Source organism: Mesorhizobium ciceri biovar biserrulae WSM1271 (assembly GCF_000185905.1).
GTDB classification, from domain to species: Bacteria; Pseudomonadota; Alphaproteobacteria; order Rhizobiales; family Rhizobiaceae; genus Mesorhizobium; species Mesorhizobium ciceri.
This window is the reverse complement of record NC_014923.1, coordinates 847141-962483: the sequence shown is the minus strand read 5'-3', so window position 1 is coordinate 962483 and position 115343 is coordinate 847141. Positions and strand designations below refer to the sequence as shown.

Annotated in this window: 99 protein-coding genes and 2 pseudogenes (2 of these 101 only partly in view); 44 read left to right on the top strand and 57 right to left on the bottom strand. The window is 63.7% G+C overall.

Annotation, left to right across the window (positions count from 1 at the left end):
- The 5 genes from MESCI_RS04510 to MESCI_RS04490 form a co-directional block, all read right to left on the bottom strand.
- Nucleotides 1–1308: the 5' portion of a DUF8189 domain-containing protein gene (locus MESCI_RS04510; RefSeq protein ID WP_013528767.1), read on the bottom strand. 6 nt of this gene lie to the left of the window's left edge; the window shows 1308 of its 1314 coding nt (coding positions 1–1308); the start codon lies at nt 1306–1308; the stop codon falls past the left edge of the window.
- Between the two features lie 27 nt (nt 1309–1335).
- On the bottom strand, nt 1336–1860 hold the full coding sequence (locus MESCI_RS04505) for a phage tail protein (protein ID WP_013528766.1): 525 nt from the start codon (nt 1858–1860) through the stop codon (nt 1336–1338).
- 9 nt (nt 1861–1869) lie between these two features.
- The gene (locus tag MESCI_RS04500; RefSeq protein ID WP_013528765.1) at nt 1870–2370 is read right to left on the bottom strand and encodes a phage tail protein; all 501 of its coding nucleotides are present in this window, start codon (nt 2368–2370) and stop codon (nt 1870–1872) included.
- 13 nt (nt 2371–2383) lie between these two features.
- The gene (locus tag MESCI_RS04495; RefSeq protein ID WP_013528764.1) at nt 2384–2890 is read right to left on the bottom strand and encodes a phage tail protein; all 507 of its coding nucleotides are present in this window, start codon (nt 2888–2890) and stop codon (nt 2384–2386) included.
- Nucleotides 2891–3029: 139 nt separating this feature from the next.
- A complete protein-coding gene (locus tag MESCI_RS04490; RefSeq protein ID WP_013528763.1) occupies nt 3030–13778 on the bottom strand; it encodes a beta strand repeat-containing protein in 10749 nt (3582 codons plus the stop codon).
- A gap of 293 nt (nt 13779–14071) precedes the next feature.
- Between MESCI_RS04490 and MESCI_RS04485 the strand changes: the two genes are divergently transcribed.
- Complete coding sequence (locus tag MESCI_RS04485; RefSeq protein ID WP_064992655.1) at nt 14072–14602, top strand: invasion associated locus B family protein; 531 nt, start codon at nt 14072–14074, stop codon at nt 14600–14602.
- A gap of 68 nt (nt 14603–14670) precedes the next feature.
- The gene (locus MESCI_RS04480) at nt 14671–15909 is read left to right on the top strand and encodes a M24 family metallopeptidase (protein ID WP_013528761.1); all 1239 of its coding nucleotides are present in this window, start codon (nt 14671–14673) and stop codon (nt 15907–15909) included.
- A 219-nt stretch (nt 15910–16128) separates the two neighbouring features.
- Here the strand turns inward: MESCI_RS04480 and MESCI_RS04475 are convergent, their stop codons facing one another.
- The 5 genes from MESCI_RS04475 to MESCI_RS04455 form a co-directional block, all read right to left on the bottom strand.
- Nucleotides 16129–17571 (bottom strand): amidase, encoded by a 1443-nt coding sequence (locus MESCI_RS04475; RefSeq protein WP_013528760.1) that lies wholly within the window; start codon nt 17569–17571, stop codon nt 16129–16131.
- Between the two features lie 205 nt (nt 17572–17776).
- Nucleotides 17777–18868 carry a Gfo/Idh/MocA family protein gene (locus MESCI_RS04470; protein ID WP_013528759.1) on the bottom strand — a complete coding sequence of 364 codons (1092 nt, stop codon included), beginning with the start codon at nt 18866–18868 and terminating at the stop codon, nt 17777–17779.
- Nucleotides 18869–19061: 193 nt separating this feature from the next.
- Entirely contained in the window at nt 19062–20225 is a 1164-nt protein-coding gene (locus tag MESCI_RS04465) for an ABC transporter substrate-binding protein (protein ID WP_013528758.1), read from the bottom strand.
- 70 nt (nt 20226–20295) lie between these two features.
- Nucleotides 20296–21156, bottom strand: coding sequence for an ABC transporter permease (locus MESCI_RS04460; protein ID WP_013528757.1), 861 nt, complete (start codon nt 21154–21156; stop codon nt 20296–20298).
- The gene (locus MESCI_RS04455) at nt 21153–21980 is read right to left on the bottom strand and encodes an ABC transporter ATP-binding protein (RefSeq protein WP_013528756.1); all 828 of its coding nucleotides are present in this window, start codon (nt 21978–21980) and stop codon (nt 21153–21155) included. Before MESCI_RS04455 ends, MESCI_RS04460 begins: the two co-directional genes overlap by 4 nt.
- Before the next feature lie 336 nt (nt 21981–22316).
- Here MESCI_RS04455 and MESCI_RS04450 point away from each other — a divergent pair, with 336 nt between their 5' ends.
- Nucleotides 22317–23261 (top strand): MurR/RpiR family transcriptional regulator, encoded by a 945-nt coding sequence (locus tag MESCI_RS04450; protein WP_013528755.1) that lies wholly within the window; start codon nt 22317–22319, stop codon nt 23259–23261.
- A 114-nt stretch (nt 23262–23375) separates the two neighbouring features.
- Nucleotides 23376–25163, top strand: coding sequence for an NAD(P)/FAD-dependent oxidoreductase (locus MESCI_RS04445; protein ID WP_013528754.1), 1788 nt, complete (start codon nt 23376–23378; stop codon nt 25161–25163).
- A 96-nt stretch (nt 25164–25259) separates the two neighbouring features.
- Here the strand turns inward: MESCI_RS04445 and MESCI_RS04440 are convergent, their stop codons facing one another.
- The gene (locus MESCI_RS04440; RefSeq protein ID WP_013528753.1) at nt 25260–26495 is read right to left on the bottom strand and encodes an amidohydrolase/deacetylase family metallohydrolase; all 1236 of its coding nucleotides are present in this window, start codon (nt 26493–26495) and stop codon (nt 25260–25262) included.
- Nucleotides 26496–26521: 26 nt separating this feature from the next.
- Entirely contained in the window at nt 26522–26887 is a 366-nt protein-coding gene (locus MESCI_RS04435) for a RidA family protein (protein WP_013528752.1), read from the bottom strand.
- 220 nt (nt 26888–27107) lie between these two features.
- Between MESCI_RS04435 and MESCI_RS04430 the strand changes: the two genes are divergently transcribed.
- Nucleotides 27108–27593 carry a hypothetical protein gene (locus tag MESCI_RS04430; RefSeq protein ID WP_013528751.1) on the top strand — a complete coding sequence of 162 codons (486 nt, stop codon included), beginning with the start codon at nt 27108–27110 and terminating at the stop codon, nt 27591–27593.
- 10 nt (nt 27594–27603) lie between these two features.
- Here MESCI_RS04430 and MESCI_RS04425 read toward each other — a convergent pair whose 3' ends face one another.
- On the bottom strand, nt 27604–28239 hold the full coding sequence (locus MESCI_RS04425) for a methyltransferase family protein (RefSeq protein ID WP_013528750.1): 636 nt from the start codon (nt 28237–28239) through the stop codon (nt 27604–27606).
- Nucleotides 28240–28483: 244 nt separating this feature from the next.
- Here MESCI_RS04425 and MESCI_RS04420 point away from each other — a divergent pair, with 244 nt between their 5' ends.
- From MESCI_RS04420 to MESCI_RS04410, 3 genes are all read left to right on the top strand, one after another.
- Nucleotides 28484–29281: a COG4705 family protein gene (locus MESCI_RS04420; RefSeq protein WP_013528749.1), complete on the top strand. Its 798-nt coding sequence runs from the start codon at nt 28484–28486 to the stop codon at nt 29279–29281.
- Between the two features lie 160 nt (nt 29282–29441).
- Nucleotides 29442–30116: a winged helix-turn-helix domain-containing protein gene (locus MESCI_RS04415; protein WP_013528748.1), complete on the top strand. Its 675-nt coding sequence runs from the start codon at nt 29442–29444 to the stop codon at nt 30114–30116.
- Nucleotides 30113–31483, top strand: a complete 1371-nt coding sequence (locus tag MESCI_RS04410; protein WP_013528747.1) for a HAMP domain-containing sensor histidine kinase — start codon at nt 30113–30115, stop codon at nt 31481–31483. Before MESCI_RS04415 ends, MESCI_RS04410 begins: the two co-directional genes overlap by 4 nt.
- Before the next feature lie 51 nt (nt 31484–31534).
- On the opposite strand, the gene MESCI_RS04405 is transcribed toward MESCI_RS04410, so the two are convergent.
- Nucleotides 31535–31963 carry an Lrp/AsnC family transcriptional regulator gene (locus MESCI_RS04405; RefSeq protein WP_013528746.1) on the bottom strand — a complete coding sequence of 143 codons (429 nt, stop codon included), beginning with the start codon at nt 31961–31963 and terminating at the stop codon, nt 31535–31537.
- A gap of 115 nt (nt 31964–32078) precedes the next feature.
- Between MESCI_RS04405 and MESCI_RS04400 the strand changes: the two genes are divergently transcribed.
- Nucleotides 32079–33182, top strand: coding sequence for a saccharopine dehydrogenase family protein (locus MESCI_RS04400; protein WP_013528745.1), 1104 nt, complete (start codon nt 32079–32081; stop codon nt 33180–33182).
- A gap of 235 nt (nt 33183–33417) precedes the next feature.
- Here the strand turns inward: MESCI_RS04400 and lpdA are convergent, their stop codons facing one another.
- The 4 genes from lpdA to MESCI_RS04380 form a co-directional block, all read right to left on the bottom strand.
- Nucleotides 33418–34815 (bottom strand): dihydrolipoyl dehydrogenase, encoded by a 1398-nt coding sequence (gene lpdA, locus MESCI_RS04395; RefSeq protein WP_013528744.1) that lies wholly within the window; start codon nt 34813–34815, stop codon nt 33418–33420.
- A gap of 201 nt (nt 34816–35016) precedes the next feature.
- Nucleotides 35017–36333 carry a dihydrolipoamide acetyltransferase family protein gene (locus tag MESCI_RS04390; RefSeq protein WP_013528743.1) on the bottom strand — a complete coding sequence of 439 codons (1317 nt, stop codon included), beginning with the start codon at nt 36331–36333 and terminating at the stop codon, nt 35017–35019.
- Nucleotide 36334: 1 nt separating this feature from the next.
- The gene (locus MESCI_RS04385; protein WP_013528742.1) at nt 36335–37348 is read right to left on the bottom strand and encodes an alpha-ketoacid dehydrogenase subunit beta; all 1014 of its coding nucleotides are present in this window, start codon (nt 37346–37348) and stop codon (nt 36335–36337) included.
- 4 nt (nt 37349–37352) lie between these two features.
- Complete coding sequence (locus MESCI_RS04380) at nt 37353–38585, bottom strand: 3-methyl-2-oxobutanoate dehydrogenase (2-methylpropanoyl-transferring) subunit alpha (protein WP_013528741.1); 1233 nt, start codon at nt 38583–38585, stop codon at nt 37353–37355.
- 351 nt (nt 38586–38936) lie between these two features.
- On the opposite strand from MESCI_RS04380, the gene holA reads away from it, so the two are divergent.
- The gene (holA, locus tag MESCI_RS04375; RefSeq protein WP_013528740.1) at nt 38937–39980 is read left to right on the top strand and encodes a DNA polymerase III subunit delta; all 1044 of its coding nucleotides are present in this window, start codon (nt 38937–38939) and stop codon (nt 39978–39980) included.
- A gap of 45 nt (nt 39981–40025) precedes the next feature.
- On the opposite strand, the gene MESCI_RS04370 is transcribed toward holA, so the two are convergent.
- From MESCI_RS04370 to mnmE, 7 genes are all read right to left on the bottom strand, one after another.
- The gene (locus MESCI_RS04370) at nt 40026–40814 is read right to left on the bottom strand and encodes a DUF2182 domain-containing protein (RefSeq protein WP_013528739.1); all 789 of its coding nucleotides are present in this window, start codon (nt 40812–40814) and stop codon (nt 40026–40028) included.
- Nucleotides 40815–40847: 33 nt separating this feature from the next.
- On the bottom strand, nt 40848–41474 hold the full coding sequence (locus MESCI_RS04365) for a DUF1326 domain-containing protein (protein WP_013528738.1): 627 nt from the start codon (nt 41472–41474) through the stop codon (nt 40848–40850).
- A gap of 514 nt (nt 41475–41988) precedes the next feature.
- Nucleotides 41989–42879, bottom strand: coding sequence for a ParB/RepB/Spo0J family partition protein (locus MESCI_RS04360; RefSeq protein WP_013528737.1), 891 nt, complete (start codon nt 42877–42879; stop codon nt 41989–41991).
- Nucleotides 42880–42941: 62 nt separating this feature from the next.
- Nucleotides 42942–43742 carry a ParA family protein gene (locus MESCI_RS04355; RefSeq protein ID WP_013528736.1) on the bottom strand — a complete coding sequence of 267 codons (801 nt, stop codon included), beginning with the start codon at nt 43740–43742 and terminating at the stop codon, nt 42942–42944.
- 52 nt (nt 43743–43794) lie between these two features.
- Complete coding sequence (gene rsmG / locus MESCI_RS04350) at nt 43795–44427, bottom strand: 16S rRNA (guanine(527)-N(7))-methyltransferase RsmG (RefSeq protein ID WP_013528735.1); 633 nt, start codon at nt 44425–44427, stop codon at nt 43795–43797.
- Nucleotides 44424–46304 (bottom strand): tRNA uridine-5-carboxymethylaminomethyl(34) synthesis enzyme MnmG, encoded by a 1881-nt coding sequence (mnmG, locus tag MESCI_RS04345; RefSeq protein ID WP_013528734.1) that lies wholly within the window; start codon nt 46302–46304, stop codon nt 44424–44426. The genes rsmG and mnmG overlap by 4 nt, the downstream gene beginning before the upstream one ends.
- A 299-nt stretch (nt 46305–46603) precedes the next feature.
- Entirely contained in the window at nt 46604–47935 is a 1332-nt protein-coding gene (gene mnmE, locus MESCI_RS04340) for a tRNA uridine-5-carboxymethylaminomethyl(34) synthesis GTPase MnmE (protein WP_013528733.1), read from the bottom strand.
- A gap of 64 nt (nt 47936–47999) precedes the next feature.
- Here mnmE and MESCI_RS04335 point away from each other — a divergent pair.
- Nucleotides 48000–50018 (top strand): annotated as a pseudogene (locus tag MESCI_RS04335) (thioredoxin domain-containing protein).
- A 198-nt stretch (nt 50019–50216) separates the two neighbouring features.
- Here the strand turns inward: MESCI_RS04335 and rho are convergent.
- The 3 genes from rho to hemE all read right to left on the bottom strand — a co-directional run bounded on the left by rho (nt 50217) and on the right by hemE (nt 53279).
- On the bottom strand, nt 50217–51482 hold the full coding sequence (gene rho / locus MESCI_RS04330; RefSeq protein WP_013528732.1) for a transcription termination factor Rho: 1266 nt from the start codon (nt 51480–51482) through the stop codon (nt 50217–50219).
- 229 nt (nt 51483–51711) lie between these two features.
- Nucleotides 51712–52248: a protoporphyrinogen oxidase HemJ gene (hemJ, locus tag MESCI_RS04325; RefSeq protein ID WP_013528731.1), complete on the bottom strand. Its 537-nt coding sequence runs from the start codon at nt 52246–52248 to the stop codon at nt 51712–51714.
- Nucleotides 52248–53279 (bottom strand): uroporphyrinogen decarboxylase, encoded by a 1032-nt coding sequence (gene hemE, locus MESCI_RS04320; protein ID WP_013528730.1) that lies wholly within the window; start codon nt 53277–53279, stop codon nt 52248–52250. Before hemE ends, hemJ begins: the two co-directional genes overlap by 1 nt.
- A gap of 404 nt (nt 53280–53683) precedes the next feature.
- Between hemE and MESCI_RS04315 the strand changes: the two genes are divergently transcribed.
- The 5 genes from MESCI_RS04315 (at nt 53684) to dnaQ (ending at nt 57686) form a co-directional block, all read left to right on the top strand.
- Complete coding sequence (locus tag MESCI_RS04315) at nt 53684–54505, top strand: pyruvate, water dikinase regulatory protein (protein WP_013528729.1); 822 nt, start codon at nt 53684–53686, stop codon at nt 54503–54505.
- Between the two features lie 238 nt (nt 54506–54743).
- Nucleotides 54744–55343: a Maf-like protein gene (locus MESCI_RS04310; protein WP_013528728.1), complete on the top strand. Its 600-nt coding sequence runs from the start codon at nt 54744–54746 to the stop codon at nt 55341–55343.
- Nucleotides 55336–56178 carry a shikimate dehydrogenase gene (locus tag MESCI_RS04305; RefSeq protein ID WP_013528727.1) on the top strand — a complete coding sequence of 281 codons (843 nt, stop codon included), beginning with the start codon at nt 55336–55338 and terminating at the stop codon, nt 56176–56178. Before MESCI_RS04310 ends, MESCI_RS04305 begins: the two co-directional genes overlap by 8 nt.
- A complete protein-coding gene (gene coaE / locus MESCI_RS04300) occupies nt 56175–56774 on the top strand; it encodes a dephospho-CoA kinase (RefSeq protein ID WP_013528726.1) in 600 nt (199 codons plus the stop codon). Before MESCI_RS04305 ends, coaE begins: the two co-directional genes overlap by 4 nt.
- Nucleotides 56775–56984: 210 nt before the next feature.
- Nucleotides 56985–57686 (top strand): DNA polymerase III subunit epsilon, encoded by a 702-nt coding sequence (gene dnaQ / locus MESCI_RS04295; protein ID WP_013528725.1) that lies wholly within the window; start codon nt 56985–56987, stop codon nt 57684–57686.
- Nucleotides 57687–57805: 119 nt separating this feature from the next.
- On the opposite strand, the gene secB is transcribed toward dnaQ, so the two are convergent.
- Entirely contained in the window at nt 57806–58306 is a 501-nt protein-coding gene (gene secB, locus MESCI_RS04290; protein ID WP_013528724.1) for a protein-export chaperone SecB, read from the bottom strand.
- Between the two features lie 130 nt (nt 58307–58436).
- Nucleotides 58437–58937: an FxsA family protein gene (locus tag MESCI_RS04285; RefSeq protein WP_013528723.1), complete on the bottom strand. Its 501-nt coding sequence runs from the start codon at nt 58935–58937 to the stop codon at nt 58437–58439.
- A 217-nt stretch (nt 58938–59154) separates the two neighbouring features.
- Here MESCI_RS04285 and MESCI_RS04280 point away from each other — a divergent pair, with 217 nt between their 5' ends.
- Genes MESCI_RS04280 through MESCI_RS04265 form a run of 4 tightly spaced genes read left to right on the top strand, consistent with a single transcriptional unit; the run spans nt 59155 to nt 61905 of the window.
- Nucleotides 59155–59862: a Tim44/TimA family putative adaptor protein gene (locus MESCI_RS04280; protein WP_013528722.1), complete on the top strand. Its 708-nt coding sequence runs from the start codon at nt 59155–59157 to the stop codon at nt 59860–59862.
- Between the two features lie 21 nt (nt 59863–59883).
- Entirely contained in the window at nt 59884–60999 is a 1116-nt protein-coding gene (mltA, locus tag MESCI_RS04275; RefSeq protein ID WP_013528721.1) for a murein transglycosylase A, read from the top strand.
- Entirely contained in the window at nt 60996–61526 is a 531-nt protein-coding gene (locus MESCI_RS04270; RefSeq protein WP_013528720.1) for a Smr/MutS family protein, read from the top strand. The genes mltA and MESCI_RS04270 overlap by 4 nt, the downstream gene beginning before the upstream one ends.
- A gap of 10 nt (nt 61527–61536) precedes the next feature.
- Nucleotides 61537–61905 (top strand): helix-turn-helix domain-containing protein, encoded by a 369-nt coding sequence (locus tag MESCI_RS04265; protein WP_013528719.1) that lies wholly within the window; start codon nt 61537–61539, stop codon nt 61903–61905.
- Between the two features lie 84 nt (nt 61906–61989).
- Here the strand turns inward: MESCI_RS04265 and MESCI_RS04260 are convergent, their stop codons facing one another.
- From MESCI_RS04260 to tauA, 12 genes and pseudogenes are all read right to left on the bottom strand, one after another.
- Nucleotides 61990–62157, bottom strand: a complete 168-nt coding sequence (locus MESCI_RS04260; RefSeq protein ID WP_245265299.1) for a hypothetical protein — start codon at nt 62155–62157, stop codon at nt 61990–61992.
- A 414-nt stretch (nt 62158–62571) separates the two neighbouring features.
- A complete protein-coding gene (locus MESCI_RS04255; protein WP_013528717.1) occupies nt 62572–63189 on the bottom strand; it encodes a transglutaminase-like cysteine peptidase in 618 nt (205 codons plus the stop codon).
- A 234-nt stretch (nt 63190–63423) separates the two neighbouring features.
- Nucleotides 63424–64701: a polyhydroxyalkanoate depolymerase gene (locus MESCI_RS04250; protein WP_013528715.1), complete on the bottom strand. Its 1278-nt coding sequence runs from the start codon at nt 64699–64701 to the stop codon at nt 63424–63426.
- Between the two features lie 231 nt (nt 64702–64932).
- Complete coding sequence (locus MESCI_RS04245) at nt 64933–65292, bottom strand: septal ring lytic transglycosylase RlpA family protein (protein WP_013528714.1); 360 nt, start codon at nt 65290–65292, stop codon at nt 64933–64935.
- Between the two features lie 677 nt (nt 65293–65969).
- On the bottom strand, nt 65970–66761 hold the full coding sequence (locus MESCI_RS04235) for an ATP-binding cassette domain-containing protein (protein ID WP_013528712.1): 792 nt from the start codon (nt 66759–66761) through the stop codon (nt 65970–65972).
- Between the two features lie 10 nt (nt 66762–66771).
- Nucleotides 66772–67548, bottom strand: a complete 777-nt coding sequence (locus MESCI_RS04230; protein ID WP_013528711.1) for an ABC transporter permease subunit — start codon at nt 67546–67548, stop codon at nt 66772–66774.
- Nucleotides 67545–68708, bottom strand: coding sequence for an FMNH2-dependent alkanesulfonate monooxygenase (ssuD, locus tag MESCI_RS04225; protein ID WP_164920000.1), 1164 nt, complete (start codon nt 68706–68708; stop codon nt 67545–67547). The genes MESCI_RS04230 and ssuD overlap by 4 nt, the downstream gene beginning before the upstream one ends.
- Before the next feature lie 91 nt (nt 68709–68799).
- Nucleotides 68800–69752 (bottom strand): annotated as a pseudogene (locus MESCI_RS04220) (sulfonate ABC transporter substrate-binding protein).
- Nucleotides 69753–69994: 242 nt separating this feature from the next.
- Entirely contained in the window at nt 69995–70180 is a 186-nt protein-coding gene (locus MESCI_RS04215; protein ID WP_013528709.1) for a hypothetical protein, read from the bottom strand.
- Between the two features lie 31 nt (nt 70181–70211).
- Nucleotides 70212–71072, bottom strand: coding sequence for an ABC transporter permease subunit (locus tag MESCI_RS04210; protein ID WP_013528708.1), 861 nt, complete (start codon nt 71070–71072; stop codon nt 70212–70214).
- Nucleotides 71069–71860 carry a taurine ABC transporter ATP-binding protein gene (locus MESCI_RS04205; protein ID WP_013528707.1) on the bottom strand — a complete coding sequence of 264 codons (792 nt, stop codon included), beginning with the start codon at nt 71858–71860 and terminating at the stop codon, nt 71069–71071. Before MESCI_RS04205 ends, MESCI_RS04210 begins: the two co-directional genes overlap by 4 nt.
- A gap of 159 nt (nt 71861–72019) precedes the next feature.
- Nucleotides 72020–73033 carry a taurine ABC transporter substrate-binding protein gene (gene tauA, locus MESCI_RS04200; RefSeq protein WP_013528706.1) on the bottom strand — a complete coding sequence of 338 codons (1014 nt, stop codon included), beginning with the start codon at nt 73031–73033 and terminating at the stop codon, nt 72020–72022.
- A 643-nt stretch (nt 73034–73676) separates the two neighbouring features.
- Here tauA and MESCI_RS04195 point away from each other — a divergent pair.
- The 9 genes from MESCI_RS04195 to MESCI_RS04155 all read left to right on the top strand — a co-directional run bounded on the left by MESCI_RS04195 (nt 73677) and on the right by MESCI_RS04155 (nt 84892).
- On the top strand, nt 73677–74147 hold the full coding sequence (locus MESCI_RS04195; protein ID WP_013528705.1) for an RrF2 family transcriptional regulator: 471 nt from the start codon (nt 73677–73679) through the stop codon (nt 74145–74147).
- Between the two features lie 31 nt (nt 74148–74178).
- Nucleotides 74179–75513 carry an FAD/NAD(P)-binding protein gene (locus MESCI_RS04190; RefSeq protein WP_013528704.1) on the top strand — a complete coding sequence of 445 codons (1335 nt, stop codon included), beginning with the start codon at nt 74179–74181 and terminating at the stop codon, nt 75511–75513.
- 291 nt (nt 75514–75804) lie between these two features.
- On the top strand, nt 75805–77244 hold the full coding sequence (locus MESCI_RS04185; RefSeq protein ID WP_013528703.1) for a pyridoxal-phosphate dependent enzyme: 1440 nt from the start codon (nt 75805–75807) through the stop codon (nt 77242–77244).
- Nucleotides 77241–78422 carry a trans-sulfuration enzyme family protein gene (locus MESCI_RS04180; RefSeq protein ID WP_013528702.1) on the top strand — a complete coding sequence of 394 codons (1182 nt, stop codon included), beginning with the start codon at nt 77241–77243 and terminating at the stop codon, nt 78420–78422. The genes MESCI_RS04185 and MESCI_RS04180 overlap by 4 nt, the downstream gene beginning before the upstream one ends.
- 327 nt (nt 78423–78749) lie before the next feature.
- The gene (locus MESCI_RS04175) at nt 78750–79718 is read left to right on the top strand and encodes a GlxA family transcriptional regulator (protein ID WP_013528701.1); all 969 of its coding nucleotides are present in this window, start codon (nt 78750–78752) and stop codon (nt 79716–79718) included.
- 145 nt (nt 79719–79863) lie between these two features.
- Nucleotides 79864–81168 carry a M24 family metallopeptidase gene (locus MESCI_RS04170; protein ID WP_013528700.1) on the top strand — a complete coding sequence of 435 codons (1305 nt, stop codon included), beginning with the start codon at nt 79864–79866 and terminating at the stop codon, nt 81166–81168.
- Between the two features lie 103 nt (nt 81169–81271).
- The gene (locus tag MESCI_RS04165) at nt 81272–81952 is read left to right on the top strand and encodes an isochorismatase family protein (RefSeq protein WP_013528699.1); all 681 of its coding nucleotides are present in this window, start codon (nt 81272–81274) and stop codon (nt 81950–81952) included.
- On the top strand, nt 81949–82896 hold the full coding sequence (locus MESCI_RS04160) for an alpha/beta hydrolase (RefSeq protein WP_013528698.1): 948 nt from the start codon (nt 81949–81951) through the stop codon (nt 82894–82896). Before MESCI_RS04165 ends, MESCI_RS04160 begins: the two co-directional genes overlap by 4 nt.
- A gap of 355 nt (nt 82897–83251) precedes the next feature.
- Entirely contained in the window at nt 83252–84892 is a 1641-nt protein-coding gene (locus tag MESCI_RS04155; RefSeq protein ID WP_013528697.1) for an ABC transporter substrate-binding protein, read from the top strand.
- A gap of 512 nt (nt 84893–85404) precedes the next feature.
- Here the strand turns inward: MESCI_RS04155 and MESCI_RS32545 are convergent.
- The 5 genes from MESCI_RS32545 to lepA all read right to left on the bottom strand — a co-directional run bounded on the left by MESCI_RS32545 (nt 85405) and on the right by lepA (nt 90793).
- Entirely contained in the window at nt 85405–85689 is a 285-nt protein-coding gene (locus tag MESCI_RS32545; protein WP_013528696.1) for a hypothetical protein, read from the bottom strand.
- 66 nt (nt 85690–85755) lie between these two features.
- Nucleotides 85756–85908 (bottom strand): hypothetical protein, encoded by a 153-nt coding sequence (locus MESCI_RS32540; protein WP_013528695.1) that lies wholly within the window; start codon nt 85906–85908, stop codon nt 85756–85758.
- 221 nt (nt 85909–86129) lie between these two features.
- Complete coding sequence (locus MESCI_RS04145; RefSeq protein ID WP_164919849.1) at nt 86130–86693, bottom strand: SIR2 family NAD-dependent protein deacylase; 564 nt, start codon at nt 86691–86693, stop codon at nt 86130–86132.
- A 291-nt stretch (nt 86694–86984) separates the two neighbouring features.
- A complete protein-coding gene (locus MESCI_RS04140; RefSeq protein WP_013528694.1) occupies nt 86985–87980 on the bottom strand; it encodes a ParA family protein in 996 nt (331 codons plus the stop codon).
- Nucleotides 87981–88987: 1007 nt separating this feature from the next.
- The gene (lepA, locus tag MESCI_RS04135) at nt 88988–90793 is read right to left on the bottom strand and encodes a translation elongation factor 4 (protein WP_013528692.1); all 1806 of its coding nucleotides are present in this window, start codon (nt 90791–90793) and stop codon (nt 88988–88990) included.
- Nucleotides 90794–90980: 187 nt separating this feature from the next.
- On the opposite strand from lepA, the gene MESCI_RS04130 reads away from it, so the two are divergent.
- From MESCI_RS04130 to msrA, 5 genes are all read left to right on the top strand, one after another.
- Nucleotides 90981–92060, top strand: coding sequence for a TadE/TadG family type IV pilus assembly protein (locus MESCI_RS04130; protein ID WP_013528691.1), 1080 nt, complete (start codon nt 90981–90983; stop codon nt 92058–92060).
- 109 nt (nt 92061–92169) lie between these two features.
- Nucleotides 92170–92541, top strand: coding sequence for an endonuclease domain-containing protein (locus MESCI_RS04125; RefSeq protein WP_164919848.1), 372 nt, complete (start codon nt 92170–92172; stop codon nt 92539–92541).
- A 272-nt stretch (nt 92542–92813) separates the two neighbouring features.
- The gene (locus tag MESCI_RS04120) at nt 92814–93509 is read left to right on the top strand and encodes a DUF1223 domain-containing protein (RefSeq protein WP_013528690.1); all 696 of its coding nucleotides are present in this window, start codon (nt 92814–92816) and stop codon (nt 93507–93509) included.
- A gap of 107 nt (nt 93510–93616) precedes the next feature.
- Nucleotides 93617–93895: a hypothetical protein gene (locus MESCI_RS04115; protein ID WP_013528689.1), complete on the top strand. Its 279-nt coding sequence runs from the start codon at nt 93617–93619 to the stop codon at nt 93893–93895.
- A 142-nt stretch (nt 93896–94037) separates the two neighbouring features.
- Nucleotides 94038–94775, top strand: coding sequence for a peptide-methionine (S)-S-oxide reductase MsrA (msrA, locus tag MESCI_RS04110; RefSeq protein ID WP_013528688.1), 738 nt, complete (start codon nt 94038–94040; stop codon nt 94773–94775).
- Nucleotides 94776–94837: 62 nt separating this feature from the next.
- Here msrA and MESCI_RS04105 read toward each other — a convergent pair whose 3' ends face one another.
- The 3 genes from MESCI_RS04105 to MESCI_RS04095 form a co-directional block, all read right to left on the bottom strand.
- Nucleotides 94838–95338 (bottom strand): hypothetical protein, encoded by a 501-nt coding sequence (locus tag MESCI_RS04105; protein ID WP_013528687.1) that lies wholly within the window; start codon nt 95336–95338, stop codon nt 94838–94840.
- Between the two features lie 72 nt (nt 95339–95410).
- The gene (locus tag MESCI_RS04100) at nt 95411–95698 is read right to left on the bottom strand and encodes a hypothetical protein (RefSeq protein ID WP_013528686.1); all 288 of its coding nucleotides are present in this window, start codon (nt 95696–95698) and stop codon (nt 95411–95413) included.
- A complete protein-coding gene (locus MESCI_RS04095) occupies nt 95676–95948 on the bottom strand; it encodes a DUF4242 domain-containing protein (RefSeq protein ID WP_013528685.1) in 273 nt (90 codons plus the stop codon). The genes MESCI_RS04100 and MESCI_RS04095 overlap by 23 nt, the downstream gene beginning before the upstream one ends.
- Nucleotides 95949–96164: 216 nt before the next feature.
- On the opposite strand from MESCI_RS04095, the gene MESCI_RS04090 reads away from it, so the two are divergent.
- Nucleotides 96165–98759 carry a helix-turn-helix transcriptional regulator gene (locus MESCI_RS04090; RefSeq protein WP_245268587.1) on the top strand — a complete coding sequence of 865 codons (2595 nt, stop codon included), beginning with the start codon at nt 96165–96167 and terminating at the stop codon, nt 98757–98759.
- Nucleotides 98760–98814: 55 nt separating this feature from the next.
- Here MESCI_RS04090 and MESCI_RS04085 read toward each other — a convergent pair whose 3' ends face one another.
- Entirely contained in the window at nt 98815–99819 is a 1005-nt protein-coding gene (locus MESCI_RS04085) for a cytochrome d ubiquinol oxidase subunit II (RefSeq protein WP_013528683.1), read from the bottom strand.
- Between the two features lie 9 nt (nt 99820–99828).
- Nucleotides 99829–101190, bottom strand: a complete 1362-nt coding sequence (locus tag MESCI_RS04080) for a cytochrome ubiquinol oxidase subunit I (protein WP_013528682.1) — start codon at nt 101188–101190, stop codon at nt 99829–99831.
- 261 nt (nt 101191–101451) lie between these two features.
- On the opposite strand from MESCI_RS04080, the gene MESCI_RS04075 reads away from it, so the two are divergent.
- Both MESCI_RS04075 and MESCI_RS04070 read left to right on the top strand, forming a co-directional pair.
- On the top strand, nt 101452–102378 hold the full coding sequence (locus tag MESCI_RS04075) for an ABC transporter ATP-binding protein (RefSeq protein WP_013528681.1): 927 nt from the start codon (nt 101452–101454) through the stop codon (nt 102376–102378).
- Entirely contained in the window at nt 102375–103136 is a 762-nt protein-coding gene (locus tag MESCI_RS04070; protein ID WP_013528680.1) for an ABC transporter permease, read from the top strand. Before MESCI_RS04075 ends, MESCI_RS04070 begins: the two co-directional genes overlap by 4 nt.
- A gap of 65 nt (nt 103137–103201) precedes the next feature.
- On the opposite strand, the gene MESCI_RS04065 is transcribed toward MESCI_RS04070, so the two are convergent.
- Nucleotides 103202–104239, bottom strand: coding sequence for a phosphatidylglycerol lysyltransferase domain-containing protein (locus MESCI_RS04065; protein ID WP_013528679.1), 1038 nt, complete (start codon nt 104237–104239; stop codon nt 103202–103204).
- A gap of 343 nt (nt 104240–104582) precedes the next feature.
- Between MESCI_RS04065 and MESCI_RS04060 the strand changes: the two genes are divergently transcribed.
- A complete protein-coding gene (locus MESCI_RS04060; protein ID WP_013528678.1) occupies nt 104583–105773 on the top strand; it encodes a flavin-containing monooxygenase in 1191 nt (396 codons plus the stop codon).
- On the opposite strand, the gene MESCI_RS04055 is transcribed toward MESCI_RS04060, so the two are convergent.
- Both MESCI_RS04055 and MESCI_RS04050 read right to left on the bottom strand, forming a co-directional pair.
- Nucleotides 105765–105989 carry a hypothetical protein gene (locus MESCI_RS04055; RefSeq protein ID WP_013528677.1) on the bottom strand — a complete coding sequence of 75 codons (225 nt, stop codon included), beginning with the start codon at nt 105987–105989 and terminating at the stop codon, nt 105765–105767. The two genes, MESCI_RS04060 and MESCI_RS04055, sit on opposite strands and share 9 nt — an antisense overlap.
- Before the next feature lie 145 nt (nt 105990–106134).
- On the bottom strand, nt 106135–108138 hold the full coding sequence (locus MESCI_RS04050; RefSeq protein WP_013528676.1) for a PhoX family protein: 2004 nt from the start codon (nt 108136–108138) through the stop codon (nt 106135–106137).
- A gap of 562 nt (nt 108139–108700) precedes the next feature.
- On the opposite strand from MESCI_RS04050, the gene MESCI_RS04045 reads away from it, so the two are divergent.
- Nucleotides 108701–109195: a hypothetical protein gene (locus MESCI_RS04045; protein WP_013528675.1), complete on the top strand. Its 495-nt coding sequence runs from the start codon at nt 108701–108703 to the stop codon at nt 109193–109195.
- A 291-nt stretch (nt 109196–109486) separates the two neighbouring features.
- Here MESCI_RS04045 and MESCI_RS04040 read toward each other — a convergent pair whose 3' ends face one another.
- A complete protein-coding gene (locus MESCI_RS04040) occupies nt 109487–110146 on the bottom strand; it encodes a response regulator (RefSeq protein ID WP_013528674.1) in 660 nt (219 codons plus the stop codon).
- Nucleotides 110143–111537 carry a sensor histidine kinase gene (locus MESCI_RS04035; protein ID WP_013528673.1) on the bottom strand — a complete coding sequence of 465 codons (1395 nt, stop codon included), beginning with the start codon at nt 111535–111537 and terminating at the stop codon, nt 110143–110145. Before MESCI_RS04035 ends, MESCI_RS04040 begins: the two co-directional genes overlap by 4 nt.
- A 169-nt stretch (nt 111538–111706) precedes the next feature.
- Here MESCI_RS04035 and MESCI_RS04030 point away from each other — a divergent pair, with 169 nt between their 5' ends.
- The 5 genes from MESCI_RS04030 to MESCI_RS04010 form a co-directional block, all read left to right on the top strand.
- The gene (locus MESCI_RS04030; RefSeq protein ID WP_013528672.1) at nt 111707–112048 is read left to right on the top strand and encodes a hypothetical protein; all 342 of its coding nucleotides are present in this window, start codon (nt 111707–111709) and stop codon (nt 112046–112048) included.
- A 14-nt stretch (nt 112049–112062) separates the two neighbouring features.
- Nucleotides 112063–112776: a phosphatase PAP2 family protein gene (locus MESCI_RS04025; RefSeq protein ID WP_013528671.1), complete on the top strand. Its 714-nt coding sequence runs from the start codon at nt 112063–112065 to the stop codon at nt 112774–112776.
- Between the two features lie 267 nt (nt 112777–113043).
- Nucleotides 113044–113322: a helix-turn-helix domain-containing protein gene (locus MESCI_RS04020; RefSeq protein ID WP_013528670.1), complete on the top strand. Its 279-nt coding sequence runs from the start codon at nt 113044–113046 to the stop codon at nt 113320–113322.
- Nucleotides 113323–113391: 69 nt separating this feature from the next.
- Complete coding sequence (locus tag MESCI_RS04015; RefSeq protein WP_013528669.1) at nt 113392–115137, top strand: SulP family inorganic anion transporter; 1746 nt, start codon at nt 113392–113394, stop codon at nt 115135–115137.
- A 129-nt stretch (nt 115138–115266) separates the two neighbouring features.
- Nucleotides 115267–115343, top strand: partial view of a hypothetical protein gene (locus MESCI_RS04010; protein ID WP_164919847.1) — the 5' end (the start) only. 322 nt of this gene lie beyond the right edge of the window; 77 of the gene's 399 nt are visible here — the first part of the coding sequence; the start codon lies at nt 115267–115269; its stop codon lies off the right edge, out of view.

Genomic DNA, 115343 nt, shown 5'->3' with positions numbered 1-115343 from the left:
CGGTGGCGTCAGGTCGCGCACGACGACGATCTGCTTGAGATTGTTGTCGGTCAGCGACGTCCAGTTGTACTCCCATTCGGAACTGTCGATGCCCATCTGGTTGAGCGTCCACAGCCCGTTGGTGCCGTCCGGCATGCGCGCCAGGCTGAACAGAGCAAGCCGGCCATCGGCATTGTAGTTGAGCGTCAGGCGCGTCGAGCGAAGGGACGCGCCGAAATCGCGCCATCCCGACCAGTTCTGGGTGTAGGCATCCCATTGCGCGTTGAATTGGAGGAAATGCTGGTCGGCGGCGACCAGCACGATATCGCCGTCGCCCTGGATGCCGGCGGCAAGCGCCAGGTTGGACGCCCTGGAGTAGCCAGGTGTCGCCCACTGCGTCCACGTATCCGATCCGGCGGGCATCTGGCGCGTATGCAGCACCTGGCCGCTCTGGGTCAGGGCGAAGAGATTGGTGGCGCCGAGCGGGCCGATCACCGGCGCCATCTCGATGAAGCCGCCTGTCTGGGTCGTGTCGATCTGCACCCAACCCGTCCAGTCGGCGGCCTTCAAGGCCCGCGCCTTCGCCTGCTGGCAGCGATAGAGATGCAGGTTCGAATTGATGCCGAACAGCGCGATGCGGCCGTCACCCTGGCGTATCGCCGAAACCGTCACCAGCCCGCCGGGGATCTGGATCCAGTCGCTCCACGGTTTGGCCGGCGGCGCCGGCACCTCGACGGTGACGACGATCGGCGTCGTCGTGCCGGGCGGCGTGATGGTTTTCTGCACTTGAACAATCACATCCGGGTTCTGGTAGATCCACCAGATGCGGCCCAGATTGTCGGTGAGGAAGATTTCGACGCGGCCATCGGCATCGCGCGCCATCGTCAGTTTCTGATAGGAGGTGGCACCGGGCGGTGTGCCAATGCTCATCGGCGCGGTCCATTTGTCGATCGGACCGATCTGGTTGGGGTCTTCGGTGATGAAGGACAGGTTGGTGGTGCCCGAGGCTTGCGCGACCACGGCGACGCGACCGTCCTTGGTGAGGCCCGCCGTCATGATCACCCAGGCGCCGGGCGCGATGAACGACCAGGCCGAAGGCCATGGCCCGTTCGGCGAAAGCTGCGCCTTCTGGATCAACTGCCCCTTGGCGGAATCGATCCCCACCACCATCAGCCGCGACAGTTCGAAGAACGAAGCGCCGGCCGGCTTGTGCTGGTAAATGGGTGGGGGGCTGGACGGCGCCGGGCGGGCCCTGGCTCTGGCGGGCGCTTTCCGCGCCGGCGTCTTCGCCGCGGGGGCCTTCGACTTCGGTTCTGCGTTCTTGGCCATGATATCGGTCCTGCCCTGTTGGCTCGGTCAGCCTCTTGGTGGGAAAATGCCTTGCAGCGCGATGCAGAAGGTTAGTGTGAGGTAGGGCATCCGGTTGTTGTGCGGCAGGCCGCCACCCGCCGGAGCCAGCATGTTGGCCGCCATCGGCACCATGTTGACGGTCGTGTTCTTGTAGGCGTTGGCGTTGGTCGACCTGGCGATCGCCCGCGTCGGCGTCGGGATCTGGAGGTCGGCGGGGTCGGTTACGGCGCGGATGCTGTGGTTGTGCATCGGCATTTCCGATTCGAGCAAGGTGACCGTGTCCGAGCCGCCGAACTGCCCGAGATCATAAAAGCTCAATCCTGGACCTTGGCCGGGCTGCATCGGCACACTGCCTTGCATGTCCGGCAAGGCGAAGGTCGACTTGCCGTCGCCGCCATAGGTCGTACCCAGCAGCGAGAACAAGGCCGTGTTTTGCGAAATCGGCAGGATCTGGCCGTCGCAGACCGCCCAGCCCACGGGCGCGAAGTTGAGCGGGAAAATTCGGATTTCTGCTACGAATTGGTCCGACATGGTCCTGTCCTATGTTGGGGTCGGGAAAACGCCGAACAGCGAGATGATGAAATTGACGCAGAGATAAGGCTGCAGGTTGGTGTGGGGCCAGCCACCGCCAGTCATGCCGACCACGGGATTGGCGAGGTTCGCCGTGGGCGTGTCCTCGACATAGAGCTTGCCCGTGGAAGACTGGGCCACGACATTGTTGGCGGGGCTCGTCTGGCTGGAGACGCTGGTCGTTGCCAGCATCGCGTGCGTGTGGCCGGTCATTTGCTGTATGCTCAGCGTCACGTCCTCGACGCCGCCGGTTTGCCCGATGATAAATCCGGTCCCCTGATGGAGCGGCACGCGGCTGGCCAGGTTCGGCAGTTTGAATGTCTCCTCACCGTCGCCGCCATAGGTGGTGCCGATCAACTGGAACAGGGCATCATTTTCGGAAATGGGTATCGTCTGGCCCTGACAGAACATCCAGCCGGCGGGCGCGAAGTTTCCCGCGAACATGCGAATCTCGCCGATGTAAACTGTCATGGCTGCGCGTCCTTCAATTCCGCGACGGGAAGATGCCTACCAGAGCAATGCAAAAATTCAGCACCAGATAGGGCTGCATGTTGTCGTGTGGCTGACTGCCGCCCATCGCGGTGACGCTGCTCGGTGTCAGCGCAGTCAGATTGGACGTTCCCGGCGCGTAAAGCTGAGCGGGCGATGCCGCAAGCACATTGCCGGTGGCGACGAAGAGATCGCCGGAAGCCGATGTCGCGCTGGCGCTGTGAAAATGCTGGGGGATCTCCAAAAGTGTGAGCGTATGCGCCTGCTCGCCGCCCCGTTCGCCGAGAAGATGACCTTGGCCACCGGTGTGCGTCGGAACGCGCCCACGCAGGTCGGGCAATGCAAAATTCGTTTGCCCATTGCCGCCATAGGTCGTGCCCAGCAGAGCAAACAATGCCTGGTTCTGGTTGATCGGCAGGAGCTGTCCGTCGCAGAACGCCCAACCTTGGGGAGGGAAGTTGAAAGAAATCAACTTGATTTCCGAGAGATACGGCTCGGCCATATACACCCCCAAACGTTCAATTTGTAGTAAAAAGCCAATCTCTACATGACGTTACGTTAGATCACCCACCGGCACAAAGCAATCTGCTCGGCCAATACATTTTGTAATTTATTCAAGCGCCAACGCGCGCAACGCCCGCTTATGGCAGGGGCGGCTCCGTAACCCCAACAATGGTCCCGAAGCCGGTGTTGTTGTGGTCGGCGGCCACTGTCGCGGCACCGCCACCCGAATGGCTGTTGAGACTGGCGAGATAGGCCTGAACCGCCGTGTCGTCGGTGGCGCTGCCGGCATAGCCTTCGATCTTGTCGATCACATTGAACCGCTGCCGCACGCGGATATCGGTGACGCCAGCTGACGGATCGACGCTCAGCGTATTTCCATGGATATCAAAAGTCAGCGTGCCATTGTCGGGCGTGCCGGAGGCACCAGCCTGGCTCGAGGTTATCCCGCCATTGACGCGGATCGCCTCGAGCGCGGCTGCGGTCGTCGTGCTGACGGTGTTGTTGGTGATGGTGGCATTGACGATCCCATTGCCGTCGCCGTTCGCGACCAGGATGCCATAGTTCGCGACGTGCGTGACAGTGTTGCCGTCGAGCTTGACGGTCACCGTGTTGCTGCCGGTGGCGGTCCCGTTGACGGAGACACTGATACCTGGTCCGGTGCCGGAATCCGCGTTGTTGATGTTGTTGTTGAGGATGTTGCCCGTGAACAGGCCACGCACGACCGGCGATGCGGCACCGCCGCGGTTGACGTTGATCTGCGAGCCCGCGCCGCCGGCACCAAACAGAGTCGCATAGTTCGCCGTGGTGAAGGTCGCGTTCAGCACATTGAAATTATAGGTGCCGGCGCCGTTCTGATCCATGTCCACGCCAACGAAATTGTCGGTGAAGGTGCCGCCGCTGCCGGCGACGCCGGCCTGGCCGACATCGAAATCGATGTTGCCCGAGCCGTTGTTGATGAGCTGGATACCTCTCGCGAAATTGCGCAGGAACGACGAGTTCGTGACAAGGCCGGTGATGTTGGCGGTGCCGTCGGCCTGCAGCAGCAGGCCGACATTGCCTGGCGGTCCCACGGAGGTGTCGCGGAAGGTCGAGCCCGAAACAGTGATGTTCAACGTGCCGCTGTTGTTGAAGACGTTGAAATTGTCCTCAAGGCCGTTCGCGATCACCGAATTGGTGATGGCGACGGTGCCGGTCAGGCCGTTATGGGCGGCGTCGGCGGCGCGGAAGCTGATCGAGCCTTCGTCGGCCGCGGCGCTGGTGCCGTTCACGCCGGAGGCTGCGTTCACCGTGCTGTTGGCGAGCGTGAAGCCGTTCACCTCGAACCCGCGGATACCAAAGTTGTCGAAATCGTTCAGCTGCAGACCATTGAGCTGCACATCCTTCGTATTGCTGAGGTAGATGCCGGTGCCCTGTGTGGTGCTGCCGTCGGCACCTGTCTTGTTGGCAATGGTGCCGCCCGACGCGGCCGAGCCTGTCCCGGTCACATGCAAGCCGCCATTGCCGGCCGCCGTGCCGGTGTTGACCAGGATGATGCCATTGGCGCTGCCGCCATTGGAGGTTATCTTCTGGAAGATCAGGTTGCCCGAACCGATATTCGTGTTCTCGACATCGAGCGCCGTGGCGGTGCCCGAACTGATGACGCTGCCGGTGCCGGTGGCGCTGACCGTGCCGCCGCTCGTCGCGCTGAAGCCGGTGGTGTCGCTGGTTGAGGTATCGATCGCCAGCTTGTTGGTGAAGCTGATCGTCGTGCCGTTGGTGCCGCCATTGGCCACCAGGTTGATGCCGTCGCTAAAGCTATTCGATGTTATGGCGCCGTCGAACGAGATCGTGCTGCCGCCGCCGGCGGTGCCGGTGTGGTTCTGGACGTCGATCGCGGTAGCGTTGGCGGTGTGGGTAATGGTGCCATTGTAATCGATATTGGCCGAACCGCCCGAAACCAGGAACGCCGTACCCGTTGCACCGCTCAGCGCGCCGGAACCGAGGTCGACCGTGCCGCTGACGTTGGTCAGCCTGACATTGTTGGCGCCGCCGACCGAATTGGTCGAATCGAGCGCGATGCTGGCGGCGACGCCAGAGAGATTGATCGCCTGGCCGGTGGTCGCCCTCACCGTTTCTGCGGCAGCGGTAGCTGTGATGCCCATCGTGCCGCCGGTTCCAACAATGCCGGTGCCGCTGGCGGTGTCGATGGTCACGCCGCCGGTGAAGCTGACCGTGCCGCCGGTTTGCGAGACGCCGACGCCGGTGGTCGTGTCAATGTTGGCGAGGCCGGTGATGTTGAGCGTACCGCTCGCCACCTGAATGCCGCCGCCCGCCGTGACGGCGCTGTTCAGTGTCACCGTGTTGAAGGTGAAGACGCCGGTGTTGCCGGCGTTGATCGCCATAATGCCGGCAGTCGTCGCCGCGGCAACGCTCGTGTTGCCGGTGACGGTGAAGGTACCGGCGACGCCGTCGAAAATGATGCCGCCGCTGCTGCCGCCTGAACTGATGCTGGTCACCACCATATTGACGGTCAGCGGATCGAGATCGAACGCCGCGCCATTCCCCGTGAAGACGCCGCCGCTGCTGCTGTTCAGCGTGAAATTGGTGGTCTTGGTGTTGGCGAGGACGCCGGTGCCGCCATTGTTGAAGACGCTGAACGCGCCGAGATCGAGGGTGCCGCTGGTGTTGGTGAAGCTGAGGCCGTCGCCCTGGACGCGCCCTGGGCCTGGTGAGCCAACACCGATCGTTCCGGCGCTGACAGTGCCGCCGGCGCCGTTGGAGTCGAAGCGGACATTGTTGAAGGCGATGCCGCCGCCAGTGCCGCCGAGCACAGTGTTGTCGGCAAAGGACTGGATCTCGACCGAGTTGTCCGTCGCGCTGATGTTCTGGCCGGCAAAGGACGCGGCCAGCGCCGATCCCGTCGATTTCAGCGTATTGCCGTCGATCGAAAGCAGAAGCGTGTTGGCCGGCGCAGCTGATGTGGAGAAATCGAGCGCCCTGCCGCCGGCCGCGATGTCGTTGTTGCGGAGGAAGAAACTGGAGGCGGACGTCGCGTTGACGGCGACACCAGTGCCGGTGCCTGTGTTGCGGATGATGAGGTTCTGGAGGCCGCCGGTGACGACGCCCGAGCCTGATGTCGCCAGATCGACCACCGAGCCGGCTGTGTTGCTCTGCAGGATCGGCCGTAGCGTGTCGATGCCCGCCGGTGCCGCGATGATCGGCGAGTTTTGCACGGTGGTGAAATGGAACGCAGCCGAAGCGCCGGCGCTGGTATCGACGCCAAGCTGCGAGACATCGACGGCCGCGTCGTCGCTCTTGAAGGCGAGCAGTACCTGCCCGTCATCGAGTTGGAACGACGTACCGCCGAGGTCAATCGTCGCCTGGCTGCCGTCGACGTTCTTGTCGATGAGCACAATGACATTGGCGGTAGATGCCTGGGCGTTGGCATAGGTGCCTGGATTGAGCAGGCTGCCGTCGCCAAGGGCGGTGGCATCGGCGGTGACATAGTAGACCTTGTACGAAGACAGGTTCGACGTGTCGCCGCTGAAATTGACGTCGTTGAAATTGTAGTCGCCATTGGTCGGCAGCGTGTCGGTGGCGTGGATGACCTGGCCGTTGCCGAAGGTCTCGATCTTCGATTCGGCCGGGCTGCCGCCGTCGCCGAACACCAGCCTGGCGTTGGTGGCGCTGGAGAACTGGACGCCCTGGGCGACCTTGGTGATGGTCGACGTCTGGCCAGCCGGGCCAGGATTGTTGTTGAGGAGGTCACCGAGCTGGATCGTGCCGGTGCCGGTCGTGCCGGCCATGTCGATGCCGATCGACCCTGTGGAGTTGCCTCCATCGACATCAAAATCGTCCGCCGTGATGGTGCTCGTGCCGAGCGCCGCACCGTTGAGGTCGAGGCCGACGGCGTTGGTGGCGCTGGCCGCGATCCCGATGTTCAGGCTGTCGAAGCTCAGCGCCGAACCGAGCGTGCCGGAAATGTCGACGCCGCGCGAGGTGATGTTCTGCAGGTTGACCGCGCCGAGGTCGATGGCGCCGCCGCCGACATTGTTGAGCGACACCCCGGTCGCGGCGCCGTTGCTCGAAATCGAATCGAAGGTGATGCCGCCTGCGCCGACCGTCGCGCTGTCGAGATCGAGCGCGGTGCCCGTGCCGGTGGTGATGGTGTTGCCGGCGCCGCTGACGCTGACCGTGCCGGCGGCGAAGGTGCTGGCGGTGAAGCCGGCGCCGCTCGAGGTGGTGATGACGAGGCCGCCATTGGTGAAGGCCAGTGTGCCCGTGCCCTGGGTCGGACCGATGCTGGGGAGCTTGACGATGGCGCCGTTGGTGCCGCTGCTGGTGTCGAATATCTTCGAGGTGCCGGAGAAGGTGGCCGTTCCCTCGGACGATCCGTCGAACAAGACGCCGACGGCGCTGCCGGTATGATTGATCGTGCTCGAAATATTGTACACGCCCTCGGCATTGCCGCTGAAGGTGAAGACCGCTGTCCCCGGCAGCGCTACTGCCGAGGTCGAAACGACCGAACCGCTCATGTTGAGCTCGCTCCAGTCGCCGCCGCCGACTTGCAAGACGCTGCCCGCGCCGACGTTGATCGAGCCGGTGTAGTTCAGTGTGGCGTGGACAAGATCATTGCCGCCGGCGAGCGTGATCGCTGAACCAGTGGTGCTTGTCGTCGCGCCGATGCTGGCGCTGCCGCCATTCCCGCCAACGTTGACGGTCCCGCTCGAGGTCGTCAATGCGATACCGATCTCGGCGCCATCGATGTTCAGGGTGGATCCGGCGACATTGGCGATGTTTATGGTGCCGACCAGCGGCCCACCAATATCGAACCCTCTGTAGCTGACGTCGAGATCGGTCTTGCCGGTGAAATTGACCACGCCGGCGCCGCTCAGGCCGATCAATGAAGCGCCGATGTAGCCGGTATCCCTCAGGCCGCCAATGTTGACGTCGCCGCCGAGATTGATACCTCCAAGCAGCACACCAGCGCCGGCACTCGTGGACACGGCCGAGACGCTGTCGAAGGCAACGCCGCCGGCGCCGACATTGGCGCCGAACAAGATAAGACCGTCGGCGCCGGAATTGATCTCGTTGCCCGTGCCGGTGACCGTAACGGCGCCGGTGGTAAAATCTCCGAAGGCGATGAAGCCGGTGCCGGTCGTCGTCGTTATGTCGAGACCGCCATTGGTGAAATTGATCGCGGAATTGGTGTTGGGGGCCGGTGTGCCTGCGGGGAAATTGCCAACGAGACCCAGGCTGACGGCGTCCGTCGCGCCCGAGCTGATCACCTTGCTGGTGCCCGAGAAGGTGATCGCGGCCGAGTCGTTGCCGGCAATGACGATATTGCCGCCAGCGGCCGCGTTGGTATCAGTCAGGTTGCCCGACAGCGTCACCGAGCCGCCAGTCATGCTCTGGATCGAAACAGCCGCGCCGGTGCCGTTGCTGTTGATGGTGCCGGCATAGGAGATGATCGCGCTGCCGCCGCTCCCGGCAGTCGTCGAGCCGACATTGAAAGCCGTGTTCGCGCCGGTGTTGGTCAGCGTGCCGTCGCCAATGGTCACCGTGCCGGTCAGGTTCTGCAGGTTGATGCCGCCGCCGGTCAGCGTGCCCGCCGGACCGCTGTTGGGCAAGCTGCCACGCGTGACCGTGATGTCGCCGCTGCCGCCATTGGCGTCGAGCAGCGTGCCGGCAACGTTGACGTTGTTGTCTGCGATCGACAAATTGGTGTCGAGGCCGACGACCTTGAACGCTGTCTGGCCCACGGCGACATTGCTGACCGTGACGCCTTCGATGAAGATGCCGCCGGTATTGACGAAGCCAGCCGCGCTCCCGTCGACGAGGAAGACCGAGCCGCTGCCGCCGCTGAAGTCGAAAGCGGTGTCGCGCACCTGGTTGTTGCCGAGCAGATGCAGGGTATCGCTGCCCGTGCTCTTGACCACGCCCTCATCGCCGGTGACGTTGCCGCCGGTGGCGCCGAGATTGCCCTGGACATTGACCGGCTGGACGGTACCGGAGGTGAGGATGGAGGCGCCGTTGCCGAAGCCGATGATCGACTGGCCGGAATCGAGCGTGAACGGGGTGCCGCTGAGATCGACGGTGCCGACAAAGGCGAAGTTCAGCGTGCCGGTCATGGCATCGGCCTCGGCGACCGTGTAGGTGGTCACGTCGGCGCTGAGCCCGTCCGTGTTGGCGTGGACGATGCCACCGCCCTGGGAAATCATGATGGTCCCACCGACCGCGCTGGCCAGATGGGCGGCGCCGGTGAAGTTGACGTCGTCGAAATCATAATTGCCGAGCGTCGGATCGAGCCCGATCGTGTTGACGGTGTAGCCGCCGGCGGCGGCGCTGATGGAGGACTGCAGCCCATCGGCGGACGTGCCGTCGCCGAAGGTGAAGTTGGCGTTGGCCGAGGTCGCGGTGGCGCCGCTCGACGACAATTCGACGCCGACGCCGACATTGGAAATGCTGGAGCCGCGCAGGAAGGTGATGGTCTTGTTGCCGGTCGTCGACGACAGGTCGATGCCGCGCGAGGTCAGGCTGCCGGTGCCGGTGATCGTGGTCAGGCCGAAATCGGCCCTTGTCGAGGAACCGCTCGAGGAACCGCTGAAGTCGATGCCGGTCTGGTTGGCGCCAACCTCGTCGATCGTGGTCGTGCCGAAGCTGATATGTTCGTTGATGTCGAGGAACTCGATGCCGGCGGTGCTTGCCGCTCCCAGCGTAACCTGGGTTGTGCCGAAGGTGACCGTGCCATTGTCGGCAATGAAGATGCCGGTGCCGCCAGGCGTCGTCACGGTGACCTCGCCAAAGCTCGCGGATGCCGTGCTGGCGACATTGGTGACGGACAGGCCGGTGCCCGTGGCATTGGTGATCGACAGCGGCGCGGTCACGTTCAACGTCGCGGTGCCGCCGAGGCTGCTGACAAGCGCCCCGCCGCCACCCGTCGCCGACAAGGTCGGGCCAGTGAAGCTGATCGCGCCGCCGACCGGGGGCAGCGTCGAGCCGATCGCGAAAAGATTGCCGGTGCCGGTGGAGGTGATGGTGCCGCTGAAGGTCACCGAGCCGCCGGTGGTGCCGTCGACCTTGACCGCCGCGCCTGGCGCGGTTGCCGAGCTGGAGACGTTGGCCGCTACGCCGACTATCGCGCCACCGCCGGAAACGACGACACCGTCGCCAGCGCCCGAATTGGTGATGGTGCCGCCGAGGATCGTGATCGAGCCCGTATTGTTGGTCAGGCTGACATCGGTGCCCGCGACATTGGTCGTCACCAGATTGGTGATGGTGAAGGTCGATGACGAAGCGTTGATTGCAAGGCCGTTGATGCCGGCAGCGGTGCCGCCGACAGTGACATTGCCACCCAGGAACTGGCCGCCCGAGACGGCATTGAAGTTGAGCGCCGTGGCCGTCGCAACGCCTGTCGTGATGCTGTCGAACGCCATGCCGCCGGTGCCGATGGTGATGCCGTCGAGATTGATCGCCCGGCCGGTGCCGGTGGTGATCTGCTCCGTGCCCGCGGCCGCGACTGTGATCGTGCCGCCCCCGGTGGCATCGAAGCCAGTACCGGTCGTCGTGGTCAGGTCCAGCCCGCCGTTGAATTTCACCGTGCCGCCGGTGTTGGCGGACAGGTCGATCGCGTTGGCCGAGCCCGTGCTGGCGGTGATCTTGCCGCCGAAGGTGGCGGTGCCGCCGGTCTGGCCGATGATCCTGACCGCGTTGGCCGCATTGGCCTGGTCGATCGTGCCGTTGTAGGTGACGTTGGGCACCGCACCGTTGATGTTGAAGGCTACATCGTCCGTGTTGGTGATGGAACTCGCGGCCGCGAAAGTCAGCGTGCCGCTCGAGCCGCTCCAGATGGCCACGCCCCTGCCGCCGCCACTGATGTCGAGATCGTCGAAGGTGGCGATGCCGTCGAAATTGTTGGCGAACAGCCCGACGCTGGCGGCACTGGTAATCTTGGTGTTGCCGGTGAAATCGACGGTCGCGCTCGAATCGACAAGCACGATGCCGGTTTGAGATGCGGTCTGGACGGTCAGGTCGTCGACCGAGACCGTGCCGGTCACACCATTGAGGTAGAGGCCGGACCCGACATTGCTGGCCGTCACGCCCTGGACGGTCAGGCCGTTGATGCCCAGGCCGTAGATCGCCGAGCCGGAACCCCCGGAAATGTTGAAATCGAGCAGCGTGTTGCCGTTGCCCAGCGTCACGACATTACCGCCGCCGGAACTGGTCAGCGTCGCCGCACCCGCTGAATCCGATATGGATTCGTCATGATGGATGTTGGTGCCGGTGACATTCAACGGCACCCCGCCGAGCGAGAACGCGCGGTCGTTGCCGAACGAGGCCAGTTCCTGTCCGTCGCTCAGCGAGAAGCCGGTGGCGTCGTCGATTGTCCCGCGGTTGACCAGGACAATGATGGCGTCGCTGGCGGTAATGCTGTCGGCATATTCGATCGAGGCGAGGTCGGTGATCGACGTGCCGCCGCCCGAAGCCCCGGCCGCAACGAAGATGTAATTGCGCAGATCGTAAAGTTGCGGGCCGGTAAACGCGGTCGTGCCGAAAGCGTAGTGGCCGCTGCCCTCATTGAGCCCGCGCGCATCGAGCGAGGCGGTGATGCCGGAGATGGAGCTGGAATTGCCGCCGAAGGTAAATTCGGCGTTGGCCGTGGCGCCCGGCGTGCCGGCAATGCCCAGCCGCACGCCGGTACCGACATTGGTGATGACGCCGCCATCGGTGATGATGATCACCGCGCCGCCAACGCTCGGCGACGTCAGATCGATGCCGATCGAGCCGGCAGCACCGGTGCCGGTGATGCTGAGCGACTGCGCGGTGAAATTGGTCTTGGATCCGGAGAAGTCGAGGCCGGTGCCGACACCCAGTCCGGAGATGACGATGTTGCCGGCGACCACCGCCGCATTGACGCCGGCAAACGAGATGCCGTCGGCGCCGGGGTTGGTGATGCTGATGTCGCCGAAGCGGATCGTCGCCGGCGAATCCGAAATGGCGATCGCCGGTCCGGTCGTGTTGGAGATCGTCGTCGCACCGTTGACGGTGAAGCTGCCCGCGACATTCTCCAGCACGACACCCGACGTGCCGCCGCTCTGGCTGATCGAGTCCAGCACCACATGGGCAGTGATCGGATCGATGAAGACGGCGGTGCCGCCATTGCCTGACACGGTGCCGCCGGTGGTGGTGAACGTGCCTCCGGTCGACGTGCCCTGCACGGTGATGCCGCGGTCGGTATTGTCCTGCGCATTGACGGTGGCGAAGGTGTAGGTGCCCTTGCCGGTGATATCGAGACCGTCGTCGAGATTGCCCTGCAGCAGCGTCGTGCCGGTGAAATTGTAGGTGCCGTCGCCGTCGATGTGCAGGCCGTCGAGGCCGTTGCCGGTGGCGGTGAAGTTGGAGCCGGTGATGCCGGTCGAACTGCCCGTGAAGTCGGCGCCGTTGCCGCCCGCACCGGTGACCGTCACATTGGTCAGCGTCGCGCCGGTGATGTTGTTGCCGAAGATGCCGTCGCCGCCGCCGGTGATGGTGATGCCGCTGAGCGTGTTGCCGTTGCCGAGCGTAAAGACGGGGTTGGCGACGTTGGTGCCCTGGATCGTGCCGTCGCTGCCGCCCAGGTTGAAGGTGCTGGTGCCGCCGCCGAAAAGCCTTGCGGTGACGCTTTCGCCGCCGCCGATGACGGTCTGTCCATTGGCAAGCGTCACCCCGCCAGTCGTCAGATTGCCGTTGCCGCCGAGTGCCACGACAAAACCGTTCGCACCCGACTTGGTCACGGCGTCGTCGAGCGTCGTCGGGTCGGCCAGCGTGCCGGCGCCGGCGAGGCCGCCATCGGCGTAGTAGAACTTGCCGAAGGCGGCATTGGTGGCGGCGTTGATGGCGACACGCGTCGTCGTGCCGCCGGTCAGCGTCTGCGACTGGACGCGGACGCCGATATCGCCACGCACGCGCTCGTTGACGCGCTTGCGCAGGCCTTCGCTGACCGGATAGACCGGCTCCGGCCCGCTGTCGGCCCCATTGGCGGCGTGGTCCGAGCCGCTGCCGGGATTGAACGGGATGTTCAGCCGCACACTGCCGGCGAACTGGGTGTCGTCGCGATTGTCGTTGCGGACCTCGCCGGCGAAGACCAGTTCCGTGTTGCTGCCGAAAACATCGCCGATCGTATACTCGAAGCCGGCCTTGGCGCCCGTGACGCTGCCGTCGTCGCCATGCGGATCCTCGAAATGATAGCCGCCAATGTCGAGCCGCAGCGAATGCTTGTCGGGCAGGTTGACCGGCACCTGCGCGCCGATCTCGCCCTCGATGCCCCATGCCGCGTAATCGCGGTGGTCGAGGACCGAGATCTGCTCGATCAGCTGGTTGCTGACCATCGACAGGGTCGAACTGGTCGAGTGATCCGTCGAATCACCCTTGATCGGCAGATAGACGTTCACATGCGCATCGAAATGAGGCGTGATCGCTTCGGCGCCCAGCGTGGCCGCGGTGAACTGGGTGGAGTTGTAGTTCTCGAGATTGAGATAGGCGTAGCCGCCGATCATCAGGTCCGGGTTGACGATGCGGCGAATGCCGAGGCCGACATCCTGGCCGGAACCATCCTTGAAATCGTGCTTGGCCCGGACATCCAGGAACAGCACGGATTCGGCCGTCTGCTTGAGCGGGATGAAACCTTCGAGCGCGCCGTTGCCGCCATTGTTGTCGGCGCCGATGATGGCGCGGATCTGCGGCTGCCATAGCCCGTTGGGATCGCCATAGGCGGCCATGCCTGAAAGGCCGAGCGCCAGCGTCGTCAGTGCCGTCGTCTTCCAGAGATGCCTGGCGATTCGCGAACGGCGATAGCCGGCGTGCACGCGGAAATCCTCCCCACGCGCCACCATCTCACCAACTTGCCGAGGCGTCTCGGTAGTTCCCATCCCTGGCGAGTCCTTCGGGGACTGCACGCACCCCGTGTAAAATCTTACTCGAATTCTATTGTATAGCGAGTCTCCGGCGCTTCGATTTCTGAGGGCCTCCTGCAATATTGTTCGTTGTATCCGAAAAGCCACAGTAATTTCGCCGGCTTGCTTGCCTCCTGCTCGGCTTTCGGAACAGTCGCGGGTGTTGTATCAAGCCATGCTCGGGAGAATACCGGGCGCGGCGAGGAAACATGCAAGGCATCCGGCAAAACAACATGACATTTACTTTAGCTAGATCTAATTTACTCGGCATGGCCGCGGGACTGGCCGCCCTGTGGCTTGCTCTGGCCACCGGCCCAGCCCTCGCCGAAGATGCCAAGCCGGCCCAGCCAAAGCCGGCTGAAAGCAATGCAAAACCGGCCGATGCCAATCCGTGGGCGGTGAACTGCTCCAGCGGTTCGGCGACCACCGAGCTTCAGTGCCAGCTTTCGCAGAACCTGACCGAGGCCAAGACTGGGCAGCGCGTGCTGACCGTGACCGTGCGCCGCGACAACGGCAATGGCAGCCTCGCCATGCTGCTTGCCCTGCCGCACGGCCTGTTCCTGCCGTCCGGCGCCTCCTTCCAGATCGATCAGGGCCAGAAGACGACGATTGCCATCCAGACCAGCGACCAGAACGGCGCCTATGCCGCCACGCCGCTGTCGGCGGATCTCATCAAGGCCATGAAGTCGGGGACCAATCTGAACATCGGCATGGAATCGGTCACCCGCAAGCCGGTCACCATCCCGGTGTCGCTGGCTGGCTTCACCGCCGCCGTCGCCAAGCTGGAATCGATCAAGTAGCTGTTGTCAGCGGCTTGATTGTACGCACCCAGAATGCTCCGTTGCCGCTTCGGACAGTGGAGAAATCCATGACAGGCTTTGTCGACCGCCAGCGCGCGGCGCAACTGATGGACCGCGCCGGCATCGAGGCGCTGGTGCTGTGCGCGCCCGAGGCCTTCCACTATGCGACCGGAGCCTCGATCGGCCCGGCGGGACTGTTCCGGCGCTCCGGCGCCGGCTTTGTCGTCATCCCGGCTGGCCGAGACCTGCCGATCGGCGTCGTGGTGGCGGACTTCAATGCGGGACAATTGCAGCGGGTTCTGCCGGACGCTGTTATCCGCAGCCACCCGATCTGGATCGAAGCCGCCACGCTGGACGCCTCGACGTCAGGGCAAGGGTTGCCGCAACGCATCGAGGCCGGCCTTGCCGGCCGGGCGCCTGGTTTTTCTCGGCCCGCGACATTCGAACTCGCCCGTGCCGTCGACGAGCTGAAGCAGATCCTGACCGGGTTCGGGCTCGGGCGCGCAAGGGTCGGCGTCGACCTCGATTTTGTTCCCGCCGCCGATTTCTCGGTCATGCAGGCGCTGCTGCCGGCCTGCACGATGGTCGACGGCTCGGCCGTGCTCGACAGGTTGCGGGCCATCAAGTCGCCGCGCGAGATCGACCTGCTGCAGCAAGGCATCATCCTGTCGGAAGCCGGGCTGGAGCGGCTGCAGGTCGATGCGATGGCCGGCATGCGCCAGGCCGATCTCATTGCCCTCTACCGGCAAGGTGTCGCCACGGCCGCGTCCGGCCTGTCTCATCCGGTCCAAACTGCCGAATATGTGACGCTGGGCGCTCGGGCCAAAGATGCCGATGCGAAAGCGATGCCTGGCGATCCGCTGAAGTGCGACATGGTCTGCACGGTCGGCGGCTACGCCTCCGACATGTCGCGCAACTTCACCTTCGGGCCGCCATCCGCCGAGCAGGCCGAACTGCACGCCATTGCCGAGCGGGCCTTTGACGACGGGCTGGCGTCCCTTGTTGCGGGAACCACGCTCGCCCACGTGCATCGCGTCGCCACCGACAGCCTGGCGCGGCAAGGGCTGCGCACCTACCGCCGCGGCCATTTCGGCCATGGCGTCGGCCAGTCGGTGTTTTCCGAACAATGGCCGTTCATCGCCGCCGACAGCGATGTCGTGATCGAAGCCGGCATGGTGCTGGCCTTCGAGATCCCGCTCTACATAGACGGCCTCGCCAGCTTCAATCTCGAGGACCAGTTCCTGATCACGCCGGACGGGCCCAAGCCGATGAACAGGCTGCCGCGACGGCTGGAGAGGATTGGATAGCGAGGCGGGTCACTGCAGGGACAGCGCTCTACGCCCCCCTTGCCCTACCGGGCATCTCCCCCTCAAGGGGGGGGAGATTGGCAGCTTCGCCGTCTCGCCCACCTTACCGTGTAGATGATTTGGCGAAGGCTGTTGAGCGCGTAATCTCCCCCTTGAGGGGGAGATGTCCGGCAGGACAGAGGGGGGCGCCACGGAACTCGGCGGTGGGCTGCCAAGCACCTAACCACTCACCGCCGGCCTTCTCCCCCTCCACGGCATCTCTTGCTCCAGCTGCGCCGACGCGGCCAGCACCGTCGCCTCGTCGCCGTAGCGGCCGACCAGCTGCACGCCGATCGGGACGCCGTCTTTCGACCAGCCGAGCGGCAGCGAGATCGCCGGCTGGCCGGAGATGTTGAAGGGGAAGGCAAACACCGAGTCCGCCCATTTGGCGTTGTAGCGGTCGATATCGGTTTCCGACATGTCGTAATAGCCGAGCGGGCGCGGCAGCTGCGTCAGCGTCGGGGTGATGAAGAGATCGTAGGCGCCAAGGTCGCCGACGATGTCGCGGCCGACCTGCCTGAGCTGCTCGACGTCGGAGATGTGCCTGGTGCCGCTGGTTGCACGGCCGCGCTCGATGATCGCAAAGGTCACCGCCTCGACATCGCCCGGTGTCACCGACCGCCCCATCACCGTTTCAAGGTAGTCGAAGGTCGCCGCCGTCTGCACGCAGGTCATGTTGGTGTAGGTCTTCCACACAGCATCGGCGTCGAGCGGCATGTCATGCTCCTCGACATGGTGGCCGAGCCGCTCGAGCGTCCCCACGGTCTCCAGCACCGCCGCCTTCACCTCCGGATCGATCGCGGTGCCGTTGGGCGGCGTGACGGAAAAGCCGATACGCAGCTTCTTCGGCGCCCGCGCCGACAGGCTGAGCCAGCTGCCATCAGGAACCGGCGGCGTGTAGGGGTCGCCCGGCAGCGCGCCGGCGACCGCGTCGAGATAGGCCGCCGTGTCACGCACCGTGCGCGAGCAGCAAAGAAAATAGGCGCCCCCATACCAATAGTCGCCGAACGGCGCGAGGCTGACGCGGCCGCGCGACGGCTTCAGGCCGACGATGCCGCAGCAGGAGGCCGGGATGCGGATCGAGCCGGCGCCATCGCTGGCTTCGGCGATCGGCACCATGCGCGAAGCAATCGCCGCGGCCGCTCCGCCGCTGGAGCCGCCGGGCGTGATGCCTTCCTTCCACGGGTTCTTCGTCGCGCCGTAGAGCTTTGGCTCGGTGGTGATCGACCAGCCATTTTCTGGGGCGTTCGACTTGCCGACCAGCACCAGCCCGGCCGCCTTCATGCGGCGAACGACTTCGGTGTCGAAATCGGCGACGACATCTTTCAGGTAGAATGAGGAGTTGGTGTTCGGCGCCCCGGTCCAGGACGAGGCCAGCTCCTTGAGCAGGAATGGCACGCCGGCGAAGGGCGCTGATGTGTCGACCGTCTGCGCCTGGCCGCGCGCCATGTCGTAGAGGCGATGGATGACCGCATTGAGCGTCGGGTTGAGCCGCTCGACCAGCGTGATCGCCGCTTCCACCAGCTCCGCCGGGGTAACGTCGCCGCGCTTCACCAGCGCCGCAAGGTCCAGCGCGTCGGACTCGGCATAGGTTTTCAGCAGACTGTCGGTGACGGCGGCCATATCTCTCTCCTTCGGCGGATAGCTTGTGTTGATGCTGCTCCTGCGGAGAACTGTATTGGGGCATCGGCCCCCTCACCCAGCCTCCGCTTCGCTCGGCTGACCTCTCCCCGAGGGGAGAGGAGACTTGCAGCGCCAGCGCCACCCTCTTCTCCCCAACGGGGAGAAGGTGGCCGCGAAGCGGCCGGATGAGGGGGCTGGCGCGACTTCAGGCCAGGTCGATGGTGCGCCCCAGTGCGATGCTCTGCTCGGCGGCCAGCACGATGCGCAGGCTGTTGACCGCCGCATCCATCTGCTCGGTGAGGTCGAGATCCTCGCGTATGGCGCGCAGGAAGAAGGCCTGCTCGCGATCGCACAGTTCCTGGTGGCCGGGTTCGTCCTCCATGCTGACGATCTCGTCGGGTTTGGAGAAATTCTTGTCGCCGTCGACAGCGGCATAATGGATCTTCAGCGCATCGGTCTTGGTGTGGCGGTCGATGTCGGCGGAATTCGAAACCTCTGCCAGCTCGGCAACACTGCTTGCCTGCTGGCCGGCGACGATCGACACCGCGCCCTTGGGGCCGACAACGTCCTTCACGAAATAGGCCGTCTCGCTCATCATCGGGCCCCAGCCCGCCTCGTACCAGCCGACCGAACCGTCATCGAAGGTGACGTGCAGATGGCCGTAATTCTGCTTGTCGGCTTCCGCCCAGAGCTTGGCGCCGATGCCGTGCACGCGCACCGGCTTGGCGCCGGTCAGCTGGCACATGACGTCGACATAGTGGACGCCGCAATCGACGATCGGGATCAGCGAATCGATCAGGTTCTTGTGCCAGTGCCAGGCGCTGCCGCTGCTCTGCTGGTTGAGGTTGAGCCGCATCACCAGCGGCTTGCCGAGCGTCTTGCCGACCTCGATGAACTTGATCCACGACGGATGCACGCGCAGAATATAGCCGAGCACCAGCTTGCGGTTCTTGGCCCGCGCCGCCGCGACCACCTTCACGGCATCCTCGTTGTTGGTGGCGAGCGGCTTTTCCATGAACACATGGCAGTTGGCGGCGATTGCCTTCAGCGCGTATTCGGCGTGGGTGTTCGGCCAGCTGTTGATCGAGACGGTGTCCGGTTTTGTTTCCTTCAGCGCCTGGTCGAAATCCTCGTAGAGTGGGTAGCCGGCTAACTCTTCCGGAATCTTCGTGTTGCTCCTGATCGACCGGCTCATGATGCCGACGATCTCGAAACCGTCGAGCCGGTGATAGGCGCTGGCATGCGACGCACCCATATTGCCGAGACCCACCACCAGCACTTTTACCTTGTCGGACACCGAATATCTCCCAGGTTTTGATTGAATTGTGCGCGGCGATCGGTTGCCGCTCGTATGTCTATCCGAGACAATCACCTCGGGTCAGCGCCGCCGCTCATTGCCTGCCCTTTCCTCTCCCCCGTCGATCGGGGGAGAGGAAAGGAGCCAAGGCAGGGTAATGGAGGGCGGCGCCGACATGACCCGTTGCGCAGCCCTATTTCACCGCCGAATCGAACAGATGCGCCTTGATCTTCTCGACATCGAGCGCGGCAAAACCTTCCGACAGCTTGACGCCGTCGGCATCGGCCTTGACCTTGGCCTTGTCGAAATCATTGGCCGGGCCGATCAGATCGTTGGTGCAGACATCCTCGGCCTTCACCGGGGCGGTGATCTGGCCGATCTTGTGGATTTCGTCGAAGAAGCCCTGCCAGCTCGCCATGTCGTGCGAGCCCCAGCCGCCGCGCTTGTCCATGTCGCCGCGGAAAACGTTGATCTGCTGCAGGATCGAGGTGGTGCCGAGCTCCGGCCCGAGATTCTTGGCCAGCGTCGGGAACTGCTCGAACACCGCTTCGACCGCCGCGCGTGGATTCTGGTAGCCGAATTCGAGGCCCATCGCCCAGCCGCGCAGGTACTTTTCCAAAAACGCCTTGCGGTCGGGATCCTCGAGATCGGCGGCACGCACGACGAAGGTGTTGGCCGGCAGCTTCGAATTCTGCACGCCGAGCCAGTATTCGAAGTCGAGCCCCTTGGCGATCCATTCGGCGCGCAGCCCTTCCCACGACAGGGCGGCGTCGCCCTGGCCGCCGGCCAGCGCCGTTCCCCAGGTCGGCCAGCCGGCCTCGACATATTTCACCTTCTTGATGTCGACGCCCTGCGCGGCCAGCAGCGGGTCGGTGATCGACTGCCAGGCGGCGGAGCCGAGCAGGATGGTCTTGCCTTCCAGCTTCTTCAGGTCGTTCGATCCCTCGCCCTTGCGGAAGGCGATGCTGAACGTGTCGCGCGCGCCCATATGGAACACCGACTTCAGCTTCATGCCGTTCTGGATGGCGAAGGAGAACACGCCGGGCGACGGGAAGCCCATATCGGCCTGGCCGACATCGACGAACTTCACCGTCGCGGTGCCGTCCGATGGTCCCGGCTGCATGTCGGTGTCCAGCCCGTCGAAATAGCCGGCCTTCTTGGCCGCCCAGTAGGGATAGTCGTCGAGCACTTCGAGCGTGCCGCGCGGCGAGATCCAGGTGAATTTTCCGTAGGGTTCGGCCCTGGCCTTCAGGCCGGTGGCGCCAAGCGCCGTCGCCGTCACCAGCCCGGCGCCGGTGACCTGCAGGAAGTAGCGGCGGCTGATCCCCGCCGGGTTGATCGAGTTCTCTTTGGTCATGGCATTCCCCTTTTTTGTTTGATGTCAGTCTCTTGCCGCCCGCCTCCCGGGCGCCGTCATATCCCTGTGTTCAAGCCTCCCAGCTCGCCCATTTCTTGCCGATCAGGAAAAACAGCACGTAGATCAGGATGCCGAGCGTCGACAGGATCAGCACCACCGCGAAGAACTGCGGCATCTGGATCATCGACGAATAGGTGGTCAGCCGGTTGCCGAGGCCGAAACCGCCGCCGACCATTTCCGCGCCGACCGCGGTCAGCAGGCCGAAGATGGCGCCGATCATCAGCCCGACCAGGATCATCGGCAGCGCCATCGGCGCGCGGATCTTCCAGAAGATCTGCAGGGTGCTGGCGCCATAGGAACGCGCCAGCGCGATCTTGGCGCTGTCGACGCGGCGAAAGCCTGTCGCCGCATTGATCATTACCATCGGCCCGGCGGCCAGCGCCACCGCGATGATGCGCGGCGTGTAGCCGAAGCCGAAGCGCAGGATCAGAAGCGGCACCAGCGCCAGCATCGGCGTGGTGACCAGAAGCAGGATGTAAGGCGCGACGATCTTCTCTGCGAACGGGAATTGGGTGATGACGGCGGCCAGCACCAGGCCGATGATGGCGCCGATGGTGAAGCCGGACACCAGCTCGACCAGCGTGTAGCCGAGATGCGGCGCGATCAGCGGAAACTCGTCGAACAGCGCATAAGCGATCGAGCTCGGCGGCGGCATGATATAGAGCGGCACGTGGAACAGCCGCAGCGCCAGTTCGATGCCGCCGATGATGATCACCGCCACGGCAAGAATGGCCGCCACCTCCTTGCCCGACTTGATGCCGGGGCCGCTGGCGAAGGCGGAAAGGTTGGTCAGGCTGACCTCATGGCCGTCGCCCGCCTTGGCGCCCGACTTGGACTTTGAGAATTCCGGAATGGCATCGCCCCCGCTCACGGCCTGATCCTCACGATTTCGGCGCTCGGGCGCTCCGGCGCTTTTGGCCGCGTGCGTTCGCCGACAATGTCCATCTTGATCCGGTTGGTGAGGTCGAAGACCTCCTTCGTCGCCATGATCTCCAGCGAACGCGGCCGTGGGAACGGCACGCGGTATTCCTTGGCGACGCGGCCAGGCCGGGCGCTCAGCACCACCACCCGGTCCGAGAGAAAAATCGCTTCCTCAATCGAGTGGGTGATGAAGACGATGGTTGTCTTGGTGTCGAGCCAGATCTCCTCGACCAGCCGGTTCATCTCCTCGCGGGTGAAACTGTCGAGCGCGCCGAACGGCTCGTCCATCAAAAGCACCGAGGGCTTTAGCGCCAGCGCCCGCACGATCGCCGCGCGCTGCTGCATGCCGCCCGACAGCTCGCGCGGAAACTTGCCGCCGAAGCCATCAAGCCCGACCCGGTTGAGCAGATGCGCGATCCACGCCCGGTCTGGCTTCTCGCTCTTGATCTCGAAGGGGAAGCGGATGTTGGCGTCGAGGTTGCGCCACGGCAGGAGGTTCGCCTCCTGGAAGACGATGCCGATATCGGGATGCGGACCGGTGATGGCCTTGCCGTCGAGCCGGATCTCGCCACTGGTCAGGCTGTGCAGGCCCGACATCGACCACAAAAGCGTGGTTTTGCCGCAGCCGGAAGGGCCTACGATCGAGACGATTTCATTGACGCTGACATCGAGGCTGCAGCGGTCCAGCGCCAGCAGGTCGCCGGAGGCCGTGTGATAGATCTTGGTGGCTGCCTGCACGCCAAGCTTCGGCTTTTTTGCATCGCCCGTGTTCATCTGCCCCCCGGGAAGATTGCGCGATGATCCATTGGCTCATCCCAGCGAAAATCAGTCTGTAACTATCCTACTTTCCTGTCAAGCACCGACGATAGCGGCCGTATCACGAAAATCGATTAGTATACCTATCGTCTTGTTTTACCGGCGGTTTTACGGCCTTGAAATGCATGTTGCTTTCCTACATACTTCGGAACTGACACGGACCGGAGAGGAACGGAGGAAGGTGAGCTTTCCCCAACGACACGCTGCGGTTGCGATCCGGTTGGGCACGTGGAGCCAGGGCGTGCAAACATGCTAAGACGACAGCCTCGCAACCCAGGGAAAGACCAGGACCCCATGACCGACGCTGGCAGCCAGGACGAGCCTGTTCCAGGCCCCGATACCGAGGGGCGCGATCCTGTCCGACGCATCCCCGACATCATCTCGCTGGTCAAGGATTCCTACAGCGAATTGCGCCCGGCCGAACGGCGTGTCGCCGATGTCGTTCTCGACGACGTCAAATATGCCGTCGACGCCTCCAACGCCGCCCTTGCCCAGCGCGCCGGGGTCAGCGAACCGACGGTGACCCGGTTCTGCCGCGCCATCGGCTGCGAGGGCGTGCGCGATTTCAAGCTGAAGCTGGCGCAGAGCCTCGTCGTCGGCGCGCTCTACCTGGCCAAGTCGCCTTCCGTCAGCAATGACAATGGCATGCCGTTCTGGAACGCCGTGTTCGGCGAGGCGCGCCGGGCGCTGCAGGAGGCCGAGCGGCAGCTCGACCTGGCCCAGCTGCAGAAAGCCGCCGAGCTGATCGCCAAGGCGCGCCAGGTCACGGTCTTCGGCCTTGGCGGCAGCTCCTCGGCGCTGGCGCAGGAAACCCAATACCGGCTGTTCCGCTACGGCATAACAGTCAGCGCCCAGTGCGATCCCTATCTGATGCGCATGACCGCCTCGACGCTCAAGCCCGGCGATCTGGTGATCGCCATTTCGGCGACGGGACGCACCCGCGAGGTGATCGAGGCCGTCGAACTCGCCAAGCATTACCGCGCCAATGCGATCGCCGTGACCGCGCCCGACACCGAGCTCGCCCGCACCTGCGACGTCAGGCTGACGGTGGCGGTGCCGGAATATCCCGACACGCTGAAGCCGACGGCATCGCGCTTCGCCTTTCTGGCGGCGATCGACCTGCTGGCGGTGGCCTCCGCCTACAAGCTCGACGGCTCGGCCCGCGAGACGGTGCGCCGCATCAAATACAACGCCCAGATCCACCGCACCGGCAAGGAGATGGAGCCGCTCGGAGACTAGCTCCCTTCTCCCCGTTCACGGGGAGAAGGTGCCGGCAGACGGATGAGGGGCAGCGCCGGGTTCGACAGTTGCCATTCCAACACAGATTAGACGCACGCAGGAAGAGGGAAAGAGATGCTCGAAATAGCACCCACGAAACAGGCAGCCGCATGGCTCGAATCCCTGGCGCAGGCACTCGCAGCCGGCGACGTGGCCGATGCGAGCAACCTGTTCGTCGACGATTGCTACTGGCGCGATCTCCTGACCTTCACCTGGAACATCACGACCATGGAAGGCCGCGCGGCGATCGCCGACATGCTGGCGACGACGCTGGCGACGGCCAAGCCGAGCGCGTGGCGGCTGACCGGCGAGGCGACCTCGGACGACGGCACCATCGAGGCCTGGTTCAGCTTCGAAACCGTGGTGGCCAGGGGGGAGGGCATCATGCGGCTGCGCGACGGCCGCTGCCGGACATTGTTCACGGCGATGGCCGACCTCAAGGGCTTCGAGGAGCGCAAGGGCGCGGCGCGGCCGCTCGGCGTGCGCCACAAGGCCGATCCCCAGCGCGAGACCTGGTCGGAGGCGCGGGCGCGCGAGACACGCGAACTCGGCACTGATGAACAGCCCTATTGCCTGGTCATCGGCGGCGGCCAGGGCGGCATCATGCTGGGGGCGCGACTGCGCCAGCTCGGCGTGCCGGCCATCGTCATCGAGAAGAATGCCAGGCCGGGTGACTCCTGGCGCAACCGCTACCGCACGCTCGTGCTGCACGATCCGGTCTGGTACGACCATCTGCCCTACATTCCCTTCCCCGAAAACTGGCCGGTGTTCACGCCCAAGGACAAGATGGGCGACTGGCTGGAAATGTATACGCGCGTCATGGAGCTCAACTACTGGGTCGCCACCAAATGCCTCAGCGCCAGCTATGACGAGGCCGAAAAAGTCTGGACCGTGGTCGTCGACCGCGTCGGCCGGCAGATCACGCTGAAGCCCAAGCACATCGTCTTCGCCACCGGCGCCTACGGCCCGCCACGGCGGATCGATCTGCCGGGTGCCGGCCGGTTCAAGGGCGAGTTGCTGCACTCCAGCCAGTATGCCAGCGGCGACAAATTCCGCGGCAGGAAAGTCGCCGTCATTGGCGCTGCAAGCTCCGGCCACGATGTCTGCGTCGACCTCTGGGAGAGCGGCGCCGAGGTCACCATGATCCAGCGTTCGCCGACGACAGTGGTCAAGTCGGACACGCTGATGGAAGTCGGCTTCGAGATCTTCTCGGAAGACGCACTGGCGCGCGGCATCACCACCGAGAAGGCCGACATGATCGTCGCCTCGACGCCGTTCGCGCTGGTGCCCAAGGGCCAGCGGGCGCTTTACGAGGTGATCAAGGCGCGCGACGCGGCCTTCTACGACCGCTTGCGCGCCGCCGGCTTCGCCATCGATTTCGGCGACGACGAGACCGGCCTTCTGATGAAGGCCTACCGCACCGGCTCCGGCTACTACATCGATGTCGGCGCCTCCGACCTGATCATCGACGGCAAGATCGGCATCCGCAGCGGCGTCGCCATCAAGTCGCTGACCCCGAGCGGCATCCTGTTCGAGGACGGCAGTGAACTCGCCGCCGACGCCATCATCGCCTGCACCGGCTATCAGTCGATGAACGAGAATGTCGCCGCGATCGTTTCGCGCGAAGTCGCCGACAAGGTCGGCCCGTGCTGGGGCCTTGGCTCCGGCGTCAAGGGCGACCCCGGCCCCTGGCAAGGCGAGCTGCGCAACATGTGGAAGCCGACCGCCCAGGAAGCGCTCTGGTTCCACGGCGGCAATCTGGCGCTGTCGCGCTTCTATTCGAAATATGTGGCGCTGCAGATCAAGGCGCGGATGGAAGGCATTGAGACGCCGGTTTACGGGGCGGTGAGCAACGCCGGGTAAAGTCGACCCCCACTCCGTCGAGCTTCGCTCGCCGGAGTGGGGGAAGCCATTCGCCAAGCGCACAGTCCCAAGACAGGCACAAGCTGCCGAGATCAGCTAGTCGTGCCGATGCCCAAAGTGCCTCGCCGCAACCTCGACATGGGTATGCGCGGCATGCGCCACAAACCGCTCAGTCTCGCTGACATCGTTGACCGCTTCGTTCGGCCACCAGGTGCCGCCCATAACGATGCCTTCGCACACCAGTCTCTGATCGGCGACCAATGACGCGCCGACCGCGTCGACGAAGGTGAAGCGGCCCGGGCGCTGACGGAGCACGGCGACGTCGCCGACCGTGCCGACGGCCAGTGTGCCCAGGTCAGGCCGCGCGATCGCCTGCGCCGGCGCTTGCGTGGCGGCGCGCAGGACCTCGACCAGCGGCATGCCGAGCGCCAGGAGCTTCGACATGCAGACGAGGATGTCGAAGGCGGGACCGTCGACGCAGTAGAGATGCACGTCGCTCGAGATCACGTCGGGCGCCAGCCCTTCTTCGAGCATGGCGCGGGCGACGGCGAAATCGAACGAGCCCATGCCGTGGCCGATGTCGAAGATGACGCCGCGCTCGCGCGCCAGCCGCATGTCGGGCCGCACCGCGCCGGAAGCGAACACCGGCGCATTCGGGAAAGGCCGGAAGCAATGGGTGAGAATGTCGCCCTTGCGCAGGCGCGGCAGCACTTCCGAGCGGCCGGGCGGCGGTTCGTCGATATGCGCCATCAGCGGCAGGCCGGCCTGGTCGGCGGCCTCCAGCGCCAGATCCACCGGCGCGATGCCGCTGGTGCCGCCGGCATGCTTGCCCGAGCGAACCTTTACGCCGACCACGACATCGCGGTGCTCGCGCACCGCAGCCACAACCTCGCGCGGCTCGCAGAGCCTGAGATCGCTGCACTCGCCGACCGACACCGTCTGCGAGAAGCCGAAAATGCCGGCAAAGGAAATGTTGACATAGGCCAGGATGCGAACCTTCGAGCGCTCCATGACATGGCGGCGGAAGCCGAGGAAATTGCCGGCGCCCGCACTGCCGGCATCGATGAAAGTGGTGGTGCCGCTCTTGGCGGCCAGCCGGTCGGCATCGACGCCAAGCGACGTGCCGCCCCAATAGACGTGGCTGTGCAGGTCGACCAGGCCCGGCGTGACGATGCAGCCGGCGGCATCGACGATCTGCGCGGCGCTGTCCGCCGGGATATCGGCGTCGACCGCGGCAACGCGGCCATTGGCGATGGCGACATCGCGCAGCGCGTCGAGGCCAGCGGCCGGATCGATCAGCCGTCCGCCCTTCAGCAGGAGGTCGAATTGCATGGGGTAACCTCCGCTCGTTGCTTTGCTTACAGAGGCCGATAGGCGACCGCCTCGACCTCGATCTTGATATCGATCATCAGCCGCGATTCGACCGTGGTGCGGGCCGGCGGGTTCTTCGGAAAGTGCCTGGCATAGACGGCGTTGAAGGCGCCGAAATCGCGCGCGTCTTCCAGCCACACGGTGGTCTTCACCACATCGTCCATGGTGCAGCCGGCCAGCGCCAGCGCGGCCTTGATATTGGCGAGCACCTGCTCGGTCTGTTCCGATATGCCGCCCTTGACCACGATGCCGTCGCTGCCGACGGGAACCTGGCCCGAGACATAGACGAGATCGCCTGCCCGCACGGCGGGCGACAACGGCACATGCGACGTTCCAAAACACTGTTTCGGCAAGGGACAAGCCTCCTCTGATGACAGGACGGGGTGCCATTGCAGCGCCCGCTTCGATCGACATTTACGCCGATCCGGCCGATCCTCATAGGGGCCTTGTTGGAAAGCAACATTCTTGGAAATCTGCGTTGCTTTATTACAAGAGCCCTTGCATCGTACGCGCTGACGGGCGGCTTGGAAGCCGCACCGCACAGACGCATTTGCCAGAGCGGAGATACCAGCAATGACCTACGACAAGAACCCGTTTCCATCAGGCGATGCCGATCGCCACGCGCTCTGGGAAATGCTGGTGCGGCGCGACATCGACGCTTTCATCGGCCAGGACTGGGCTATGGTCGAGGATGATTTCGTCGCCGAGAGCTTCTTCGGCATGCATGCGCATTTCCTGCACAACGCCGACGCCTGGCGGCTGCAGTTTCCAAGGCTCGACGTCTATCGCGACGAATGGCTGCGCCAGGCCAAAGAGACGGCGGCGACCAAATTCGCCGAGCCGCTGCGCGAGGCGCTGTTTCGCGTCACCAACATGCGAGACATCGACGTCGACGGCGACCGCGCCGTGCTGCACAAGAAGTTCGACGGCTCGGTCGCCAAGGCGGACGGCAGCGTCGACCGGCTGAAATGGCAGACGCTGTATTTCTGCACCAAGGTCGGCGGAAGCTGGAAGATATCAGGCTTCGTCGGCTACATGCCGCATCCGCTCGGCAGCTAGAGCCAGCCGATCAGTAGAGCGTGACGAAGGCCGGAAACAGCATGCCGGTCGTCCGGAAATGCTCGACCAGTTCGATGGCCGGGAAGATGGCGAGGAAATAGAGCCCGTCGAAAAACGTGCGCTTCAAAGCCCGCGTCGAGAACTGCAGTTCGTCATCGTCGCGGTAGAGCAGCGGGTTTGGCCAGAACCGGGGCGTGCTCTTGGTGTAGGCAAGATAGGCTGGGCCGAACTTGCCGAGCAGAAATTCGGCTTCCTTGCGCGCCGTGACGCGAAAGATGAAAAAGCTGGCAAGGCCCAGCGCCACGGCCGCCATCAGCGAGCCGTAGAGCAATCCAATGCCGACCGCACCGACCGTCGAGAAGAAATAGAGCGGGTTCTGCGTGGTCGAGAACGGTCCCGTCGAGACCAGTTCCTCGTTCTTCTTGCCGCCGACATAGAGAATGCTCCACAGCCGCCCGACGACACAGACGAGCACCAGGCAAAAGCCGAAGAATTCGATCGTTTCGTGCCCGTCGGAGCCCTCGCTCAGCCCCGGCTTGGTGAGAAACAGCAGCAACACCGCCAGCGCCGCCGCAACCCGCACGAAGATCAGGCGCTTGCGCTGGTCGAAGGCCTGGGAAACCGGCTTGAGGGTAGCGTAGGTCATTTGGTGTTTCCTGGGGCACTGACGGGTGCCCGTGAGCAATGGGCATGACATTGATGGCGGATGAAAGGCGCACGCCCTCTATCGGCGCAGCGCCGGGCGTTCGTAAAGGACCTTTGCGCGGCCCACGCCCATTCTTACGAATTTGTATGCCGCCGGACAGGCCGGCGTGAGCTCGTTTGCTTACGCTGCGCGGATCGCCACCGCCACCGCCACCGCCGCAACCGTCGACCTCAGGACTTCAGCCATGCTCGCGCCCAACAGGCAACAACCCGCCCCACCGAGCCACAACAGAGTTCCCGACGTCACTCTCGATTTCTGGGTGATCAAGTTGATGGCGGTCACCACCGGCGAGACCGCAGCGGATTATCTTGCCGACACGATCGGGCTTGGGCTGACCGCCACCTCGCTGATCATGACCGGCATCCTGATCGCTGCCCTCGTCCTGCAGTTTGCGCAGAAGCGTTACGTGCCGTGGGCCTACTGGCTGGCGGTGGTGCTGATCAGCATCGTCGGCACCCTGGTGACGGACAATCTCGTCGACACTTTCGGCGTGCGCCTGCAGACCACGACCATCGCCTTCTCGGTTGCGCTCGCCGCGACATTCGCGGTCTGGTACGCCAGCGAACGGACGCTGTCGATCCACACCGTCTTCACCACCAGGCGCGAAATCTTCTACTGGCTGGCGATCCTCTTGACCTTCGCGCTCGGCACCGCCGGCGGCGATCTCGTCGCCGAAAGCTTCGACATGGGCTACCTCACCACAGGCCTGCTGTTCGGCGGCGCCATCGCGCTCATCGTGCTGGCCTACTGGCTGCTCAATCTCGACGGCATCCTGGCCTTCTGGCTCGCCTATATCCTGACGCGGCCGCTCGGCGCCTCCTTCGGCGACCTGCTGTCGCGGTCGGCCAGGCATGGCGGCCTGGGCTTCGGCACCATCTTCACCAGCCTGCTCTTCCTCGGCTGTATCATTGCGCTCGTCCTGCACATGACCCTGAAGGGGACAACCGACGAAGCCGATGAACTGTTGCTGGACCTGGACTAGGTGCAGGGCGGATGCGCTGGCATTGACAATTGCCGAAAACCCCACCGCTTCGGCCAATCGTGAACGTTCTAGCGCCACCATGCCTGCGCCTTCGTGACATCCTAGGAACAAGCCCGTGCCGGTGATAGCCTCTCCATCTCGGCAACGGACCGGACCTTTCATGCGACTGCTTCTCGTCGAGGACGACCACAGGACGGCCGACTATATCGTCAGGGGACTGACCGAGGCCGGCCATGTCTGCGACCTCCTGCGCAACGGCCATGACGGGCTGTTCGCGGCGACCCGGGGCAAATACGACGTGATCGTCGCCGATCGGATGATCCCCGGTCTCGACGGCCTGTCGATGGTCAAGGCGGTGCGCGCCGCCGGCGTGCGCACGCCGGCGATCTTCCTCACCTCCGTCGGCGGCATCGACGACCGCGTCGAGGGGCTCGAGGCCGGCGGCGACGACTATCTGGTCAAGCCCTTCGCCTTTTCCGAACTCCTCGCCCGCATCAACGCGCTTGGCCGGCGGCCGGCGGCGCAGGAGCAGAAAACCGTCCTGCGGGTCGCCGACCTCGAAATGGACCTGATCATGCGCCGCGTCACGAGGCGGGGCCAGCCGATCGACCTGCAGCCGCGGGAGTTCAGCCTGCTGGAAGTGCTGATGCGCGGCGAAGGCCGCGTCATCACCCGCACCATGCTTCTGGAGCGTGTCTGGGATTTTCATTTCGATCCCAGGACCAGCGTCGTCGAGACCCATATCAGCCGACTGCGGGCCAAGGTCGACAAGCCCTTCGAAACCCAGCTCATCCACACCGTCCGCAACACAGGCTACAGCCTGCACGCGCCATGACCGGAACCTGGTCCCGCCTGCTTCGCAGCACACCATTCCGGCTTGCCCTGACCTTCGCCTTCCTGTTCGTGCTGGCCTTCGTCCTGTCTGGCGCCATCGTCTACCAGATGATGAGCGCCGATCTTGCCGAGCGGCTCGACGACACCATCAAGGAAACCTACGCGGTCGTCGCCGCGACCTATGCCGAGAACGATCTCAAGGAGCTGGTTGAGACCGTCGGCAGCCACTCCCTGCGCAGCCTCAAGAAGGAGCAGCTGTTTTCGTTGACCGACGCAACGGGCAATCGCCTGGCCGGCAACTTCACCGCGGCAGGGCTTCCCGACGGCTTCTCGATGTTCGACACCGAAATGCCCGGCGTGCCGCCCGGCGCCGAGTACCGCGCCTATTCCGGCCCGGTCGGCGGCAACACGCTGACCGTCGCCTTCAGCCTTTCCGAGACGGAGGAGCTGGAGAGGATCGTGCTGATGAGCTTTGGCTGGGGAACCCTGATCATCACCGGGCTGGCGGTCGCCGGCGGCGCCCTGCTCGCCTCGCGCGTCCAGCGCCGTCTCGACGGCATCGCCGCCACCATGGTGGATGTCTCGCATGGACGGCTGGACACCCGCATTCCGCTGACCGGCAAGGGTGACGACATCGACATCGTCTCCAGCCAGGTCAATGCCGCGCTCGACCGCCTGTCGGCGCTGGTCGAAGGCATGAAACAGGTCAGCGCCAACATCGCCCACGATCTGAAGACGCCGCTCAACCGGTTGCAGATGATCCTCGACACCGCGTCGGAAAAGAACCTGTCGGGCCGGAAAATCGCCGCTGAACTGGCGGAGGCGCATGCCGAGAGCCTGCAGATCAACGAGACCTTCGATGCCCTGCTGCGCATCGCGCAGATCGAGGCCGGCGCCCGCCGGGCGCGGTTCACCGATGTCGATCTGGGCGAGGTGCTGCAAACCATCGCCGAGATCTATGCCGATGTTGCCGAGGACGACGGAAAGTCGCTGTCGTTGGCGCAACCACAGGAAACGACGGACCGGATCCATGGCGATCGCGAGCTGCTGACGCAGATGTTCGCCAATCTGGTCGAGAACGCGTTGCGCCATTGTCCATCGGGCACGACGATAAAGCTGTCGGTAGCGCGCCAGGGCGAACGCGTCGTTGCGGGCGTCGCCGACAACGGTCCCGGCATTCCGGCGGAAGAGCGCGAGAAAGTGTTCCAGCGGCTCTACCGGCTGGACCACAGCCGCTCGACATCAGGCAGCGGCCTCGGGCTCAGCCTTGTCCGGGCCATCGCCGATCTGCACGGCGCATCGATCACGCTCGAGGATTGCCGACCGGGACTTGCGGTGGTGGTGAGTTTTCCGCTGGCGACGGATTAGCCGGCGAAACGGCTGGTGCTGTTCAAGCCCAGCTTGGGTTGAGAGGTCCCCTCACCTATCTATCCGCGTCGACAGGATGATCGATGACAGCGTCCGCTCGACTCCATCCATGGCGCCGATCTGGTCGAGCAGCATGTCGAGGTCGCGGATCGATGGCGCGTCGACGATGACGATCATATCGAAATTGCCGCTGACCGAATGCAGCGTCCGGACCGTCGCCAAACCGCGCAGGCCGCGCACCACCTTGTCGGCAAGCTTGGGCGTCACGGTGAGCAGCACATGCGCCCGCACCAGCCCCTGCTCATAATCCGGCGCCAGCCGCACGCCGTAGCCTGATATGATGCCGCGCTGCTCCAGCCGTTCGATCCGGCTCTGCACGGTTGTCCGCGAGACGCCAAGCCGCCGCGCCAGCTCGGCGGTCGAGGCGCGCGCATTCTCGCGCAGCAGCGAAAGCAGGGTCTGTTCGGCATCGCTGAGCATTTCGACGATTCTTCTCGGCGGACTGACCAATCAATGGGTTCGTTTCGTACAGAACCACGCTTCCTTTCGACGGGCAAGCTGCGAATCTGTGCTCACAACCAGTGAGGGATTTGTCATGAAGAAAATTGTCGTTGTCGGCGCCGGCAAGATCGGCTCGACCATTGCCGAGATGCTCGCCGCCACGGGAGATTATCAGGTCACGCTCGTCGACCGCTCGGCAGCACAGCTCGCTGCTGCCGAAGTCCCGGCCACGGTTGCGACGCTGGAGCTCGACATCGAAGCGTCCGGCACGCTTGAAGCCGCACTCGCCGGCAAATTCGCGGTGCTCAGCGCCGCTCCCTTACATCTGACCACCCGCATCGCCGAGGCGGCCGCCAGTGCCGGCGTGCACTATCTCGACCTGACCGAGGATGTCGTCTCGACCCGCCGCGTCAAGGAACTGGCGCGTTCGGGCAGAAGCGCCTTCATTCCGCAATGCGGCCTGGCGCCGGGCTTCATCTCGATCGTCGCCAACGATCTCGCCAGCCGCTTCGATTCTCTGGAAAGCGTGCGCATGCGCGTCGGCGCTTTGCCGCAATATCCCTCCAATGCGCTGAACTACAATCTGACCTGGAGCACCGACGGCGTCATCAACGAATATTGCGAGCCCTGCGAGGCGATCGTCGAGGGCGAGCTGGTCGAGGTGCCGCCACTGGAGGAGCGCGAGGAGTTCTCGCTCGACGGCGTCACTTACGAGGCATTCAACACCTCCGGCGGGCTCGGCACGCTGGCCGAGACGCTGAAGGGCAAGGTGCGCACGCTCAACTACCGCACCATCCGCTACCCCGGTCACGCCGCGATCATGAAGGCGCTGCTCAACGACCTCGGCCTGCGCCATCGCCGCGAGGTGCTGAAGGACATTTTTGAAAGCGCCCTGCCGGCGACATTGCAGGACGTCGTCATCGTCTTCGTCACCGTCTCCGGCCGCAAGAACGGCCGCCTGCTGCAGGAGACCTACGCCAACAAGGTCTATTCCCAGCGTGTCGGCCAGGTGGTGCGCAGCGCCATCCAGATCACCACGGCGTCCGGCATCTGCGCCGTGCTCGACATGCTGGCCGACGGCAGCCTGCCGGCGACCGGCTTCATCAAGCAGGAAGACATCGCGCTGGACGCGTTTCTAGCCAACCGTTTTGGCCGCGCCTTTGCCCAGCACGAAATGGTGAGTCGGCTGGCGGGGTGAGGCGGCGTGTCTCTCTTGTGGAGAGGCGGGCGGGACAGTGCCCCCCTCTGCCCTGCCGGGCATCTCCCCCTCTAGGGGGGAGATCGGCTGTCATCTTAGATTTCGCCAATTTTTGAAAGTTTTGGAAGAGGCAGGTTGCCCGAAACTGCCAATCTCCCCCCTTGAGGGGGAGATGTCCGGCAGAACAGAGGGGGGCGCTGTCCCGCCGGCATCACCGCTTTTGCGCCATCGCGAATTAAATATGCAGCGCGTGTCCCAGCGCCTTCAGCGCTGCTTCCTGGAACCCTTCGCCCTGCGTCGGATGGGCATGGATGGTGCCGGCGATGTCCTCCAGCCGCGCGCCCATCTCCAGCGCCAGCCCGAACGCCGCCGCCAGTTCCGACACGCCCTGCCCGACCGCCTGGATGCCGAGCACCAGATGGTTGTCGGCGCGGGCCAAGACGCGGACAAAGCCGTCCTCGCCCAGCTTCGTCATCGCCCGGCCGTTGGCCGCGAACGGGAACATGCCGATCTTGATCTCGCCGCCGAGCGCCTTGGCTTCTTCCGGCGAAAGACCAGCGGTCACCAGTTCGGGATCGGTGAAGCAAACGGCGGGTATCGAACGCTTGTCCCAGCTGCGCTTGTGGCCGGCAACGATCTCGGCGACCATCTCGCCCTGCGCCATCGCCCGGTGCGCCAGCATCGGCTCGCCGGTGACGTCGCCAATGGCGAAGATGCCGCGCATCGAGGTGCGGCACTGGTCGTCGATGCGGATGAATTTGCCGGCCATGTCGAGGTCGATCTGCTCGAGCCCCCAGCCTTCGGTCACCGGCTTGCGCCCGACCGTGACCAGGATTTTTTCGGCGGCGACCTTGGCGCTTTTGCCGTCCGAGGTCTCGACCAGCAACGCGTCACCCTTGGTTGAAAGCCCCTTGGCCTTGGCGCCCAGCATCACCTCGACGCCGAGCGCGGTGAGCCGCTTGACCACCGGCCGGGTCAGCTCCGCATCATACTGCGCCAGCACGCGCGGCAAGGCCTCGATCACGGTCACCTCAGCGCCCATCTTGGCAAATGCCATGCCGAGTTCCAGCCCAATATAGCCGCCACCGACGACCGCGAGCTTTTTCGGCACGTCGCTGAGCGCCAGCGCCTCGGTGGACGAAATCGCCCGACCGCCAAACGGCAGGAACGGCAGCTCCACCGGCGCCGAACCGGAGGCGATGACGATCGTTTCGGCCCGGATCACCTGCACGCCCGTCTCGGTCTCGACCGCGACCGTCTTGCCGTCGCGAAAGCTCGCCCAGCCATGCACGGTTTTCACGCCTGCCTTCTTGAGCAGGCCGGCGACGCCACTGTTGAGCCGGCTGACGATGCCGTCCTTCCAGGCGACGGTCCGGGCAAGATCGAGCGTCGGCGCGGTGACCGAAATGCCGAGCGGGCTCTTGCCGCCCGCCATGTGCGACACCTTCTCGAACTCCTCCGCCGCATGGATCAGCGCCTTGGACGGGATGCAGCCGACATTGAGGCAGGTGCCGCCCGGCTTGCCGGCCTCGACGATCACCGTATCGACGCCGAGCTGTCCGGCCCGAATAGCGCAGACATAGCCGCCGGGCCCGGCGCCGATGACGAGCAGCTTGCAGGAGATTTCTTTCATGATGGCACGCTCTTTCTGGTGGCGAAGGCCCCCTCATCCGGCCGCTTCGCGGCCACCTTCTCCCCGGTGGGGAGAAGAGGCGAGCACAGACGCCGGCGACCTCCTCTCCCCTCGGGGAGAGGTCGGATTGCCCCGAATTGCCCTTCGCAATTCGGTTTTGGCAATCCGGGTGAGGGGGCCCTTGCGACCGTTCTCATCCCCTCAATCCACGAAAATCAGCGCCGGCGTTTCCAGCAGCGTCTTGATCCGCTGGATGAACACTGCCGCATCCCACCCATCGATCACCCGATGGTCGAAGCTCGACGACAGGTTCATCATCTTGCGCGGCATGAACTGGGTGCCGTCCCACACCGGCCGCACCATCATCTTGTTGACGCCGACGATCGCCACTTCCGGATGGTTGATGACCGGCGTCGTCGCCACGCCGCCCATGGCGCCGAGCGAGGTGATGGTGATGGTCGAGCCGGACAGCTCGTCGCGTGTTGCCGTGCCGGACTTGGCCGCCTCGGCCAGCCTGATGACCTCGGCGCCGCAATCCCAGATGTCGCGCGCCTCGGCGTGCTTGACCACCGGAACCACCAGCCCCGACGGCGTCTGTGCGGCGATGCCGATATGGATGCCGCCATGCTGATGGACGATGCCGGCCTCGTCGTCGAACAGGGAGTTGAGATTGGGCTGGTCCGCGATCGCCTTGACCATCGCCCGCATCAGGAACGGCAGCAGCGTCAGTTTCGGCCGCTCCACGCCAGGACGCTTCTCCTTGTTGAGCGCCGCGCGCAATTCCTCCAGTGCGGTGACGTCGATCTCCTCGACATAGGTGATGTGCGGAACGCGCGATTTGGACAGCGACATCTTCTCGGCGATCTTGCGCCGCAAGCCGACCACCTTGATATCCTGCACAGCATCGTTGCGGGCGAGGCCGGATGCCTTTGCGACCTGCGGCCCGCGCGCCAGGAACGCTTCGATGTCCTCATGGCCGATGCGACCGGCCGGACCGGATCCGGCAACCTGCCTGAGATCGATGCCGGCTTCTTTTGCCCGCAGACGAACGGCCGGCGACGCCAGCGGTCTTTCGCCTGCAGGCCGCGGCGCGCCGGGGACGGAAGGCTGCGCCGTGCTTTTCTGTGAGGCTGCCGGTTTCGCCTTGGGCTCGTCGCTCTTTGGCGATGTCTTCACGACCGGCGCAGCAGCCTCGGGCTTCGGCGTCGGAAGTTTTGCCGGAGGCTCAGCGGACACCGCTTCCGCTTCGGCGCCTTGCGGCTTGGCGTTGCCCTCGCCCGCCACCTTCAGCCGCACGATGGGAGAACCGATGGCCACCGTGTCGCCGATCTCGGCGCCCAGCCACAGGATCTCGCCATCGACCGGCGAGGGGATTTCAACCGTCGCCTTGTCGGTCATGACGGCGGCGAGCACAGTGTCCTCGCGGACGATATCGCCGACCTTGACGTGCCATTCGACCAGCTCGGCCTCGGCGACGCCTTCGCCGACATCGGGTAGCTTGATGATGTGTTCGCCCATCTCAGGCTCCCATGGTTTCAAGCAAGGCACGGCCAACGCGGGCGGGACCGGGAAAATAATCCCACTCCTGCGCATGCGGATAGGGCGTGTCCCAGCCGGCAACGCGAGCAACCGGCGCTTCGAGGTGATAGAAACAGTTTTCCTGCACCAGCGCCGACAGCTCGGCGCCGAAGCCCGAGGTCAGCGTCGCCTCATGCACGATGACGCAGCGCCCGGTCTTTTTCACCGAGGCGACGATCGTATCGAGATCGAGCGGCAGCAGGGTCCTGAGGTCGATGATCTCGGCATCGATGCCGGTTTCTTCGACAGCCGCCTGCGCGACATAGACCATGGTGCCGTAGGCGAGCACGGTGAGGGCCGAGCCTGCCCTGCGGATCGCCGCCTTGCCGAGCGGCACCGTGTAGTGGCCGTCGGCCACCTCGCCCAGCTCATGCTTCGACCAGGGCGTCACCGGCCGGTCGTGATGACCATCGAACGGACCGTTGTAGAGCCGCTTCGGCTCGAGGAAAATCACCGGATCCGGATCCTCGATCGCCGCGATCAAAAGCCCCTTGGCGTCGTGCGGGTTGGACGGCACCACCGTCTTCAGCCCCGACACATGGGTGAACAGCGCCTCAGGGCTCTGGCTGTGCGTCTGGCCGCCAAAAATGCCGCCGCCGGTCGGCATGCGCACCACGATCGGGCAGGTGAAATCGCCGTTGGAGCGGTAGCGCAGCCGTGCCGCTTCCTGGGTCAGCTGGTCGTAGGCCGGGTACATGTAGTCGGCAAACTGAATTTCCACGCACGGCTTCAACCCATAGGCGGCCATGCCGATGGCCGAGCCGACAATGCCGGATTCGTTGATCGGCGCATCGAAGCAGCGGCTCTTGCCGTATTTGGCCTGCAAGCCCTGCGTGCAGCGGAAGACGCCACCGAAGAAGCCGACATCCTCGCCGAACACGACGACTTTCTCGTCGCGCCCCATCGACACATCCATGGCATCGCGAATGGCCTCGATCATGGTCCGTCTCGGCATGGCTTCAGACTCCCGCCTGTTGGCGCTGGCGTCTGAGATGCGGCGGCATTTCGGCGTAGAGCCCTTCGAACATGTCGCGCGTCGACGGCTTGCCGCCGGCATGCAGCGTGCCGTGGCCTTCGGCTTCCTTCTGCGCCGCGATAACCGTGTCGAGGATTTCCGCCTCGGCCTGCGCGTGCCGCTCGTCCGACCAGACGCCGAGCGCGATGAGATGGTTCTTCAGCCGCACGATCGGGTCGCCGAGCGGCCAGGCGTCGGATTCGGTCTTCGGCCGGTAGGCGGACGGGTCGTCCGAGCTCGAATGTGCGCCGGCACGGTAGGTGACATATTCGACCAGCGTCGGCCCGAGATTGCTGCGCGCCCGCTCCGCCGCCCATTTGGCCACGGCGTGGACGGCGAGATAGTCGTTGCCGTCGACGCGCAATGACGGGATGCCGAAGCCGAGGCCCCTCGCCGCGAACGTGCCCGAACCGCCGCGCGCGATGCCTTGAAAGGTCGAGATTGCCCACTGGTTGTTGACGACATTGAGCACGACCGGCGCCTTGTAGGTGGAGGCGAACACCAGCGCCGAGTGGAAATCGGACTCGGCCGTCGAGCCGTCGCCGATCCACGCGGCTGCGATGCGCGAATCGTTCGATATCGCCGAGGCCATCGCCCAGCCGACCGCCTGGATGTACTGCGTCGCCAGATTGCCGGAGATCGAGAAGAAGCCGTGCTCCTTTGACGAATACATGACCGGCAATTGCCGGCCCTTCAGCGGGTCGGCTTCGTTGGAATAGATCTGGTTCATCATCGTGACCATCGGGTAGCCATCGGCAATCAGCAGCCCGGCCTGGCGATAGGTCGGAAAGTTCATGTCGCCCGGCGCCAGTGCCTTGCGGAAGGCGCAAGCCACAGCCTCTTCGCCCAGATGCTGCATGTAGAACGAGGTCTTGCCCTGCCGCTGCGCCATCTGCATGCGCGCATCGAAGGTCCGCAGCGTCATCATGTGGCGCAGGCCGGTGAGAAGCTCGTCGCTGGACAGCAGGCCGGCCCACGGGCCGACGGCCTCGCCCGTGCGGTTCAGCACGCGGATGATCGAGAAGGCATGATCGCGGATGGTGCGCGGATCGACATCGATCTCCGGGCGCGGCACCGAGCCGGCCTTGGGGATCGGCACATTGGAAAAGTCAGGCGTTCCGCCCGGCCGCACTTCCGGTTCCGGAACATGAAACCGCAACATCCCAGCATCGGCCATGACCTTTGTCCTCCAATGTTGCCCGGAACAGATATTTGCATATCTGCGCCGCCAGTGCGAATTCGTCGGGTAGCCTGCGGACGTCGGTCCCGGCCGCGCCGGCCGATCCAGCCTCCCGCACCCAAGATGAAGATATGTCCGCGAAATTTCTTGTCGATGTTGGGCAGTGGCGCGCAATTAGAGAGAAGGTTGGGCGAGGTTTGCCGGCAGATAAGGTGATTGGTCGACGAACTCGCGCCCTTCCTCTCCCCCGTCGATCGGGGGAGAGGTGTCGAGCGAAGCTCGACGGAGTGGGGGTCGACCGTTCGCCCAAGCTGGATGCCGCCCCCACATCATGCTAACCAACCCGCCATGGCACAGAAGAAAGCATATGAGGTCGATGGCTGGCTCGCGAAGCCGGACCAGCGGATCTCCATCGTCCTGCTTTACGGCCCCGATCGCGGCCTTGTCTCCGAGCGAGCAAAGGCCTTTGCCGGCAAGACCGGCCTGCCGCTCGACGATCCCTTCTCGGTGGTCAGGCTGGAAGGTTCGGAGGTCGACCGCGACGAGGGCCGGCTGCTCGACGAGGCCCGCACCGTGCCGATGTTTTCCGACCGGCGCCTGCTGTGGGTGCGCAATGCCAGCGGCCAGAAAGCATTGGCCGATGACGTCAAGGCGCTGACGGCGGAGCCCGCGCGCGATGCGATCATTCTCATCGAGGCCGGCGACCTCAAGAAAGGTGTCGGCCTGCGCGCCATCGTCGAGGCGGCCGACAACGCCATGGCCCTGCCTTGCTATGCCGATGAAGCCCGCGACATCGACACCGTCATCGACGGCGAACTGGGCAGGGCCGGCATGTCGATGACCATGGAGGCGAGACAGGCGCTGCGCCGCAATCTCGGCGGCGACCGGCTGGCCTCGCGCGGTGAGATCGAGAAGCTTGTGCTCTACGCCCATGGCCAGACCGAGATCGGCCTGGAGGAGGTCAAAGCGATGTCAGGTGATGTCTCCGGCGCGTCTTTCGACGACGCGGTCGACGCGCTTCTCGAAGGCAAGATCGGCGACTTCGACACCGCCTTCACCCGCCATTGCCAGTCCGGCGGCCAGCCCTTCCTGGTGCTGTCCTCGGCAATGCGGCAGTTGCAGCAGATCCAAATCATGCGCGGCCAGATGGAGTCCGGCAACCGCAACGCCGCCTCGGTCGTTGCCGCCGCCCGCCCGCCGGTGTTTTTCTCCAGGCGCAAGCTGGTGGAGAAAGCGCTGGAACGCTGGAGCACCGAAGCGCTCGGCCGCGCACTGACCCGGCTGCAGACGGCGGTGCTGCAGACCAGGCGGCGGCCGGATCTTTCCGTGGCGCTGGCAAGACAGGCGCTGCTTGGCATTGCGGTGGAGAGCAGCAGGTTGGCGCAGAGGTAGGAGAGCGATCCTCCTCTTCTCGGCACCGAGCGCTGCCTCCATCGGTCAATTCATTGTCATGGCGCCCACCTGCTGGAAGGTTGGCAGCGCCTGTGGAAAGACCAGCACCGCCGCGCCGTAAAGAAGCAGAGCGATACCCGACACCTTTGCGATCCCACCTCCTGACGGGAGGGTCTTTTCCGCAAAGATCAGCAAGGTGACCACGGCCATTGCGGCGACGTTCATGATCCCGAGAGGAAAGAGGGCGAGAAACAAAAGCCAGCAGCAGCCCAGGCAAAAAAGTCCATGCTCCAGGCCCATGCGAACCGCACCCCAATAACCATCGCGCCATGAGGTCAGGATGAAGCCAATCGGCGTGCGGCATTTGGCCAGACACAGATCTTTCAGTGGGGAGAGTTGATAGGCGCCCCCAATCATCAGCAGCGCGCCGCCGATACGCGCGGCCGTCGCAGCGGACAATCCCACATGCCCGGCAAGCATCTCCGCACCCGCCGCACCGGCAAAGGCGATAACGCCCATCACGCCCCAAACCAGCATATACCCGGCCACGAACACCCAGCTCGAGACAAAGGTCTCGCCCCGGCTCTGTTTGCCGGCCTGGACCTGGTGAAACGTCAAGATCATGGGCGCGGCCGTCGGAAACATCATGGCAATCATCATGATCATCCAGATGGCAAGAAACAGCGGCGCCTTCATACCCATGGTGAGTGCGTACATTTCCATGCGCATGTCCGCGTCCATGCCCATCTGCTGCCAGACAAGCAGGGTCCACGCCGCCGCAGCGATAGCGATCAGCAGCGCGAGAATGATGTATCGCTGCAACGTCGGGGCCATGGACGAGGTCGTTCCGTGCTACGCTGCCAACGGCTACTGCTGCCCAGACCAATTGATCGGGGCGTAATGTCCGTTTCGGCGGGAATTGTCCCAGCTCATGCCATGATCGCTGAATGTACTGCCTTCCGCCCCCATCGCCAGGGCGAGCCAATCGGGATTGACAGGATGGCCGGTAGCCGCCCACATCTGCCCGTCCTCGCGCATTGTCGGCAGCGGCTCGACCGCCATCTGCATGACGCCCGCAATCTCCGCCGACCGCTTCTTGCCGTCTATCCGGTAGCTTATCGGCACCTTCTTGGCGCCAAGATTCGTGCCAATCATCGGTGCCAGCACCGCCATAGGGCCGCCCGCAGCGCCGGTGAAGATGGCACCTAGCGCCTCTGTTTGCCTGTCATCGGCCCGTTCGTCGATATAGGCGGCGGCCGTCCAATTGCCGTTTGCCATAGGACCCGGCGTGTGAGCGACCATCGCGACACTGAGCCCATCCAATCGAACGTCGCCGTAGTTGCCCGTATTGATATGAAAGACCAGACCGACGTCGCAAACACCTTTCGTCGGCTTCGATGTCAGCTGCGCGCGGGTGGACAGCAGACAAGGACATACGACATCGCAGCTACAATTTTCGAAGTAACTTCCGGACAATTGCCAACGGACTGCCATTTGCACCTCCCACTTGCGTCAGGCGCGTCGGCATATCGCATTGGCGGGGCGGTGCCATTTCACGACTGTTGTAGGAACGGCAAATAGCCCCCGCCTCGACTGACCGGCACGCTAGGGCAGATAATTTAAGCCATATCTAATATAGGTTACGCCGTTGCCTGGCACTGTCAAGCCGCGAGCGGCAGGGCTGGCGGCAGGCGCTGCTTGGGATCGCGGTTGAGAGCGCGAGGCTGGGGAGCGAGCCTGATCTCCCCCTCGAGGGGGGGAGATGTCGCCGAAGGCGACAGAGGGGGCCGCCGCGCGTGGGGCGCTGACCTCTTCTTCGTTCCCGCAGGGGCCCGGCGCTTGATGTGGGGCGACCCCCTCTGGCCTGCCGGCCATCTCCCCTCAAGGAGGGAGATTCGCGGCGTCACCGATTTCGCCAATCACCAGCGCCCCAAAAGGAAAAGGCCGGCCAAACGGCCAGCCCTTTCCACATGCGCAATCTCCGGTCTCAATATACTTCGCCGGCTAACTAACGTTCCTGCTTCAGCCTTCTGCACAGCTCATCAAGCTGCTCCAGCGACCGGTATGAAACCCGCAAAGTGCCGCCCTTGCCCTTGTGATCCACTGACACAATCATGCCGATCGTATCGGTCAACAGCTTTTCCAGCGCCAGCGTATCGGCGTCCTTTTGCTCCGGACTTGGCGCCGGCTTGGCTTCCTTGGTGCTGCTGGTGCCGGCCGGTATCTGGGCCAGCGCTTCGGCCTGGCGTACCGAAAGGCCCTCTTCGACGATACGCTTGGCAAGGCCGGCCGGATCTTCCGCCGTCACCAGCGTGCGGGCATGGCCCGCCGACAGCGCGCCGTCGACCAGCATGTCGCGGATCACGTCCGGCAGCTTCAGGAGCCTGAGCGTGTTGGCGACATGGCTGCGGCTCTTGCCGATCACCTGGCCGAGATCGGCCTGGGTGTAGCCGTGCTCATCGATCAGCTGCTGGTAGCCAAGTGCTTCCTCGACCGCATTGAGGTCGGTGCGCTGGACGTTTTCGATGATCGCCAGCTCGAGCGCGGTGCGGTCGTTGACCTCGCGGATGATGACCGGGATCTCGGACAGCCCGGCGCGCTGTGCCGCCCGCCAGCGCCGCTCGCCGGCGATGATCTCGTAACGGCCGGCCTGTGCCGGCGAAGGGCGCGCCACCACCGGCTGGACGACGCCGTGTTCGCGGATCGACTGGGCAAGGTCGGTCAGCTCGGCGTCGCCGAAATGCCGCCGCGGATTCTTCGGATTGGGGGTCAGGAACTCGATCGGCACCTTGCCGTCGGCGCTCATGCCTGGTTTTTCAGGCGCAGCTGGGCGATCGATCTCGCCGATCAGCGCCGCCAGCCCACGCCCCAGTCTCTTTCTCGAAAGGTCTTCGCTCATCTTTATTCCAGGTTCCGGATCGTTTCGGTATCGAATCGGCTCTTAATTTGCAGGGAGTCTAATCAAGCGGCGCGTAACTTGCGCTCGCGGCGGATCACTTCCGACGCCAGTTGCAGATAGGCCTGGCTGCCCGAGCATTTCAGATCGTAAAGGATCGCCGGCTTGCCGTAGGACGGCGCCTCGGACACCCGCACATTGCGCGGGATGACGGTCTCGTAGACCTTGTCGCCCATATGCGCCCGCACATCCTGCACCACCTGGTTGGCGAGATTGTTGCGGCCGTCATACATGGTCAGCACGATGCCTTGGATGGTGAGATCCGGATTGATCGAGCGGCGCACCTGCTCGACCGTCTCCAGCAATTGGCTGAGACCTTCGAGCGCGAAGAACTCGCATTGCAGCGGCACAAGAACAGAATCAGCCGCAGCCATTGAATTCAAAGTCAAAAGGTTGAGCGAGGGCGGGCAGTCGATCAGCACATAGCCGAAAGGTGCGCCGCGCTCGGTCGCGGCGCGCAACGCATTGCGCAGCTTCAGCACGCGGTCGGGCGCGGAGGCGATCTCCATTTCGATGCCGAGCAGGTCGAGCGTCGACGGCACGATAGACAGGCCGGGCACCGCCGTCGGGATGGCCGCGGCCTCCAGCTCCAGCTCGCCGGTCAGCACGTCATAGGACGAGACCGTCCGATCCTTGCGGTCGATGCCGAGGCCGGTGCTGGCATTTCCCTGCGGATCGAGATCGACGATCAGCACCTTTTCGCCGATCGCGGCCAGCGCGGTCGCCAGATTGATGGCGGTGGTTGTCTTGCCGACGCCGCCTTTCTGGTTGGCTACGGTGATGATTCGGGGGCCATTCTTCATCATAGGTTTATGCCAGAAATTCATTTTGGGCGCCAAATCGCCTGTCAGTGACGGATCAGACAGGTCGCAGGTTGGACAATTCCAGGATGACGCCGCCAGCGTCGGTCACACTGGGATGTTCTACCAGATCGAAGGACCATCGGTGAACGCTTTCTTGCACTTCGGTGCGGTAATCCCGGCCTTTGTGGAACAGGCCGCGCGCGCCTGAAATCAGCCAGGGCGCCGACAGGTCCAGCAACGTCGAAAGCGGAGCCAGCGCCCGCGCCGTGACGATCTGCGGCGTCGAAACAAGCGCATGACTGTCGTCGATGCGGCGCGCCACCACCCGCGCCGGCAGGCTGAACTGCCCAATGACGGTCTGCAGGAAGGATGCTTTTTTGCGATTGCTTTCAACCAGATCGATGCTGGCGCCGTCGCGCTCGGCCAGCAGGAAAGCCATGACAAGGCCCGGAAATCCGCCGCCTGAGCCGATATCCACCCAGCGTGTGGCGGCCGGCTCTATGCGCGCGAGCTGCGCGCTGTCCAATATATGACGCTGCCAGACGTCGCCCGAGGTCGATTGCGCCACCAGATTGATGCTGCGATTCCACTTCTGGAACATCTGCTCGAACGCCACCAGCCGATCGAATGTTTCACGTGAAACCGGGCCTGCCGTGTCCTGCAGGCTCGCTAGGGTCATAGAACTCACGCAACATCCTTTTGTAGGCGCTGGGCGCTCTCCGCGTGACGGACATGCGCGACAATGATCGCCAGCGCCGCCGGCGTCATGCCTTCCATACGCTGGGCATCGGCGATGGAGCGCGGCCGCCGCGCCTGCATCTTCTGCTTCAACTCGTTCGACAGACCCGGCACGCCAGCGAAATCGACCGTCTCGGGGATCAGCCGGCTCTCTTCATGCCGGATCTGCGCCACATCCGTCTTCTGGCGATCGAGATAGACTGAATATTTCGCCTCTGTTTCGAGGCGCTCCGCCGTCTTGCCGTCGATCGCCGCGAATCGCGAATCGATACGTCCCAGCCAGGCCACGTCGACGTCGGGATAGGATAGTAATTCGTAACCAGACCGGCGCACGCCGTCCCGGTTGATTTCCAGCCCATGACGCGCCGCCTCGTTGGGCGTCATTGTGAGCGATTTCGCCAGCTCCCGAGCCTCATCAAGATTCTGCATGACATCCCCGTAGCGTCGCATTCGCTGCGCCGAGGCGATGCCAAGCTTCGCAGCCACGGGCGTCAGCCGCTCATCGGCATTGTCGGCGCGTAGCGACAGCCGGAACTCGGCCCGCGACGTGAACATCCGGTAGGGCTCCGCAATGCCCCGGCTGGTCAAATCATCGACCATGACGCCGATATAGGCCTCGGTGCGGCTGAGCACGATCTGCTCGCTGCCCGCCGCCCGCCGCGCCGCATTGAGGCCGGCAAGCAAGCCTTGCCCGGCCGCTTCCTCATAGCCGGTCGTGCCGTTGATCTGCCCGGCGAGGAACAGGCCGCTGATGCGCTTCGTCTCCAGCGTCTGATGCAGCTCGCGCGGATCCACATGATCATATTCGATGGCATAGCCGGGCTGCAGCATGACGGCCCGCTCCAGCCCCGTAATGGTTTTCAAGATGTCGAGCTGCACATCCTCGGGCAGCGAGGTCGAAATGCCATTGGGATAGACGGTGTCGTCGTCCAGGCCTTCCGGCTCCAGAAAAATCTGGTGCCCGTCCCTGTCCCCGAACTTGACGATCTTGTCCTCGATCGACGGGCAATAGCGCGGCCCAACGCCTTCGATCGATCCGGAATACATGGCCGAGCGACCGAGATTGGCGCGTATCAACTCATGCGTCGCGGTCGTCGTCCGCGTAATGCCGCAATTGATCTGCGGCGTGGTGATACAGTCGGTCATCAGCGAGAACGGCACCGGATCCGCATCCGCCGCCTGGCTTTCCAGCGACGCCCAGTCGATGGTCCGGCCATCGAGCCGCGGCGGCGTCCCGGTCTTCAGCCGTCCAAGCTTGAAGCCGGCGCGGTCCATCGTTGCCGACAGGCCGAGGCTCGCCTGCTCGTTCATGCGGCCGGCGACGATCTTCTTCTCGCCGATATGGATAAGCCCGCGCAGAAAAGTTCCGGTCGTCAGGACGACCGCGCCACAGACCAGGCGCCGGCCGTCGGCTAGGAGAACCGCCGTGATCTGCCCGTCGGCGATCTCGAAGTCCAGAACCTCGCCTTCGACCACGTCGAGATCGTTCTGCTGCCGAATCGCTTCCTGCATGGCAAGGCGATAGAGCTTTCTGTCGGCCTGCGTACGCGGGCCGCGCACCGCAGGGCCTTTGCGGCGGTTGAGCAGGCGGAACTGTATGCCGGCCGCATCCGCCACGCGGCCCATGAGGCCGTCCATGGCATCGATCTCGCGCACCAGGTGGCCCTTGCCGAGCCCGCCGATCGCGGGGTTGCACGACATGACGCCGATCGTGTCGAAACGCAGCGTCACCAGCGCCGTCCTGGCGCCGGCGCGCGCGGCAGCGCTGGCCGCCTCGCAACCCGCGTGGCCGCCGCCCACCACAACCACATCATAGCGATTGGTCATTTCCAAACGTCCTGGACTCAGAAGAATGAGGGACACATGTCCCTGCGGAGCGACGCTGTCAAGAAAACTCCGCGACAAGTTTCACGTGAAACAGCCGCGCCGCTAGTCAGCCCAGTGTTTCACGTGAGTCATCGGGCCGCCTGACACGTTTCACGTGAGTCATGCAGGCGGCGCAGCGCGGTGGTGGCCCAGATGAAGCCTACCCGCCTTCGGGGTTCGTCGAAAATCACGAAGCCATGCAGCAAAGCAACATACGATCTAAAGGGAGCTCACGCCGCAGCGACCCTGTTTCACGTGAGTCATTTCCCGATGCAGAACTGCGAGAAGATCACGTCCAGCATGTCCTCGACGTCGATGGCGCCGACGATTCGGCCGAGGCGATCGGCGGCGAGCCGCAACTCCTCCGCGCGCAACTCCTGCTCGTTCATCCGGCCGTCAGTGGCGCGATGCAGATGGCGGTTGGTCTCGCCAAGCAATTCGACGTGGCGAAGGCGCGACGGCAGGACATCGCCGACGCTGCCGGCTGACTCCGACGCGCGCCGGCCAATCTCCGCCAGCAATTCCTCCACGCCGGTCCCCTCCTCCACCGAGATGACAAGATCATAGTCGGCGGTCGCGTCGGGCACTGCACGGCCGTCGATCAGATCAAGCTTGGTGCCGACAAGCAGGGTGGGCGCCACGGTCGGCAGCTCACCGACATCCCTTGGTTTCGCCATGTCGTGAAGCAACAGCAAGAGATCGGCGCCATGCGCCTTGGCCCTCGCCTTCTCGATGCCGATCGCCTCGACCTTCCCCGGCGCATCGCGCAACCCGGCCGTATCCGTAAGCCGGACACGCAGCCCCTGAAGATCAAGTGTCACTTCAAGCAGGTCGCGGGTCGTGCCTGGTTCATCCGTTACTATAGCGGCATCGCGCCGCGCCAGGGCGTTGAACAGACTCGACTTACCGGCGTTGGGGGCACCGAGGATGACGACCTCAAAGCCGTCGCGAATGATCTCGGCGGCGCGAAATCCGGCGATGTGCCGGTCGATCTCGTCGATCATCGTTCTGACATCAGACCAGACCGCATCCGAAACGGAACCAGGGACGTCTTCCTCGTCGGCGAAATCGATCTCGGCCTCGATCATGGCGCGGGCATGGATCAGCCTGCGGCGCCAGCCGAGATAGAGTTCGCTCTGTACGCCGTCGGCATTCTGCACCGCGAAGCGCCGCTGCGCCTCCGTCTCGGCATTGACGAGATCCGCCAGCGCCTCGGTTTCGACCAGGTCTACCTTGCCGTTCAGAAAAGCGCGACGCGTGAATTCGCCCGGTTCCGCGTGCCTGACGCCGTCAAAACCGGTCATCGTCTCCAGCATTTTTGCCACAACGGCACGGCCGCCATGAACGTGGAATTCCGCGACATCCTCGCCGGTGAAACTGGCCGGACCGGGAAAGAACACAACCAGGCCGGTATCGAGCAATGTCCCGTCAGACGCCCTGAATCGGCGCAGAGCCGCCGCGCGGTCCTTAACCATAGTTCCAGCAATCGTTTCGACCACGAATCGAGTCTGCGGGCCGGAAATTCGGATGACGGCGACGCCGGCAGGCAGCCGGCCGCTCGACAGCGCTACAATGGAATCGCCTGAAATCATTTGCCCGCTCTACTGAACCGCCCTAGCTTCACGCCTATCAGCCAATCGCACCCGAGTTTGCCCAGTGACGCTGCCCGCGCAAAACCTGCTTGCCGAAGAAGCCAGCCCCTATCTGCAGCAGCACAGCGGCAATCCCGTCCACTGGCGGGCCTGGTCGCCGGCTTCGCTCGAAGAGGCGAAAGCGCTGGATAGGCCGATCCTGCTCTCGGTCGGCTATGCCGCCTGCCATTGGTGCCATGTCATGGCGCATGAAAGCTTCGAAAACGATGGCGTTGCCGCCGTCATGAACCGTCTGTTCGTCAATATCAAGGTCGACCGCGAGGAGCGCCCGGACATCGACCAGATCTATATGGCGGCGCTGTCCTCGATGGGCGAGCAGGGCGGCTGGCCGCTGACCATGTTCCTGACCCCGGACGGCAAGCCGTTCTGGGGCGGCACCTATTTCCCGCGCGAGCCGCGCTACGGCCGCCCCGGTTTTGTCCAGGTGATGGAGGCGGTGGACAAGGCGTGGCGGGAGAAGCGGGCGAGCCTCAACCAGAGCGCCGACGGCCTGACGACGCATGTCGAGGCACGGCTCGCCGGTTCGCATGCCAGAACCGTGCTCGACCGCGCCACGCTGGCGGAATTGGCCAAGGGCATCGACGGCATGATCGACCGTGATCTCGGCGGATTGCGCGGCGCGCCTAAATTTCCCAACGCGCCGTTCATGCAAACGCTGTGGCTGTCCTGGCTTCGCGACGGCAATGCCGCCCATCGCGACGACGTCCTCAACAGCCTCGAACAGATGCTGCGCGGCGGCATCTACGACCACATCGGCGGCGGGCTCAGCCGTTACTCCACCGACGCCGAATGGCTGGTGCCGCATTTCGAAAAGATGCTCTACGACAATGCCCAGCTCCTCCGCTTCTGCAACTGGGCCTATGCCGCAAGCGGCAATGAATTGTTCCGGGTGCGAATCGAAGAGACGATCGGCTGGCTGCTGCGCGAAATGCGCGTCGACGGCGGTGCCTTTGCCGCCAGTCTCGATGCCGACAGCGACGGCGAGGAAGGTCTGTTCTACACTTGGAACCGCGACGAGATCGAAGCCGCCCTTGGCGACGATACCGCATTGTTTTTCAAGCACTTCACGCTCTCCAGCCCGCATGGCTGGGAAGGCAAGCCGGTCGTCCACCAAACGCTGTCTCAGCAATCGCAATATGTGATCCACCGCGAAGAGATCAGCGCGCTCAAGGCGAAACTCCTTGCTGTCCGGGAAGAGCGGGTCAGGCCCGGCCTTGACGCAAAGACCCTCATCGACTGGAACGGCCAGATGATCGCAGCGCTTGCCGAGGCCGGCCGGGCGCTGGCGCGGCCTGACTGGATCGATGCGGCGGCAAAGGCCTTTGCCTATATCAGCTCTGGCAGCCGCGACGGCCGTCTGCCGCATTAGATGCTCGGCGCCAGAAAACTGTTCCCGGCTTTGTCCAGCGACTATGCCGCCATGACCAACGCCGCGATCTCGCTGTTCGAGGCCACCGGGGATTGGAGCTATGTCGACCAGGCCGGCCACTTTGTCGGGCAGCTCGAGCATTGGCACGCCGACGCCGAGAAGACAGGTTACTACCTGACTGCTTCCGACAGCACCGACGTGCCGATCCGCATCCGCGGCGATGTCGACGAAGCTATTCCCTCCGCTACCGGCCAGATCATCGAGGCGCTGGTCCGGCTGGCCTCCGTCACCGGCGATCTCGAGCTGCAGGAGAGAGCCTGGCACGTCGCCGAGCATGCCGCCGGCCGCGCGGCGCAGCAGGCTTATGGCCAGGCCGGCATCGTCAATGCCTGCGCGCTGGCGATCGAGCCGCTCAAGCTGGTGTTGGTGGATGAGTTCACAGATCCAAAGCTCGTTCCGGTTGCGAATCGAAACCCGGACCCGCGCCGCATCGACATCGTCGTGCCGTTCGGTACGGCAGCGAATCGACCCTTGCTACCCGGTGGAATCCTGCCGCCGACCGACAAGGCAGGTGCATGGTTGTGCACGGGGCAGGTTTGTTTGCCGGCGGTGACGGATGCTGAAGAGCTGGAGCGATTGTTGCGACGGCGATAGTTTTGCTAACCGCCGGCGAGAGACGCCCCCTCTGGCCTACCGGCCATCTCCCCTCAAGTGGGGAGATCGGCAGCTTCGCTGTTCCGTTCACCTCACGGCGTTGATAATTGCCGAAAGCGACCAAGGGCGTAATCTCCCCCTAGAGGGGAGATGCCCGGCAGGGCAGAGGGGGGCGCGAAGGATCGCTACCCCATCCCCTTACGTGTTCATCGAATCGAAGAAATCCGCATTGGTCTTGGTCTGCTTCAGCTTGTCGATCAGGAACTCGATCGCGTCGGTGGTTCCCATCGGCGCCAGGATGCGGCGTAGCACGAAGATCTTCTGCAGGTCCTGCTTGGAAACCAGCAGGTCTTCCTTGCGGGTGCCGGACTTCAGGATGTCCATGGCCGGATAGATGCGCTTGTCGGCCACCTTGCGGTCGAGCTGGATTTCGCAGTTGCCGGTGCCCTTGAACTCTTCGAAGATGACTTCGTCCATGCGGCTGCCGGTATCGATCAGCGCGGTGGCGATAATGGTCAGCGAACCGCCTTCCTCGATGTTGCGGGCGGCGCCGAAGAAGCGCTTCGGCCGCTGCAGCGCGTTGGCGTCGACGCCACCGGTCAGCACCTTGCCGGATGACGGCACGACGGTGTTGTAGGCGCGGCCGAGACGGGTGATCGAATCGAGCAGGATGACGACGTCGCGGCCATGTTCGACCAGGCGCTTGGCCTTCTCGATGACCATTTCGGCGACCTGCACGTGGCGCACCGCCGGCTCGTCGAAGGTCGAGGAGATCACCTCTCCCTTCACCGAGCGCTGCATGTCGGTCACTTCTTCCGGCCGCTCGTCGATCAGCAGCACGATCAGATAGCATTCCGGGTGGTTGGCGGTGATCGAGTGGGCGATGTTCTGCATCAGAACCGTCTTGCCGGTACGCGGCTGCGCGTTGATCAAAGCGCGCTGTCCCTTGCCGATCGGCGCCACCAGGTCGATCACACGGGCCGAGATGTCCTTGGTGGTGACATTCTCGATCTCCATCTTCAGCCGCTTGGTCGGATAGAGCGGCGTTAGATTGTCGAAGTGGATCTTGTGACGAATCTTCTCGGGATCGTCGAAATTGATGGTGTTGACCTTGAGCAGAGCAAAATAGCGCTCGCCCTCTTTCGGGCTGCGGATCGGCCCTTCGACCGTATCGCCGGTCTTCAGCGAAAAGCGCCGGATCTGCGACGGTGAAATATAGATATCGTCGGGACCTGGCAGGTAATTGGCGTTGGCGGAGCGCAGGAAGCCGAAACCGTCCTGCAGCACCTCGACCACGCCATCACCGATGATCTCGATCTCCTGGGCGGCCAGCTTCTTCAGGATCGCAAACATCAGCTCCTGCTTGCGCATGACGCTGGCGTTTTCGACCTCGAGCGATTCGGCATAAGCGATCAGCTCTGGCGGTTTCTTGTTCTTGAACTCGGCGAGTTTCATTTCTTGCATAGACGGACCTTGAATAGATGGAGTCTGGGTAGGCTTTGGGAAAATATCGGCGGGATGCGACAAATGCCGGGCGCGGCCGAAAACAACGAGGGGCGGCGCATGACGGGAAGGAAGACCCGTCTTTTATCGTCGGTCGGGTGAAAGAGCAAGCTGCGTTTTGCATGGCCTATGAAGGCCTAAACGCATCAATGCCTGTCGCAGTCTCCTGGCCGTTTTTGGACGACATGCATCAAAACGGCTTGACCACCACCAGGATGACGATTGCGATCATCAGCAATGTGGGGATCTCGTTGACCATCCGCCAGTGCCTGGCCGGTTTTTCATTACGGTCCTCGGCGAATTTGCGCACCGCACCGGCCAGATAGCCATGCATGGCCGACAGCAAAAGCACCGCTCCGATCTTGGCGTGCAGCCAGCCGCCCTGGAAACCGAAACCCTTCCAGGCGAGCCACAGGCCGAACACCCAGGTGACGATCATCGCCGGGTTGATGATGCCGCGCAGCAGGCGCCGCTCCATCACCTTGAAGGTTTCCGACTGCACCGAGCCCTTCTCGGCATCGGTGTGGTAGACCAGCAGCCGCGGCAGATAGAGCATGCCCGCCATCCACGAGATGACGGCGAGGATATGGATCGCCTTGGCCCAGGGGTAAAAACTGTCGGGTGCCGCGAAATACAAAAGCGCGGTGAAAACGATCAGCACGGCGATACCTGATATCATGCGCATCAACGCCTGGCCGGTGCTGTTCGTGTTGTTCATCTGAGCCATCAGCGTGTCGCGCTCCGCACCTGTTTCACCATCGCCTCGACATGGGCGATCGGCGTCTCCGGCGTGATGCCGTGACCGAGGTTGAAGATCAGCGGCCCGTCTCCCAGCGCTCTCAGGATCGCCTCGACGCCATCCGACAGCGCCTTGCCGCCAGCCACGAGCCGCAAGGGATCGAGATTGCCCTGAACCGCACCCGAGCGCTGCAATTCCTTCGCCGCGATCAGGGGCACCGTCCAGTCGATGCCCAGCGCCGTCACGCCGGTCTTCTGTCGATAGGTCCGGTAGCGCGAACCGGCGCCTTTGGGAAAACCGATGATCGGGACATCGGGATAAACCGCCCGCACCCGGCCAACGATCTCGGCCATCGGCTGAACGCAGAACAAATCGAAAGTTTCATCGTCCAGCACGCCGGACCAGGAATCGAAAATCTGCACCACATCCGCGCCCGCCTCGATCTGGCGGATGAGATAGGCGGCCGAATGTTCGGCAAGCACCTTCAGCAATCGTTGAAAGGCCACCGGCTCGCGATAGGCAAAGAGCCGCGCCGGCGCCTGGTCGGGCGTGCCATGGCCGGCAATCATGTAGGTCGCCACCGTCCACGGCGCGCCGCAGAAGCCGATCAGGGTTGTCTCGTCGGGCAATTTGGCCCGCAACCGGCGAACCGTCTCGTAGACCGGTTCAAGATTCACGTGAAACACCTTGCCCTCCAGAGCCAGAATCTCCGGCGCGGTGATCGGCGTCAGCAGCGGCCCTCTGCCCTCTTCGAAACGGACGTCACGGCCAAGCGCATGCGGAACGACAAGGATATCGGAAAACAGGATCGAAGCATCGAAGCCGAAGCGCTCGATCGGCTGCAAGGTCACTTCGACGGCAAGGTCTGGATCATAGCAGAGATCGAGGAACGAGCCTGCTCGCCTGCGTGTCTCCCGATACTCCGGCAGATAACGCCCTGCCTGACGCATCATCCAGAGCGGAGGCGGAAAATGAGCCTTGCCCTTCAGGACATCCAGCATGATCCGGTTCTGGGGCATCGAGCGCTCGCTTCTCCCGGCCTCTTCTAAAATCAAAGATTCTTATATCTAAGATTCTTCTGATTCTAAGAGTCTGTTGGTTCTGGTGATTGCCACCTGTCCCGCTTTGCCCCGGAAAACACCAGCCAACATATTGTCGCGTGCTTCTTTTTCCCAGATGTAGGGTTCTGGGGATAGGTCGGAATCGATCAATCGAGTCAAAGCGTTAGGCAGAGCGGTGAAAGGCAGGTCCTGTGGACGGACTGTAGGCGAAAAAAGCCGTCCCCAAACTTGTCCCCAGTCGCCCGACGAAGCTGACAGCGCATCGAATTGTGGACAAACTGCCATCTGATACAGTCGCCTCCGACCGATCCCTCTTTTCATCCCGCTTTATCCACAGAAGCCCACAGCCCCAGGTGACCCCTGTGAACAAACCCCAGAGCTTCTTCCACCTGCACCTGATTTCCGACGCGACCGGCGAAACGCTGCTCGCCGCCGGCCGGGCGGCTTCGGCACAATACAAGGATGCGCGCGCCATCGAGCATATCTATCCGCTTATCCGCACCGAAAAGCAGGTGGCGAAGGTGTTCGAGGACATAGAGGAAGAGCCGGGCATCATCCTCTATACGGTCGTGGACCAGAAGCTGGCGCGCGGCATCGACGAGCGCTGCGCGGCCATGGGCCTGCCCTGTGTGTCGGTGCTGGAGCCGGTGCTGACCGTGTTCCAGTCCTATCTCGGCACCCCCGCCGGCCGCCGCGTCGGCGCCCAGCATGTTCTCGACGCCGAATATTTCCGCCGCATCGATGCGCTCAATTTCACCATGGACCATGATGACGGCCAGCTGCCGCTCAACATGGACGATGCCGATGTCGTGCTGATCGGCATTTCTCGCACGTCGAAGACGCCGACCAGCATCTACCTCGCCAACCGCGGCATCAAGACCGCCAACATCCCGATCGTGCTCGGTGTGCCGGTGCCGGAAAGCCTGGTTGCCGCCAGCAAGCCGCTCATCGTCGGGCTGATCGCCACCGCCGAGCGCATCTCGCACGTCCGGCAAAACCGCATCCTCGGCAACAGCAGCTCGTATGAGGCATCAGACTATGTCGATCGCGCGGCGATCAGCGAAGAGCTCGCCTACGCCCGTAAGATCTGCACGCGCCATGGCTGGCCGATGATCGACGTCAGCCGCCGCTCGATCGAGGAAACGGCGGCGGCCATCGTTGCCCTGCGGGGGAAGAATAGATAGGGCAGGTAAGATAAGTGAGCACCAGCACCCCTCATCCGACCTCGCTTCGCGAGGCCACCTTCTCCCACAAGGGGAGAAGGAAGAACGTGGCACCGTCGTCTCCGCAAGATACCGCCAGTTGGCGATTTGCAGCGGCGTACGCGCGGGACTTCCCTTCTCCCCTTGTGGGAGAAGGTGGCCGAGCGAAGCTCGGTCGGATGAGGGGTGCGTGACGGAGCGCCAACATGGGTGAATCAGCATGACCGAAAAACTTATCCTCGCTTCCGGCAGTCCGTTCCGCAAGGCGATGCTGGTCAATGCCGGCATCGATGTCGAGGCGGTGCCGGCCGATGTCGACGAGCGCGCGCTCGAGTCGCCTTTGCAGGATAGCGGCGTCTCGCCCGAGGACGTCGCCCTGGTGCTGGCCGAGGCTAAGGCGACCGAAGTCAGCGAGCGCAGGCCGGGCGCCCTGGTGCTGGGCTGCGACCAGACGCTGTCGCTCGGCGACGAGGTGTTCCACAAGCCGGGTGACATGGAGGGTGCCCGCCGTCATTTGCTGGCGCTGTCGGGCAAGACCCATCAGTTGAACAGCGCCGCCGTGCTGGTTCGCGACGGCAAGGTTCTGTGGCGGCATGTCGGCATCGCTTCGATGACCATGCGCAAGCTCGATCCCGCCTTCATCGGCCGCCACCTCGCCCGCGTCGGCGCCAAGGCGCTGGGAAGCGTCGGCGCCTATCAGATCGAAGGCGAAGGCATTCAATTGTTCGAGAAAATCGAGGGCGATCATTTCACCATTGTCGGCCTGCCGCTGTTGCCGCTGCTGGCCGAACTGCGAGACCTGGGGGCGATCGATGGCTGAGGCGTCGAAAAAAGCCTTCGTGTCGGGCCATCCGGTCAAGCATTCGCGCTCGCCGAAGATCCATGGCCACTGGCTGGCCAAACATGGCATCGACGGAAGCTACCAGGCCATCGATGTCGCGCCGCAAGACTTTGCCGTGTTCGTGGAAACATTGCAGGCAAACAATTACCGCGGCGGCAACATCACCATCCCGCACAAGGAAGCGGCCTTCGCATTGGCCGAACGCCGCGACCAGGCGGCGCAAGAAATCGGCGCCGTCAACACGTTGTGGTTCGAGGACGGCGTCCTGTGGGGCGGCAACACTGACGGTCACGGCTTTGCCGCCAACCTCGACGATCATGCACCGGGCTGGGCAAGCAAGGGTCCGGCGGTGGTGCTCGGCGCCGGCGGCGCGTCGCGCGCCGTCATCCATGCGCTGAAGGAGCGCGGCGTTGCCGACATCCGCATCGTCAACCGCACTCTGGCCCGAGCGCAGGAATTGCGCGATCGTTTCGGCACCGGTGTCTCGGCGCATGGCATGGCGGCGACCAACGAACTGCTCGGCGATGCCGGCCTGCTGGTCAACACCACCGCACTCGGCATGCATGGCAATGAAGGCCTGTCGGCGGATCCCGCCCGGCTGCCCGACCATGCCATCGTCACCGACATCGTCTATGTGCCGCTGGAGACGCCGCTGCTCGCGGCCGCCCGCGCGCGAAATCTGAAGACGGTCGACGGTCTTGGCATGCTGCTGCATCAGGCCGTGCCTGGCTTCGAGCGCTGGTTCGGCATCAGGCCGCGGGTGACGGCCGAACTCCGGGCCCTGATCGTCGCCGATCTGGTGCCGAAGCCATGATCGTGCTCGGCCTCACCGGCTCGATCGGCATGGGCAAGTCGACCACGGCAAAAATGTTTGCCGAGGCCGGCGTGCCGGTCCATGATTCCGACGAGACGGTGCATCGCCTCTACGCGGGCAAGGCAGCCCCCCTGGTCGAGGCCGCCTTTCCCGGCACCACATCCGCCGGCGTGGTCGATCGTGCCAAACTTGGCGCGCGCGTGCTCGGCGATGCCGCGGCGCTGAAGCGGCTGGAGACCATCATCCACCCGCTGGTGCGCGCCGATGCCGATGCCTTTCTGGCCAGGCATCGTGGATCAGGCGCGCCGATCGCCGTCCTCGATATCCCCCTGCTGTTCGAAACCGGCGGCCGCAACCGCGTCGACAAGGTCGTCGTCGTCACCGCCCCGGCCGAGACCCAGCGCGAACGCGTGCTGGCACGGCCCGGCATGACGGAGGAAAAGCTGGCGTCGATCCTGGCCAAGCAGGTGCCGGATGCGGAAAAGCGCCGTCAGGCCGATTTCATCGTCGACACCGGCCAGGGGATGGACGCCGCGCGGGCGGAGGTCGCTGCAATCATCAGCCAGCTGATAGGGGTTGGCAAGCCAGGTGGTTGAGCCCACCGCTCGACCGCCAGCTGTCGATGTGAGAGCCGCTTATCTGCCTGCCGGCTTCGCTCGACACCTCTCCCCCGATCGACGGGGGAGAGGAAAGGTGCAGGGCGATGAGGGGCGGCGCAAACCTGTGCGATTGCCCTGGCCATCATAGTTTCTCATTGCCATTTTGTTCCGCTCTCACGATTCTGCTCCTTTGGAGCGACTGATTCGATGCGTGAGATCATCTTCGACACGGAAACCACCGGCCTCGATTCGCGCGACGACCGCGTGATCGAGCTGGGCGGCGTCGAACTGGTCAACCGTTTTCCGACCGGCAGGACCTTCCACCACTACATCAACCCGCAAGGCCGCGCGATCCATGTCGAGGCACAGGCGGTGCACGGCATCAGCGCGGCGGACCTCGCGGGCAAGCCGACCTTTGCCGAGATCGTGCAGGAGTGGCTGGACTTTACCGACGGCGCCAAGCTGGTCGCCCACAACGCCACTTTCGATGTCGGCTTCCTCAACGTCGAATTCGGCCGGCTGGGTCACCCTGTCATCGACAACGGCGTCGTCGTCGACACGCTGGCGCTGGCGCGCCGCAAGCACCCGATGGGTCCTAATTCGCTCGATGCACTCTGCCGGCGCTACGGCATCGACAACACCAAGCGCACCAAGCACGGCGCCCTGCTCGATTCCGAATTGCTGGCCGAGGTCTATATCGAGCTGATCGGCGGCAAGCAGGCGGCCCTCATCCTCGACAGCGCCACCGCGCCGGCCCAGGGCGAGAATGTCCGCCAGATCGAAATCGTCGTCGCCCCGCGCCCGGCGCCACTGCCGCCGCGCGTGACAGAAGCCGAACGTGCCGCGCACGCCGGCATGGTCGGGACATTGGGTGAAAAGGCGCTGTGGCTGAAGGTTCTCCGGAATTAAAATCGTCCCGTTGGCGATCCTTGGCGCCCCCCTCTGCCCTGCCGGCGCCTCAATCGTCCCGCCCAAAACAAAAAACCCGGCGCAAGGCCGGGCTTTTCACAATCCGTGGCAGGCAGCCCTCAGCTCACCTGGACCTTCGACGACGCCTGGTCCTCCGCCAGCTTCTGCTGGAACATCTGCGCGAAGTCGATCGGGTCGAGCATCAGCGGCGGGAAGCCGCCATTGCGGGTTGCCTCGGCGATGATCTGGCGGGCGAACGGGAACAAAAGACGCGGGCATTCGATGAACAGGATCGGCAGCATGTGTTCCTGCGGAAAGCCTGCGATGGCGAACACGCCGCCATAGACCAGCTCGACATTGAACAGCACTTCCTGGTCGAAGGACGCCTTGGCGTTGAGCGTCAGATTGACGTCGAACTGCTTGTCGGAGAGCGGGTTGGCGTTGACGTTGACATTGATGGCGATGCCCGGCGCCTTGTCGCGGCCGCGCAGCGAATTCGGCGCGCCGGGGCTTTCGAAGGACAGGTCCTTCACATATTGCGCCAGAACGTTGAGCGACGGCTGCGCCGCATTGCCGTTTCCGTTGGCTGCGCCGACCGGCGCGTCATCTTTGCTGGCCATAAGCCTTGTCCTCTTGCCTGGGCAGCGTCGCTGACCGAATTGAAATCGGGCGTTCGCTACCATGGCGGGGATGACAAGACAAGGTTTGCCGCCTTGCTTCCCGGCTGCGGCATGGAGATGGGACGGCGCGTTAATCGTCCTTCAGGCGGCGCCACGGCGAGTTGTGATCCGGGCCGCGCTTCAGATCGTCCTCGCGCGAATAGTCGCCGTCTTCGAGGTCGATGACCCTGTCGCGCTGGCGGCCACGAAAACCGCCGGTCGAGAAATCGGTGGCGACGACAATGCGGCCCTTGAACCGGCTCCAGGCAAAGTCGCGCAACGGCGGCAGGAACAGCAGCAGGCCGATAATGTCGGTGATGAAGCCGGGGATGATCAGGAGGATTGCCGCAACCACGATCATGGCGCCGTGCGCAAGGTGGCGGCTGGGGTTCTGGCCGGCGGCCATCTCGTTGCGGATGCGGGCCATGACACCAAAACCCTGGTATCGGAGCAAAAGCACGCCGGCGATGCTCGAGGCCAGCACGAGGCCTACCGTCGCCAGCGCGCCGACCTCGCGGCCGACGATGACGAAACCGGCAATTTCCAGCAGCGGCAGTGCAAGGAGAAAGAAGGGAAGCAACGAAACGCGCAAGTCTTGCCAACCTTTTTCGATCGTTATGACCGTTTTGATTGTTTTGGCCGCCAACTGGCAATCGCCGCTGGCACCGAGGCTGTTAGATAGGTATGCCTGCCTTTGATTTGAATGATTGCGCCTTGCGTTCTATATGCTTTGAATGTTGAACGCTATGCGACCGCGGCCGTTAGGCCGGACGGTCCGGCCACAGGGCAGGGATTGATTGGCGGAAGATATGGGATTCTTCGACTTCGGCACGATTTTCTTCCTGATTGCGGCGGTGGTCATCTTTTTCCAGCTGCGCAATGTGCTGGGCCGCCGCACCGGCAGCGAACGGCCGCCCTTCGATCCCTATTCGGCGGCTCGCACCGGCGACAAGGATGCCGCCCAGAAATCCGAAAACGTCGTCTCGCTGCCGCGCAAGCGTCCGCCAGGCGAGCCGGCTCCCGACGCCTATGCCGCGATCGACGCTTTCGCCAAGCCCGATACCGACCTCAACAAGGGCCTGCGCACGATCAAGGACAATGATCCGTCCTTCGAGCCGAAGGGTTTCGTCGACGGCGCCAAGATGGCTTACGAGATGATCGTCATGGCCTATGCCGACGGCGATCGCAAAACGCTGAAGAACCTGTTGTCGCGCGAGGTCTATGACGGTTTTGTCGCCGCCATCGGCGAGCGCGAGGCCAAGGCGGAAAAGATCCAGTCCTCCTTCGTCGGCATCGACAAGGCCGATATCGTCTCGGCCGAGATGAAGGGCGGCGAGGCGCATGTCACGCTGCGCATCATCAGCGAGCTGATTTCGGCGACCCGCGACAAGGCCGGTGCCGTCATCGACGGCGACCCGGAAACCGTCGCCGAGGTCAAGGATGTCTGGACCTTCGCCCGTGACACGCGCTCGCGCGATCCGAACTGGAAGCTCGTCGCCACCGAGGAAGAAGACTAGGGAATACGCGGCGAGGCTCCGGTGTCGCTATCGCCTCTTTTTGTCGAGAAAGCCTTCGGCGATCTGCCCGGCTGGAACGATGACGACCATTCGGCGGCCTTCGCCGCCTTTCGGCGCTCGGCCTTCCATGTCCTGACCAGACCCTATCGCAGCGGCGCGCTCGGCGTCGACTTCGACGCCTTTGCGGATGCCTACGCCGAGGCCCGGACCGTTTCGCCGGCGAATCGGTCGCCGGTTTTGACCCGCGGGGAGGCCCGCGCCTTCTTCGAGCGCCATTTTGTCCCGGCGCTTATCCCTGCCGAAAATGGGCTCGTCACCGGTTTCTATGAACCGCAAGTCGAGGCGTCACCGGTGCGCACGGACCGGTTTTCGGTGCCGCTGCTGTCGCGCCCGGCCGATCTCGTCGATATCGATGACGCAAACCGGCCGCCGGGCCTGGACCCCTATCTCGCTTTCGCGCGCCAGACGCCGAACGGGCCGGTCGAATATCATGACCGTGGCGAGATCGAGCGCGGCGCGCTTGATGGCAAGGGCCTGGAAATCGCCTGGTTGGCGGACAAGGTCGATGCCTTCTTCATTCACGTGCAAGGTGCCGCACGCCTCGCCATGACCGACGGCCGGCTTGCCCGCGTCACCTATGCCGCCAAATCCGGCCAGCGCTTCACCGGACCCGGCAAGGTCCTGAGCGAGCTTGGCGAGATCCCGCTGGCGGAAGTGACGATGCAATCGATCCGCGCCTGGTTCAAGGCGCATCCGGACCGCGTCGACGAGATCCTGTGGCAGAACCGCTCCTACATTTTCTTCCGCCCGGCCGATGTCGAGGACGTTGCCCTTGGTCCGATCGCCGCCGCCAAGGTGCCGCTGACGCCGGGCCGCTCGATCGCCGTCGACCGCCTGCTGCACACATTCGGCACGCCCTTTTACATCGACGCGCCGACGCTCGCCGCCTTCGACGCAAAACCATTCCGCCGCCTGATGATCGCGCAGGACACTGGCTCCGCCATCACCGGGCCGGCGCGGGGCGACCTGTTCGCCGGTTCGGGCGATGCCGCCGGCGAGATCGCCGGCGTGGTCCGCAATGCCGCGGATTTTTATGCGCTGGTGCCGCGCGCGCTCATTGCGGGTGCGGTCCGATGACCCGGCGCCCGGACAAGCTCAGCGAGGACGACCGGGTTCTGTGGAACCTGGTGGCGCGCACGGCCAAGCCGCTGAAGGGGAAATTTGCCGCCGACATCCCCGAAATTCCTGCCGAGGCCAAGCCAAGCCAGTCGCAGCCCGCCCTGCCCGTAGCCAATGTCGCAGGGACCGCGAAGCCGAAGGCGCAGCATGTCACGCACCGCCTCGACGAACCGACGCTGGACAAATTATCGAAGGGCCGGCTGCCGATCGAGGGCCGCGTCGATCTGCACGGCATGACGCAGGACGAGGCCTACTCGCTGCTGTTCTCGTTCCTGCACCGGGCGCATGCCGGCGGCGTCCGCTATGTCCTGGTCATCACTGGCAAGGGCTCGTCTTCCGGCGGCGATGGCGTGTTGCGGCGCGCCGTGCCGGCCTGGCTGTCGACGCCTGCCTTCCGGCCGCTCGTCTCCAGCCACGACCATGCCGCCCGCAATCATGGCGGTTCGGGTGCGCTCTATATCCGCCTGCGGCGGGTCCGTTCATGAGGACGGGCGCATGACTCCGTTCGGCGAGAAGCTGCGGACGCTGAGAAGCGAACGCGGTGTCCGCCAGAAGGACATGGCGGCGGCGATCGGCGTCAGCGCCGCCTATCTGTCGGCGCTCGAACATGGCAGGCGAGGCGCCCCGACCTGGACGCTGATCCAGAAGATCATCGGCTATTTCAACATCATCTGGGACGATGCCGAGGAACTGGCGCGGCTGGCCGAGGCCTCGCACCCGCGTGTAAAACTCGACACGTCGGGTCTTTCCCCCGCCGCCACCGAGCTCGCCAATCTGCTGGCGGAAAACATCGAGAAACTCGACGAAACCGAGCTTCGCCGCATCACCGCATCGATCCGCGCGGCGTTGAACCAGCGGCCGTAGCCTGACGGTCCGCGCCGGTACAAGTTCGCCTGCCTCACGAGGACACTGCCCGCCGGCGGCCCGCCGGCGGGCAAAGTGGTGAGATCATTTCTTGCCGGCGGTGCCGCCATTTCCACCCCGGCCATGATCGCCGTGGTCGTGGCCATTGTTTCCGCCGCCCAGGCAGTCCGACGCCCCGGCATCACCGCAACAGCGGCCGGCCCAGAGGTCGTTGAGGTTGGTTTTGGCACAGCTGGTGGTCTGATCGGCCATGGCGGATCCGGCCATGCTCGACACCGCGATAGCGGCAAGAAGGGTGTTTCGCAAAAAAGCAGTCATCTGAAGTCTCCATGGTTGGTTTCGGTTCACGGCTGTGTGTCGCTGGCCGGAGCGAAATGGTTCACGGAGAAATGCGAATTCTGGCGGAGGGCCCATCGATTTCGTCATCCACGGGCGGAGCGGGCGCGCAGACCCGAGGATCCATGCCGCGAGTTGCGAGCGTCGCGACGGGGCAAAAGATCTGGTGATGACGGTATGACGATTGCAGGCGCCTGTTCCTGCGCCGCAGCGTTCTTCATCGGCATCACGGCATGGATCCCGGGTCTTCGCGACGGAGCTTCGCTCCTGCTCCGCCCTGGGATGACGAAGCGTTGGATGCCGCCCCTGGGAAGCCGCCGTTGCTGGTGCCTACTGAACCGCGCCGACCAGAACTTGCTGGCCACCGCGGATCGAGACCCAGCGGCCGGTGTTGTCGATCGCCTGCCGCTTGAGGAAGCGGTAGCCGGTCGCGTCCCATGGCTTGACCTTGTCGGTCAGATTGTCGAGCACATAGTCGCCCTCGTCGGTGCGCACCGTCAGCACGGCGTGGCCCTCGCCGTCGGGCTTGCGCACGACGGTGATCAGAAGATCGGCAAGCGAGATGCTCATGCGCGAAAGCTGGCGCCGCTTTTCCAGCACATAGTCCTCGCAATCGCCGACGCCCTTGTCGGGATAAGCCCAGACCTCGTCCTTGCCGTAGATGTCCATGTCGCTCATCGGCTTGACGGCGGCGTTGACCCTGGCGGTGACATTGAGAAGCTTGCGCATCAGCGCGTCGGTCATCGGAGCCGGCGCCAGATTGGCCGGGCGGATCGAGCACTCGCCCGGATGCAGCTTGCAGAAATCATAGTGGCCGATCGGCTGCGAGGTGAGCCCCCCGGTCGCCATCGCTCCACCCGCCAAGGCCGGTGCCACCCAGCCCGCCGTCATTGCCAGCCCGGCCGCCACATACACGCGCAGCCGTCGCGCCATCGATGAGGAAATCATTGTCCCCGCTCACCCTTTGTTATTAACGAAAGGTTAAGGGGGATTTACAGTCCGTGTCAATTACGACGACGGTCGGATTGTCGGCATGGTTACCCGAGGGGCTGGACAGCGGCACTTGTGCAACAGAATCAGCCAGCCGGCCGGCTTTTACCGGTCAATCGCACGGTTTGTCGCCGTTAAGCTTGGTTTTATGCAGGTCATCGTCCCAAAACCCGCAATTGTGGACGACGTGCATTATCTCTTGGCGGCGCGGACCAGCTTCGGCTTCACCGCGACACGCTCCTGGCGGCCATAGCTGGTGATGAAGTCGACGATGCGCGGGACGATTTCGGAGCGGAAGCGAGAACCGTTGAACACGCCGTAATGACCGACCGCCGGCTGCATGTAGTGGGCGTGCCGCTCAGCCGGGATATTGGGGCAAAGATCATGCGCCGCCTTGGTCTGGCCAAGGCCTGATATGTCGTCGTTCTCGCCTTCGACCGTGAACAGCGCGACGTTGCGGATCGCCGACGGATCGATCCTGGTGCCGCGATGCGTCATCTCGCCCTTTGGCAAGGCCTGCCGCACGAACACGGTGTCGACGGTCTGCAGGTAGAATTCGGCCGTCAGGTCCATGACCGCCAGATACTCGTCGTAGAAATCGCGGTGCTTCTCGGCATTGTCGCCATCATGCTTCACCAGATGCATGAAGAAGTCCTTGTGGGCGATGATGTGGCGATCGAGGTTCATGCTCATGAAGCCGGACAGCTGCAGGAAGCCTGGATAGACCTCGCGGCCGAAGCCTGGCACCGGCCACGGCGCATGCATCACGACATTGTCGCGGAACCAGTCGATGCCTTTTTCCTGCGCCAGCAGATTGACCGCGGTCGGGTTGCTGCGCGTGTCGATAGGCCCGCCCATCAAGGTCATCGTCGAGGGCACGAACGGGTCGCCCTTGGATTCCATCAGCGCCACGGCGGCCAGCACCGGCACGGAAGGCTGGCACACCGCCATCACATGCGTGTCCGGCCCCAGCGTGTGCAGCATGTCGATGACATAGTCGATGTAGTCGTCGAGATCGAATTGGCCGTCGGCAAGCGGCACCATGCGGGCATCGACCCAGTCGGTGATGTGCACGTCGGCATAGGGCAGCATCGCTTCCACCGTGCCGCGCAGCAGCGTCGCATAATGGCCAGACATCGGCGCCACGATCAGAAGCTTCGGATCGGGCTTGCGCCCGGCGGGGACAGCGCGCTCGAAGCGCACGAGATTGCAGAACGGCTTCGACCAGACGGTCTTCTCGGCGACCTCGACGCTCTTCCAGTCGACTACGGTCTTGCTCAGGCCGAAGGCCGGCTTGCCGTAGCGGCGCGTGGTGCGCTCGAACAGTTCGGCCGTCGCCGCGATCGAACGGCCCCATTGCGTGTGGGAAAACGGATTGAGCGGATTGGAGTAGAACATCCGCACCGCGTCGGCATAGAGGCGCGCCGGCTGCAGGGCGGCGTGGTTCATCTCATAGAGCTGGTAGAACATCGAGAAACCCCGCTGCTGCCTGCGACCGAAGGGACGACGAGCAGCGCCGAGCCTAAATGTCTCGCGGGGAAGTTAACAACTAATTGCTGCGATGCAATACGTCACGCTGCGTGACCAATGCTTCTTTGGTTCAAGACCATGGAAATCGGGGCCGAACGGCGCCAGCCGGCTCAGTGTGCGGCTGCGAAATGTGTAGGTAGTGTGTCCGGCCCTTGCCGGACACAGGAAGCTCTAGACGCGCGCCATGCACACGGAAGTGTGGCCGGAGCCGATGAAGCCGAGCTGGCCGGCCGCGCCCTTCGACAGATCGAGCACGCGTCCCTTGATGAACGGACCGCGATCGTTGATGCGCACGACGACGCTGCGGCCGTTGTTCTTGTTGGTCACCCTGAGCTTGGTGCCGAAAGGCAAGGTGCGATGCGCGGCGGTCATCGCCGACGGGTTCATGCGCTCGCCCGAGGCGGTTCTGGAGTGCAGGGCGTACCACGAGGCGCGGCCGCACTGGGCGGCGGCGGTCGCCGAAGAAGCACCGACCATCAGGCCAGCAGCGATCGTTACCGCGACAATCGCGGTCTGTTTTGGGTTCTTCATATTTGGGGGATGGCTCCGTTTTTGACAGACCCCAGCCGTTAGGTGCCAAATAAGGCGGGAAATGCGGCAGTGATCTGGCGGTTCCGTGGCAATGGCACACGTTTGGAGTCGCTGGGTAACAGTCTGTCAGGGATTTTCCGGCACGCGATGATCAATCAACGATGATCTTTGTGTTGCTATCGGGCATCCGTTTGACAAGATCGAACATTAATATCCAAGTAGAGCTCGGCGCGGCCGGGCCACTTCCTTTGGCTCTTTTATCGCGGTCCCGATGCTGCAACCAATCGACTTCAAAAGGGAGATCCGGCAATGAGGCTGACCAAAAATCTGCTGGCGTTGATTGTGCTTGCCGTCGGCGCGCTATAGTCGCTGCAAGGCATCGGCGTTGTCGGCGGCAGCTTCATGACCGGCCAGTCGCAATGGCTCTATATCGGCGTCGTCACCATGCTGGTCGGGCTGATCGGGTTGGTGTGGGCGAACCGGTCAAGCGGGTGAGCTTGATGAAAGGTCGACCCCCACTCCGGCCCTTCGGGCCACCTCTCCCCCGATCGACGGGGGAGAGGAAAAGCGCGAGCTCGCCGACCTTGGCTCCTTCCTCTCCCTCCGGGGAAGAGGTGACGCTGCGAAGCAGCGACGGAGTGGGGGAAGGCGGTCCTCGAGGGCCCTGCCCCCCGGCCCTACCCGAACAGCCGATCCAGAATCTTGCCCTCCAGCCGGGCCAACTCCACCGAACCGCGACGGCGCGGCCGTTCCACGGGCACATCCAGATCGAGCGCGATCCGGCCTTCGCTGATCACCACGACCCGGTCGGCGAGCGCGACCGCTTCGGCGACATCATGCGTGACCAGCACGGCCGTGAACTTCTGCGCGATCCAGATGCGTTCCAGAAGCTGCTGCATCTCGATGCGGGTCAGGGCGTCGAGTGCGCCGAGCGGCTCGTCGAGAGCCAGGATCTGCGGGTGGCCGACCAGCGCGCGGGCCAGCGCCACGCGCTGCTTCTGACCTCCGGACAGCACCGAAGGCCATTCGTCGGCCCGGTCGGCAAGCCCGACCTCGCCGAGGATGTCGAGCGCGCGGTGCCTCGCTTCGCTACCGGTGGCGATGCCGGTCAGCCCGACCTCGACGTTTTCCACCACGCTGGCCCAGGGCAGGAGCCGTGGCTCCTGGAACATGAAGCGCGTGCGGCTGTGTCCTTCCTCTTCGACGCCGAAGGACAGCGATCCCGATGTCGGCCGGTCGAGCCCGGCCAGAAGCCGCAACAGCGTGCTCTTGCCGCAGCCGCTCTTGCCGATGACGGCAAGGAACTGCCCGGCCGGTACGTCCAGGTCGATGCCGTCGAGCACGGTCTTGTCGCCGAAGCGCTTGCCGGCATGCCTGAAGGCAAAGGCCCGCTGTCCTTCGACGGAGCCGATCGGCCGCACCGGCGTGGCGACGAAGGAACGGGCTGCGGTCAGGCTGGCGGCGGTCATGGGCAATCTCTCATCCGTTCTGGAAGGCCGGATGCCAGCCGAGCGACAGCCGCTCAAGCAGGCGGGCGAGGCTGTCGGCGAGCTTGCCGAGCAGCGCGTAGATCAGGATCGACAGCACGACGACGTCGATCAGCAGGAATTCGCGCGCCTGCATGGCCATGTAGCCGAGGCCCGAACTGGCCGAGATGGTTTCGGCGACGATCAGCGTCAGCCACATGATGCCCAGGGCATAGCGCAGGCCGACGAAGATCGCCGGCAGCGCGCCGGGCAGGATGACGCGGAAGAACAGGGCGCGCCGGTCCATGCCGTAGACGCGGCCCATCTCGACCAGCTGTGGGTCGACGCTCTGGATGCCGAGCAGCGTGTTGACGTAGATCGGAAAGAACACGCCGAGCGCCACCAGGAACAGCTTGGCTTCCTCGTCGATGCCGAACCACAGGATGACCAGCGGGATCAGCGCCAGATGCGGAATGTTGCGGATCATCTGCAGCGTCGTGTCGGTCAGGCCGCGGCTGAGCGTCGACAGCCCGTTGGCAAGGCCAAGCGCAAAACCGATCGAGCCACCGATGGCAAAGCCGGCAAGGGCGCGCGCGGTCGAGACGCCGATGTTGCGGATCAGTTCGCCCGACAACGTCAGCCGCCAGAAGGCCTCGGCGACCGCGCTGGGCGCCGGCAGCACGTTGGCCGGCATGACGCCGGCGCGGCTGGCAATCTCCCAGCCGGCAATGATCAGCGCCGGCAGCAGCCAGCCGATGGCGTTGCTATGCAGGCGCGTGGAAAAGCTCATGACGAAGCCTGCAGGCGGTTGGCGCCATGGAAGCCGACCGAGAATTCGTTGGCGATGTTCTCATGCGCCCGCTGCCGCCTGGTGCCGAGCCCGAGCTTCGGAAACAGAAGCTCGGCGACGCGGTAGGCCTCCTCGAGATGCGGATAGCCCGAGCCGATGATGGTATCGATGCCGATCGCCTGGTATTCGCGGATGCGCCCGGCGATCTGTTCCGGCGTGCCGACCAGCGCCGTGCCGGCGCCGCCGCGCACCAGCCCGACGCCGGCCCACAGATTGGGCGACACCACCAGCCTGTCACGGCGGCCGCCATGCAGCTCCGCCATGCGGCGCTGGCCGACCGAATCCATCTGGTTGAGGAAGCGCGCCTGCGCGTTTTCGATCTGGGCGTCGGTGACATGGCTGATCAGCCGGTCGGCGGCGCGCCAGGCTTCGTCCTCGGTCTCGCGCACGATGAAATGCAGCCTGATGCCGAAGCGCAGTTTTCTGCCGCGCCGCGCCGCCTTTGCGCGCGCCGCGGCCAGCTTCTCGGCCACCTGTGCCGGCGGTTCGCCCCAGGTCAGATACATGTCGACGAGGTCCGCGGCGAGGTCCTGGCCGGCATCCGACGATCCGCCGAAATAGACCGGCGGCCGTTCCTGGTGCGGCAGAAGGTCGAGGCGGCCATTTTCGACGCGGTAATATTTGCCGTTGAAATTGACCCGCTCGCCGGACACCAGGCCGCGCCAGATGGTCAGGAATTCATGCGCCTGGGCATAGCGCTCGTCATGCGGCAGGAAGACGCCGTCGCCGGCGAGCTCGGTCGGGTTGCCGCCGACCACGACATTGAGCAGCAGGCGGCCATTGCTCAAGCGATCGAGGGCGGCGGTCTGGCGTGCGGCGAAAGTCGGCAGCGTCACGCCCGGCCGCAGCGCGACCAGGAACTTCAGTTTTTCGGTGAGTGTCGCGAGGCCCGTCGCGGTGATCCAGGAATCCTCGCAATTCTGGCCGGTCGGCAACAGCACGCCGGGAAAGCCGAGCCGGTCGACCGCCTGCGCGATCTCCTTGAAGTAGCCGAATTCGGGCGGCCGCTGCTGCTCCTCGGAACCGAGATAGGAGCCGTCGCCATGCGTCGGGATGAACCAGAAGAAATCGAGCGGTGCGGTGCTGGCAGGCGCGGTCATGTCTGGCACAGTCACGGGCGGATCTCCTGGAGATATGGGTGCGAACGCAAATGGCGCCGGGCGTTCTCATCCGGCGCCGTCAGGGGACAAGTCAGTTGCCGGGTGCCGTCCACACCGCGTCGGAGATGCGGACCGCGTTCGGGATCAGCCCGAGCTTGAAGAAGCGGTCTGCGGTCGCCTGCTGGCCGGCGATGATCTCGTCGGTGATCGGGAAGACGCCGAATTTGGTGCGGTTGGCGGCGATGATCTGCGCGTCGAGCGGCACGCCGGTCACCTCATGCAGCGCCGCGGCCACCTTGTCGCGGTTCTGGTCGGCCCATTTCGCCGCCTCGCCCAAGGCTGATATCGTTGTGTGACGGTTTCGGGATGCGCCTTGGCGAAGTCCTTGTTGGCGAGGAAATAGGTGTTGACCTTCAGCACCTCGCTGGAGCGGGCCAGCACACGCGGCTGGTAGCGAGTTTCGGCGATGGCGAAGAACGGATCCCAGACGGTCCAGGCATCGATCTGGTCGCTGGCAAAGGCTGCGGCCGCATCCGCCGGGCTGAGATAGACCGGCGTGATCTGGTCGAACGGGATGCCGGCCTTCTCCAGCGCGGCGACGAGCAGATTGTGCGCGCTGGTGCCCTTGCCGACACCGACGCGCTTGCCCTTGAGATCGGCGACCGACTGGATCGGCGACGCCGGCTTGACGAAGATCGCCTCGCCCTCGCCATTCGACGGCAGCGCTGCGGCATAGACGATGTTGGCACCGGCCGACTGGCCGAAGATCGGCGGCGCGTCGCCGGTCCAGCCGACATCGATGGCGCCGACATTGAGCGCCTCGACCAGCGGCGGACCGGCGGTGAACTCGACCCACTTGACCGTCACGCCCTTGTCTTCAAGTGCCTTCTCGATCACCTGCTGCTGCCTGGCGATCACCGGCAGGCCGGTCTTCTGATAGCCGATGCTGAACTGCTTCAGCTCCTGCGCCGTGGCGCCGGACGACACGGCAACCGTCGCCGCCAGCAGGCCGATGCCGAAAACACGTCTCGTTAGATTGAACATTGATCCCTCTCCTTCGCTGCGGATCGGCGCCGGAAATGGCCTCGCCGGTTGGAAGATGGATGAGGCTAGGTAATTCTATAAATTTAGTAGAGGAATGATTTTGCGAGTTAGAGGGGAGAATGGGAATTATCTTCTTTGGCTACCTGGAATTCGCCATCCTGGGGTCTGCGCTGCGTCGCTTCGCTCCTTGCTCCGCCCTGGGATGACGAAGACGCGGGGGCTAGTGCCAATCGCCAATCCCCTCACTGCGACCAGTACTGCCAGGCCCAGTAAAAACTCTCGTCGCGTGGCGGCAGGCGGTCGCGCTCGGCGTCCCAGCGGACCGGCGTTGGCGATTTCGGTTGCTGTTCAAGCGGCTGGCTTTCCCTGGTCCAGGCGAGAAGCCAATTGCCGGCTTGGGCGAACAGCACGGCGGTGGAATGGGTCATCGGCATTCTCTCCTGCTCTTCTGGTTCCCAATCATTCGCGTCCCGCCCACGGGACGAGCACGCGCTCGATCCTGCGGAGGGTGAATTCCAGCACGAAGGCAATGGCCGCGATCACCAATATGCCCATCACCACCACGTCGGTGACGAGGAACTGGGCGGCTGACTGGATCATGAAACCAAGCCCGCGCGTCGCCGCCACCAGTTCGGCGGCGACCAGCGTCGACCAGCCGGCGCCGAGCGCGATGCGCAGGCCGGTCAGGATCGCCGGCAGTGCGCTCGGCAGGATGACATGGCGGACCACTTGGCGCTGAGTAGCACCCAGTGAGCGCGCCGCATTGATGCGTTCCTGCGAAACGCCGCGAACGCCGGACGCGGTCGACAATGCCACCGGCGCCAGCATGGAAATAGTGATCACCAGGATCTTCGACGGTTCGCCGATGCCGAACCAGATGACGACCAGCGGCAGGTAGGCGAGCGGCGGGATCGGCCGCAGGAACTCAAGCAGCGGATCGAAGATGCCGCGCCCGATCGTGCTGATGCCGATGGCGAGCCCAACCGGCACGCCGACGAGGATGGCGGCGACCAGCGCGGCGAAAACCCGGCCCAGGCTGGCGATCGCATGCTGCAGCAGCGTCGCATCGACGAAGCCGTCGCGGGCGACGGTGATGAACTTGTTCCACACCGCAACCGGCGAGGGCAGGAACACTGGCGACACCAGTTGCAGGCGGGCCGACAGCGCCCACAGCGCCAGCACCACCAGGATGGTCATCACGCTGACCGCGCGCGCGGAAACGCCTTTGCGTTTCGGGCTGGACCGCGACCACGGCACCGACAGGCCGTCGGCCTCGTCGACCTTGTGTCCCGGCCGCTCGGTGTAGGAGGTAACGGTCATGCCGCCTCTCCTTCGAAGATCGCGTCGGTTAGTTCGCCGCGCGCCGCGGCGAAGGCCGGGTCGGCCTTGATGGTGCGGATGGCCTCGCCCGATGCGTAGCGCCTGGAGAAGCCGGGTTCGAAAGTTTGCACCACGCGGCCCGGGCCAGGCGCCAGCACGACGATGCGGGTGGCCAGCACCAGCGCCTCCTCGATGCCATGCGTCACCATCAGCACGCCGACATCGCTTGCCGTCCACAGATCGAGCAGCGTCGTCTGCATGCGCTCGCGCGTCAGCGCATCGAGCGCGCCGAGCGGTTCGTCGAGCAGCAGGAATTCGGGTTCGGCGGCGAGCGCCCGAGCCAGGCCGACACGCTGGCGCATACCGCCGGAAAGCTCCCAGATGCACTTGTCGCCGGCGTCGGCGAGCTTCACCAGCGCCAGCAGCTCATCGGCGCGCCGCGCCCGCTCGGCCGGAGCGACACCGCGCAGCCTGAGCGCGAAGGCAACGTTTTCGCGCGCCGTCAGCCATGGGAACAAAGCATCGTTCTGGAACACCACCGCCCGGTCCGAGCCAGGTGCTGTGATCGGCTTGCCGTTGATTGAAGCCGTACCGCGCGCCGGCGCGACAAGGCCGGCGGCGACGTTGAGCAGCGAGGTCTTGCCGCAGCCGGAACGGCCGACCAGCACGACGAAATCGCCCTTGGCGACATCGATCGACACCCGCTCGACCGCAGGCGCTGCCTGGCCGTCATAGTGGATCGAGACCTTGTCCAGTACGAGATGGGGGTCGAGCACGAGATGCGGCATGGATGCCTCGCGGTTCGTTGAAATCCGACTGCCCCGGCCCTCGTCAGCGGTTCCGGGGCAGTCAGCACGCGGCGTCAGGGAAAAAGATCCGCGCGCGTTCAGAGCAATTCCAGGAAAAGTGTGAAGCGGTTTTCCGTCCGGAATTGCGTTAAGCGAGTACTAGTTCGAGGCGAGCGCCTCGGTGACGTATTTCGACGATACGTATTTCGAATAGTCGGGAAGTACGGCGTCGATCTTGCCTTGCTCCTTGAGGAAGGCGGATGTCGCTTCGACCGCCTTGACCGTGCCGCCGCCGAGGAATTTGTCGGAGGCCTGCTCTTCGAGCGTCGGGAAGACATAGCCCTTGAGCAGTTGCGGCACTTCTTCCAGCTTGGCGCCGGTGAGTTTGGCGATCGCGGCCGCCTGCGGCGACGATACCGACCAGGCTTCGGGCTTGGCGAGGAACTCGGCATATGCCGCGCCCGTCACCTTGACGAAGTCGCGCACCGCTTCCGGGTTCTTTTCGGCGAAGTCGGTGCGCACGATCCAGGCATCGAAGGTCGGCGCGCCCCAGGCGGCGACCTGCGAGGAATCCACCACCACCTTGCCCGTCGTCTTGATCTGGCCGAGCGCCGGATCCCAGACATAAGCGGCGTCGATGTCGCCGCGCGAAAAGGCGGCGGCGATTTCCGGAGGCCGGAGGTTGAGGATCTCGACCGATTTCGGATCGACGCCCTCATGCTTCAGTACCGCGAGCAGGCTGTAATGCGTCGTCGAGACGAACGGCACGGCGACCTTCTTGCCGGCGAGATCGGCGATCTTGTCGATGCCGGCGCCGTTGCGTGCCACCAGCGCCTCGGATTCGCCGATCAGGCCGACGATGAAGATGGTCTGGATCGGCAACTCGCGGCTCGCCGCCGCCGCCAGCGGGCTCGAGCCGACATAGCCGATATCGACCGAACCGGAAGCGACCGCGGCGATGACATCGGCGCCGGAATCGAATTTGCGCCAATCAATGGTGGCCTTCGTCGCCTTCTCATAGGCGCCGTCGGCCTGCGGCACTTTCGAGGGTTCGACCACCGTCTGGTAGCCGATGGTGATCTTGAGGTCGTTGGCCAGGGCTGGGCCGAGGAAGGCCGCACCGGCAAGTGCCGCCGACGAGAGCAGAAGAATGCGTCGCGAAATGGTGGACATGAAGGGCTCCTGAAAAGAGAAAAACCGGAATGCTTCATAATAGTCATCTAATTCTATGGTTCTTGTAGAGTTAAATCCTTCCAACCAAGGCGGGCTTGTTAGAAAAAAGCTGTCGATGGTGAGGTGGTGAGGCGGATAGGGTGGTTGCGGTGGGGCAGAGTGTCGCCACAGGGCAGGCCTTTCGACGCCGGCGGGCCAGCGCCCCCCTCTGTCCCACCGACCTTTAACCTCCTGAACTGCGGTGATGGCTCCGCCTACGCCCACCGCGAACTAGAATTCCCGCTTCCGGCCTCTTCCAGGCAAATTCATGCCTCAAACAACCGCCGATTTGACAACCCATTCCGCGTGTTCGAGGGTAAGTATAGTAATCTTATCGACATTGAGACTGGAGGCGACGATGAGCAGTCACCATATCGCGATGATCGCGCCCCCAAACTCGTGCGCTTTTGTGTCCCTGTGGGCACAAAGGCTAGTCAAAATGGCCCGCGCGGCTTGAAAACGAAGCAAAATCAGCAGTTCTCGGCTTGTACATCATGTCACTAGAATTTATGTGTCATGCGGGCTTGGACGCGGCGGCAACGCACGCCAGGCGTTTTGCAACCGATGGTTCCATGCCGTCGCATGCCAGAGAAAATTTGATCTCATGCTCACCAAAAAAGGTAAGTACGGCCTCAAGGCGCTTGTCCACCTCGCGCGATTGCCGGCCGGGCAGCTCGCCTTCGTCAACGACGTCGCCACCGGCAACAACATCCCGAAGAAATTTCTCGACGCCATCCTGGGCGAGTTGCGCAATGCCGGCTTCGTCCAGAGCCGCAAGGGCAAGGATGGCGGCTATCGCCTGGCGCGCCCCGCCGACGAGATCAAGGTCGGCCATGTCGTGCGCGTCCTCGACGGTCCGCTGGCGCCGATCCCTTGCGCCAGCCGCACCCAGTACCAGCGCTGTGAAGATTGCAACGAGGCGACATGCCAAGTCCGACATCTGATGCTCGAGGTCCGGCAGGCGATCGCCGAGGTGCTCGATCAGCGCAGCCTCGCCGAAATGCGCGATATCTCTCTCGACGACCTGTCGGTCGGCATCGGCGATCTGCCGGTCGCGGTGAAGGTCCAGGCCTGACACTGGCGCTGCGCAGAGCGAAGGCATGCCTATGACCGGGCGCGCCAACTCCATCATCATTGTCGGTGGCGGCGCCAGCGGCGTCGTGCTGGCCGCGCATCTCCTGAAGTCGCCCAATCCCGACCTGCGCGTCACGCTGATCGAAAGGCGCCCGCATTTCGGCCAGGGCATCGCCTATTCGACGCTGCTGTCGGCGCATGTACTGAATGTCAGCGCCGCCGGCATGAGCGCCTATGCCGACGATCCCGGCAATTTCTGGCGCTGGCTTCAGGAACGCGGCCTGGCAACGGCTGAGGAGGCGCCCTTCTATGCGCCACGCAGCATCTATGCCCGCTATCTCGGCGAGTTGCTGGTCGATCTGGAAGCGCGGGAAAAGCAGAGCGGTCGGCTTCGGCTGATCCGCGAGGAAAGCCTCTCGATCACGCCCACCGCCTCCGGCGTCGAAGTGGCGCTGGCCAACGGCACCAGCGTGGTTGCGCATCTCGCCGTGCTGGCCACCGGCCACGACGAGGAGCCGGCGCAAGGCCATGCCATCAGGATGGGATCGGAAGCCGACACAGCACTTCCGCCCGGCGCCGGCGTCATGGTGCTGGGCACCGGCCTCAGCATGGTCGATGCTTTCCTGGCGCTGGAGCAACGCGGCCATCGCGGCGACATCATAGCTGTGTCCAGGCGCGGCCTGCTGCCCTCGCCGCATCGCAAGGGCAATCCGATCAAGCTCGACGTCGCCGACATTCCGCTCGGCACGCAGCTCTCCTATTTCGTCGGCTGGTTCCGCGACCTGATCAAGGAAAACCAGAAGGCCGGCATCGACTGGCGTGACGTCGTCGACGGGCTGCGGCCGTTCAACCAGAAGATCTGGCAGAACTGGCCGGCTTCCGCCAAACGCCGCTTCGTCGAGCACACCAAGGCCTGGTGGGACATCCACCGCCATCGCATGGCGCCCGAGGTCTACGCCCGTGTCACCGAGGCCGTGCAATCCGGCCGCATCCGCCTGGTCGCCGGCCGCGTCGTCGACATTGCGCGCAACGGCGAATTCACCGTCCAGGTCCAGTCGCGTCACACGCAGCGTCTCGAGACCTTCGAGGTCGCCCGCATCTACGATTGCTCTGGCATCGTGAGGGACATCTCGACCTCGTCGAACAGCGTCGTGCGCTCGCTGGTCGACCGCGGCCTGGCAAGGCCGGATCCGCTGCGCATCGGCCTCGACGTATCGACCAAATGCGAGATCATCGCCGGCGACGGAACCGTTTCGGCCAAGATCCTCGCCGTCGGCCCGCTGACGCGCGGCACCTTCTTCGAGATCGACGCCATCCCCGATATCCGCGTGCAGTGTGCAAGGCTGAGCAAGCAGCTGCTCGGCTAGGCTGTGTCGATATTCAGGTGATGCCGGCCTGCAAATGCGGCTTCCTGTGGCTTCCGGTGCTCACGTACCCAAAAGTACGCTCTGCTCCGGTTCTCGGAATCTGCCATTTTCGGCTCGGTCTGACCTGAATCTCAACACACCCTCCAAGCCCTTGAGGCACAAACCGGAATTTCATTCCGCATCTGGCCGGTTGATTGGCACGATCTATCTTCTTTCCGACTGCAAAGGGCTGGAAAAGAGGCTACGCTGCCGCCCTGCCCAGAGGCGGTCGCTTGGTCATGGAGCATCGATATGAGCGAGCATGAGATCGCCGCACTGGACAGTGCCCCCTCGGAAGCCGAATTGTCCCGCCTGCGTCCGCCCTACAAGTCGGTGCTCGACCTGATCGGCCAGACGCCGGTGGTCGAGCTGACCAAATTCGACACCGGCAAATGCCGGTTGTTCATCAAGCTCGAAAGCCAGAACCCCGGCGGCTCGATCAAGGACCGCATCGCGCTGTCGATGATCGCCGCGGCTGAAAAGCAGGGCAAGCTCAAGCGCGGCGGCACCATCGTCGAGGCGACGGCCGGCAACACCGGGCTTGGCCTTGCCCAGGTCGGCATCCCCAAGGGCTATCGCATCGTGCTGGTGGTGCCCGACAAGATGTCGCGCGAAAAGATCCAGCACCTGCGCGCGCTCGGCGCCGAAGTGCGCATGACGCGCTCCGATGTCGGCAAGGGCCATGCCGAATATTACCAGGACATGGCCGAGAAGATCGCGGCGGAAACGCCCGGCGCCTTCTATGCCAACCAGTTCGCCAACCCGGCCAATCCGCTGGCGCATGAATCCACCACCGGCCCGGAGATCTTTTCGCAGCTCGACGGTAACGTGGATGCCGTGGTGGTCGGCGTCGGCTCGGGCGGCACGCTGACCGGGCTTGGCCGCTACTTCGCAAAAGTGTCGCCGAAGACCGAAATGGTGCTGGCCGATCCGGTCGGCTCGGTGCTGGCGCCGCTGATCAAGACCGGCAAGATGGAAGAGGCCGGCAGCTGGACCGTGGAAGGCATCGGCGAGGATTTCGTGCCGCCCAATGCCGATCTGTCGCTGGTCAAGAAGGCCTATTCGATCCCCGACAAGCAGAGCATGCTGGCGGTGCGCGACCTCTTGTCCAAGGAAGGTATCCTTGCCGGCTCATCGTCGGGCACGCTGCTGTCGGCGGCGCTGCGCTATTGCCGCGAGCAGACGGTGCCCAAACGCGTCGTCACCTTAGTCTGCGACAGCGGCAACAAGTACCTGTCGAAGGTGTTCGACGATTTCTGGCTGGCCGAGCAGGGGCTGGCCGAGCACGAGCAGCATGGCGATCTGCGTGACCTGGTGATGCGCTCGCACCGCACCGGCGACACCGTCTATGTCGGCCCGGACGAAAGCCTGCTCAATGCCTATGGCCGCATGCGCCGCTCCGATGTCTCGCAGCTGCCGGTGCTCGACAATGGCAAGCTCGTCGGCATCGTTGACGAAAGCGACATACTGGCCAAGGTCGACGGCCCTTATGACGGCCGCTGGGAGCGCTTCAACGGCCCGGTGCGCACGGCCATGACCTCCAACCTGCACACGCTGCAGGCCAGCCAGACGCTGGACGCGCTGCTGCCGGTGTTCGACCGCAACGAGGTCGCCATCATCTTCGACGGCGACGAATTCGTCGGCCTGATTACCCGCATCGATCTGATCAACCATCTGAGGCGCGCACGATGACCAGCAATACTCCGCCAGCCGGGAAAAACCGTCTGGCTTTCTCGACGCGCACCATCCATGGCGGCCAGAGCCACGACCCGCTGACCGGCGCGGTGATGGTGCCGATCTACGCCACCTCGACCTATGGCCAGCAATCGCCCGGCGTGCACAAGGGCTTTGAATATGCCCGCAGCCAGAACCCGACGCGCTTTGCCTTCGAGCGCGCCGTGGCCGACCTCGAAAGCGGCTCGGCCGCCTTCGCCTTCGCGTCAGGGCTGGCGGCGATCGCCACCGTGCTGGAGCTGCTCGATTCCGGTGCGCATATCGTCGCCACCGACGACATCTATGGCGGTTCCTTCCGGCTGATGGAGCGGGTGCGCAAGCGCTCGGCCGATCTGCGGGTCTCGTTCGTCGACTTCACCGACCTCGCCGCCGTGGAGGCCGCGATCCGGCCCGAGACGAAAATGCTGTGGGTCGAAACCCCCACCAACCCGCTGCTGCGCATCGTGGACCTCGAAGGCGTCGCCGCACTTGCCAGGCGCAAGGGGATTCTCACGGTCGCCGACAACACCTTCTGCAGCCCCTATATCCAGCGGCCGCTGGAGCTCGGCATCGACATCGTCGTGCATTCGACGACGAAATATCTCAACGGCCATTCCGATATGGTCGGCGGCGTCGCCGTGGTCGGCGACAACAAGGATCTGGCCGCCCAGCTGAAATTCCTGCAGAACGCCATCGGCGCCATTTCGGGCCCGTTCGACAGTTTTCTGGCGCTGCGCGGGCTGAAAACGCTGGCGCTGCGCATGGAGCGCCATTCCGCCAACGGGCTCAAGATCGCGCAATGGCTGGAAGCGCGCCGCGACGTCCGCCGCGTCATCTATCCCGGCCTCGCCAGCCACCCGCAGCACGCCGTCGCCGTCCAGCAGATGCATGCCTTCGGCGGCATGATCACAGCCGTGCTCGACCGCGACCTAGCCGGCACCAAAAAGTTCCTCGAACGCACGCAATTGTTCACGCTCGCCGAAAGCCTCGGCGGTGTGGAGAGCCTGATCGAGCACCCGGCGCTGATGACGCATGGCTCCATACCGGCGGAGAAACGGGCCGAGATCGGCATATCGGATTCGCTGGTAAGGTTGTCGGCGGGGATCGAGGATGGCGATGATCTGATTGCGGATCTGGAGCAGGCGCTGGCGGGCTAGAAGCTCAATCACTTGCAACTTCAGCGTTGCCCCTCATCGCCCTGCCTTGGCTCCTTTCCCTCCGGAGGGGAGAGAGGTGGCTCGGCGAAGCCGAGACGGAGTGGGGGAAGGCGTTCGCAGACGCGCAGTCGCCGCAAGACAGGCACAATCTGACGAGCAAGAGACCTCAGGCGCGCGGCGAGGGTCGACCCCCACTCCGTCGAGCTTCGCTCGACACCTCTCCCCCGATCGACGGGGGAGAGGAAGGGCAAAGCGCGGCGCCGACGTCTCATGATGATGGACCGGCCAATTGACCCCGAACCCCATCTGCCCGAAATGTAGCGCCCCATGGCCACGCGCGAACCACCCAAGCCCACTGAACCCCTCACTTTCGCCGTGCTGGTGTTCCCAGGTTTTCCGATGATGGCGTTCAGCTCGGTCATCGAGCCGCTGCGCGCCGCCAATGTCCTGGCGAAAAGAGAATGCTATCGCTGGATCATCGTCGGCGGCACGAAGGGTGCGGTCGAGGCGTCGAACGGCGTCGTCATCCAGCCGGGCTTTTACGCCGAGGATGCCCCGAAGGTCGACCGCATCGTCGTCTGCTCGGGCGGCGATGCCGATCACCTCGTCGCCGAGGACGCTGCACACTGGATCCGCAAGAGCCTGCGCAATGGCGCCCATATCGGGGCGGTGGCGGATGCCGCGTTCTTCCTGGCGCGCGCCGGCCTGCTCGACGGCCATGCCTGCACCTTGCACTGGACCAGCCAGGCCGCCTTCACCGAAGCCTTCCCCAACATCGAGCTCAGGCGCGACCTCTATGTCATCGACCGCAAGCGCTTCACCTCGGCCGGCGGTGTCGGCAGCCTCGACATGATGCTGGAGATCATCACCCGCGATTACGGAGCCGAGCTTGCCGCCGGCGTCGCCGAATGGTTCGTGCACAGCCAGCTGCGCTCCAGCATCGACCGCAAGATGATGCCGCTGCGCCTGCGCACTGGGGTCCAGAACGAGCTGGTGCTGTCGGCCATCGCCATCATGGAGGACGCGGTCGAGGAACGGCTCGGCATGGCCGAGCTGACCGCGAAGCTCGGCGTGTCCTCAGACAAGCTCGAGCGCTCCTTCCGCTCCGAACTCGCCATCTCGCCCAATGGCTATTACCGGCGCCTGAGGCTCAAACGCGCCGCCGATCTTTTGGCGCATTCGACGCTCGCCGTGCGCGACGTAGCGCTGGCGTGTGGGTTTGCGTCGATGTCGAGTTTTGCCCGGGCGTTTCGCGAGGAGCATGGCCATCCGCCGAAACTGGCGCGGCGGCATTAGGCTTGGCGCTCGCTGACGCTGTGAGAGGTTAGCGCATCTCTTGTTAGGCCAGCGGCATCCCGCACAACACATGCGGTTTTCCGCACAATCCATCCGCCTCGCCTGCGCCATGCTGCGACCTCGCAACCCAGCCAAGGCCGAGCCCATGAGCATCGTCGTTTTCGACCCCGACAGCACCGAGGACGTGGACTTCAAGGACCGCATGCGCCACCCCGCGGCGGCCGATCCGGCCGGCGGCATGTGGCTGTCGGACACCGAGCCGTCCTTCATCGATGCCGATGCCCTGCGCAAGGGCCGGCTGGCCAAGCTGCGCGGCTGGATGCGCGAGGCCGGCTATGGCGGCGTGGTGCTGTTCGATCCGTACAACCAGCGCTACGCCACCGGCTCGCGCAACATGTTCGGCTATTTCCTGCGCAACTCGACCCGCTATTTCTTTATCCCGACCGACGGGCCGATCGTGCTGTTCGAATATCCGCAGAGCTATCATGTCTCCATGGTGCTCGACACGATCGACGAGGCGCGGCCTTCCAAGCTGGTCTGGTCGTCGGTCTCGGGCCGCGATGACGAGACCGCAGGTCCGTTCGCCGACGAGATCGCCGAGCTTTTGAAAAAGCATGGCGGCGGCTCGATGAAGCTCGGCCTCGACCGCTGCAGCCATCTGCAGGCGCTGGCGCTGGAAAAGCGCGGCTGTGAGGTCAGGGATTGCCAGGGCGAAATCCTGGCGGTGCGCGCGGTGAAGACGCCGGAGGAAGTGAAATGCCTGCAGGTGTCGATGGCCGGCGCCGAGGCTGCCGTCTATGCGGTGCGTGAGGCGATCAAGCCTGGCGTTTCCGAAAACGACCTGTTCGCCATCATGTATGGCGAGGTCATCCGCCAGGGCGGCGAGTTCATCGAGACGCGGCTGCTGACATCAGGCCAGCGCACCAACCCGTGGTTCAACGAGGCCAGCGGCCGCAAGATCCGCCCCGGCGAACTCTTGGCGCTCGATACCGACACCATCGGCTGCTACGGCTATTATTCGGATTTCTCGCGCACCTTCCGCTGCGGGCCGGGCAAGCCGACGCCCTACCAGAAGTCGCTCTACCGCATGGCGCACGATCAGGTTCAGCACAACATCGGGGTCGTCAAGCCCGGCATGGCCTTCCGCGAGATCGCCGAGCAGGCGTGGAAGATCCCCGACCGTTTCGTCGACCAGCGCTACACCTCGGTCATGCACGGCGTCGGCATGCATGGCGAAACGCCGTTCATCGCGCATGCCATGGATTACGAGACCTATGGCCGCGACGGCCATATCGTGCCAGGCATGGTGGTGAGCGTCGAAAGCTATATCGGCGAAAAGGGCGGCCGCGAGGGCGTCAAGCTGGAGGACGAGATCCTGATCACCGAGACGGGCACGGAGCTTCTGTCGCGCTTTCCTTATGAGGACGAGTTTCTGGAGACGCAGGTTTGATACGGGCAACCAATGAGCGCCTCGTTGCCTGGCGCCCCCCTCTGTCCCGCCGGCATACGGAAGGGTCTTTGACTGCCTCGCCCATGCATCACACAGGCGCCGCATGAAAACGCCCATCTCCATCAAGCGCGGCACCGTGGCCGCGATCTTCATCGACCTGCAGGAAGAGCACCGGCAGGACCCGCGTTATCTGGTTGAAGGCTTCAGCAGCATCCTCGCCAACGTCCTGCGCCTGCAGGCGGCGGCGCGGCAGAACCATGTGCCGCTCTACCACTGGGCCTACATCGTCGATCTCGACAGCCAGGACCGCCCGTTTCATCCGCTCGGCGAGGACGGCAAGTCGGCCTTTTCCGACAAGAGCGATCCGCTGACCGAAATCTGCCATGAGGTGGCGCCGGCCAAGGGCGAGGCGCTGCTGATCAAGGCCGAGGCCAGTGCCTTCCGCACCGGGCCGGCCGCGCGCGACATCAAGTCTTCAGGCATCGAATGGCTGGTTGTCGCAGGCGTCTGGACCGAGGCCTGCATCGACGCCTCCGTCAAGGATGCGGTGGCCAAAGGCTTTCGCGTGCTGCTGGTCAAGGATGCCTGCGGCAGCGGCAGTGCGGCCATGCATCAGACCGGCATTCTCAACCTCGCCAACCGCCTCTATGGCGGCGCGGTCACCGACACCGACGGCGCCTGCCGGCTGCTGGCCGGCGAAAGCGTCACCGCCTGGCAGGTCGAAGGCTCGGTGCCGCTGCGCTTCAGCTTCGACAACGCGACCGCGCTCTACGCCGCTCTATGACGCGCGGCCCCTACGAAACACGGCTCGACCCGGCGCTATGGGCCTATATCGACGCCGTCAACGCCTGGTATCCGCCCGAAATCATCGGCCTGCCGATCGACAAGCAGCGCGCCGTCTATGACAGGATGAGCCGGGCTTTCCACCAGGGCCGCCCGCCTGGCGTCAAGGCCAGCGACGGGCTGATCGCCGCCGCCGGCCGCGACATCCCGGTCCGGCGCTACCGGCTCGAGGGCAACGCCGCCAAGGCGATGGTGGTCTACTACCACGGCGGCGGCTTCATCCTCGGCGGGTTGGAAAGGCATGACGACATCTGCGCCGAGCTCTGCGCCGGCACAGGTTTCGACGTGCTGTCGGTCGATTACCGGCTGGCGCCGGAGCATCTGCACCCCGCCGCCTTCGACGATGCGGTGGCCGCCTTCGAATGGGCAGCGGCGAGATCAGGCCTGCCGCTGGTGCTGTGCGGCGAAAGCGCCGGCGGCAATCTGGCCGCGGCGGTGGCGCAGGCGACGCGCCGGCACGCCAGCGCTGCCATTGGCCAGGTGCTGATCTACCCCGAGCTCGGCGGCGACGAGCGCGCCGGCTCCTACATCGAACACGCCGACGCGCCGCTGCTGTCGGTGGCCAACGTCGCCTTCTACCGCGACGTCCGCTTGGCCAGGCGCCAATCGCTGGACGATCCGACTTTTGCGCCGCTGCGCGACAAGGATTTCACCGGCCTGCCGCCGACGGTGATCGTCACCGCCGAATGCGACCCGCTGTCGTCGGATGGCGAGACCTACCGCGACCGCATTGTGGCCGCCGGCGGCAAGGCGTGGTGGCACGAAGAGCCGAGGCTGGTGCACAGCTTCCTGCGTGCAAGGACGACGGTGCCGGCGGCGGCGGAAGCGTTTGCGCGGATCGTGGCTGGGGTTGCAGCGCTGGGCAGGGGTGAGTGGCCGTATTGAGCAGTTGCCGACGGTAAAGCGCCAATCTCCCCCCTTGAGGGGGAGATGCCCGGCAGGGCAGAGGGGGGCGCTGTCCCGCCGACCTACCTTTCTGATTAAAGTTCAGACTGACGTGTCTTGGTAACGAAGTGCACCGAAGGTTTGCGATCCTTGGCGCCCCCCTCTGTCCTGCCGGACATCTCCCCCTCAAGGGGGGAGATTAACCCTGCGGAGCGCCGCACAATCACTGCGGAAAACCGAACACTCCCCAGCGTCACCCGGCTCTATCATCGCCTCAGGCAAATGGCGTCCCGGCGGTCGTGTCCGCCCCCGCGTCCGTCGATCGGCCGGGGCGCCCAACAACAGGGGAACGACGATGAAATTCATGCTGACCGACCGCAAACTCCACCCGCAAGCCAAACCCGTGGCCGACGATTTCAAGGCCGGCGGCATCAACCGCCGCGAATATCTGGCGCTGATGGCCGGGCTCGGCGTCAGCGCCGCCGGGGCGCTGGCGCTGGGCGGACTTGGCGCCATCCCTGCTCGCGCGGCGGAACCCAAGAAGGGCGGCGTCCTGCGCGTCGCCATGAACGTCAAGGGTTTCAAGGACCCGCGCACCTTCGACGGCGTGGAGATGTCGAATGTCGCCCGCCACTGCAACGAATATCTGGTGCGCTGGAACACCGACTTCTCCTTCGAGCCCTGGCTGCTCGAAAGCTGGGAGGCGAGCGACGACGCCAGGACGCTGACCCTGCATGTGCGCAAGGGCATCTCGTGGTCGAACGGCGATGCCTTCAACGCCGACGATGTCATCCACAACCTCACCCGCTGGTGCGACGCTTCCGTGCCCGGCAATTCGGTCGCCGCGCGCATGGGCGCGCTGGTCAATGCCGACACCAAGAAGGTCGTCGATGGCGGCATCGAAAAGGTCGACGACTTCGCCATCAAGCTGAACCTGCCGAAGCCCGACATCTCGCTGATCGCCGGCATGGCCGACTATCCGGCACTGATCATGCACCGCTCCTATGAGGGCGACGGCGATCCCCTGAAGGCGCTCGCCATCACCACCGGTCCCTGCGAGCTGGTAAGCTGGGATGCCGAGACGGGTGCCGAGGTGAAGCGCAAGGACAAGTCCTGGTGGAAGGGCGAATTCTACTTGGACGGCATCAAATGGGTCGACTACGGCTCCGACCCCAACGCCATGCTGTCGGCGTTCGAATCCGGCGAGATCGACACCGACCACGAGACCGCCTCCGATGCCGTCTCGCAGACCGAGACGATGGGGCTGATGAATTCCGAGATCGCCACCGGCTCGACCATCGTCGCCCGCTTCAATGTCGCCAACGCGCCCTATGACGACGTCAAGGTGCGCCGCGCCGCCCAGCTCGCCGTCGACAATGCCGCCGTGCTGGCGCTCGGTCTCGGCGGCCGCGGCAAGCCCGCCGAAAATCACCATGTCGGCCCCATGCACCCCGAATATGCCGATATCGGCCCGGCGAAGCGTGACGTCGAGCAGTCGAAGAAGCTGTTGGCCGAGGCCGGCAAATCAGACCACGAGTTCGAGCTCATCTCCGTCGATGTCGAATGGCAAAAGAGCACCGGCGACGCCATCGGCGCGCAGATGCGCGAGGCCGGCCTGAAGATCAAGCGCACCGTGCTGCCGGCCGCCACCTTCTGGAACGACTGGAGCAAATACCCCTTCTCCTGCACCGAATGGCTCGGCCGCCCGCTCGGCGTCCAGGTGCTGGCGCTGGCGTATAAATCCGGCGCCGCCTGGAACGAAAGCGCCTATGCCAATCCCGAGTTCGACACGCTGCTCGACAAGGCACTGGCGACACCCGACGCCAAGGCGCGCAAGGAGATCATGGGCAAGATCGAGCAGAATTTGCGCGACTCAGGCATCATCATCCAACCCTACTGGCGCTCGGTCTACCGGACCTATCGCAAAGGCGTCGAAGGCTGCGAACAGCACCAGGCGCTGGAGCAGCACTTTGAGAAGGTGTGGATTGAGAGTTGAGAGGCGGTCCGCGCTAGCGGACGTAAAGCCAATTGCTTGGCTTTACGAGCCTCGAACGCTCTGAGCCTGCGAAGGGCCGGGCGACGGTGATGCGCCGGCATTTCTAACCTTCTCCCCTTGTGGGAGAAGGTGGATTGCCGCGCAGCGGCAAGACGGATGAGGGGTGTTCCAGCTTGGCGATACGCCAACAGTAAACGCCCTGAACCAGAGCAGAACCTTCACCGCCTCACTCCGTCACGCACCCCTCATCCGTCTCGGCGCTGCGCACCGATCCACCTTCCCCCACAAGGGGGGGAAGGCAAGAAGCGTCGGCGCCCCTTCAAGTGCAGGGCTAGCCGGTGGATCGCTGCGATCATCTGCGGGTTGAAAATGGCCGGCGCGAATGCCGGTGAGGCAGTTGCCTGAGCCCGCGCCGGCCACTGGCGAACCTGGGTCCGCCGCCCGGATTTTTTACCGCCCCGCCGATGCCCGATCAACCAGGCCGGACGCTTGGTACGGAAGCGGACAAAGCCTCACCGGGCCGGCTCCAGCAGCGTCCAGATCCAGCCGACAAAGGTCAGCACCAGGAACGGATAACCGGCGGCAGGCAGCGGCGCCGAGGTCGGCAGCAGGGGCGCACCCCAGATGATCATGCAGACCGACACGATAAACAGCCCGGCGGCCACCAGCGCGGTGAGCCGCGTCCAGAGCGCAAAGGTTTTCGGTGCGCTGACCATGACCAGTGCCGCCGCCCAAAGCGAGATGCCGCCGACATAGGAGGGCACGCTGGCCTCCAGCCCCGCCGCATTGCCCGCCATCAGCAGGGTCTCTCCGGCCAGGAAGGTCAGGAAGCCCGCGGCTATGCAGTCATTGCCGCTGGTATTTCACGACAGTGCGGCGGCGACCATGAGCGCTGTGCGGTCGATCGTCCAGAGGGTTTCACGAAGTGGGGCGCTGCCCACGAAGGTACCTGCCAGGCCGAAGGCGCCGCCGATGGCGAGGCCGAGAAAGGCGATGGTGTCTGAAAGCGTGCGCATGTGATGTCTCCCCAAGGCCGAGGAGAGGATACTCCAAGGTGTGGCGTTCTCAAAAGGTAAGCCTGCGCGCGATGAACGAGCTTGCTGAAGGTGCTGTTGCGGATTTCGACAGGGGCGGACATGGTGGGGAGTGGAGCGGAAAGCGGTGTCGAGAGGAGGCTAGAACGCGGACGGATACCGCCAACTCAGGCCGAGAAATCCGATCGACACAGTCCCAACGCCTACCAATTTCTTCGATCTACAATCATATCCCTTCTTTCGGAGGCCAATACAGCCAATGCGGCAATGCTCTCGTTCAACTCTTTGTGGCTGTCTCGCAACGAGTATGCCAAAATATTTATTCCTCGAGTATCTCGAATGAAGGTGGATACCTCATGAGGGACCGGCTTAGGCATCGTTTGGTAGTGCGGGCTTTCGTTCAAAGCATGCCTATAATCTTCGAACAGCAATCGCACATCAGGATCACTCAAACCACATCCGATTAGAAGGCACGTATGTGTGTGTAATAACGACTGAACAACTTCATAAAATTCGCGATGTTTGGTTCTAGCGTTCGCATAATCCTTGGCAGTGAAAATCATACGCGACGGAGCATCCATGCTTCCATGCATTTTTATTAGATAACGATCTGGCCCTGCAACAACTTGGCGAATGTCGCTGTCATCATATTTCTTTACTATAAATGTTCCCTCGGTCAAGCCTGTTGCGTACTTATCATATATACTATCAAAATTTAACGATATAGTAGTCCTGACATCGAGTTCAAAAATCGACTTGTGTAGCACGGACGGCTTATAATGAGGGGTCCAGAAATTTCTTCTTTAAAAGTGCTGTCCATTCCTCTCCAAGGGCGCTCTTAATGTACTGGCAAGCTTCCAAGTAGCTTTTCTCTTTAATCGCACGATTTATAAATACGGGCCTTGGGTTCAATTTCTCCAGACCCTCGACTAGGAATTCGCTCCAAGTAGGTGGACGAATCCCCGCATCAGTCGCTGCTCCTGCTGAAACGCCAGCTCCGAGAATCAGCACACACCGTCTCCGGGCTACCGCGTCTACGACCTGATCTGGCCAAGAGATCATGACAGAGCGCCCAAGTTCTCTACCATTCTTGAGGCGACACTCTCAAATATCGCCTCCGCGTCTTTGACCTTGTTGAAATGAGCACCCCTTACCCCATCCTTAGCCTTCAGCCCAAATATCGGCTTATGAGCAGACTGAGACATAGGAATTAAGCTATGGAGATTTGGGATCGTGCCAATACGATAGTTAACGCTGCTGAATGTTGGCTGCAGCTTTTTGACGAAATTTGTTTCGATATGTTTTGGTATTCTCCTCATAATCTTTTCATACGCGTCAACAGGTCGCTTAACTCCCTGTCTAGCCTTCTGTATGTATTGTTGTGCCACATACCCCAAGAATTTTATCCGAAACGCACCATGATCCGGAAGGTCGTCTTTAAGGCTAGGATCAACCTGCTCGACACCGTGGAGTAATTTGCGGCGCCACTCCGCGATAGAAACGGAAATATTTTCAATTGCTCGCAAACTGAATATATCAATCGACATTGGAGAAAGAAAAAAGTCGCACGCTAGAAGCACCGCCCGATTGATCGAACCTAGGGACGGCCCCATGTCGAATAAAACCAGATCGTAGTGCGAACATTTGCCCAGCAGTTCCGAAAACATAAAGGATGTCCTTAGGCCTCGTATGTCACCCGCTATAGAGTCCTGCCAATCCTTTGACAGCAAATCCTCTTTTAGTGCGAGCCGAGGGTCACCAGGGATAAGATCGATTCCATAGTCATCGACAGTAATTACTTCTATATCTTTCGCATAACCTTTTCCGATCGAGAGCGGATGTATGACGCTGTGAATCGTGAACGTATCAAAGCTATCGTACATCGTCTCAACGCGATCCTCGCTGAGCAAGAGTTGTGTTGCGTTACATTGCGGATCGGCGTCTATAAGTAAAACCTTCATATCTTCATAGTTAGAAAGATATGACGCGACGTTACAAATCAGCGTAGTTTTTCCCACGCCGCCCTTGTTGTTGAAAAAAGCGATCGATTTCATCGTTATGTCCCTAGATGCGGGTAACTGGTTTATTCTTGGGCGGGTATTAAGATGCGGCACTCAGGAGAACGAGACGGAATCTAAAAATCAGTTTGGACTGTTCGTCTCCCGAATTAAGTTGGCAAGGTTTCCCGTTGGCACATCACCAGAAGAATCCACCAAGATTTTATGTTAGACATAATAATTGTGAGTCGTGAAGTCGCAAGGATGAACTTCCCATGCCGACGTTCGGAATATCCGCCTTCTTGAGACTCATACACATGAACGTTCGGCCACAGCGAACCGAGCTACGCCGAAGATCCATGCCGAGAGAAGGCGGCTATGATTTTCATAGCAGCCTCCGTCGGCTCTGCCATCGCCTTATGGCTGGAGAGTCGCTTGAGAGTTTGTTGGCCGCGACTTTGGCAATTGCACAAGGGCCAGAGAGACAGTCCGCCCAACTTGGCCTGCGGCGGCTGGACGCTTGGAGAGCCCTGAACCCGGGCGCGATCTTGGAGTTTCCAGCGACCACCGTACGAAGCCTTGGCGAAACATTTTCAGTTACGTTTACACCGAATTTTGGCCTTCGAGTTGGAAGCCAAACTGTCGCGATACACGTTTGGAATACCGCAGCGCCGCGACTGGAACCGAGACTGGTCCGAGCGGTCCTGTCCGCGTTCCAGGCTGTCTATCAAACAGCGAACAACTCGCCCGATGACATCGCTGTGCTATGCCTGCAAACCATGCGTTTTATTCGTCTGGGCGACGCATCAGACGTTGCGGAATTAGGTCGGCTGATCTTCACCAATATCGATGGCATTTTTCGAGAGATTGCTGCGGATCTGGGAGAAACCCCGTCTGCGCCCGGCGATCACCCAGCGCCGCCGCCCGGAGAGTAACCTCCACCGCGCAGCGTCGGCGCCGCGCTGGCGGGGGGCCCGCTGCCTCCGGCAGCTCCCCCGCTTTCGAAGCCTGCCATCGATCCACCGGATCGATGACTTGGCGCGCTGCGCGCACCAACCGGCTTCTCAATCCCCCATCTTCAAGGCCTGGATAAACGCCTCCTGCGGAATATCCACCTTGCCGAACTGCCGCATCCGCTTCTTGCCTTCTTTCTGCTTGTCCAGCAGCTTGCGTTTGCGCGAGACGTCGCCGCCGTAGCATTTGGCGGTGACGTCCTTGCGCAGCGCGGAGATGGTTTCGCGGGCGATGACCTTGCCGCCGATCGCGGCCTGGATCGGGATCTTGAACAGATGGTTCGGGATCAGCTCCTTCAGCTTCTCGCACATCTGCCGGCCGCGCTTTTCCGCTGCCGTGCGATGCACCAGCATGGACAGCGCATCGACCGGCTCCTCATTGACCAGGATCGACATCTTCACCAGGTCGCCTTCGCGGTAGTCGGTCAGGTGATAGTCGAAGGAGGCGTAGCCCTTGGAGATCGACTTCAACCGGTCGTAGAAATCGAAGACGACTTCGTTGAGCGGCAGATCGTAGATCAGCATGGCGCGCTTGCCGACATAGGACAGGTCGGCCTGGATGCCGCGCCGGTCCTGGCAGAGCTTCAATATGCCGCCGAGATAGTCGTCGGGGGTCAGGATGGTGGCGCGGATCCATGGCTCCTCGATGGCCGAGATCTTGACCACGTCGGGCATGTCGGCCGGGTTGTGAAGCTCCTTCATCGAGCCGTCGGTGAGAGCCAGCCGGTAGACGACGCTGGGCGCGGTGGCGATCAGGTCGAGGTTAAACTCGCGCTCCAGCCGCTCCTGGATGATTTCGAGATGCAACAGGCCGAGGAAGCCGCAGCGATAGCCGAAGCCGAGTGCGGCGCTGGTTTCCATTTCAAAGGAGAAGCTGGCGTCGTTGAGGCGCAGCTTGCCGACGGCAGCACGCAGATCCTCGAAATCGGCGGCGTCGACCGGGAACAGGCCGCAGAACACCACCGGCTGCGCCGGCTTGAAGCCGGGCAGCGCCTTGGCCGTGGCGCGCTTGTCCTCGGTGATGGTGTCGCCGACGCGGGTGTCGGCCACTTCCTTGATCGAGCCGGTGAAGAAGCCGAACTCGCCGGGGCCGAGCTCCTCGACGTTGATGCGCGCCGGCGTGAACACGCCGGTGCGCTCGACCAGATATTTGGCGCCGGTGCCCATCATGCGGATGGTCTGGCCCTTCTTCAGCACGCCGTCGATGACGCGCACCAGCACGATGACGCCGAGATAGGCGTCGTACCAGGAGTCGACCAGCATCGCCTTCAGGGGCGCCGTGGCGTCGCCTTCGCGCGGCGGCGGCAATTGGTGGACGATCGCTTCCAGCACGTCGGGAATGCCCAGCCCGGTCTTGGCCGAGATCAGCACGGCATTGGAGGCGTCGATGCCGATCACCTCCTCGACCTGCTCGCGGATGCGCTCGGGCTCGGCGGCCGGCAGGTCGACCTTGTTCAGCACCACGACGATCTCGTGGTTGTTGTCGATCGCCTGGTAGACATTGGCCAGCGTCTGCGCCTCGACGCCCTGGGAGGCATCGACGACCAGCAGCGAGCCCTCGCAGGCGGCCAGCGACCGCGACACTTCATAGGCGAAGTCGACATGGCCGGGCGTATCGATCAAATTGAGGATATAGTCCTCGCCATTGTTGGCGCGGTACTTCAGCCGCACCGTCTGCGCCTTGATGGTGATGCCGCGCTCGCGCTCGATGTCCATCGAGTCCAGCACCTGCTCCTTCATGTCGCGCAGCTCCAGCCCGCCGGTCAGCTGGATCAGCCTGTCGGCAAGCGTGGATTTGCCATGGTCGATATGGGCGACGATGGAGAAATTGCGGATGTGGTCGAGGGGCGTGCTCATGGCGCGCGTTTAGCAGGGGTGGCTTGCCCGAGCAAGCTGTGCGCCTTTGCCGGAGCAGGCAGCACGGGCACCTGTCGCTTTTTTCGCGCTTTTCGCGAAAAATCTATAAATTTTAACCAAGCCCGTTAGAGCATAATTTGCGAACGGGATGTTAGCGGAGGGAAATATCTGATGTAAGGACGAAGGCATGCGGGGGCTTGCAGGCAGTTTTATCGAGTCGCGGAGCGGCTCGTTCGCACCGATACTCATTCTTGCCATGATACCGTTGATCACCGCGATCGGCTTTTCCGTCGACTACACCTCCGCTGTCCAGACCAGGTCGACCGAGCAGGCGGCACTCGACGCCGCGATCCTGTCGATCACCACGATGGATACGGCCTCGACGAAGCCGCAGCGCCAGGTGGCGATGCAGGCTTCCTACATGGCCAATGGTGGACAGGGCACCGCGACGCTGAACAGCTTCGACGTCAGCGCCAACGGCACCGCCACCGCGCAGGCCTCGGCAAGTTTCGCCATGCCGACCGTGTTCATGCAGATCGCCAGGATTCCTTCGGTGGCAGTCGGCGTTACGTCGGCGGTGAACAAGGCGCCGGCTTTGGTGGAGGCCACCTTCAAGGTCACCGGCGTTTCGGGCTACTGGAACAAGAAAATGACGCTCTACGGCACGATGTTCGGCGCCGCAGCGGGCAAGCCGCTGATGACGATCGACTATGCCTATGGCAAGACTGGCGATCCGAAAGGTTACGGCACCACGACCGTCAGCGTTCTCACCACCGATTCAGCCGGCAAGACGGTCACCACGGTGGCCCAGAAGCAGGTCTGCAAGCTCGTCGATTCCAGCACGCCCGCTGGCGCGGTGATCCAGACCGACGGGTTCCAGACGAAATATTACTGCGTCGATACGATGTATCCCGCCGATGGCGCCGGCGCGCAGATCAATGTCAGCCAGATGGCCGGCCTCTATCTGCAGATGGATGTGCCATCGGGCAACCCAAGCAAGCTCATGTCGAACGATCCGACCACGTCCAACAGGCTCTACAGCGGCCTCAAATCGGACCAGACGGGCGCTATCGACTACAACGAGATGGCGACCGGCCAGATCGTTGATATCTTCGGCCTCGTGCCTTGCGGCGCGACAGCCTACCAGGCCTGGGAAGACGGCGGCAACAAGGTGCCGGCGCCCGTCAGCAACGCCGACTTCTTCTACAACGTGACCGGCAAATGCGACTTCAACAAGCGGCCCAACAACACGCGGCTGACGCAGTAGATGCTGCTCTTCTTTGCCTTCTCCCCTTGCGGGAGAAGGTGGATCGGCGCGTAGCGCCGAGACGGATGAGGGGTGCTGGACGGAGCGCAATAGCTGGCTAATCTAAGCCATGCCGCATCAACCTGTCCCGCCAGCCAAACGAAGCTTCGCCCGTTCGCTGCGGCGTGCAATGACGGAAGCGGAAGACCGGTTGTGGCATGAACTGCGCGACCGCAGGCTCGACCGGATAAAATTTCGGCGCCAGGTTCCCATTGGAAAGTACATTGCTGATTTCGTCTGCTTCGAAGCACGCTTGGTCGTCGAGATCGATGGCAGCCAGCATGCGGAGTTGGAGTCTGACAGCGTCCGCAAAACTCACCTGGAAGAGAAAGGCTTTCGCATTTTGCGCTTTTGGAACGATGACGTTCTGAAAGACATGAACGCCGTTTGCGATACCATCATCGCCTATGTACGGGATACCAGCCTACAGCCTTGGCGGTAGGGGCGCGTTCTTCCCTTCTCCCCCTGTGGGAGAAGGTGGATCGGCGCGTAGCGCCGAGACGGATGAGGGGTGTTCTAGCGGAGTGAGACGTTGGCTTTCCCTGGAACACCCCTCATCCGTCGCCTGCGGCGACACCTTCTCCCACAGGGGGAGAAGGGAAGAACGCCTGCGGCCCGATCACAAACCGGTGAGCGCTGTAACGAAGGCGCCGACAGCGGCGAAGTGGGGATATCTGCGGTGCTTCCAGGCGCCGCCGCCCACGGAGCAAGCCGATGTCAGGGTCCAAGTTCGTTACAGTCGCCAGCCTCTCGGCTATTGCGCTGGCAGCGTCGCTCGGTGCGGCCGCCGCCCAGCCGCTCAGCGTGGTCGAGCTGTTCACCAGCCAGGGCTGCTCGTCCTGCCCGCCGGCCAATGCCAATCTGATCAAGGTCAAGGACCAGCCCGGCGTGCTGGCGCTGTCGTTCAACGTCACCTACTGGGACTATCTCGGCTGGAAGGATATCTTCGGAAAACAGGAATTCACCCAGCGCCAGGTCAGCTACGAGCCGGCGCTCGGTCATGACGGGCCGTTCACGCCGCAAGTGGTGGTCAACGGCCATGCCGATGTCGTCGGTGCCGCACCCGGCGAAATCGAAAAGCTGATTGCGGCGAGCGGCCGGACAAGCGGCCCGGCATTGTCGCTCGATGACGGCAAGATCAGCATCGGCGCCGGCGCCGCACCTGGCGGCCACGCCGATGTCTGGCTGGTGCGCTATGCCAAGGGCGTCGTCGAGGTGCCTGTGGCGCGCGGCGAAAACACCGGCCGCACCTTGCCGCACGCCAATGTCGTGCATGCGCTGAAAAAACTCGGCAGCTGGACCGGCGCGGCAGCGACGTATCCGCTGCCCGCCGCATCCGGCGGCCTGAGCACCGTCGTGCTCGTGCAGTCGCCCGGTGGCGGACCGATCCTGGCTGCTGCGACCGACTAGATCGCGCTTCGACAAGAAATTGCGCAACGCCGCATGGAGCGGCGCCGCATAGCACGGCCGTCAAGAGGACGCGCCTTCAACGACCGACCAACCCCAAGGAGACCATCATGACCATTTCCCGCCTGACGCTGCCGGCGCTCGCTCTCGCTCTGTGCTCGACGGCGCTGTTTGCCGGCGGCATTGCCCGTGCCGACGACGCGACCAATGCGATGAAGCCGGCTGCAAATGCCATGAAACCGGCCGCGGATGCGATGAAGCCGGCCGCAGACGCCATGAAACCTGCAACGGAGGCGATGAAGCCTGCCGACCCGATGGCCACCAATTCCATGAAGCCGGCGGCTGACGCCATGAAGCCGGCAACGGATGCGATGGCTCCGGCCAAGTAAAGGCGGTGCTGTTTCCGGCTTCGGTCCCGCGGGTCCGAAGCCGGATGCACGTGAAAGTGAGGCTTCGGCCGCAACTCGCCCGTCGCATGATCGTATCTTATCCAATAGACTCCACATGATGGACGTCACAGGAGCTCAAGCCATGACCGACATTCAAAAACCAGTCATCAGACAATCGTCGAACGTCTTCCGCAGCGCGCTCGCCGCTCTTGCGCTGGCCGCCGCTGGCGCCGCCTTCTGGCTGACGCCGGCGGTTTCGGCCGAGGACGCGGTGAAGATCCCGCCGCCGGCACTCGACGAGAAGGCGGCCACCGGCACTGAAAAGGCAGTCTTCGCCGGCGGTTGTTTCTGGGGCGTGCAGGGCGTGTTCCAGCACGTCAAGGGCGTGACCAGGGCCGTCTCCGGCTACACCGGCGGCGACAAGGACACCGCCGTCTACGAGACGGTCGGCTCAGGCCGTACCGGGCATGCCGAATCCGTCGAGATCACCTACGATCCGTCGAAGGTGACCTACGGCCAGCTGCTGCAGGTCTATTTCTCGGTCGCCCACAACCCGACCCAGCTGAATTTCCAGGGTCCGGACTCCGGCACGCAGTACCGCTCGACGATCTTCGCCGAAAACGATGCCCAAAAGAAGATCGCGCAAAGCTACATCGCCCAGCTCGACCAGGCCAAGGTGTTCCCGGAGCCGATCGTCACCACGCTGGAAACCGGCAAGACCTTCTATCCGGCCGAGAACTATCATCAGGATTTCCTGACGCTGAACCCGACCTATCCCTACATCGTCTACAACGACCTGCCCAAGGTGGCGAACCTGAAGGCCCTGTTCCCGGCGCTCTATAGCGAGAAGCCGGTGCTGGTGCTGGCGGCAAGCAACTGAGAACGCGCAATCTCCCCCTCGCGGGGGGAGATTTGCGCACTCAGCCGCCCCGCCCCTGCCGGCTACATGGCCTTCATCGCGTCACACGACACAGTCGGGTTCATGTCGGCGAAGGTGCCGGCCGGGTTCTTCTTCCAGGCCCAGACATGCAGTTCATAGAACGGGCCTAGACCGTAGCGGTTGGGCGCGCTGTCGAAATTGAACAGCTGCCCTTCCAGCGAAGCCGGACCTTTCGAGGTGATGTACTCGACGGCCACCAGCCTCAGCTTGCCGTTTGCCATCGGCTCGTACATCACCGCCTCGGGCTTGGCGAGTTCGACCGCATCGTCCTTCAGATAACCGGCATTGACATAGTGGATGCCCATGGCGCCGCCGGTGATACCGCTGGCGCAAGGGATCGGCGCATAGCCCTCGGCCGTCGCCATCGCCACGTTCTCGAAGCGGCTGTTGGCTGCCCGCACCTTCTCGTCCAGCGCGCCAGCGTGGTGAGCATTGGCCGCCGTGGCCGCGATCGACAGGATCGACAGGTTGATGAGGTGTTTGGTCCACAGATGGATGTTCATGTTCTCTCCTCCTTGTTGATGGCGCGCGGGAGCAGCCGCTCCCGCTGCGACGTCGGATCTCGGCTGCACGCATCATTGGTACCGGGTGAAGTCCCAGTAGTGCGGCAGCCCCTCGAGCTCCGGCAGGCCGATGTCGCGTCTCAGATAATCGTCCTGCGGAGGCAATCGACGCCGACTCTTGCGCAATGGCGCGAACAGCAGCGAGGCCAGCCGCCAGAAAGCCCGGCCCGGTAACGGGTCTCGTCCGACGGGTCTCGACGCCGCCGACGGCCCGCTGAACGATTCGTCAGGCACGCTGCCGTCGCCGCGAAGGGCAGTTTGATATTCATCGATCGGGTCAACGGTAAAAGTAAGGGTCAAGAACCCGCACCTCCGTGATCTTGTCGACAGGCAGCGCGTTTTTCTGGGCCGTGCTGCGGATCGCTTCCGGCGAAGGCGCGTCATAGATGCAGAAGCTCTGCTTCTTGTCGGGCGAGACGAAGGACTGCACCCAGGTCACGCCTTTCTCCGCGTTGCGCATGATGACGCCGCCCAGCGCATCGGCGCCGGCATCGTTCACCGGCACGCTGAGGCCGTTGGGAAATGTACGTTCAACCACATAGCGAGGCATATCAGGTTCCTTTTTTACTGTTTCACGCCCGGTTTTGAGCGCGGAGGACATTGATCACGCTCGCCAGGGGCGCGCATCGGAACCTTTCCCTATGTTTCGTGGGACGATTCCCCATGTTAACGGCGTTCACTGCTGGAGCCACAAAGCTGATACCGGGCCGCGCTATCCTGCCTGACGAAAGCGGGGTGCGGCGGCGACCCGGATCACGAAAAGCGGATGATCATGCTTCTGGAACGGCAGACACAGCTGGAGCAGCTGGACGGACTTCTCGCCGAAGCCGCGCGTGGTCGCGGCAGCGTGGTGGCGTTGTCGGGCGAGGCCGGCGCCGGCAAGACCGCACTGGTCGAGGCCTTCGTCGCCGGCGCGGCCAAGGCTACGCGCATCTTGCGCAGCGCCTGCGAGGACCTGTCGATCCCCGATCCGCTCGGACCGCTCTATGACCTCGCCCGCGAGGCGCAATGGGCGATGCCGCAGGCGATCGAGGCCCGGCAGGGTCAGCGGCTGCCACTGTTCTCCGGTGCCCTCGACGTGTTCGAGACAAGGACCCAGCCGACGCTTCTGGTAATCGAGGATCTGCATTGGGCGGACGACGCGACGCTCGATTTCGTCCGCTTTCTTGGCCGGCGCATCGCCAACACCCACATCCTGGTCCTGTTGACGGCGCGCACCGACCGCAGCGAAGGACAGGCGCGTGTGCGCCGGGCGCTGGGTGAAATTCCGTCGGGCAACGTTGCCCGTATCGACGTGCCGCTGTTGAGCGAGGCGGCCGTCCTGTCGCTCGCCAGCGCTGCCGGCCGCGATGGCGACGCCATCTACCGGGTCACCGCCGGCAATGCCTTCTTCGTCACCGAGCTCCTGTGCGCCGACAATGAGATGACGCCACCGGCCAGCGTGCGGGACGCCGTTGTGGCGCGGGCCGAACGGCTGTCCGCCGGTGCCCGCTCGATGCTCGACGCGGTGTCGGTGTTTCCCAGGCGGGCCGATGCTTGGGCTCTGCAGGGCCTGTGCGGCGTCGCCAGCGCCGGACAGCTGGCGGAATGTGTGTCGAATGGGCTGCTCGACGATCTGGGCGATGGCTATGCCTTCCGCCATGAAATCGCACGCCGCGCCATCGAGATGATGCTGACGACAAGTTACAGGAGACTGTTCAACCAGCGCGCGCTGTCGGCGCTGCTTGAAAATGGCGGCGTCGCCACCGCACGCCTGGTCCATCACGCCGTGGAAGCGCACAATTTCGAGGCGGTGCGCGAATTCGCGCCGATCGCCGCGCGCGAGGCTTCGCGTGTCGGCGCCCATCGCGACGCCGCCGGCTACTATGAGGTCGCCTTGCGGCAGGCCGACACCTTGCCCGTGGAAGAACGCGCCGGACTTTACGAGCAGTATGCCTTCGAGTGTCACTTGATCGCCCGCATTGACGAGGCCATCAAGGCGCAGGAACAAGCCCGCGCGTTGCAAAAGGCGCTTGGCAACACGCTGAAGGAAGGCGACAGCCTCAGGTGGCTATCGCGCTTCGCCTATCTGTTGGGCGACCGCCCGGCAGCCGACCTGTTCGGCGCCCAGGCGGTCGCGTTGCTGGAGGCAGTTCCCGCCAGTGCCGAACTTGCCATGGCCTATTCGAACCTTTCGCAGCTGGCGATGCTGGCCGAAAGGCTCGACGAGACCCTGTCGCTGGGCGGCAGGGCGATCGAGCTTGCCGAGCAGCTGGACCGGCAGGATGTCGTTTGTCACGCGCTCAACAATGTCGGCGCCGCCGAGCAGTGGCTGGATCTGGCCAGCAGCCGGCTGCATCTCGCCCGCAGCCTTGAAATCGCGCTGGAGCAGAATTTTCAGGAGCACGCCGCGCGTGCCTTCACCAATTGCGCCTGTGGCGAGATCAACCAATTGGGCTACAGCCAGGCTCAATCCTTCCTCGATCGCGGCATCGACTATTGCGTCGACAACGATCTGGCGACTTGGCGTGACTATATGCGTGGGGTTCGGGCACAGTTGTTGTTGCGTCAGGGATACTGGAACGAAGCTGCCGCCGAGGCTTTGGATGTCATAAGCAATGACCAGGCGACGGCGCTGGTCCGCTATCCCGCTTTGGTGGCCCTGGTGAAACTGCGTCTTCGGCGCGGAGATCCTTCGGCCGAGCCGCTGCTGGCGGAAATGAATCGGTTCCTGGAAAGGGGAGCCGAATTGCAGCGGCTGTTGCCGTACGCCGCCATCGTCGCCGAGCAGGCATGGCTCGGCGAGGCGGAAATCGCCGAGGCGCTGCGGCTGATCGACCTTGCCGAGACCCTGTCGCCGACGCGGGCTATGTTTGCCGAACTGGCCAGCTGGCGCCAGATCCTCTCCGCCGGTAGCGACGCGGGGGATACGGCCGGCATGGCCGCGCCGTACCGAATGCTCCTGGCTGGCGACTGGCAAGGGGCGGCCGCGGTCTGGGCGGATCTCAACGCACCTTATGAACGTGCGCTCGCGCTCGCCCAGGGCGATGAGCCGGCGCAGCGTGCGGCACTCGAGATATTCGAGACCCTTGGAGCCAAGCCGGTTGCGAGCCATGTGCGCGAAATCATGCGGCGCAACGGCGTCATTCGCATCGCCCGGGGGCCGCGCCAGACCACGCGCGCCAACAGCGCCGGCCTGACCCAACGCCAGATGGAAGTGCTGCAACTGATCGAGCGCGGCTTCTCCAACAAGCGGATCGCAGAGCATCTGACCATTTCACCAAAAACCGTCGATCACCATGTCTCCGCGGTTCTGGGTAAGCTGGATGCCATCTCGCGTGGCGAGGCCACAGCTGCCGCGCGCGATTCCGGGCTGATCTGAAAGCAGCCCTTCCTGAGAAAGCCCATGGCGCTTTGCGTCAAAGAGATGGAGCGGATCAATCGTAGGTCAGGTCGGTCGCCTTGCCGCCGAACACCCGGTAGGCATAGAAGGAATAGAAGATGATGATCGGCAGCACGACCACGGTGCCGGCCAGGATGATGGCCAGGCTTTCCGGTGCCGAGGCTGCCTGCCAGATGGTCAGGCGATCCGGCACCACGAACGGGTAGAACGACCAGGCGAGGCCGGCAAAGCCAAGCGCGAAGATGGCCGCCAGCGTCAGGAACGGCGTCAGTGAATGGCGGTCGTCGGGCTTCGGCAGATGGAAGGTCTGCCGCCACAGCCACAGAAACAGCAGCGCCGACAGGATCGGCAGCGGCGACAGATAAAGCATCTCCGGCCAGACGAACCATTTGTCGAAGATGCGCGGGCTGGCGAAGGGCGTCGCCAGCGACACCGCGGCCATGCCGAGCGCGGTCAGCACCAGCGTCGTGCGCAGCCAGCGCACCGCCTTCTTCTGCAGCTCGCCTTCGGTCTTGTAGATCACCCAGGCGGCGCCCATCGCCGCGTAGGCGGCGGCAAGGCAGAACGCCACCAGCACGCCGAACGCCATGCCGCCGAGGCCGACATCGAGGCCGAGCACATAGACACCCAGCATGTAGCCCTGCGCCAGCGAGGCGATGAGCGAACCCAGGAAGAAAATACGGTTCCAGCGATGCTTCCGGCCAGCTGGCACCTTGGCGCGGAAATCGAAGGCAACGCCGCGCAGGATCAGCCCGAGCAAAAGCACGAAGACCGGAATGTAGAGCGCCGTCAGGATGACGCCATGCGCCAGCGGGAAGGCGACCAGCAGCAGGCCGACGGCCAGCACCAGCCAGGTTTCGTTGGCGTCCCAGAACGGGCCGATCGCGGCGATCATCGTATCCTGTTCGGCGTCTTCGGCGGCGGCGAACAGGATGCCGATGCCGAGATCGAAACCGTCGAGAATGACGTAGATCAGGATGGCGAGGCCCATCAGGCCGGCGAAGATGAGGGGAAGCGCGGTTGGCCAGTCGAAGCTCATCTTCTTCTCCTACTCGCCAGCCGCCGGCTGCGACATGGCGGCGTTCATGACGCCCGGCAGCGGCGATGAATCGCCGTCCTTCGCCGCCTTCAGCGCCAGGTGCACCAGCACGCCGAGATAGGCGATCAGCAAAAGCACATAGAGAACGAGGTAGGTCGCCAGCGTCAGCGCGACATGGCTGCCCGCCACCGGGCCGACCGCGTCTGCCGTTTTCAGCACGCCCGTCACCAGCCAGGGCTGTCGGCCGATTTCGGTGGTGTACCAGCCGGCCAGCGTCGCCAGCCAGCCCGACAGCGCCATCGGTACCATCAGCATGGCGAGCGGCTTCGGCAGGCTGTGCCGGCGCTTGAGGAAGAAGGCGGCCGACCACGAGACGAGCAGCATCAATATGCCTGTGCCGACCATCACGCGGAAACCCCAGAACACCGGAAAGACCGGCGGATGGTTGCCGGGATAATCGTTCAGTCCCGGCACGACACCGCTGGTCGAGTGCCGCAGCACCAGGCTGGCGCCGTCGGGAATGGCGATCTCGAATTTGTTTTCCTTCGCGGCCTCGTCGGGAAGCGCAAAAAGCACCAGCGGCACGTTGGGGCCGGTGTTCCAGTTGGCTTCCATGGCGGCGATCTTCTGCGGCTGGTGCTCCAGCGTGTTCAGCCCATGCTGGTCGCCGGCGAAGATCTGGATCGGGATCAGGATCGCGGCCGTGAAGACGCCGGTGCGCAGCGCCTTCCACATCGATTCCGAACGGTCGCCGGTGAGATAGCGCAGCGCCGACAGGCCAGCGATCAGGAACGACACCGTCAGCCCCGACGCCAGCAGCATGTGGGTCAGCCTGTAGGGCATCGACGGGTTGAAGATGATTGCCCACCAGTCGACCGCATGCGCCACGCCGTCGCGCATCTCGAAGCCGGCCGGCGTCTGCATCCAGGAATTGAGCGCGATGATCCAGAACGCCGAGACGGTGGTGCCGCCGGCGACAAGCACCGTCGCCAGCGTGTGGATGCGGTTGGAAACGCGGCGGAAGCCGAACAGCATGATGCCGAGGAAGGCCGCTTCGAGGAAGAAGGCGGTGAGGATCTCGTAGGCCAGCAGCGGCCCGGCGATGTTGCCGACCTTTTCCATGTAGCCCGGCCAGTTGGTGCCGAACTGGAAGCTCATGGTGACGCCCGAAACCACGCCCATGGCAAAGGACAGCGCGAACACCTTCACCCAGGTGAAATAGGCGCGCATCCAGGCGGAATCGTTGGTCGCGTTGTAGCGCAGCTTGAAGAACAGCAGCACCCAACCCAGCGCAATGGTGATCGTCGGAAATAGAATGTGGAATGAAATATTCGCGCCGAACTGGATACGCGAAAGTATGAGCGGGTCCATGATGGGCTCCGGCTGCTGCAAATACTCGCGAAGAATAGGCCCGAAGCGAGTTCAGGTCAAAGCGGCGTCCTGCCGCGAGGCTGAACGCCACAGGACAATTTTCCCGGTTGCATGCCGCGCAACTCCGGGCCCGTGCGCCGCACCTGCAATGGCCGGCCGGCAACGATTGTCGAGAACTGTCAGCAGGGCATTGACTTGCGGTTGCAAGCACCGACATTCGGCCTATATCAGGGGACCTCTTTCAAGCAGCCGTTTTCATCCATGCCTTCCATCCTGTCCATTTCCGGGGTCTCCAAGACCTACGCCACCGGTTTTACCGCGCTCAAGGAAGTCAATCTCGACATTCAGCGCGGCGAAATCTTCGCGCTGCTTGGGCCCAATGGCGCCGGCAAGACGACGCTGATCTCGATCGTCTGCGGCATCGTCAACCGCTCGTCGGGCACCGTCACCGTCGACGGCCACGACATCAACAAGGATTATCGCGCCGCGCGCGGTCTGATCGGGCTTGTGCCGCAGGAACTGACCATCGATGCCTTCGAGAGCGTCTGGGCGACGGTCAATTACAGCCGTGGCCTGTTCGGCAAGCCGGCCAACCACGGCTTTGTCGAGAAGGTGCTGCGCGATCTCTCACTGTGGGACAAGAAGGACGCCAAGGCGATCACCCTGTCGGGCGGCATGAAGCGCCGGCTGATGATCGCCAAGGCGCTGTCGCATGAGCCGCGCATCCTGTTCCTCGACGAGCCGACCGCCGGCGTCGACGTCGAGCTGCGCCAGGACATGTGGGCGATGGTGCGCCGGCTGCGCGAGGACGGCGTCACCATCATCCTCACCACGCACTATATCGAGGAAGCCGAAGCGATGGCCGACCGCGTCGGCGTCATCAACCGCGGCGAGATCATCCTGGTCGAGAACAAGGCCGAACTGATGCGCAAGCTCGGCCGCAAGCGGCTGGTGCTGGAACTGCGCAATCCGCTGACGGCCATTCCCGAGGCGCTCTCGCGCTATGCGCTGGAATTGTCGCCCGATGGCGGGCAGCTGACCTACACCTATGACAACCAGGCCGAGCGGCCCGGCGTCGCCTCGTTGATGCGCGATCTCGAGGCCGGCGGCATCCAGTTCCGCGATATCGACACGCAAAACTCTTCGCTCGAGGAGATCTTCGTCAATCTGGTGAGGAGGGAGCTATGAACCTTCGCGCAGTATGGGCGATCTACCGGATGGAAATGGCACGTGCTTTCCGCACCGTGCTGCAGAGCATCGTCTCGCCGGTCATCTCGACGTCGCTGTATTTCGTCGTCTTCGGCTCGGCCATCGGCTCGCGCATCACCGAGATCGACGGCATCAGCTATGGCGCCTTCATCGTGCCGGGTCTGATCATGCTATCGCTGTTGACGCAGTCGATCTCCAACGCCTCCTTTGCCATCTATTTCCCGAAATTCGTCGGCTCGATCTACGAGCTTCTGTCGGCGCCGGTCTCCTATCTGGAGATCGTCATCGCCTATGTCGGCGGTGCCGCGACCAAGTCGATCATCCTCGGCCTGATCATCCTGGCCACCGCCTCGCTGTTCGTACCGCTCACCATCCTGCATCCGTTCTGGATGCTCGCCTTCCTGGTGCTGACGGCGGTGACCTTCAGCCTGTTCGGCTTCATCATCGGCATCTGGGCGAAGAGTTTCGAGCAGCTGCAACTGGTTCCGCTGCTGATCATCACGCCGCTGACCTTCCTCGGTGGCAGCTTCTATTCGATCAACATGCTGCCCGAGGTCTGGCGCACGATCACGCTGTTCAACCCGGTCGTCTACCTGATCAGCGGTTTCCGCTGGAGCTTCTACGGCAAGTCCGACGTCTCGGTCGGCGTCAGCCTCGGCATGACGGTCGTCTTCCTGCTGATCTGTATAACGATCGTCGCCTGGATCTTCAGGACAGGGTATCGGTTGAGGAATTGACGGCAGAACGCCGCCAGGTCTGTTGAGATTCAGGTCAGGCCGGCCTCACCTGAATATCGATAGATCTAGATCGCCTTGACCAGCCGCAGCAACCCCAGCATCTCGACATACGTCCCCTTGCGGAAGGCGATGTAGACCGGCTCCTCGACACCGTGGAAGCGGCGCTTGAAGGCCGCCTGGCCCTGCAGGTTGAACCTGCGGCGATTGACCCAGGGCGAATCGTAGGCGCGCTGGAAGGCATTGCGCCAGAAATCGCTTTCGGCAAAGCCGCTTGGCCCGATATCGAGCATCGGCGACAGGCCGAGCGTGACCACCGAGATGCCCTCTTCGCGAAAACGATCGACGGCGAATTTGGTCAGGCCGACCTCGGCATGCGGCGAAGCGTCGATATGCTTGCGCTTGAAGGCCGTCGTGTAGCCGATGACCTTTCCGTTGCGGCACAGCGGGTCGAAGTCGAGCAGAGCGACCAGTCCGCCGTCGGGACCGTGCAGGACGAAACGGCGCATGTCGGTGCCGAGATGGTCGGCAAAGTGGCGGTTGAGAAAGCCCATCTCCCAGCGCTTGACGATGCGGTCGCCGCGCCAGTTTTCCGAAAGCCGGGCAATTTCATCCAGAAAAATCGTGCGCTTGTCCTCGTCGAACGAAAAGCCTTTCTTCAGCAGCCAGCGCTCGGAGTAGCGCACGGTCTCGTTGCGCTTCCCGGAAAAATCATGCTCGGGCAGGGTGAGGCGGGTGTCGATGCCGAGGCGATTGACCTTGTAGCCAAGGCCGGCCAGCACGCGTGCGGTTTCCTCGCCGACCTGCACGAACCACGGGCTGCCGGCGGTCTCGACGAAGCGCTTGATGTAATCGGCCCGACGCGCCGGAGCCGCCACCGGGTCGCCGAGCGCGAAATGGTGCTTCATCTTGGTACCGAAGGCGATGTAGCCGTCGGCGTCGCCGAAATAGGAGAGCTTGCCTTGCACGGCGGTGGAATAGGCGAGCGAGAAGTCGCCATAGCGGCGCACCAGTGCCAGGCGTTCGACATGGGTCAGCGCCTGCCGCTCGACCTCGGGCGCGGCGGCCTCAAGGATCTTGTCGAAATAGAACCGCAAGGAGGGCATGGTCGAGATTCCGCGTGCCGCCTACAGCGCCGGCCGTCCAGGACGCGCCAAGGTGCTGTAACACTTTGATTCTGCGCATGACTCGAAAATCGGAGTCGATTTCGGGCATGCGCGTGGGGATAACCGAGACCCGCCAGCCACCCCGAGCCTCGAATCAATCACATTGCCGCGACCTGATTACCGTTGATATCGCGCATATGCCATATAGAGCGCAACCGCGGCCCGGCGTACGGAGCTAATTCGCATCGCTCGAAATTTCGGCCGCGGTTTGCTGCAGGGATCCTGCGCGGGATCAAACGGTTACAGCGTCCTGCCAGCCTAGCGTCGAACGGGATTCGAGTGAATGACTGATACGACAATCAGATCGGTTGTGGATCTGCCGGCCAAGGTCGAGCCGGCAATCGTCGTCGGCGCCGGTGCTGCCGGGCTGGCCGTCGCGCACGCCTTGATGAACGCCGGCGTGCCGACGGCGATCCTGGAAAAGGAAAGCCGGTTGGCTGAGCCATGGCACCGGCGGCACCAGCAATTGCATCTCAACACCCACCGCGATCTTTCTTCGCTGCCTGGTCTCCCCTATCCCCCCGGCACCCCCGCCTTTCCGCACCGGACGGTCGTCATCCGCCACATGAATGATTTCAGGGAGGAAAACCGGCTGCCGGTGCAGTTTGGCGTCGCTGTCGAAGAGATTGCCTTCAAGGGCGATCACTGGGCGGTACGGACCAGCGCTGGCCTGCGGCTGGCCCGCAATGTCGTCGTCGCCACCGGCCGCGACAGGCAGCCGTTCATTCCCGAATGGAAAGGCATGAAGGATTTCGTCGGGCGCATCATCCATTCGGCGGATTTCGGTGACGCACAGGCCTATGCGGGCCAGAAAGTGCTGGTCGTCGGCGCCGGCAATTCGGGTTTCGATGCGCTCAATCATCTGGCCGGCATAGACACGGCCGCCATCTGGCTGTCGGCCCGCAGCGGTCCCGCCCTGCTGCCCAAGCGCATCGGCAAGATCGCCGTGCACCGGCTTTCGCCGTTCATGGCTCGCTTGCCGTTGCGGGTCGCCGACGCGGTGATGTCGGCGACGCAGCGCCTGGCTTTCGGCGACCTGACCAAATTCGGCCTGCCGCGCGCGCCTGCGGGCGGCGCCAGCCGCCTGACCTCGGATTACACCGCGATCGCCGCCGACGACGGCGCCGTCAGCGCCATAAAGGCCGGCAAGATCACCGTCGTACCCGGCATAAGAGAATTCACCCTCGACGGCGTGATCCTGGCCGATGGCAGCCTGATCTATCCTGACATCGTCATTGCCGCGACAGGCTACCGCACCGGGCTGGAGCCGATGGTCGGCAAGCTCGGCGTGCTCGACGCCAAGGGCGTTCCGCTCTTCAACGGCGGGCAAGCCGATCCGAAATTGCCCGGTCTGTGGTTCACCGGCATGCGGCCGAGCATTCGCGGCTGCTTCGCCAATGCCGGCATCCTGGCCAAGGCGATCGCCAAACGGATTGCAGGGTCGGCCTCGCACCAACCCGGCGCATCACGCTGATTTGGGTTCCAGCCGCCGGAAACCGACGGCCTCCATCAGCATGTCCTCTTCCACCATGCCGGCATTGTGCAGGGCGAGCAGGTTAAGCGCGATTTCCCGCGCGTCGGCGGAATCGGGATGTGCCTCGCGCCGCCGGCAGGCCTCGTCGAACACGCGCTGCAGCTTGGCGATATCGGCTGGCTTGAGCAAGCCACGGTCATAGACGGACTTCGACATGGCGATCTCCTGATGAAGACCTAGGGCGCCATGCTTAAATTGCCAATCTTTCCCGAGGCTTGACCAACTTCACCCCATGCCGCGACTTCAAGGGGCGGCAGCGGTGCAAATCTGCTCCGCTGCTGCGCCCCATGCTGGAGGGAAATCAGACCGCGATCTTGCCGCCGCCCTGTCTGGTGATGGCGACCACCGACGGCCGCACCGGCATGTCGGGCTTGAAGTCGGGCCAGCGCGTCGACAGATCCTCATAGTAGGACGGGCGGCCGAACGCTTCCCAGTCCTCGCCGCCATCGCCCGGATGCTGGACGGCGACGAAGGCGGTCTGGTCGTCGGGCGCAAACAGCGGACCGCACATTTCGGCGCCGATCGGCACGCGGAAGAACAGTTTCGAGGTTGCCCGCGCCGCCCCCTCCGTGTCCACCGCCCACAGACCATCCGTGCGGCCGGTGGCTTTCGGGCCTTGGCCGTCGGTCGCGACCCAGAGACGCCCGGCCGAATCGACCGCGCAATTGTCGGGCATGCCGAACCAGCCATTGGCCGTCGTTGCCGTCGAGAAGGTGGCGCCGACATCGGCGACCGCCGGATCACCGCATTTCAGCAGCACTTCCCACTTGCCCTTGGCGGCGGTGAAATCACCGCCGTCCTCGGAGATCTCGATGATGTGGCCAAAGGCGTTTTCGGCGCGCGGGTTGGCGGCGTCTACCTGGTCGGCCTTGCGCTTCGAATTGTTGGTCAGCATGACATAGACCTTGCCATTGACGGCATTGGGCTGGATGTCTTCGGGGCGGTCCATCTTGGTGGCACCGAGCAGGTCGGCGGCGCGGCGCGTCTCGATCAGCACGTCGGCCTGGCCAGTGAAACCGTTTTCAGCCGTCAGCGGTCCCTGGCCGAAGACGATCGGCAGCCATTCGACCGTGCCATCTTCGGCGAACCTGGCGACATGCAGCGTGCCATCATCGAGCAGGTCCCTGTTGGCGGCATGATCGTTCGGATCGAACGCGGCCTTGGTCACGAACTTGTAGACATAGTCGAAGCGCTCGTCGTCACCGAGATAGAAGACGACGCGGCCGTCCCTGGCGACAATCGATTCGGCGCCCTCATGCTTGAAGCGGCCCATGGCGGTGCGCTTCCTCGGCGTCGAGGTCGGGTCGTTGACATCGACCTCGACGATCCAGCCGAAGCGGTTGGCCTCATTGGGCTCCTTGGCGAGGTCGAAACGCTCGTAATGCGCCGCCCATTCATAGGCGCCTTCGGGAATGCCGAGACGCTTGTAGTTCGCGGCTTCCTTGTGGCCTTCCGGCAACTCGCCGGAGAAATAGCCATGGATGTTCTCCTCGGCCATCACATAGGTGCCCCAGGGCGTGACGCCGCCGGCGCAATTGTTGAACGTGCCGAACACCTTGGTGCCGGACGGATCGGCATTGGTCTTGACGCGGTCATGGCCGGCAACCGGACCGGACAGCGCCATTTCGGTGTTGGAGGTGATGCGGCGATTGAGCTTGCCGTCGCGCACCACCTGCCATTTGCCTGATGTCTTGCGGATCTCGACGATGGTGCCGCCGTGAGCTGCCATCTCGACATCGACCTGCTCCTTCGAGAGGGGTGCGACTTCGGCCGACTTCTTGCCGTCCTTCTCGACGATCTTCACGATGCCCGGGAACATCAGATGCGGATTGGTGTATTCGTGGTTGACCACCAGCAGGCCATGTTCGGCCGAGCCGTCGATGGGGATGTAGCCGACATAATCGTTGTTGTAGCCGAACTGTTTCGCCTGGGCCTCGGCCGACTGTTTCGTCGGGTCGAAGTCGGGCGAATCGGCAAACAGCGGATCGCCCCAGCGCAGCAAGACATCGGCGTCGTAACCCGGCGCGACGTGGTGCTTGTCGTCGATGCCGGCCTCGAGTTCGTCGAACGTGAAGGCCGAGCCTTCAGCGGCCCGGGCCTCGTCGGCGCTGATCAGCGCCAGCGGGCTGACGGTGGCGGCGATGGCCGAGACAGCCAGCGAACCCTTGAGGAAGCCGCGGCGCGAGAACCGCGCGGCGATGATCTCGCCCATGGTGCGGTTGTCGGAAGCGTTGATGGCCGGGCCGTCGTTTTCCTCGAGCAGGCTGGTGCGGAATCGAGTGTCGGGGGAGCGAAGGTCAGTCATGGCTTGCCTCTGGCTGTTGGATTGGCTGGAGCGTGGGTACCTGTTTGACCCCCTTATAATCGCCGGATCACATTTTCGTGACATCGGGAGACCTTTCAGACGCGACAGGCATTGCGCGCAGCGCTGGCTAAGCATTCCCGCAGACCGTGAACTGCTCCAGAATCGCCGGTTCGAGATGAAAGGAGACCTTAGGCGGCATCTTGGCCGCGCATCCTGCGACGGCGGACGACATCAGTCGTTTGCAAAAAACAGATCAACGGGCAACTGCACCCTCGACAAGTCACCTCCGCCGCCCCCGGCGGAGGTGACTTGATGTTCGGCGTCTGCCGTCGTCAGGCATCGGGAAAGCCAGTCTCCCGTTTAGCGATGGCGGTCACGGCGCCGTTCATGCGAAGCTAATGTAGCATATACTTGGGACTTTAGTCCAACCTTGCGCTTGCAATGGTCCTGGTTGACAACCGCAACGGTCGGAGGTCGCTTCCGGGCGCCGCGTCTTTCGGCAATGTTGGTTGCACTGCAACGTTGGGGTGGGGCGCGCCGGGCTCAGTCGTCGGAGATCAGAATGCACAGATCGGTCACGACCCGTTGTTGCCGGCTGGCGCTCAAATCGGCAGCGGCGCTGGTGTTGACGATTGCGCCCTATCAAATTGTCCTGGACGGCTCCGTTTCCGGCATCCACACCGTCAGCGCATACGCCAAGGGTGGCGGTAACAGTGGCGGCGGTGGTGGCGGAGGCAACAGTGGGGGCGGCAACGGCGGCAATTCCGGCGGAAGCAATAGCGGGAACAGCGGCAACGGCAATGGGAATAACGGCAACAGCGGTAATAGCGGCAACAACGGCAAATCAGGATCCAATCAGGGTAAGAGCGGGAGCCATGTCAATGCAAAGACCGGTGACAAGGTCGACGTGACCGGCAACAAGATCACAGTCAGGCATCCCGACGGCATAACGGAAAAGCTCGAGAACGGTCGTTTCAGCATGAAGGACGCTCTCGGTCGCACGATCATCGACCGCCAGGCCACGCCGGCCGATGCCAATCGTCTCAAGGCCTTGTGAAGCTGGCCAACAGGCAACGGTCAGCTTTGCACGTCACCTCCGCCGCCCCCCGGCGGAGGTGACCTCGTTTCCGGCCGGCGTCGTCCCGGTTTTCGGCACCGCAATGGCTGCGGTCCCGAGGCGCGACGCGCTTTTGCGCAATCCGGGACGGGAAACCGCTGCGCATTTCTTCGGACCTGCCCCGAGCAATTCTAGAAAAAGTGTGAAGCGGTTTTCCCGTAGCGCTTTTCCCTTGGGAATTGCGTCACAGAGTTAGAGCAGGTCGCCGTTTCCGTGAAACGGTGAAATGCTTTAGGAAGGCCTGTCGCGGTCGCGCCACTCACGCATCATCAAGGCCGCTTCGGTGCGATTTCGCACATTGAGCTTCGACAGCACTCCGGTCATGTGATGCTTGACGGTTTTCTCCTGCAGCTCAAGCCGCAAGGCGACTTCCTTGTTGCTCAGCCCCTCCGCCACCAGCCGCAGGATTTCCGTTTGCCGATCGGTGAGCTGCCGCAGCCGTTCCGCCAAGCCGTCGGTCGGCTGCTGGGACTGGAGATCCGAAAGCAGCCGGGCCGATAGTGTCGGCGAGAGATAGCTTTCGCCGGCTGCGACATTGCGCAGGATGTCGGCGAGCCCGCGCGATCCGACGCCTTTGAGGACATAGCCATTCACCCCTGCGTTCAGCGCCTTGGTCACATCGGCATTGGCCTCCGAGACGGTCAGCATGACGATCTTCTGGGCGGGATGGTTGGCGAGGATGCTTGCGACCGCGCTCAGCCCGCCGCCCGGCATCGAGATGTCGAGCAGCAAGATGTCGGGCCGCATCGTCGCGGCGAGGCGTTCGGCATCCTGCGCCGTGGCGCCCTCGCCAACCATCTCGAAGCCTCCGATCTCCGACAGGCTGCGCGTCACACCTTCGCGAAAGAGGGGATGATCGTCGACAATGGCAATGCGAATGGTCCCAGTCATGCTTGCTCCTCGACCGACAGACGGATCACCAAACGCGTACCTTGCGGCCCGGTCAAGGTTTCGAACTGTCCGCCAATGCTTTCGACCCGTTCCCTGAGGCCGGCGAGCCCGAGGCCTTCGACCCGTGCCGTGGGATCGAAACCCGGCCCGCGGTCCGACACTTCGACAAAAAGCCTGCCACCTTTCATCCCGGCACTCACCGCCTGATCCTTGCCTAGCCCGTGGTGATAGGCATTGTTCAGCCCTTCCTGGACGAAACGATAGATGCTGATCTTCTCGGAGGCGCCGGGTTCAGGCAACTGTCCGGCCAGCGTCAGCGTCACCGACGTTCCCGTCCTCTGTTCGTGTTCCTTGACGGCCAGCCGCAGAATGTCGGTTGCGGCAGCCGTCTCGATCTGCGGCAGGACAAGGCCGGTGCAGATGCCGCGTATTTCGCGCATCGCATCCTCCAGCGTCTTGCGAATCATCGTGACCTCGGTCGAGCGGCTTGCGCCTGAATGGCCATCGCTGGAAAATATCGGGCTGTCCATGCGCAGCGCCGCCAGGGCCACGAGTTGGGCCGGGCCGTCATGCAGGTCGGCGCCGATGCGGCGCAGATATCTTTCGTTGAGCGCGGTGGCGCGGCGCGAGGCCTGTTGCACGCGCAGTCGCAAGGCACTGTTTTGCGCCACCAGACCCTGCAGTTCCGACACCTGGCGGCGCAGCGCCCCACGCTGGTCGTCGATGGTGCGGCTGCCGCGCAGGACGATGCCCGACAGGAGCAGGAATGCCGCCAGGGTCGCGCCGGCCACGATCAGCCAGCTCGACCACAGAGCGGAAGCCAGGGTGGCCTGGAAATCGTCGGCGATCTCATAGAACTCGGTAACCGCCACCACCTCGCCCGACCAGGGCTCGCGCACGGGATTGTAGATCTCCAGCAATGGCAAGCCGGTCGCCTTCTCCTCGCTCTCATCCTCATCGAAAGTATTGAATTCAGCGACGACATTGCCTTCGAAAGCGGAACGCAGATTGTCGCTCGGAGCGAAGCGGCGGCCGATCAGGGCCGTCTCCTTGGCATAGAGGACCGTCCCGTCGCGGCGCCAGAGCATGAACGATTCGAGGCGCTTGCCGAGCGCGCCCTGGCCAAGCGTCTCGTCCAGCGCCTGCTTGACGGAATCGCTGAGCTCCTGCTCCTTGCGCAAGTCGGGAAGCAGCGGCGCAATCACGCTGTCGACATAGAGCGCCGTCGTGGCGGCCGAATTGCGGATGACGCCCTCTCTGATCTGCGCCGTCACCCAGGCGCCCACCACCAGCATGACGGCCAGCAGGCCAAAACCGCCGGCAACGACGAATTGCAAGGCAAGAGAGAGTTCGCTCCAGCGTCGCGTCAAGTTCTGCAGAATACGAATCATGAACCCCTGACCGCCCTTCAATCGACTGGCTGGACGATGTCGGTACATTGAGCCTCCGTCTTGCCATTGCCAAGAGCTTCGTTTGGTCGAGCGCTTGACGTCCCGGCGCGCTTCGGAAACAACGTCCGCGACACATGCGGCGGGAGCCGCTTCGAGAGGGGACGGAACGTTGAGTTTTTCGGGACTGCTGCAGCTCGGCTTTTCAACGGTCATTTTCCTGCTGGCGGCGACAGCCGCCAAGCAATGGGGCCTGGCGCCGAGCCTTGGCAAGATCGCGCTGACGCTGGCGCTCTATTCGCTGGGCAATCTGATCATGCTGCGGCTGATCCGCGAATTCGGCATGTCGGTGTCGTTCAGCCTGTCTGCCGTCATCCAGCTGGTATCGGTGAACGTCGTGGCACTGGTCTTCTTCGGCGAGCGCGTCAACGCGCTGCAGGCGACCGGCATCATGCTGGCGATCGCCGCAGTGGCGCTGATCACGCTCGGACCCTATCTGCAAGGCCGGCTGTAACGGGCGGATTGCCGATGAAGAATGCCGCGAACGCTTTGCTCAACCGGGTCGAATTCCCGGTGCTGCTGGCCGGCCTGGTCATCGCGGCCGGCCTTTGGGGATTCGAGGAGCTGATGGAGATGGCGCGCGCCACCACCCCGCACGCCTTCGACACCGAAATCCTGCTCGCCTTCCGCCAGGCGGGGCGGCCTGACAGCCCGATCGGCCCGCTGTGGCTGCAAGGGGCGATGCGCGACATCACAAGCCTTGGCAGCGGCAGCGTGCTGGTGCTGATCGTGACGGCGGTAATCGCCTATCTCCTGCTTATCCGCAGGCCGGCGACCGCCCTTTTCATCTTCGTGGCGGTGGCCGGCGGTCAGGTGCTGTCGAGCCTGCTGAAAGCCGGAATCGACCGGCCGCGCCCCGAACTCGTCTCGCATCTCGTCAACGAAACGACGCTGTCTTTTCCCAGCGGCCACGCCATGCTGTCGGCGGTGACCTATCTGACGCTCGGCGCGCTGGCGGCACGCTTCCTGCCCGGTCGAACGACGAAGATCTATGTGCTGTCGCTGGCGGTGCTGACGACGCTGCTGGTCGGCATCAGCCGCGTCTATCTCGGCGTCCACTGGCCGTCGGATGTGCTGGCCGGCTGGTGCGCCGGCTTCGTCTGGGCGATGATGTGCTGGCTCGCTGCCCGGACGTGGCAGCGATGGCGTGGGCAGCACCCGGACGGCGAGACTGGAGACTAGATCAGCCGGTTGATCAGCCCGTGCCCGCAGCCGGCCAACAGGAAAACCGCCGACAGCAAGGCTGCCGATGTCATGAAAGTCTTGAAGATATTCAACCGCGTTACTCCCTGCCCAGATGGAAACCTTAGCGCGCAATCCCGGGAAAGTATCTAAAAATGGTCAGTCAGGCGCCGCCCCTTACGTCTCAAACATTCATCCTAATGCTTGAAACATCAGAATAATGATATTACACCTTACTCCTGCAGACTCAGACGGGGATTCCGGCCGATGATCACTGCCGCGCAGATGCGCGCCGCAAGGGCGCTGGCCGGCATCGATCAGAAGACGCTCGCCGAGCGCGCCGGCGTTTCGCTTCCGACTATCCAGCGCATGGAGGCGAGCGATGGCGTGGTCAGGGGCGTGGTCGACACGCTGATGAAGGTCATCCAGGCCCTCGACGAGGCCGGGGTGGAGCTGATCGGCGAGAATCAGGCCAGCGAGCGCGGCGGCCGGGGCGTGCGCCTCAAGCCTGCCGTGCCGCCGGATCCCAAGGCTGAGCCGGCATAAAGTCGCGACGGCGACCGCCGACAGCCCTGCCGACGATCCCGCCGCCTTTCAGGGTGCGAAAGGCAGTCCATGGATCAGACGCAGCGGGCAGGGCATGAACCGGCCCCCAGATCGGCCCAAAGGTCGGCCCACCAGTCGGCAAAGCCGACATTTTCCGAATTGTTCACGCCAAAGCTCGTGACGGTCTGGCGCGAGGGCTACACCTTCGCCGACGCCAAGGCGGACGCCATTGCCGGGCTGACGGTGGCCATTGTCGCGCTGCCCTTGTCGATGGCCATCGCGATCGCCTCGGGAGTCACGCCCGAGCGCGGCCTCTACACCTCGATCGTCGGCGGCTTCATCATTTCGGCGCTCGGCGGCAGCCGCTTCCAGATCGGCGGCCCGGCCGGCGCCTTCATCGTGCTGGTGGCCGCGACGGTTGCCCGGGTCGGTATCGACGGGCTGCTGCTGGCAACGATGATGGCAGGGGTCTTCCTGCTCGCCATAGGCTATCTCCGTCTCGGCACCTACATCAAGTTCATTCCCTATCCGGTGACGGTCGGCTTCACCGCCGGCATCGCCGTCATCATCTTTTCCGGACAGATCGTCGAACTGTTCGGGCTGAAGCTTGCCGGCAAGGAGCCGGGACCGCTGGTCCCGAAGCTGATCGCGGTCGGCGAGGCGGCCGGCACCATCAACCCGGCGGCGACCTTGGTGGCGGTGTTGACCATCGCCACCATCGCTGGCCTGAAGCGCTGGCGGCCGACATGGCCCGCAATGCTCATCGCCATCGGGCTGGCATCGCTGGTCGTGGCGCTTCTCGCGCTGCCGGCGGAGACGATCGGCACCCGCTTTGGCGGTATACCGCGCAGCCTGCAAATGCCCGCTTTGCCGCCGATCAGCCTGGACAGGATGATTGACGTGCTGCCGGATGCCATTGCCTTCGCCTTGCTGGGCGCCATCGAATCGCTGCTTTCGGCGGTGGTCGCCGACGGGATGACGGGCCGCCGGCATCGTTCCAACTGCGAACTGGTGGCGCAAGGCTTCGCCAACATCGCATCCGCCCTGTTCGGCGGCATTTGCGCCACCGGCACCATCGCCCGCACGGCGACCAATGTGCGGGCCGGCGCCCACGGACCGGTTTCGGGCATCGTCCACGCCGCCATCCTGCTCGCCTTGATGCTGGTGGCGGCGCCGCTCGCCAGCTATATCCCGCTCGCCGCCCTGGCCGGCGTGCTGGCGGTCGTGTGCTGGAATATGTTCGAGAAACAGGCCTTCGCCACCTTGCTGCGTGCCTCGCGCGGCGATGCGCTGGTGCTGATGGCGACCTTTCTGCTCGTCATCTTCCGCGATCTCACCGAAGGCATCGTCGTCGGCTTCGTGCTGGGGTCGATCCTGTTCATCGACCGCATGGCCAAGTCGATTGCGGTCGAGGCCGATCAGCCGCTGGTGCAGGAGGATGTCGCCGACAGCACCAAGGCCTACGATGCCAGCGAGGCGACCGACGCCGACACCGTCGTCTATCGCATTTCGGGCGCCTTCTTCTTCGGCGCCGCATCGACCGTCGGCACCGTGCTCGACCGCATAGCCGACCAGCGCAGGAACTTCATCCTCGACTGCTCGGCCGTACCGTTCTTCGATTCGACGGCGGCCAACGTCATCGAAGGCGCCGCCCACAAGGCGAAACGCGCCGGTGTCCGCTTCATCATATCGGGTGCCGCGCCGCAGATCCGACGCATGCTGATCACCCACGGCGTCAAGCGCCCGCTGGTGACCTACGCCGCCTCGATCAAGGATGCGCGGGCGCAGCTGAAAGGGAAGATCGAGGCGGGGTAGGGGCCGGGATTTGCCGGCCGGTGGCCATTGTCAGGACAAGGTGTCCACCTGTTGAATGCCAACTTCTTGACGTTGAGCTGACTCACGCACGGCGCGACGTGAACACCGCTTTGCGCCGCTCCTCGCGGTTTGTCCGATACCATCGCCCGCGCCTTCAAAATTGATGCGATGACGAAATGGCGTCGGAAAGAATACGAGATACTCTC

Excerpts from the sequence above, each read along its gene's own strand:
- MESCI_RS04080 (WP_013528682.1), bottom strand. The coding sequence starts at position 101,190 with ATGGACCCGCTCATACTTTCGCGTATCCAGTTCGGCGCGAATATTTCA.
- MESCI_RS04090 (WP_245268587.1), top strand. The coding sequence starts at position 96,165 with ATGATCATGCTTCTGGAACGGCAGACACAGCTGGAGCAGCTGGACGGA.
- mnmE (WP_013528733.1), bottom strand. The coding sequence starts at position 47,935 with ATGATTTCAGGCGATTCCATTGTAGCGCTGTCGAGCGGCCGGCTGCCT.
- MESCI_RS04505 (WP_013528766.1), bottom strand. The coding sequence starts at position 1,860 with ATGTCGGACCAATTCGTAGCAGAAATCCGAATTTTCCCGCTCAACTTC.
- MESCI_RS04020 (WP_013528670.1), top strand. The coding sequence starts at position 113,044 with ATGATCACTGCCGCGCAGATGCGCGCCGCAAGGGCGCTGGCCGGCATC.
- MESCI_RS04025 (WP_013528671.1), top strand. The coding sequence starts at position 112,063 with ATGAAGAATGCCGCGAACGCTTTGCTCAACCGGGTCGAATTCCCGGTG.
- MESCI_RS04085 (WP_013528683.1), bottom strand. The coding sequence starts at position 99,819 with ATGAGCTTCGACTGGCCAACCGCGCTTCCCCTCATCTTCGCCGGCCTG.
- MESCI_RS04185 (WP_013528703.1), top strand. The coding sequence starts at position 75,805 with ATGAGCGAGCATGAGATCGCCGCACTGGACAGTGCCCCCTCGGAAGCC.
- MESCI_RS04175 (WP_013528701.1), top strand. The coding sequence starts at position 78,750 with ATGGCCACGCGCGAACCACCCAAGCCCACTGAACCCCTCACTTTCGCC.
- MESCI_RS04250 (WP_013528715.1), bottom strand. The coding sequence starts at position 64,701 with ATGTTCTACCAGCTCTATGAGATGAACCACGCCGCCCTGCAGCCGGCG.
- MESCI_RS04365 (WP_013528738.1), bottom strand. The coding sequence starts at position 41,474 with ATGGCAGTCCGTTGGCAATTGTCCGGAAGTTACTTCGAAAATTGTAGC.
- MESCI_RS04210 (WP_013528708.1), bottom strand. The coding sequence starts at position 71,072 with ATGACCGTTACCTCCTACACCGAGCGGCCGGGACACAAGGTCGACGAG.
- MESCI_RS04165 (WP_013528699.1), top strand. The coding sequence starts at position 81,272 with ATGAAAACGCCCATCTCCATCAAGCGCGGCACCGTGGCCGCGATCTTC.
- lpdA (WP_013528744.1), bottom strand. The coding sequence starts at position 34,815 with ATGAAAGAAATCTCCTGCAAGCTGCTCGTCATCGGCGCCGGGCCCGGC.
- MESCI_RS04160 (WP_013528698.1), top strand. The coding sequence starts at position 81,949 with ATGACGCGCGGCCCCTACGAAACACGGCTCGACCCGGCGCTATGGGCC.
- rho (WP_013528732.1), bottom strand. The coding sequence starts at position 51,482 with ATGCAAGAAATGAAACTCGCCGAGTTCAAGAACAAGAAACCGCCAGAG.
- MESCI_RS04360 (WP_013528737.1), bottom strand. The coding sequence starts at position 42,879 with ATGAGCGAAGACCTTTCGAGAAAGAGACTGGGGCGTGGGCTGGCGGCG.
- MESCI_RS04230 (WP_013528711.1), bottom strand. The coding sequence starts at position 67,548 with ATGAGCTTTTCCACGCGCCTGCATAGCAACGCCATCGGCTGGCTGCTG.
- MESCI_RS04305 (WP_013528727.1), top strand. The coding sequence starts at position 55,336 with ATGGCTGAGGCGTCGAAAAAAGCCTTCGTGTCGGGCCATCCGGTCAAG.
- MESCI_RS04410 (WP_013528747.1), top strand. The coding sequence starts at position 30,113 with ATGACCGGAACCTGGTCCCGCCTGCTTCGCAGCACACCATTCCGGCTT.
- MESCI_RS04485 (WP_064992655.1), top strand. The coding sequence starts at position 14,072 with ATGGCCGCGGGACTGGCCGCCCTGTGGCTTGCTCTGGCCACCGGCCCA.
- holA (WP_013528740.1), top strand. The coding sequence starts at position 38,937 with ATGGCACAGAAGAAAGCATATGAGGTCGATGGCTGGCTCGCGAAGCCG.
- MESCI_RS04015 (WP_013528669.1), top strand. The coding sequence starts at position 113,392 with ATGGATCAGACGCAGCGGGCAGGGCATGAACCGGCCCCCAGATCGGCC.
- MESCI_RS04125 (WP_164919848.1), top strand. The coding sequence starts at position 92,170 with ATGCCGCATCAACCTGTCCCGCCAGCCAAACGAAGCTTCGCCCGTTCG.
- hemJ (WP_013528731.1), bottom strand. The coding sequence starts at position 52,248 with ATGGCTCAGATGAACAACACGAACAGCACCGGCCAGGCGTTGATGCGC.
- MESCI_RS04190 (WP_013528704.1), top strand. The coding sequence starts at position 74,179 with ATGACCGGGCGCGCCAACTCCATCATCATTGTCGGTGGCGGCGCCAGC.
- msrA (WP_013528688.1), top strand. The coding sequence starts at position 94,038 with ATGACCGACATTCAAAAACCAGTCATCAGACAATCGTCGAACGTCTTC.
- MESCI_RS04480 (WP_013528761.1), top strand. The coding sequence starts at position 14,671 with ATGACAGGCTTTGTCGACCGCCAGCGCGCGGCGCAACTGATGGACCGC.
- MESCI_RS04370 (WP_013528739.1), bottom strand. The coding sequence starts at position 40,814 with ATGGCCCCGACGTTGCAGCGATACATCATTCTCGCGCTGCTGATCGCT.
- MESCI_RS32540 (WP_013528695.1), bottom strand. The coding sequence starts at position 85,908 with ATGCGCACGCTTTCAGACACCATCGCCTTTCTCGGCCTCGCCATCGGC.
- MESCI_RS04380 (WP_013528741.1), bottom strand. The coding sequence starts at position 38,585 with ATGGCCGATGCTGGGATGTTGCGGTTTCATGTTCCGGAACCGGAAGTG.
- MESCI_RS04195 (WP_013528705.1), top strand. The coding sequence starts at position 73,677 with ATGCTCACCAAAAAAGGTAAGTACGGCCTCAAGGCGCTTGTCCACCTC.
- hemE (WP_013528730.1), bottom strand. The coding sequence starts at position 53,279 with ATGCCCCAGAACCGGATCATGCTGGATGTCCTGAAGGGCAAGGCTCAT.
- secB (WP_013528724.1), bottom strand. The coding sequence starts at position 58,306 with ATGGCCAGCAAAGATGACGCGCCGGTCGGCGCAGCCAACGGAAACGGC.
- MESCI_RS04095 (WP_013528685.1), bottom strand. The coding sequence starts at position 95,948 with ATGCCTCGCTATGTGGTTGAACGTACATTTCCCAACGGCCTCAGCGTG.
- MESCI_RS04215 (WP_013528709.1), bottom strand. The coding sequence starts at position 70,180 with ATGACCCATTCCACCGCCGTGCTGTTCGCCCAAGCCGGCAATTGGCTT.
- MESCI_RS04500 (WP_013528765.1), bottom strand. The coding sequence starts at position 2,370 with ATGACAGTTTACATCGGCGAGATTCGCATGTTCGCGGGAAACTTCGCG.
- dnaQ (WP_013528725.1), top strand. The coding sequence starts at position 56,985 with ATGCGTGAGATCATCTTCGACACGGAAACCACCGGCCTCGATTCGCGC.
- MESCI_RS04255 (WP_013528717.1), bottom strand. The coding sequence starts at position 63,189 with ATGATTTCCTCATCGATGGCGCGACGGCTGCGCGTGTATGTGGCGGCC.
- MESCI_RS04130 (WP_013528691.1), top strand. The coding sequence starts at position 90,981 with ATGCGGGGGCTTGCAGGCAGTTTTATCGAGTCGCGGAGCGGCTCGTTC.
- MESCI_RS04065 (WP_013528679.1), bottom strand. The coding sequence starts at position 104,239 with ATGCCCTCCTTGCGGTTCTATTTCGACAAGATCCTTGAGGCCGCCGCG.
- MESCI_RS04415 (WP_013528748.1), top strand. The coding sequence starts at position 29,442 with ATGCGACTGCTTCTCGTCGAGGACGACCACAGGACGGCCGACTATATC.
- MESCI_RS04430 (WP_013528751.1), top strand. The coding sequence starts at position 27,108 with ATGACCTACGACAAGAACCCGTTTCCATCAGGCGATGCCGATCGCCAC.
- MESCI_RS04450 (WP_013528755.1), top strand. The coding sequence starts at position 22,317 with ATGACCGACGCTGGCAGCCAGGACGAGCCTGTTCCAGGCCCCGATACC.
- MESCI_RS04055 (WP_013528677.1), bottom strand. The coding sequence starts at position 105,989 with ATGTCGAAGTCCGTCTATGACCGTGGCTTGCTCAAGCCAGCCGATATC.
- ssuD (WP_164920000.1), bottom strand. The coding sequence starts at position 68,708 with ATGACCGCGCCTGCCAGCACCGCACCGCTCGATTTCTTCTGGTTCATC.
- MESCI_RS04105 (WP_013528687.1), bottom strand. The coding sequence starts at position 95,338 with ATGAACATCCATCTGTGGACCAAACACCTCATCAACCTGTCGATCCTG.
- MESCI_RS04260 (WP_245265299.1), bottom strand. The coding sequence starts at position 62,157 with ATGGCCGATCAGACCACCAGCTGTGCCAAAACCAACCTCAACGACCTC.
- MESCI_RS04235 (WP_013528712.1), bottom strand. The coding sequence starts at position 66,761 with ATGACCGCCGCCAGCCTGACCGCAGCCCGTTCCTTCGTCGCCACGCCG.
- mnmG (WP_013528734.1), bottom strand. The coding sequence starts at position 46,304 with ATGACCAATCGCTATGATGTGGTTGTGGTGGGCGGCGGCCACGCGGGT.
- MESCI_RS04180 (WP_013528702.1), top strand. The coding sequence starts at position 77,241 with ATGACCAGCAATACTCCGCCAGCCGGGAAAAACCGTCTGGCTTTCTCG.
- MESCI_RS04445 (WP_013528754.1), top strand. The coding sequence starts at position 23,376 with ATGCTCGAAATAGCACCCACGAAACAGGCAGCCGCATGGCTCGAATCC.
- MESCI_RS04455 (WP_013528756.1), bottom strand. The coding sequence starts at position 21,980 with ATGAACACGGGCGATGCAAAAAAGCCGAAGCTTGGCGTGCAGGCAGCC.
- MESCI_RS04070 (WP_013528680.1), top strand. The coding sequence starts at position 102,375 with ATGAACCTTCGCGCAGTATGGGCGATCTACCGGATGGAAATGGCACGT.
- MESCI_RS04495 (WP_013528764.1), bottom strand. The coding sequence starts at position 2,890 with ATGGCCGAGCCGTATCTCTCGGAAATCAAGTTGATTTCTTTCAACTTC.
- MESCI_RS04405 (WP_013528746.1), bottom strand. The coding sequence starts at position 31,963 with ATGCTCAGCGATGCCGAACAGACCCTGCTTTCGCTGCTGCGCGAGAAT.
- MESCI_RS04170 (WP_013528700.1), top strand. The coding sequence starts at position 79,864 with ATGAGCATCGTCGTTTTCGACCCCGACAGCACCGAGGACGTGGACTTC.
- MESCI_RS04265 (WP_013528719.1), top strand. The coding sequence starts at position 61,537 with ATGACTCCGTTCGGCGAGAAGCTGCGGACGCTGAGAAGCGAACGCGGT.
- MESCI_RS04310 (WP_013528728.1), top strand. The coding sequence starts at position 54,744 with ATGACCGAAAAACTTATCCTCGCTTCCGGCAGTCCGTTCCGCAAGGCG.
- MESCI_RS04050 (WP_013528676.1), bottom strand. The coding sequence starts at position 108,138 with ATGACTGACCTTCGCTCCCCCGACACTCGATTCCGCACCAGCCTGCTC.
- MESCI_RS04440 (WP_013528753.1), bottom strand. The coding sequence starts at position 26,495 with ATGCAATTCGACCTCCTGCTGAAGGGCGGACGGCTGATCGATCCGGCC.
- MESCI_RS04390 (WP_013528743.1), bottom strand. The coding sequence starts at position 36,333 with ATGGGCGAACACATCATCAAGCTACCCGATGTCGGCGAAGGCGTCGCC.
- MESCI_RS04420 (WP_013528749.1), top strand. The coding sequence starts at position 28,484 with ATGCTCGCGCCCAACAGGCAACAACCCGCCCCACCGAGCCACAACAGA.
- MESCI_RS04060 (WP_013528678.1), top strand. The coding sequence starts at position 104,583 with ATGACTGATACGACAATCAGATCGGTTGTGGATCTGCCGGCCAAGGTC.
- MESCI_RS04425 (WP_013528750.1), bottom strand. The coding sequence starts at position 28,239 with ATGACCTACGCTACCCTCAAGCCGGTTTCCCAGGCCTTCGACCAGCGC.
- MESCI_RS04120 (WP_013528690.1), top strand. The coding sequence starts at position 92,814 with ATGTCAGGGTCCAAGTTCGTTACAGTCGCCAGCCTCTCGGCTATTGCG.
- MESCI_RS04075 (WP_013528681.1), top strand. The coding sequence starts at position 101,452 with ATGCCTTCCATCCTGTCCATTTCCGGGGTCTCCAAGACCTACGCCACC.
- MESCI_RS04155 (WP_013528697.1), top strand. The coding sequence starts at position 83,252 with ATGAAATTCATGCTGACCGACCGCAAACTCCACCCGCAAGCCAAACCC.
- MESCI_RS04475 (WP_013528760.1), bottom strand. The coding sequence starts at position 17,571 with ATGGCCGCCGTCACCGACAGTCTGCTGAAAACCTATGCCGAGTCCGAC.
- MESCI_RS04400 (WP_013528745.1), top strand. The coding sequence starts at position 32,079 with ATGAAGAAAATTGTCGTTGTCGGCGCCGGCAAGATCGGCTCGACCATT.
- lepA (WP_013528692.1), bottom strand. The coding sequence starts at position 90,793 with ATGAGCACGCCCCTCGACCACATCCGCAATTTCTCCATCGTCGCCCAT.
- MESCI_RS04245 (WP_013528714.1), bottom strand. The coding sequence starts at position 65,292 with ATGAAGAACCCAAAACAGACCGCGATTGTCGCGGTAACGATCGCTGCT.
- MESCI_RS04040 (WP_013528674.1), bottom strand. The coding sequence starts at position 110,146 with ATGACTGGGACCATTCGCATTGCCATTGTCGACGATCATCCCCTCTTT.
- MESCI_RS32545 (WP_013528696.1), bottom strand. The coding sequence starts at position 85,689 with ATGGCGGGCAATGCGGCGGGGCTGGAGGCCAGCGTGCCCTCCTATGTC.
- MESCI_RS04205 (WP_013528707.1), bottom strand. The coding sequence starts at position 71,860 with ATGCCGCATCTCGTGCTCGACCCCCATCTCGTACTGGACAAGGTCTCG.
- MESCI_RS04270 (WP_013528720.1), top strand. The coding sequence starts at position 60,996 with ATGACCCGGCGCCCGGACAAGCTCAGCGAGGACGACCGGGTTCTGTGG.
- MESCI_RS04355 (WP_013528736.1), bottom strand. The coding sequence starts at position 43,742 with ATGATGAAGAATGGCCCCCGAATCATCACCGTAGCCAACCAGAAAGGC.
- coaE (WP_013528726.1), top strand. The coding sequence starts at position 56,175 with ATGATCGTGCTCGGCCTCACCGGCTCGATCGGCATGGGCAAGTCGACC.
- MESCI_RS04490 (WP_013528763.1), bottom strand. The coding sequence starts at position 13,778 with ATGGGAACTACCGAGACGCCTCGGCAAGTTGGTGAGATGGTGGCGCGT.
- MESCI_RS04465 (WP_013528758.1), bottom strand. The coding sequence starts at position 20,225 with ATGACCAAAGAGAACTCGATCAACCCGGCGGGGATCAGCCGCCGCTAC.
- MESCI_RS04385 (WP_013528742.1), bottom strand. The coding sequence starts at position 37,348 with ATGCCGAGACGGACCATGATCGAGGCCATTCGCGATGCCATGGATGTG.
- tauA (WP_013528706.1), bottom strand. The coding sequence starts at position 73,033 with ATGTCCACCATTTCGCGACGCATTCTTCTGCTCTCGTCGGCGGCACTT.
- MESCI_RS04280 (WP_013528722.1), top strand. The coding sequence starts at position 59,155 with ATGGGATTCTTCGACTTCGGCACGATTTTCTTCCTGATTGCGGCGGTG.
- MESCI_RS04115 (WP_013528689.1), top strand. The coding sequence starts at position 93,617 with ATGACCATTTCCCGCCTGACGCTGCCGGCGCTCGCTCTCGCTCTGTGC.
- MESCI_RS04045 (WP_013528675.1), top strand. The coding sequence starts at position 108,701 with ATGCACAGATCGGTCACGACCCGTTGTTGCCGGCTGGCGCTCAAATCG.
- MESCI_RS04035 (WP_013528673.1), bottom strand. The coding sequence starts at position 111,537 with ATGATTCGTATTCTGCAGAACTTGACGCGACGCTGGAGCGAACTCTCT.
- MESCI_RS04140 (WP_013528694.1), bottom strand. The coding sequence starts at position 87,980 with ATGAAATCGATCGCTTTTTTCAACAACAAGGGCGGCGTGGGAAAAACT.